Genomic DNA, 115343 nt, shown 5'->3' with positions numbered 1-115343 from the left:
CGCGCGTCTGGTCGAACCGGCTGGTCCCCGGCGTGATGTACGCCTCGACGCCGATGATCGGCTTGATGCCCTTGGCCTGCGCGCGCGACCAGAACTCGAACGCCCCGAAGACGTACCCGTGGTCGGTCGTCGCGATCGCCTTCTGGCCGAGCCGCTCGACCTCGTCGAACAGGTCCCCGATCCGCGCCGCGCCGTCCAGCATCGAGTACTCGGTGTGGACGTGGAGGTGGACGAAGTCCTCTGTGGCGGTCGACATGTACCGATCCTAAGTCGCGGCACCCACGCCCCCGGGCACCCTCGGCGCCCTCCGGTGTGCCACGTCGCACAGTCGTCGTCGCCGACCCGGAGACGGCTCCCCGTCCGCGTCCGCGAACGCGTCAGGCGTCGGTCGTGAGGGTCTTCGCGGCGTCGCGGTGGTCGATCCCCGCGTCGAGATAGACGGGACCGGAGACGGTGTACCCGAGCCGCTCGTAGAAGCCGATCGCCTGGACCTGGGCGGAGAGCAGGACGCGCACGACGCGCCGTCCGTCGGTGCTCGACGCCGCGTGCTCGGCCAGTGCGATCTCCTCCAGCGCGCGCATCACCGCGGCACCCGCGCCGGTGCCGCGTGCGGACGCGGACACCGCGACCCGGCCGATGTGCACCTCGCCCGGGTGCGCCGGGTCCGTGAGCAGGCGGCCCGTGCCGACGACGTCGCCGCCCTGCTCGCGGTCACGGACGAGGACGTGGGTCGTCGTCGCCGCGGTGTCGAGGTCGTCGATCTCCTCCTCGACGGGCACGCCCTGCTCGTCCACGAACACCGCGAGCCGCAGCGCGTGGGCGGCGGCCAGCCCGACGTCGTCGACCACGCGCTCGACGACCAGCCGAGCCGTGCCGGCGCTCTCGGCTCCGGCGGCGGCACCGGCGCTCACGCGTACGCCCCGCGCAGGACCTCGAGCGCGTGCGCGAGGTCCTCCGGGTACTCGCTCGTCAGCTCCAGCCACTGCCCTGTCGTCGGGTGCTCGAAACCGAGGCGCACGGCGTGGAGCCACTGCCGGGTCAGGGCCACGCGGGAGGCGAGCACCGGGTCGGCGCCGTAGGTGAGGTCGCCGACGCACGGGTGGCGCAGCGCGGAGAAGTGCACGCGGATCTGGTGCGTGCGTCCCGTCTCGAGGTGCACCTCGACGAGCGACGCCGCGGGCAGCATCTCCAGGACCTCGTAGTGCGTGACCGACGGCTTGCCCTCCGCCGTCACCGCGAACTTCCAGTCGGCGCTGGGGTGGCGCCCGATAGGCGCGTCGATCGTCCCGGTGGTCGGCTCGGGGTGTCCCTGGACGAGCGCGTGGTACACCTTCTCGACCGTGCGCTCCTTGAAGGCGCGCTTGAGGGCGGTGTACGCGACCTCGCTCTTCGCGACGACCATGAGGCCTGAGGTCCCGACGTCGAGGCGGTGCACGATGCCCTGGCGCTCGGCCGCGCCGGAGGTGGAGATCCGATAGCCGGCCGCGGCGAGCGCGCCGACCACGGTCGGTCCCGTCCAGCCCGGCGACGGGTGGGCCGCGACGCCGACAGGCTTGTCGACCACCACGACGTCGTCGTCGTCGTGCACGATGCCCATGCCCGGTACGGGCTCGGCGACGACCTCCGCCACGGCCGGGGCGGCGTCGGGCACGTCGACCTCGAGCCACCCGCCGGGGACGAGCCGGTCGGACTTGCCGACCTCGCGGCCGTCGAGACGGACCGCGCCGTCAGCGGCGAGCTCCGCCGCCCGCGTGCGGGAGAGTCCGAGGAGCCGCGCCAGCCCGGCGTCGACCCGCTCGCCCGCGAGGCCGTCCGGGACCGGGAGGGACCGGAGGCTCACCGCTCGTCCTCGCCGTCGGCGCGCACCGTCGTCGTCGGGCCGGGCTCGGCCTCCGACTCGGGGTCCGCGTCGGCCCGGAACACCACGGCGGGCACCTCGGGCACGTCGTCCGTGGCCTGTGCCTCCTGCTTCTCGTCGCCACCGTGACGCGTCCCGTCGAGCCCGATCCCGAGGACCGACAGCACGGCGATCATCACCGCGGCGGCGACGATCGCGATGTCGGCGACGTTGCCCACGAACCAGTTCGCGTAGGCGATGAAGTCGACCACGTGACCGCGCGCGAAGCCGGGCTCCCGGAAGAACCGGTCCACGAGGTTCCCCAGCGCCCCGCCGAGCAGCAGCCCGAGCGCGACCGCCCAGGCGCGCGAGCCGATCCGGCTCACCATGCGCACGATGACGACCACCACGGCCACGACCACAATCGTCAGGAGCCAGGTCATCCCGGTCGCGATGGACAGCGCCGCGCCAGGGTTGTAGATGAGCCGGAGCCCGAGCAGGGACCCCAGGAGCGGGATCGTGTCGTCACCGAGCGTCAGGCTCGACTCGGCCCACCACTTGGTGAGCTGGTCGAGAGCCAGGACGAGGGCGGCGAGGACGACGGTCCAGACCACGAGGACGCGCCGCGGACCCTGGGCGGCGGTGCCGGCCTCGGTACCCGGCACGGCGCCGGTCTCGGTACCGGTCTCGGTGCCGGACGCACGGCCGGGATCGGTGCCGGCGGCGGCGTCGGGGGGTTCGGTGGGCTCGGGGCGCGCGGAGGTGGACATCGGCGGCAAGTCTGCCACGTCGGGCCGGACCTCTGCGCGGGTCCCGGCCCCGCCGGCCGCGCGAGCGGTGCTCAGCGCCGCTCGGCGCGCTGCTTGGCCTCGACCGAGAGGTTGGCCCGGGGGAACGCCTGGAGGCGCGCCTTGCCGATGGGCAGCCCGGTCTCCTCGCAGGTCGCGTACGTGCCCGCCGCGATGCGGTCGAGGGCGTGCGACGTCTGCGCGAGAAGGTCGCGCACGTTGTTGACGAGGGTCAGCTCCTGCTCCCGCTCCAGGGCGCTCGAGCCCGAGTCCGCCTGGTCGTCCCCCGCCCCGTCCCCGGAGTGGCGCAGGAGATTGGAGAGCTCCTCGTCGGCAGAGGCCAGCTCCCCCTCCAGGCGCTCCTTCTCCGAGAGGAGCTCGGAGGCGAGCTCCTCGGCCTCCCGCAGGGTCCAGGGCTCCTCCCCGTCGCGCACGGGGAAGGACTTGACGTCCTTCGCGAGGTTCGGGAATCGGTCGCGCACGGCCGTGCGGGCCGCGGTGGTGAGCTTGGTCATGTCGCCCCTCCAAGTTCGAGTCACGCGAGAGTAGACGCAGCGGCCGGTACGCACAACACACCACGCCGGGCCGCCGAGGCGGAAAGACGCAGGTGCGAGGGCGTACCGGCCGCTGCCGGACGGTCGACGCAGGTGCTAGATGCCGGGAGCGAGGTCGCTCGTCCGGCTCGCCCCGCCGACGTTGCTGCGCGGCGGGAGGGCGCTGCCCCGGTTGTCGAGGTCGCCCAGCAGGTTCTGCAGGTAGCTCTTGAGGCGCGTGCGGTAGTCGCGCTCGAAGATGCGCAGCTCGTCGATCTTGCGCTCGAGGAGCGAGCGCTCCTGCTCGAGCTGCGACAGCGTGCGGTGCGAGGTCTCCTCGGCCTCGCGCACGATGCGCGTGCCCTCCTCCTTCGCCTCCGCGATGAGCCGGTCACCCTCCTCCTGGCCCGAGCGCACGTAGTCGTCGTGCAGCTTCTGGGCGAGCTGGAGCATGCCGGTCGCCGACTCGGGCTCCGCGCCGTTCTTCGCGACGACGGCCTGCGAGATCGGCGCCACCGGGGCGGGCTCCGGCTCGGGCACCTTGGGCGCCTCGACCACGGCGGGCTGCACCGCAGCGCTGGACGCGTCGGCCCTGCTGAGCTCGGCGATACGACGCTCCGCGGCAGCGAGCTTCGACTTGAGGTCCTCGTTCTCCTCCTGCACGGAGTTGAGGGTCCTCACCACCTCGTCCAAGAAGTCGTCGACCTCTTCGACGTCGTATCCCTCGCGGAACTTCGTCGCCGAGAACTTCTTGTTCAGGATGTCCTCTGCAGTGAGCAGTGCCATCGGTTCACCTCATAGCGTTTGCGTGTCGGTCCGGGCGACCTCGCGATCACCAGAGTCCAAAGTAGCGGAGATTGCCCGTGGGGGTCGGGAGCGGCCGCGCGTTCGCGCGCCGCGCGCCCGTGTGGATGACGTGACGGTCCGGCGTCGGGGCGGTCGCGGTCGGGGCGAACCGGACGTAGCGAACCACGGCCGGCGGGGCGCGCGCCCCGGGCACGTGACGTGCGTCTCAGAGCGACGACACGATCTGCGCGGCGATCGTCACCGCGAAGAACAGGATGATGAACGCCAGGTCGAGGCGCACCTGCCCCAGCGAGAGCGGCGGGATGAGACGGCGCAGCGCGCGCAGCGGCGGGTCCGTCGCCGAGTAGATCACCTCGGCGACCACGAGCATGACGCCTCGGGGCCGCCAGTCGCGCGCGAAGAACTGCACCCAGTCGAACACGAGCCGACCGATGAGCAGCAGCAGGTAGAGCCAGAGCAGGAATCCGACGATCCCTGTGATGAGGTCCCAGATCACGGGTCAACTGTGCCAGACGCGCGCGCCGCGACCGGGTACGGGACACGCCTGCCGCGGGGTCGGACAGCAGCGGAGGGACGGACGTGTCGTCACGTCCGTCCCTCCGTCTGTCGTGTGCGGGCGCGTGCCGGGCGGGCGCTGCGCGCCCCGCACGTCGTCAGCTCTGGTTGTAGAACCCGGCGCGGCCGGGGGCCGGCGGCGCGGCCTGCTCCTCGCCGGTGATCTCCACGTGCTCGGGCGAGAGCAGGAACACCTTGTTCGTGACGCGCTCGATGGCACCGTGGAGCCCGAAGATGAGGCCGGCGGAGAAGTCGACCAGGCGCTTCGCGTCCGCGTCGTCCATGTCCGACAGGTTCATGATCACGGGCGTGCCACCGCGGAACGCCTCCCCGATCACGCGCGCGTCGTTGTACGACCGCGGGTGCACCGTCGTGATCCTGCGCAGCTCGGCGGCCGACATGCTCGTCTGCGGCACCTCGCGCGGTCCGAGCGCGCGGTGCAGCGGCGTCACCTGGGCCTGGTAGTCGTGCGACACGTCCGCCCCCGTCTCGTCGAGCTCGTCGACGTACTCGTCCTGCTCGTCCTCGCCGCGATCATCAGCGAGGCCCAGATACAGCATGGTCTTGCGCAGCGCTCCCGCCATGGGCCTTGCTCCGTCCTCGATCGATCCGTCGGTCCACCGGCCGTCGGACCGGTGCGTTCACGCTAACCGAGGGCGTCGGACGATCAGGGGACGACACGCCCGTCGTCCTCAACCTCACCCGGAGGTCGAGAACGGGGGACCTCACGGGGCGTCGAGCGTCACGAGCCCGGCGAAGCGACCGGTCGTCGTCCCGCCGCGCGCCGCGCGCCGGTGCGAGAAGAACCGCTCGTCCTCGATCGTGCACGCGTCGACGTGCACGACGTCCTCGACCCCTGCGGCGACGAGGTCGGCCACCACGCCCGCCGGCAGGTCGAGCGCGGGGGTGCCCCACGACGTCGTGGACCGCGTGGCCGGCCGCGCGAGCGCGACGTCGTCGCGCATCGTCGCGGGCACCTCGTAGCACCGCCCGCACGCGCTCGGCCCGACGGCGGCCCGGACGTTCCCGACCCGCGCGCCCGCGGCGCGCATCGCCTCGAGGACCGCCGGGACGACGCCGTGCGCGAGCCCGCGCCGTCCGGCGTGCGCGACCCCGACGACACCCGCGCCGGCGTCCGCGAGGAGCACGGGCACGCAGTCGGCCACGAGCACGCCGAGCCCGACGCCCGGTACGGCCGCGACGACCGCGTCGGCCTCGCCCACGGAGTCGACGGGCGCACCGTCCGCGCCCCGGGGCGGGGAGTCCAGCCGCACGACGTGCGTGCCGTGCACCTGGGAGGCGAAGGCGACCGGGGCCCCGAGCCACGCGCCGGCGCGCGCACGGTTGCTCCGGACGCGTGTCGCGTCGTCGGTCACGTTCAGGCCGAGGTTGAGCGAGTCCCACGGCTCCGGCGAGACACCACCCGCGCGCGTCGTGAACCCGGCGCGCACCCCGGGACCGAGGTCGACGGCGAGCACGACGGGAGGGGCGGCGTCGAGGACGCCGCCCCTCCCGTCGGACGTCGGTCGGGTGCTCATCGGGTCCGGCCCCGGGTCAGCACCGGGTCACTTGAGGAAGTCGGGGACGTCGAGCTCCTCGACCTTGCGGCGCGCGGGCTCCTCGTCGAAGATCCGCGGCGGCACCTCGACACCCGCGTTCTGGCCGCCCGGCACCGCGTCGGCGTTCTGGTTCGCGGCGTCGCCCGAGCCGACCACCGTGAACGTCGGGGCGGGCGTCGGCTGGACGGGGACCGGGCCCGAGCCCCCGTCGAGCGTGACGGGCACGTCGTCGGCCTCCGGCTGGATCGGCACCACCGGACGGGGCAGCGTGTGCGCTCCCGTCGTCGGGGCCGGCGCGGGGGGCACCGGGCGCGCCGCCTGGACGACCGGGATCGCGCTCGTCGCCGGGCGCTGCGCCCCGGCCACCTGGCCGAGCGCGCGGGCGTCGCCGCGGACCTGCGGCGCACCGCCGTCGAAGCCGGCGGCGATGACGGTGACGCGCACCTCGTCGCCCAGGGCGTCGTCGATCACGGCGCCGAAGATGATGTTCGCCTCGGTGTGGGCGGCCTCGTGGACGAGGCGCGCCGCCTCGTTGATCTCGAAGAGCCCGAGGTCGGAGCCGCCCTGGATCGACAGGAGGACACCGTGCGCGCCGTCGATGCTGGCCTCCAGCAGCGGTGACGAGATCGCCATCTCGGCAGCCTGGACGGCGCGGTCGTCGCCCCGCGCGTTGCCGATGCCCATGAGGGCGCTGCCCGCCCCCTGCATGACCGACTTGACGTCGGCGAAGTCGAGGTTGATGAGGCCCGGCGTCGTGATGAGGTCCGTGATGCCCTGCACGCCGGAGAGCAGCACCTGGTCCGCCTGGTGGAAGGCCTGGAGAGCGCTGACGTTGCGGTCGGACATCGACAGGAGGCGGTCGTTGGGGATGACGATGAGGGTGTCGACCTCGTTGCGCAGGTTCTCGATGCCCTGGTCCGCCTGGACGGAGCGGCGACGACCCTCGAAGGTGAACGGCCGGGTCACGACACCGACGGTGAGCGCGCCGAGCGAGCGCGCGATCCGCGCGACGACGGGCGCGCCGCCCGTGCCGGTGCCGCCGCCCTCGCCCGCGGTGACGAAGACCATGTCCGCGCCGCGCAGCACGTCCTCGATCTCCTCGGCGTGGTCCTCGGCGGCCTTCTTGCCGACCTCGGGGTCCGCGCCGGCGCCGAGACCGCGCGTCAGCTCGCGGCCGACGTCGAGCTTGACGTCGGCGTCCGACATGAGGAGCGCCTGCGCGTCCGTGTTGATGGCGATGAACTCGACGCCCTTGAGGCCGACCTCGATCATCCGGTTGACGGCGTTCACGCCCCCACCGCCGATGCCGACCACCTTGATCACTGCTAGGTAGTTCTGCGGAGTTGCCACGTCAATGCCTCTCGATCGGTCAGCCCTGAACCTTCACCCTCAACTAGAGGGTTATAGTTATGTCAGGTCGTTCATGGGTCGACCGTAGGTGTCGACGTGCCCATCATCAACGACCGCCTCGCGCGTGTCGGCGATCCCCGGTCGGGACGCCACCGTGCGGGTCACCGCGTCACCGGCATCGTGGGTGCCGAGACGTCGTAGAGCGTCACCCCCGCGTTCTCCGGGACCGCCCGGAGCGTCTGCAGGACGCGCACCTTGAGCGCCGCCTCCTCCGAGCTCCCCCACTCCACCACGACGCCGTCGCGCAGCGTCATCCGGACGGCGTCCCGCGTCGGGGCCGAGACCTCGGCGACCTGCGCGTGGAGGTCGGCCGGCAGCGCGTTGAGGAGCACGAGCGCCGCGTCGAGCGCCTTGGCCCCGCGGTCGTCGAGCGGGGCGTCGATCTCCGGCAGGCCGTCGGGGACGGCGGGGTCCGTCCGGACCTGCACGCCGTCCGCGTCGAGCAGCGCGAACCCGCCGTCCACCGGGACCGCGACCACGGGCTCGCGCGACTCGAGCTGCACGGTCAGCCCCGCCGGCCAGGCGCGGCGGATCTCGACGTCGCGGACGCCGTTGAGGGCCAGGACCTGTTCGCGCAGGGCGACCGTGTCCAGCCGCGGCAGCGGCACCCCGGCGGACTCCGCGACGACGGCCTCGACCTGGGCCGGGTCGATCACCGTGCCCTCCCCCGAGATCGTCACGTCCTCCGGGTCGAGCCCGAGCACCGAGGAGAAGAACGCGAGCCACACGATCGCGGCCGCCACGAGGGCGCCCGAGACCCACCCCAGCACGCGGGTGCGCACCCGGTGCCGGCGCATCGCGTCGCGCTCGGCCAGCCGCTCGGTCATCCCGTGCGACACCACGCCGACCGGCGCCGTCGGCGTCCCGCGCGGGGCGGTCGGCGTCCGCGCGGAGCCCCGCGGCCGCCCTCGGACGCCCTGCGGTCCCGTCGCGGGCCCGCCCGCCCGGGGTCGCTCGGTGGTCGACGGCACGAGCTCGCGCCCGGCGGAGGTCACGCGGCGGACGGGCCGTGTGGGCGTCTCCTCGGCCGGCGCCCGGGTGACCGGCTTCGGCGTCCCCGGCCGTGCCGGGGCCGCGGGCCGCGCGGCGCTCTCCCCCGCGCCCGACCGGTCCGGTCGGGGCGCGGCGGGTCGGGGCCGGGGCGGCGGGCGCATCAGGCCGCGCCCCCTCCGGGCGCCCCGGGGCCGGCGGGCCGCTCGGCGATCCGCGCGAGGACCACCGCGCCCAGCTCCGTGACGTCGCCGGCGCCGACCGTGAGGACGAGGTCCCCCGGCCGCGCGGCGTCCGCGACGCGGTGCGCGGCCTCCACCCGGTCCTCGACGGCCGCCACCACGACGTCGGGGGCGTCCATCAGGTCCGTGATCGTGCGTGGTCCCACCGCCGGGTCGGGGTCCTCCCGTGCGGCATAGATCCCCGTGACCACGACCTCGTCCGCAGCCTCCAGCGCCTGCGCGAACTCGCGCGCGAACGTCGCGGTGCGCGAGTACAGGTGGGGCTGGAAGAGCACGAGCACCCGGCCACCTGCGGCGACGGGCCGCGCAGCGGCCAGCAGCGCCGCGACCTCCGTCGGGTGGTGCGCGTAGTCGTCGACGACCCGCACCCCGCCGGCCTCGCCGCGTGCCTCGAACCGGCGCCCCGTGCCGAGGAAGCCGTGCGCCGAGGCGACCGCCGCCGCCGGCTCCACGCCGAGCACGACCGCCGTCACGACCGCCGCCGTGGCGTTCAGCGCGTTGTGGTGGCCCGGCACGCGCAGCCGCAGGGCGAGCCCGTCGAGCGTGGCGCCCCCGACGGCACCCGTGAGCGACGCCCGCACCCCCGCGCGCCCGTCGTCGGCGGTCGGTCGCACGTCCGACACGCGCACGTCGGCGTCCTCGGCTGCGCCGTAGGTGACGACCGCGCCCCCGCCCTCGGCGTGGGCGGCCGCGAGCGCCCGCGCCCCGGCGTCGTCCGCGCACGCGACGAGCGTCCCGCCCGGGACGATCCGCGCCGCGAAGTCGACGAACGCCTGCTCGAACGCCGCGCGCGACCCGTAGTGGTCGAGGTGGTCCGGCTCCACGTTCGTCACGACCGCGACGTCGGGCGCGTAGTTGAGGAACGAGCCGTCCGACTCGTCGGCCTCTGCGACGAGGACGTCGGACCCGAGGTGCCCCCCGGCGACGGGACCGTCCGCGGTGAGCACCGTGCCGCCGATCGCGAACGACGGGTCGAGGCCCCCGCCGCGCAGGACCGTCGCGATCATCGCGGACGTCGTCGTCTTGCCGTGCGCGCCGGCGACCGCGACCGAACGGCCGCGCGCCATGAGCGACGCGAGCGCCTGCGAGCGGTGCAGCACGCGCAGCCCCGCGGCACGCGCGGCGGCGAGCTCCGGGTTCGACTCGCGGACCGCGCTCGAGACGACGAGCGTGTCCGCGCCCGTGACGTGGGCGGCGTCGTGCCCCGCCCAGACCTGCACGCCGTCGGCCCGGAGCGCGACGAGCGTCTCGCTCTCGCGCGCGTCCGAGCCCTGCACCCGGACGCCGTGGGCGGCGAGGAGCCGTGCGACCACGGACATGCCGGCGCCTCCGACCCCGACGAGGTGGACCGTGCCGAGCTCCTCGAGCGGGACCGGGGCGGTGGCACCGGGCGTCGTCACGAGCGCGTCCCGGTCTGGCCGGCGGCGGCGACCGCCTCCGCGACGAGGTCGGCGACGCGCGCCGCGCCGTCGCGCACCCCTGCACCGGCGGCCGCGCGCGCCATCGCGTCGAGTCGCGCCGGGTCGCCGAGCAGCGCCGGGACCTCGCGCGCGACCCAGGCCGCGTCGAGCTGCGCGTCGTCGACGAGCAGGCCGCCTCCGGCCGTGACGACCGGGCCCGCGTTGAGCCGCTGCTCGCCGTTGCCGATCGGCAGGGGCACGTACACGGCCGGGATGCCCAGCGCCGCGAGCTCGCCCACGGTCCCTGCGCCCGCGCGGCACACGACGAGGTCCGCGACGGCGAGCGCGAGCTGCATCTCGGCGAGGTACTCGCGCACGTCGTACCGCGCACCGGGACGGGACGCGACGGCGGCCGCGGCCGCGTCACGGACGGCGGCGTCCTTCCCCTTGCCCGTCAGGTGGAGGACCTGCGCGCCCGCGCCGAGCAGCGCGTCGGCCGCCCCGGAGACCGCCTCGTTGAGGCTCTGCGCCCCGAGCGACCCGCCCGTGACGACGAGCGTGCGCCGACCGGGGTCGAGCCCGAGCCGCGCCGCGGCGTCGGCGCGGACCGCCCCCGCGTCGGCCGCGCGGGCGGCCACGAGGTCCTGGATCTCGCGGCGCAGCGGCAGACCCGTCACCACGCCGCCCTTGAGCGGGGTGCCCTCGAACGTCACCCCGACGCGCGCGGCCCACCGGGCGCCGAGCCGGTTGGCGAGCCCCGGCCGCGCGTTCTGCTCGTGGATCACCACCGGGACGTCACGACGGCGCGCGGCGAGGTAGGCGGGGGTCGACACGTAGCCGCCGAAGCCCACCACGACGCGTGCACCCGTCTCGTCGATGACGGCACCCGCGGCGTCGACCGCCGACTTGAGTCGCCCCGGGAGGTTGACCCACTCGGCGCTCGGCCGTCGCGGGAGCGGGACGCGCGGCACGTGCCGCAGGGGGTAGCCGCGCGCGGGGACGAGGTCGTCCTCCAGCCCGCCCGCGACCCCGAGCGCGGTCACCACCACGCCGGGCTCACGCGCCCGCAGCTCGTCCGCCACCGCCAGGAGCGGGTTCACGTGCCCCGCCGTCCCGCCGCCTGCGAGCACCACCGAACCGATCGTCGTCACGTACCTCGTCGTCCTTCCCTGCGGCGGGTGCCGCGTCCTGGTTGTGGTCTGAAGATGTCGGCCGCGGGGGCCGGTGTCGCCGGGTCACCGGACCGGGGTCATCGTGCTCGGCGCCGGGGCCGGGCCGCCCGGCCGACGACCGCGAGCGAGCGCCGTACGACGCTCCCCCGCGCCGCCAGCGCCTCGGCCGCGCCGGGCTCCGTGCGCGCGAACGAGATGAGCACCCCGAGCGCGGCCATGGTCATGATGAGCGCCGAGCCGCCGGCGGAGACGAGCGGCAACGGGACGCCGATCACGGGGAGCAGCCCGATCACGACGCCGATGTTGATGAACGCCTGCCCGACGATCCAGCACGCGATCGCCGCGGTCGTGATCTTCACGAACGGGTCCGGGTGCCGCCGGACGATCCGGCTCGTCGCGACGCCGACGATCACGAACAGGCCGAGGACGAGGAGCGTGCCGAAGAGGCCCAGCTCCTCGCCGATCACGGCGAAGATGAAGTCGTTGTGCGCCTCCGGGAGGTAGCTCCACTTCTCGCGGCTGGCACCGAGCCCGACGCCCGTGAGGCCCCCGGTGCCCAGCGCCCACTGCCCGTGCAGGGACTGGTAGCACTCGCCCAGCGTGTCCGTGCACTCACGGTAGGTGGCCATGATGCGGCCCAGCCGGTCGCCGCCCGACTGGTTGAGGATGAAGACGTAGCCCACGACGAAGGCCGCGAGCCCGGCGCCGAGCGCGAGGAGCCGGCCGTCGGCTCCCGAGACGAAGAACGCGCCCGCGACGAGCGCCATGAGCACGAGCGCGGTGCCCAGGTCGTGACCTGCCAGGACGAGCCCGATGACGAGCACGGCGACCGGCACCGCGGGGACCAGCACGTGACGCCACTGCCCGAGCAGCCGCTGCTTGCGACCGAGCACGGCGCCGAGCCACAGCGCGAGCGCGAGCTTCGCGACCTCCGACGGCTGCACGTCGAAGGCGCCCAGGTCGATCCAGTTCGTGTTGCCGTTCACGTTCTTCGCGAGCGGCGTGAAGATGAGGAGCTGCAGCGCCACGGCCGCGACCAGCGCGGGCCAGGCGAGGCGCCTGTACCACGCGACCGGAATCCGCGTGGCGACCAGGAGCACGGGCAGCCCGATGAGGACGAACTGCGCCTGCTTGGCGAACGCGTTGAACGGGGACTTGCCCGCGGCGATCTCCGTGACGGCCGAGCTGGAGAACACCATGACGAGCCCGATGATCGTCAGCAGCGCCGTGGCGCCGACGAGGAGGTAGTAGCTCGTCACGGTGCTGTTCCACTGCCCGAGCCAGGGCCGCTCGGTCGGCGCGGCGGGCGTGCGGGGGCGCGCGCCGCTGCTGGTCGACGCCTTCGTCCGGCGCCGTACCGACGTCCGACCCGCGCCCGTGCGAGGGGTCGTGCGCGTCGACGGCGCCCCTCGTCCGTTCGCGGTCTGTGTCATGGCCGGGCCGGCCTACCCGTGGTCGGGGCGCAGCGCGCGCGCCGCGTCGGCGAACGCGTCGCCGCGCGCGGCGTACGAGCGGAACTGGTCCATCGACGCGCCGGCCGGGGCGAGCAGCACCGTGTCGCCGGCCTGCGCGAGGCGGCGGGCGGAGTCGACGGCGCGGGGCATCACGGTCCCAGTGTCGCCAGGATCGACCCGCACGACCGGGATATCGGGCGCGTGTCGGGCGAGCGCGCCCGCGAACGGCTCCGCGTCCACGCCGATGAGCACCACGGCCCGCAGCCGGTCGGCGCGCGCGGCGACGAGCTCGTCGAACGAGGCGCCCTTCGCGAGGCCGCCCGCGACCCACACGACGGTCCCGGGCGCGAACGACGCCAGCGACGCGGAGGCCGCGTGCGCGTTGGTCGCCTTCGAGTCGTCGACGTAGGCGACGCCGTCGACCGACGCGACCTGCTCGATGCGGTGCGAGCCCGTGCGGAACGCGCGCAGGCCGTCGCGCACGGCCACGGCCGCGACGCCGTGCGCACGGGCCAGGGCCGCCGCGGCGAGGGCGTTCGCCACGACGTGCGCGGGCACGACGCCGTCGGATCCGGCCAGGTGGGCGAGGTCGCCGAGCGTCGCGAGCTCGGCGGCGTGCGTGTGCCGGTCGGGCGCGTCGGCCGGCGCGTGGAACGCGCGGTCCACGAGGACGTCCTCGATCACGCCGAGCTGGCCGCGCGCCGGGGCGCCGAGCGTGAAGCCGACGGCGCGCGCGCCCTCGACCACGTCCGCCTCGCGCACCAGCGCCTCGGTGCGCGGGTCCGCCGCGTTGTAGACGCACGCGACCTGCGCGTCCTCGAAGACCCGGCCCTTGTCCGCCGCGTACGCGTCGATCCCGCCGTGCCAGTCGAGGTGGTCGGGGGCGACGTTGAGCACCGCGCCCGCCTCGGGCGACGTCGTGTGCGTGAAGTGGAGCTGGAAGCTCGAGAGCTCGACGGCGAGCACGTCGAGCGTCCGGTCGAGCACCGCCTCGACGACCGGCGTGCCCACGTTGCCCACCGCCGCCGCGCGCAGCCCGGCGGTCCGCAGGATCGTCTCGAGCATCTCGACGGTCGTCGTCTTGCCGTTCGTCCCGGTCACGGCGAGCCAGGGCGCGGGGCGCCCGGACGGGCCGTCCACGCGCAGCCGCCACGCGAGCTCGACCTCGCTCCACACGGGCACGCCCCGCTCCCCCGCCGCGACGAGCAGCGGGTGGGACGGCGGCCAGCCCGGCGAGACGACGACGAGGTCTGTCGCCGCGAGGTCGACGTCCTCCGCGGCGCGCAGGTCGGCGTCCTCCGCGCGGTCGTCGAGCGTGACGACGGCGGCGGCCCGGGTCGCGAGGGCGGCGGCGGCAGCCCGGCCCGAGACGCCGAGGCCAGCGACGACCACGCGCGCCGCGTCGAGCGGGACCGCGAGGTCGTGACGGTCGCGTACCACTAGCCGACCACCCACTCGGCGTAGAAGATGCCGATGCCGAGCGCGGCGAACAGCCCGGCGATGAGCCAGAAGCGGATGACGATCGTGACCTCGCCCCAGCCCGACAGCTCGAAGTGGTGGTGCAGCGGGGCCATCTTGAACACGCGCCGACCGGTCATCTTGAAGAAGCCGATCTGGATGACGTCGGAGAGCACGATGATGACGAAGAGACCGCCGATGATGAGCGCGAGGAACTCGGTCCGCGTGAGGATCGACAGTCCGGCGAGCGCGCCGCCGAGGGCGAGCGAGCCGGTGTCGCCCATGAAGATCTTCGCCGGGCTCGCGTTCCACCACAGGAAGCCGAAGCACGCGCCGACGATCGCCGCGGCCACGATCGCGAGGTCCTGCGGGTCGCGCGTCTCGTAGCAGCGCGGGCCCGCGGAGGCGAGCCGCTGGCACGTCTGGTTGAACTGCCAGATGCCCACGAGGACGTACGAGCCGAACACGATGAGCGAGACGCCCGTCGCGAGGCCGTCGAGGCCGTCCGTGAGGTTCACCGCGTTCGACCAGGCTGTGATGAGGAAGTTCGCCCAGATCACGAACAGGATCAGCCCGACCGTCGCGCCCGCGAACGCGAGGTCGAGGTTCGTGTCGCGCAGGAAGGAGATGCGCGTGGACGCGGGCGTCCGGCCGTGCTCGTTGGGGAACTGCAGCGCGAGCACCGCGAACGCGATGCCGACGGCCCCCTGGCCGATGATCTTGGCGCGCGCCGTGAGCCCGAGGCTGCGCTGCTTGCGGATCTTCGTGAAGTCGTCGAGGAACCCGACGATCCCGAGCCCGGTCATGAGGAACAGCACGAGCAAGGAGGAGACGCTCGGGAACCGGCCCGAGACGACGTACGACATCGCCCAGCCGAGCAGCGTCGCCCCGATGATGACGACCCCGCCCATGGTGGGCGTCCCGCGCTTGGTGAAGTGCGCCGTCGGGCCGTCCTGGCGGACGAACTGCCCGTAGTTGCGGTGGACGAGGAACCGGATGAACAGCGGCGTCCCGAAGAGGGCGACGAGCAGGGAGACGCCCGCCGCGACGAGGATCGCGATCATGCGCCGTCACCTCCGGACGTGTCCGCGCCGGCTGCGGCCAGCTCGTCGCCGAGCCGCCACAGCCCGGACCCGTTCGAGGCCTTCACGAGCACGACGTCCCCTTCCCGCAGCTCGTCGCGCAGCAGCGCGGACGCCGCCTCCACGTCGGGGACGAACCGTGTCTCGTCGCCCCACGACCCCTCCTGGGTCGCGCCGTCGTGGATCCCGCCGGCGCCCTCGCCGACCACGACGAGCAGCTTGACGTTCAATCGGACCACGAGCCGGCCGAGGTCGTCGTGAGCGACGCGCGAGTCGTCGCCGAGCTCGAGCATCTCGCCGAGCACCGCGACGGACCGTCGGTCGCGCCCCGCCATGACGGCCAGCGCCTTGAGCGCGGCCCGCATCGAGTCGGGGTTCGCGTTGTAGGAGTCGTCGATCACCGTGACGCCGTCGGGACGCTCGGTCACCTGCATGCGGTGCGGGCTCAGCGCGCGCGCGTCGGACAGCCGCGCGGCGACGTCGGGCAGCGCGACGCCGAGGCGCAGCGCCGTCGTCGCGGCCGCGAGGGCGTTCGTCACGTGGTGCTCCCCCACGAGGCCGAGGGTCACGCGCGCGTGCGTCTCCTCGGTCGGCCGCGCGTCCTCGGCAGCTCCCGGACGGACGCGCAGCGTGAAGGACGCACGGCCGGTGCGGTCGATCCCGAGGTCCTCGGCGCGCACGTCGGACGTGGGGATGGTGCCGAACGTCACGACCTCGCCCGGGGCGGCGTCGGCCATCGCGGCGACCCGGAGGTCGTCGGCGTTGAGCACCGCGACCCCTCCCGGAGCCAGGCCCGTGACGATCTCCGCCTTCGCGCGCGCCACGGCCTCGATCCCGCCGAACTCCCCGAGGTGGGCGCTGCCCACGACGAGGACCACCGAGACGTCGGGCGGCGCGATGCGCGTCAGGTAGGTGAGGTGACCGACGCCGCTCGCGCCCATCTCCAGCACCAGGAACCGCGTGGACTCGTCTGCCTCGAGCACGGTGAGCGGGAGCCCGATCTCGTTGTTGAACGAGCCGCGCGGCACGACCGTCTCGCCCTCGGGCCGCAGCAGCTGACCCAGCAGGTCCTTGGTCGTCGTCTTGCCCACGGAGCCCGTCACGGCGACCACACGCACGTCGCCGCGCTCGCGCAGCGTCGCGAGCACGTGCCGGGCGAGCTCGCCGAGGGCGGTCTGGACGTCGTCGACGACGACGCACGGCACGTCGAGCTCGCGCGCCGCGAGGACGAGGGTCGCGCCGGCGGCGACGGCCCCGGCCGCGTAGTCGTGGCCGTCGACGTGCTCGCCGGGCAGCGCGACGAAGAGCGACCCCGGCGCGACCCGGCGCGAGTCGACGACGACGGGCCCCCCGACCCGCACCTCCGGGTCGGCGGACAGCCGTCCGCCGGTCGCTGCGGCCACCTGCGCCGCAGTGAGCTCGATCATGCGTGGTACTCCTTCAGGTCGTCGGGGGTGTCGTGGGGTGCGCGGGCCGCGCCTCGCTCCTCGAGCGCTGCGCGCGCCTCGACGCGGTCGTCCAGAGGGTGGTCGACGCCGGCGATCTCCTGCCACACCTCGTGGCCGCGCCCCGCGACGAGCACCGTGTCGTCGGGGCCCGCGGCGGCGACCGCCTCGTGGATCGCCCGTGCGCGCGGCGCGACCTCGAGGACGACGACGTCGCGCGCCTCCGGGGCTGCGGCCGCCGCCTCGCGGGCGGCGAGCGCCCCCGGGAGGACCTCGGCCCGGATCGCGGCCGGGTCCTCGCCGTGCGGGTCGTCGTCCGTCACGACGACGACGTCGGCCCCCTCGACCGCGACGCCCCCCATCGTGGGCCGCTTGCCCCGGTCACGGTCGCCCGTGGCGCCGAACACGACGACCAGGCGACCGCGCGTCGTCGGGCGCAGCGCGTCGAGCGCGAGCGCGAGCGCGTCCGGGTTGTGGGCGAAGTCGACGACGACGCGCGGCCGGTGCGGCGGACGCGACACGAGCTCCATGCGCCCCGGGACCGCCGGGGTGAGCCCGCCGGCCGCGTCGAGCGCCGCCTCCAGGTCACGCGGGTCCGTGCCCGCCTCGAGCACGAGCGCGAGGGCGAGGGCCGCGTTGGCCACGTTGAACGTGCCGGGCAGGGCGGTCGTCGTGCGCACGCTGCGGCCGTCGCGGTGGCGCAGCGTGAACGCGGAGCCTCCGGCCGCCGACGGCTCGACGTCGTGCACGGTCCAGTCCGCGACGGGTTGCCCGTCCTCCGGGCTCCGCGCACCGACGCGCAGCGTCGCGACCGGGATACCGGCGGCAGCGACCATGCGCTCGCCCCACGCGTCGTCGACGACGACGACGCCGCGGCGGGCGTGCTCCGGCGTGAACAGGAGCGCCTTCGCCTCGAAGTACTCCTGCAGGTCGCCGTGGAAGTCGAGGTGGTCCTGGCTGAGGTTGGTGAACCCGACGACGTCGAACACGAGCCCGTCGACCCGGTGCAGCGCGAGCGCGTGCGACGAGACCTCCATCGCGAGGGTGCGCACCGCGTCCTCGCGCATCGCGGCGAGCAGCGCCTGCAGGTCGGCGGCCTCGGGCGTCGTGAGCCGGCTCGGCAGGACGCGGTCGCCCGACCGCATCTCCACCGTGCCGATGAGGCCGCCCTTCCAGCCGAGCGCGCGCAGCGCGTGGTCGACGAGGTACGTGGTGGTGGTCTTGCCGTTCGTCCCGGTCACGCCGAACGTCGTGAGGTCCTGCGCGGGGCTGCCGTAGACCCACGCGGCGACCGGGCCGAGCAACGCGCGCGGGTCTGCGGCCACGAGCACGGGGACGTCGAGCCCCGCCTGGGCCACCAGCGCCGCGCCCTGCTCGTCCGTGAGGACGGCGTGGGCACCGCGCTCGACGGCGGCGGGCGCGAAGCGCGCCCCGTGCGCACGGGCCCCGGGGAGGGCCACGAAGAGGTCGCCCGCGTCCGCCGTCCGGTCGTCGGAGGCGACCGACCACACCTCGACGGGGCCCGGAGCGGACCTCCCGCCGGGCCCGCCACCTGCGCGGACGTCGAGACCGAACCGTGCGGCCAGGTCCTCGACCGACCGACGGGTGGTCGCGGCAGGACGAAGGCGGTCGATCGGGGATGTCACGTGTAGAACCTACCGTGCCGGGGCCGCGACCCTCGCAAGCCGTCCTGGCCCGGCCGTCGCGCCGGACCACGCTTCACCGGACCTTCACCGGCACGTTCGCGGACACCCGCGCGGGCACCCGCGGGGACAGAGAGACGGACCCGCCGGACGAGACCGGCGGGCGCCGTGAGTTTCACCACGTCGTCGGGAGCGGCACGTACGGCTCCGTGCTCGGCTGCACGCCCTCGTGCTCGAGCGTGAAGCCCATGATCTCGCTGAACACGGGCGCCGCGACGACGCCGCCGAAGATCGACGAGTGCGGGTCCTTGAGGAACACCGACACGGTGTAGCGCGGGTCGTCCGCAGGCGCCACACCGATGAACGAGGCCATGATCGAGGACAGCCTCCCGTCGGAGCCCGCCATCTGCGCCGTGCCCGTCTTGCCCGCGACCCGGTAGCCGGGCACCGCGGCGCTCGAGCCCGTGCCCTCCTCGACGACCGACTCCATCATGTGCAGCACGGTGTCCGCCGTCTCCTGCGAGACCACGCGCACCGGAGCCGGACGCTCGGCCGGGACGAGGGTGCCGCGCTCGTCGGTCGTGCCCGCGACGATGCTCGGCGTCGTCCGGAGTCCCCCGTTCGCGATGGTCGAGAAGACGCTCGTGGCCTGGATCGCGTTCACGGACACGCTCTGGCCGAAGAGCACGGCGTACTCGGTACGCCCGTCCCACGCGTCGGCGGGGTGCAGGATCCCGGCGGACTCCCCCGGCAGGCCGAGGCCGGACAGCTCCCCGAACCCGAACTTGTGCAGGTAGTCGTAGCGCACCTGCTTCGGGATCTTCTCCCCGACCTGGACGGTCCCGGTGTTCGACGACTCGGCGAGCACACCGGCGAGCGTGAGCCGCTCCACGGGGTGCTCGTGCGAGTCCCGGAAGGTCTCGCCGTTGGGCGTCGTGTAGAGGTAGGGCACCTCGAACTGCGTCGCCGGGTCGGCATACCCGCCCTCGATCGCGGCGGACATCGTGACGACCTTGCCCGTCGAGCCGGGGTCGAACACGTTCGACACGGCGCGGCTCGGCCGCGCGACGGCGTCCGTCGTGCGGTCGTTCGGGTTCACCGTGCCGGAGTCCGCGAGCGCGAGGATCTCTCCCGTGCGGAGGTCCTGCACGACGGCGATCGCGTACTCCGCGCCGGTCTCGCTCACCGCGCGGTCCACCGAGTCCTGCGCCTTCCACTGCACGTCGCGGGCGACCGTGAGCTGCACGTTGCGCCCGGGCACCGCGTCCACGACGTCGCACCGGCCGGTCGGGATGACCTGCCCGCCCAGCCCGGCCTCGCACTCGCGCGACCCGGAGACGCCGGCGAGGACGTCGTCGTAGGACGCCTCGACCCCACCGCCCCCCGTCTGCTCCTCGTTGACGAAGCCCACGAGGTTGCCCGCGACGGTGCCTGCCGGGTACGTCCGCTCGCTCGTCATGGTGGTGCGCACGTAGGCCGAGAGCCGCAGCTCCGTGATCTGGCGCTGCACCTCGGGCGTGACGTCCTTGGCGAGGACCACGTACCGCGACGTCCCGTTGAGCTGCGCGGCGAGCTCCGGGGACGATCTTCCGAGGATCGGGGCGAGCAGCTTGGCCACGCCCACGGCGCCGCCCTCCTCGAGCGGCTCGCCGTCGACGAGGTCCGCGGCGCGGGGCTCGAACTCGGCGATCGTCTTCGGGTCCGCCGCGACCGTGTAGCGGTCCACGGACGTCGCGAGCACGACGCCGTCGGCGTCGGTGATGTCGCCGCGGTGGGCCAGGAGGGTCGAGCTGCGCGTGCGGTCGGCGCGCGCGTCGGCCGCGAGCGCCGGCCCGCGCAGCACCTGGACGTTCACGAGCTGACCCACGAAGACCGCCGTGATCACGCCGGCGACCACGATGAGCCAGCGCTGGCGCCGCTCGGGGCGACCAGGCTCGCGGGTCCCGCGCGCGGGGCGGGCGGGCGGGCGGCCGCCGCTCCGCGGCGCGCGGGACGCGGTGCTCTTCGACGGGCGGGCCGACGCCGCGACGCGGGCGCCGGGCGCCCGGTCGCGCGCGGCCGAACCGGTGCCCGTCCCCGAGACCCTGCGCCCGTCGGCAGCAGCGCCACGGCCTCCCGGCGAGGGCCGGGAGGCCGTGGGGGCGGGGCGGGACCGCTGCGAGCTCGCCGCGGGTCGCGACCGGCGGTCACGCCCTGCTCCGGACTCGCCCGTCACTGCCCGGCCTCCTCCTGCGGCATGCCCAGGACCGCACCGTCGGACAGCCGGAGCATCGCCGGGTCCTCCGCGGGGACCATGCCGAGGGAGGTCGCGATGTCCGGCAGCGAGGTCTTCTGAGCGTCGACCTGCGCCTGCAGGCTCTGGGTGTCCTGGGCCACGCGGCTCACCTCCCGGCGCAGCTCCGACATCTCGTAGGAGTTGCGCGCCATCGTCGTGTTCACCAGGAGAGCACACAGGAGCGCCGCTCCGAGGATCGACATGCAGACGACGAGGAACGGGATCTTGGACCGCGCCTGCAGCGGCGCGCGGACGAGCTCGAGCCGCGAGCGGAGCGCGCGCTCGGACGCGCCACCCGGCAGCGCCGTGAGCGACGGGCGCGGCGCGGGCGCCGGGCGTGCCGTGCGCGGGAGCGGGCGGGCGGCGGTCGACCTCTGTGCGCTCATCGTGTCCTCTCCCCCGGGTCGTGCGGTCGGTCGGTCTGGCGGTGCGACGGGCGGCGGTGCGATGGCGTGGGCCGGGTGCGCTCGGCGGCGCGGAGCCGGACGGACGCGGAGCGCGGGTTGGCCTCCCGCTCGTCCGTGGAGGCCTCCTCCGCGCCCCGGGTGAGGAGCCGCAGGTAGGGCTGGTCCTCCTCCGGCACGACGGGCAGCCCGGGCGGCGCGCTGATCGTCGCCCCGGCGGCCAGCACGCGCTTGACGATGCGGTCCTCGAGCGAGTGGTACGACTCGACGACGACGCGCCCGCCGACGGCGAGCACGTCCACCGCGGCGGGGACCGCGCGCTCGAGGACCTCGAGCTCGCCGTTCACCTCGATCCGCAGCGCCTGGAAGGTGCGCTTGGCGGGGTTCCCGCCCGTCGTGCGCGTGGCGGCGGGGATCGCGCCGCGGACGACCTCGACGAGCTCGGCGCTGCGCTCCCACGGTCGCTGCTCGCGGCGCCGGACGATCGCCCGGGCGACGCGCTGCGCGAACCGCTCCTCGCCGTAGTCGCGCAGGATCCGGGTGAGCGCGCGCTCGTCGTAGGTGTTGAGGACGTCGGCGGCCGTCTGGCCGGTCGTCGGGTCCATGCGCATGTCGAGCGGCGCGTCGTGCGCGTAGGAGAAACCACGGTCCGCCTCGTCGATCTGCAGCGACGACACCCCGAGGTCCATGAGCACGCCCTGGACGGGTCCGCCGACGACGTCGGTCACGACGTCGCCGATCTCGTCGTAGACGGCGTGCACCGCGCGGAACCGGTCGCCGAACCGCTCGAGCCGGCGCGACGCGCGGACGATGGCCTCAGGGTCGCGGTCGATGCCGACGACGCGCGCGGTGGGGACCTGCTCCAGGACCGCCTCGGTGTGCCCGCCCATCCCGAGCGTGCAGTCCACGAGAACGGCACCGGGCTCCGCCAGCGCGGGGGCGAGAAGGTCGACGCACCGCTGGAGGAGGACCGGGACGTGCCGCTCGGCGGCGTCGTCGGGGGTGCTCGTCATGTCGGTCTCCTCTCCGTGCTGGTCGGTGTCCGGGTGGCGCCGGACGCGCCGCCGGGTGGTGCTCCTCGTCGGGCCGGCCCCGTACGGTCAGGTCTCCCTCCGCGTCCTTTCTGGCGCCGGGGAAGTGCGTCAGACCGGGCGGGAGGAGGCCTCACCGTGCGGGAGCCGTGGGTCGCGACCCTAGAAGCGCAGGTCCGGGAACACCTCCTCGGCGGTGTCGGAGTACGCCGACTCCTGCTCCGCGAGGTACGTCTCCCACGCCTGCGCGTCCCAGATCTCGACCCGCGTGCCGGCGCCGATCACGGCGACGTCGCGGTCGAGCCCCGCGTACGCCCGCAAGGGCGCGGGGATCGAGACACGTCCCTGCTTGTCCGGGATCTCGTCGCTCGCCCCCGAGAGGAAGACGCGCAGGTAGTCCCGGGCCTGCTTGCTCGTCACCGGCGCCTGCCGGATCTGGTCGTACATGCGCCGGAACTCGTCCATCGGCAGCAGGAACAGACAGCGCTCCTGCCCCCGCGTCATGACGAGACCCGGTGCGAGCCGCGACCGGAACTTCGCGGGGAGGATGAGCCTCCCCTTGTCGTCCAGACGTGGCGTGAAGGTGCCCAGGAGCAGGCCTGAGGAACCGCCGAGCACGTCGTCCACGAAACCGGACATGCACCTGGCACCTCCCCTCCTGCTCCCTTCTCCTCCACGGTACTCCACTTCCCTCCACCGCTCTCGGTGAATCCCCGGGCTTTCACCCGCCTTCGCAGGATCTCCGCAGGTCACGCGGGGTGGAGGGGCGTGGAGGGGACTACTCCCCATGGCGCGTCGCGACGGCGGTCGGGCGCCGGTCGCACCTCTCAGGCGCACGCAGGGGGCGCGGCCCGCGCCGCGCCAGACCCTCGCGGCGGCGCTCGGCGGACGGCCGGCGGTCCACTAGGCTCTTCCCACCCGCGGTCTCCCTGGTCCGCGGCCCTGCGCCACCGACGACGGAGGTCTCCGTGCTCCCCGACATCGCCCCTGTCGCGCCCTCCGACGAGCCCGGGGGCGACGCCCTCACCGGCCTCGACGAGCTGGTCGAGACCACGGGCCGGATCCGCTCCGGCATCGAGTCCGTCGTCACGGGCCGCCCGGACCTCGTGACGGTGACCGTCGCCGTCCTCCTGGCGCAGGGCCACCTCCTCATCGAGGACGTCCCCGGCGTCGGCAAGACGACGCTCGCCAAGGCGCTGGCCCGCACGATCGACTGCAAGGTCGGCCGCATCCAGTTCACGCCGGACCTCCTGCCGAGCGACCTGACCGGCGTCAACATCTACCGCGCGGCGAACCACGAGTTCGAGTTCCGCCCCGGACCCGTCTTCTCGAACATCGTCATCGGCGACGAGATCAACCGCGCCTCCCCCAAGACGCAGTCGGCGCTCCTCGAGTGCATGGAGGAGGGCCAGACCACGGTCGACGGGACGACCCACCCCCTGCCGAGCCCCTTCCTCGTCGTCGCGACGCAGAACCCCGTGGAGATGGAGGGCACCTACCCCCTCCCGGAGGCGCAGCGCGACCGGTTCATGGCGCGGCTGACCGTCGGCTACCCCGACGTCGACGCCGAGCTCCGGATGCTCGACCGGCAGGAGTCGGACAACCCGCTGGCCCACCTCCGCCCCGTGACGACCGGCGCGGCCGTCCTGCGGTTCGCGGGCGTGGCACGCGCCGTCTACGCGTCGACCGCCGTCAAGCGGTACGTGCTCGCCCTCGTCACGGCGACGCGCGAGCATCCCGGCCTGCGCCTCGGGGCGTCGCCCCGCACGACCCTCCAGCTCCTGCGGGCCGCGAAGTCCCTCGCGGCCATGGCGGGGCGCGACCACGTGCTCCCCGACGACGTGCAGTACCTCGCCGTCCCCGTGCTCGCGCACCGGCTCGTCGTCACGACGGAGGCGCGGCTCTCGGGCCAGGACGCCGAGGCCGTCGTCGCGTCGATCGTGGCGCAGACGCCGATCCCCGCCCTGGACGCGACCGAGCGACGTTGACGTGCGCGCCCCGTCGTTCCTCGCGCGGCTCCGCGGCAGGAGCAGGAGCCTCGCCAGCGCACGCCTGACCCGGCGCGGCACGGTGGTGCTCGCCGCCGGCGGCGCGCTCGTCGTCCTGGGCGTCACGCTCGGGCTGCCCGACCTCGTCGGGCTCGGCGTCGCCGGGGCGCTCGCCGTCGGCGCCGCCTGGTGCTGGATGGCCGTCCGCCGGATCGACCGCGGTCGCGGCGCTCTGCACGTGACGCGCCGCGTCCAGCCGAACCCCGCCGTGCGCGGACAGTTCACGACGGCGCGTCTCACGGTGGCGGCCACGCGGGCGACGTCGTCCACGGCCACGACCCTCTCCCGCCTGCGGATCAGCGAGCAGGCGGCGCACGAGCTGTGCGACCAGGGCTCGCTGCGGGCGCAGGTCGCGACGGTGGGCGACCACATCGCGGTCCGCTACCGCCTGCGCCCGCTCCGCCGCGGCCGGTGGCCGCTCGGCCCGCTCCTCACGACGCGGGTCGACCTCTTCGGCCTGGTCAGCGCGACCCAGGAGCTCGGCGACCCGACCGCGGTCGCCGTGTGGCCGCGCACGGTGGAGCTGCCCGTCCGCGGCTCGCGCGCGTTCGGCGAGCACGAGCGCTCCGCGTCGGGCGCGCGGCTCGCGTCGAGCGACGACTCGGTGCTGCGCGACTACGTCGCCGGCGACGACCCGCGGCGCGTGCACTGGGCCAGCGCGGCCCGGCATGGTCAGCTCATGGTCCGAGCGGACGAGAGCGCGGGCCTGCCGCCCGTCAGCGTCCTCCTCGACCGCGGGCTGCTGCCCCACCCCGAGCTCGCCGCGTCGAGCCCCCGCGCGCTCGCCGACGGCGAGTGGGCGGTCGAGTGCGCGGCCTCGATCGGTGTGTCGCTCCTCCAGGCGGGGCACCCGGTCCGGCTCGTCCCGACGTCGCTCGCGCCGGTCGTGTCCGGCACGGGCTTCCGCGTCAACCGCTCGGGCGAGGGTCCGGCCGACCTCCTGGACGCCACCGTCGACCTGCACGGGCACCACGTCGTCGCGGACGGCGACCGTTCGGTCGTCGCGACGTCCGAGGCGCTGCGCCGGGACCGGCGCCCGGGCGAGATCACCGTCGCGGTGCTCGGCCCGCTCGGCTCCGTCGCCCGGCACACGGTCGCGGCGATGGCCGGCGACGGCCTGCACCGCGCGCTCGTGGTGAGCGCGCGACCCTGGGCGCCCGAGCACGCCGACGCGCTCGAGACGGTGGCCGCCCTGCGGTCCACCGGGTGGCACGCGGCGCTCGTCGACCCGTCGGCGTCCCTCGAGCACGCCTGGACCCTGCTCGTGGAGGGCTCGCGATGACCACGTCCCGACCGGACACCTCCGCCCCCGTCGGCTTCCGCGTCCTCGCGACGAGCGGGCTCGTCGCCCTCGCCGTCGTCGCGTCGACCTACGCGCTCGGGAGCGTCATCGGCCCGGGCGGCTGGACCGGCACCGCGGTGCGCACCGTCGCGGTCCTTGCGCTCGTGACCGGCCTCTCGCGCTACGCCCTCGAGCGAGGCCACGCCGCGCGGGGCGAGATCCTCGCCCCACCGGCCGCGCTGCTCCCCTCGCTCGCGGGGCTCGTCGTCGGCCTCTGGGCCCTGCTCGGGCTCTACGGGGGCCCGACCGACCGCTTCTCCCTCCTCATCGGTCTCTCCAACGTCGACCGGGTCCTGTCCCGGCTCTCCACGGCACGAGACCTCACGCTCGCCGAGGTCGCCCCGATCGACCCCAGCCTTCCGATCGCGCTCATGGCGGTCGGGGGCGCGGTCGTGGTGTTCCTCGTCGCCGACCTCATGGCCGGCGGCCTCCGGCTCGGCGCAGGGGTCGCGCTGCCGATCCTCGCGCTGTGGATCCCCGGGCTCGTGATCATGAGCGAGATCCCGCCCCTGGCGTTCGTCGTGACGGTGGCGGCGCTCGTCCTGCTCCTCGCCGTGGACAACCCGCACCGCACGGTGCGGCGCGGCGCGTCCGCGCGACGTGTGGAGGATCGTGCCGCCGGCGGCCTGCGTGCCGCCGGGGCGCTCGTCGTGGCGGTCGCCGTCGCGGTCGTCGCCCTGGGACTCGGGTCGGCGAGCGCCTCGCTCCCCGAGGTCGCCTCGGCGTCGTGGTCGCGGCTCTTCTCCTCGACCGGGCAGACGGTACGGCTCTCCGACGACCTCGACATGCGGCGCGATCTCGCGGAGCGCTCCGGCGAGGTCGTCCTGCGCTACCGGACCGACGGTGACGAGGTCGGTCCGCTCCGCGTGTTCACCCTCACGGGCTTCGACGGCACGAACTGGCGGCGCGGCGCCGACCGGGACGGCACCCCGATCGAGGGTGCCGACCAGGTGCTGTGGCCCACCGACCCGGCCGGCCTCGAGGAGCCGACGTCCGTGCGTGTCACGCTCGAGTCGCTGCGGGACACGAAGCTCCCCGTCCCGACCGAGCCCCGCTCCGTGGACATCGACGGGGACTGGGCGTACGACGACGTCCGCGACGAGGTGCTCGGCGACCGGCCCACGGGCGCGGGCACCGCGTACGAGCTCGCGGTCTTCCCGCGACCGCTGGACGCCGCGTCGCTGCGCGACGCGACGGGCGCGGACCCCGACGACCCCAACTACCTCGACGTCCCCGCGACCGAGCACGAGCAGGACATCCGCGACCTGGCCGCCACCGTGGTCGAGGGCGCGCCCACGCGCTACGACCAGGCGCTCGCCCTGCAGACCTACTTCCGCGACGTCTCGCAGTTCACCTACTCGACCGAGGTCCCGCCGGGTGACTCCGGCGACGCGGTCTGGGACTTCCTGCAGGACCGGACGGGCTACTGCGTCCAGTTCGCGACCTCGATGACGATGATGGCGCGGACTCTCGGCATCCCCGCGCGTCTCGGCGTCGGGTTCCTTCCGGGCGAGCGCGTGGACGACTCGAGCTTCCAGGTCACCGGCCGCGACTCCCACGCCTGGCCGGAGCTCTGGTTCCCGGGCCAGGGCTGGGTGCGGTTCGAGCCGACACCGGCCCAGCAGACGGGTCCGACCCCGCGGTGGGCGACGCCCGTGGCCGTGACTCCGGGTGGCCCGGGAGACCCCGGCAACGTGCCGACGCCGGGCGCGACGACGGCGGCCCCCTCCGCGCCTGCGAGCCCGGCGCCCACCACGCCCGGGACCGGTGGGACGATCGGAGGCGCCGAGGACGAGGGCGCACCGTGGCCGCTCGTCGTGGGGGTCGCGCTCCTCGTCGCGCTCGCCGTCGGAGGGGCGCTGTGGCTCGTGCTGCGGCGACGGTCCGAGCCGCAGAGCCTGCGAGACGCCGAGGACGCCTGGGCCGAGCTCACCGATCGGCTCGGGGCGCTCGAGGTCCGGTGGCCGACGTCGACGACACCGCGGCGCGTTCCCGCGGCGGTCGTCGCGTCGCTGCAGTCCCGCCGCGGTCAGCATCCCCGCGACGAGGACGTCGCCGAGGCGGTCGCCGCGCTGGCGTCAGCCCTCGAGGCCGAGCGCTACGCCCCGGAGCCGCGGACGGTCGCCCGCCCCGACCGGCTCCAGGAGCTCGTCGACGCGGCGGTCGACGCCGTCGAGGAGTCGCTCAGCGACCGTCCTGCTCGCGCCGACGGTCCCAGCGCTCTTCCAGTCGGCTGAGGAACGGCTTGCGGGCCGGCTTGCTCGGCGCGGCCGGGCGGACGGTGCCGTCCGCCTCGACGGTCCCCACCGGTCCCTTGCGCGACGAGCGCGGAGACTGGAAGACCAGGACGACGCCCCCGAACATGAGGACGAAGCCGATCACCCCGAGCCAGGTCTGCGAGAGCGCAGCACCCAGCACGAGGAGGAGGAGGCCGCCGACGACGCCGACCCCAGCCAGGACATAGCGCAGCGCCGAACGTCGTCGTGGCGCCTGGAGCGTGTTCGCCAACCGCGGGTCGTCCGAGGTGAGCGCGCGCTCCATCTGCTCCAAGACCCGCTGCTCGTACTCAGACAGAGGCATGAGCACCCCGTTTCTCCACGGTGGTCGTGTGTCACCCTCAGGATAGATCGACATCCGCGGGGGTGGTAGTCGAGCGGGCCCTGGCGGGGCCCATGGCGATGGATCTCACCCCGAACCGCCCACGGACGGCGTCGACGGCCTCCTCGACCCGACGCCTCGCCGCGCTCGTCTCCTCGACCGCTTCTTCGAGCGTGGGCTGCACGACGGCCTCTGCGCGGGGCTCGAGACCCTCGGCGCGGACCCCCACGAGCCGGACGGCGAGGCCCCGCAGGTCGACGCTCGCGACGAGCTCGCGAGCCACCAGATAGATCTCGCGCGCGACGTCCGTCGGGGCGCCCAGGGTGCGCGCGCGGGTCACGGTGCGGAAGTCGCTCGTCCGGACCTTCACGCTGACGGTGCGCGCGACGAGACCTTGGTGGCGCAGCCGGCCGGCGCACCGGTCCGCGAGCTCCAGCACACGCGCCTGGACCGCCGCGAGGTCGCGCAGGTCGTGGCTGAACGTCGTCTCGGCACCGATGCTCCGCTCCGACCGCTCCGGCTCGACCGGTCGGGGGTCGCGCCCCCACGCGAGGTCGTGCAGGTGCGCGCCCGCGACCTTGCCGACCGCCGTCTGGAGCGACGCCACGTCCGTGTCGGCGAGCTCGGCGACCGTGCGGATGCCCCACTGCGCGAGCGCGCTCTCGGTCCGCTCCCCCACGCCCCACAGCGCGCCGACGGGCAGCGTGCGCAGGAACGGGACGGTGGCGGCCGCCGGCACGAGGAGCACGCCGTCGGGCTTGGCGTGCGTCGAGGCCAGCTTGGCGACGAACTTGTTCGTCGCGATCCCGACCGAGCAGGTGATGCCGTGCTCGGCCCGCACCCGACGCCGGAGCTCGGCCGCGATCCGCGTCGGAGGCCCGAGGCGCCGGCGCGCGCCGCTCACGTCGAGGAAGGCCTCGTCGACGCTCACCTGCTCCACGAGCGCGGTGATCTCGCCGATCGCCGCCATGACCGCGCGGGAGACCTCGTAGTAGCGGGTGTGGTCCGGCGGGACGACGATCGCCTGGGGGCACAGGCGGCGCGCCGTCACCATCGGCATCGCCGAGTGGACGCCGAACGCCCGGGCCTCGTACGTCGCCGCGAGGACGACGCCCCGTTCGGCGCCGCCGACGATCACCGGTCGCCCCACGAGCTGGGGACGCCGTGCGAGCTCGACGGACGCGAAGAACGCGTCCATGTCGACATGGAGGATCGAGCAGCCCTCCTCGTCGTCGCCCCAGTCGCGGCGGACGACCGCGCGCGGCCCGCGGCTCATCGCTGCCTCACCGGGCACCCGACGCGGGCCACGCCCGGGTCACGACGCCACCGTCCGCAGACCGGGCAGCCGGACGAACCCGGCATCGGGGTCGACGAGCATCGCGACCTCGTCGCGGAAGTCCTCGGCGCACGCCATGAGCTCGTCGGCCCGTTGCGGCGCCACGTCGTCGAACCGACCCGAGTCGACGGCGGCGCGCACGCGCGCCCCGCTCGCGAAGTAGCCGGACCACGCCGCGAGCGACGGCTCGGCGTCCGCGAGCTGGTCCCACACCGAGCGCGCGCGTCCACGACGCACGGGCCGGGCACGCAGCGCGACGACCGCCGCCGCGGCACGCAGGGCTCCGAGGTGGGCGTGCACGAACCGCTCGCCCGCGTCCTGCGCGAGCGCGGCCGCGACGAGCTCCGCGTCCGCGCGGTCCAGCAGCCGACGGACCTCGGTGGGGACGGCGACCGCCCTCCTCGCGCCTGCTTCGTTCGACATCGCGCACCTCCTCCTCCACTATCGAACACCTGTTCGATCCTGTCAACGTCGGGCGGCCTCCAGCCCGTACCGTGAGCACATGGCTCGCCGCACCTCCCGACGCTCCTCAGGGTCCTCCGCACCACCCACACCCTCCCGGCGCCGGGGCGGCGGCGGCCGCGGCGGGGCCGTCGGGCCCGAGCTGCCGACCGGTCCCGTGCCGACGTCGACGGGGACCGCGCACGTCGAGCGCGACCTCGACCACCCGTCGGCCGTCACGCTCTACGTCAACGGGGTCCCGAGCTCGTACCTCGACCTCGACGACCCCGGGATGCTCGCGTTCGAGTACATGCAGCAGATGGCGGCCGTCGTGAACGAGCTCGCCCCCGGGCCCCTGCGCGCCCTGCACCTCGGCGCGGCGGGGTGCAGCCTGCCGCGCTGGGTCGAGCACACCCGGCCGGGCTCGTCCCAGCTCGGCGTCGACCTCGACGCCCGCCTGCTCGAGCTGGTGCGCACGTGGTTCGACCTGCCGCGGGCCCCCCGCCTCCGGTTGCGCCCCGACGACGCGCGGCACACGGTGGCGGGCCTCCCCGCCGCCTCGTACGACGTCGTCGTGCGCGACGTGTTCGACGGCGACCGCACGCCCGACCACCTCGCGACCCGCGGCATGGCGGACGAGGTGCACCGCGTCCTGCGCCCGGGCGGCGTCTACCTCGTCAACTGTGCCGACCGGCCGCCGCTCACGACGGCGCGCCGCGAGACCGCGACCCTCGCGGCGGCGTTCGGGGAGGCGTCGTACGCCGAGGGCCGGGTGGCGGCGATCGCCGAGCCCGCGCAGCTCAAGGGCCGGCGCTACGGCAACGTCGTGCTGGCCGCGGTCCGGGCCGGCACGGGAGCCAGCACAGGAGCGGGCACAGGAGCCGACGCACCGGCACCGACCCTGTCGAGCGCGACGCTCGCTCGCGCGGTCCGCTCGCTCGCCGTCCCGGCACGCGTGGTCACGGGCGACGAGCTCCGCGCGTTCGTGGGCACCGCGCCGGTGCTCGACGATCCCGAGGGAGAGCCGACCGACGGCATCGCCGCGGGCGGGTCGTGAGACGCGACAGGAGCCGCGCCCGAGGGGCGCGGCTCCTGCGCTGCTGCGACGACCGGGGGACCCGGTCGCCCGACGTCGTGGACGTCAGAGCGGACGAACCTTCTCCGCCTGCGGGCCCTTCGGCCCCTGGGTGATCTCGAACTCGACCCGCTGCGCCTCGTCGAGCGTGCGGTACCCGTTCGACTCGATCGCCGAGTAGTGCACGAAGACGTCGGCACCGCCGCCGTCCTGCGCGATGAAGCCGTAGCCCTTCTCGGCGTTGAACCACTTCACAGAACCCTGCGCCATGCTCTTCCTCTGACCTTCTGTCCATCCGGGACATCAGCGAGCGGACCCTTCGTCCACCCCCGTGCGCCGCAATGCCATGTCCACGTCCTCCGCCGGCGCCCCGGCCGTGTGCGGCCGGCAGGCCCGACGCCGGACCACCCCGCCGGGCGGACCCACGTACCGGCCCTGCACCGGGTCGTGCGCAAGTACGTCACTGCAACGGGTCACAGTGTGGCATGGACCACGTCTGGTCCGCCACGGAGATCGCCACGTCTCGTGCTGATTTTTCGGCACATACCACCCCGGTCCGCGGACCAGGGTGGACGCGGGTGCTCCGCGGGTCAGTCGCCCGACTGCTGGGCGAGGAAGCGCTCGAACTCGGCCCCGAGCTCCTCGGCCGTCGGGATCGGCGCGGACTCGGCGAGCAGGCTCGTGCGCCCGACGGAGCGCGCGAACGCGTCGTACTGCTCCTCGAGCGCTCGGACGACGGCGGCGACCTCCTCGGAGTCGCGCACCTGACGCTCGACCTCGGTCGTCGCGTCCTGCACCGCCTCCGCGAGCCCGCTCGTCGCGAGGTCCAGACCGGTGACCCGCTGCACGTGCTCGAGCGCGACCACCGCCGCGGGCGGGTACGACGACTGCGCCAGGTAGTGCGGCACGTGCACCGTGAAGCCGAGCGCGTCGTGCTCCGCCCGACCGAGCCGCAGCTCCAGCAGGGCGGCGAGGCTGGCCGGGACCTTCACCGTGCCGAACCACGACGTGTGCTCCCCCAACAGCTCCGGCCGGGTCGCGTGCGCCGTGACCGAGAGCGGACGCGTGTGCGGGATGCCCATCGGGATGCCGTGGAAGCCGACCGTGAGCGACACCCCGAGGCGCTCGACGACGTCGCGCACCGCGGCGACCACCCGCTCCCACTGCACGTCCGGCTCGGCGCCGTGCAGCAGCAGGAACCCCGTGCCCTCGGCGTCGCGCACGTGGTCGATCACCAGGTGCGGCTCGTCGTAGTCGGACCAGCGGTCCGTGCTGAAGGTCATCGTGGCCCGCTTGGAGCGGTAGTCGAGGAGCCGGTCGACGTCGAACGTCACCACGCGGGTGACCTCGCCGATCTCCAGCAGGTGGTCGACCGCGACCTCGCCCGCGCTGCCCGCGTCGACGAACCCCGCGACGGCGTGCAGCAGCACAGGCCCCGCGCCCGCCTCGGGCGGCGTGGGCCACAGGCGTGCCACGGCCTGCTCGTCGAGCTCGTAGATCCCGCGAGGGTCCAGCATGCATCCTCCTCGTGACGTCCTTCGCCCGTGCGCTGCCGACGGCGCGCGGCGGGCCTGACGAGGACAACACGGCTCGGCCCGTCGTTCTTCCCGGATCGGCACCACCGCGCGGACCCGCGCCGGGCCCGTGCCCAGGTCAGCGACCGGGCAGCCGCACCACCGAGACGAAGAAGTCGTCGATCTGGCGGACGACGTCGATGAAACGGTCGAAGTCGACCGGCTTGGTCACGTAGGCGTTGGCGTGCAGCGAGTAGCTGCGCACGACGTCCTCCTCGGCCTCCGACGTGGTCAGCACGACCACCGGGATCTTGCGCAGCGCCTCGTCCGCCTTGAGCTCGGCGAGGACCTCGCGCCCGTCCATCCGGGGCAGGTTGAGGTCGAGGAGGATCAGGTCCGGCGTCGGGGCGCCCGCGTGCTCACCCTCCTTGCGCAGGAACTGCAGCGCGCTCACCCCGTCGGAGACCACCGAGAGGCGGTTGGTGACCTTGTGGTCCTCGAACGCCTCGCGCGTCATGAGCACGTCGCCGGGGTCGTCCTCCACCAGGAGGACGTCGATCGGCTTGCTGCCGTGGCTCATGCGGGGCTCTCCTCGTCATCGTGGCGCGCGCGGGCCGCGTCACCCAGGGGTCGCTCAGGGGTCACTCGGGGATCACTGCTCCGCGCCGTCGTGGTCGGAGCGAGCGTAGCCGACCTGCGCGTGCACGTACGCGTGGGCGAGCGTGAAGCGGACCGTCGTCCCGCCCTCGCGCGGCTCGATCCAGATCCGGCCGCCGTGGTACTCGACGATGCGCTTGCACAGCGCGAGGCCGATCCCGGTGCCCTCGTACACGTCCTTGGCGTGCAGGCGCTGGAAGATGACGAACACGCGCTCCGCGTACTGCGGGTCGATCCCGATCCCGTTGTCCTCGACGGAGATCTCCCAGTGCGTGTCGCGAGCGAGCACCCCCAGGTGCACGGCCGGCGGCCGGTCCGGGTCGCGGAACTTCAGCGCGTTGCCGACGAGGTTGGCCAGCAGCTGGTGCAGGAGCGCGCGCTCGCCGACGACGACGGGCAGCGGGTCGTGCGTGATGCTCGCCCCGGTCTCCGCGACCTTCTCGGACAGGTCCTCGAGCACGCCCTCGAGCTCCCGCTCGAGGTCCACGTCGACGCGCTCGCTGCCCGTCCGGCCGACGCGCGAGAATCCGAGCAGGTCCTGGATGAGCCGTTGCATGCGCTTGGCGCCGTCGACCGCGAAGTCGATGTACTGGTCCGCGCGGTCGTCGAGCTCCCCGCCGTACCGCTTCTTGAGGAGCTGCGTAAAGCTCGCGACCTTGCGCAGCGGCTCCTGGAGGTCGTGGGACGCGACGTAGGCGAACTGCTCGAGGTCGCGGTTCGACCGCTCGAGCTCGCTCGCCTGCTCGGCCAGGAGCGCGTGCGAGCGGGCGGCGTCCTCGTGCGACGCCTTGATCTCCGCGACCTGGTTCACGAGCTCGACGCGCATGTGCTCGACGTCCTGGGCGAGGTCCGCGATCTCCGCCGGGCCCGAGGTCACGACCGGCTCGTCGAGGCTCCCGGAGCTCACGAGCCGCACGCGGTGCGCCAGCTCGGCCATCGGCTCGGTCACCCAGCGCTTGAGGCACACCCAGAGGATGATCCCGACCGCGAGCGCCGAGCCGACGAGGACCAGGACGCTCCCGAAGAGCGCCCGGCTCCACCGGTCGAGCGCGTCGAGCCGCTCCACGCGCTCGGCCCGGAGCGCGTCGACGTACCGCGCGGTGTCGGCCCGGGCGGCAGCGAACAGCTCGGCGCCGTGGGCCTGGTCGACGGCGCGCACACGCCCCGGTCCGTCGTCCTCGGTAGTCGCGATGGCCGGCCCGGCGTAGTCGGCGACCCAGGCCCGCACCGAGGCGTCGGACTGCCCGGCCAGCGCCGCGAGCTCGGCGTCGAACCCGAGGCGGTCGACGAGGGTGGGGTCCGGCACGACGCCCTCGGCGTCCGTCCCCACCGCGCGGGTGTAGGCCTCGAGTGCGGTGTCGTCGCCGGTCGCGACGAACGCGCGGACCGCGACCTCGGCGTCGAGCAGGCCCACGTACGCGGCGTCGGCCTCGGTCACCGCGTCGAAGAACGGCCCGGTCACCTCGCTCTGGATGGTGAGCACGCGCGAGAGCGCGATCGCCGAGGTCGCGAGGACACCGAGGAGGATCACGCCCGCGACGACGAGCGCCCACCCGAGCCGGCGGCGCAGGGTCGGGGCACGATGCCGACCGCCGTGCTCCGCGCCGGTCGTCGCGCTCGCCGCGGGCGTCACCGTGCCCACTCGTCCGAGTCCGCGAGGGTGGCCGTGCGCTCGCCGGGGGTCCCCTCGTCCCCGCCCCAGCCGATCACGAGGAGCGCGGCATCGTCCGCCAGCGGACCGCCGTGCAGGTCGCGCACGCGGCGGAAGACCCGCTCCACGACCCCCTCGACGCCCTGCTCGAGCGCGCTGTCGACGGCGCGGCGCAGGCCCTCGACGCCGACGCGCTCCGGGCGGGTCCGTGGCCCCGTGGCGCCTCCGGGCCCCGCGACGGTCGCCTCGACGAGCCCGTCCGTGTAGAGCATGAGCGCCCAGCGCTCCCCGAGGTCGACGGCCTGGGAGGTCCACCCGCCCTGGACGGGGATGCCGAGCGCACGGCCACGCGCCGTGGGCGTGATCTCGGTCGCGGTGTCGCGCAGCAGGAGCGGGGCGAGGTGCCCGGCGAGATAGACCTCGGCGCGACGGCGGTCCGCGGAGACCACGACCTGGCAGAGCGTGACGAAGACCTCGGGACGCGCGCGCTCGGGCACGAGGACGCGCTCCAGGAGCGGGAGGATGCCGTCCGGCTGGGTGTCGGAGAGCACGATGGTGCGCCAGGCCGTGCGCAGCGTCGCACCCAGCGCGGCCTCGTCCGGGCCGTGGCCCGCGACGTCGCCGATGACGCACAGGACGCTCCCGTCCGGGCGCTCGACCGCGTCGAAGAAGTCGCCGCCCAGGAGGCCGTTGCCGCCGGGGACGTAGCCCACCATGACGTCGAGCCGCTCGTCCTGGACCAGCGGTGTGGGCAGGAGCGCGCGCTCCAGCCGCGCGGTCTCGGCCGCCCGCACCTCGCTCCGGTACAGCGCCCGCTGCTGCTCGACGGACATGCGCCGCTGCACGGCGTAGCGCACCGAACGGCCCAGGAGGTCGCCGTCGACCTCACCCTTCACCAGGTAGTCGTCGGCTCCGGCCGCGACGGCCTGGACGCCGAGGTCGATGCCCGAGTGCCCCGTGAGGACCACCAGGGCGGGCGGGTGGGCCCCGGTCCGCACCCGCTCGACCGCCGACAGCCCGACGGAGTCGGGCAGCCCGAGGTCCAGCAGGACGCAGTCGACGTGCGTGGAGACGAGCATCTCGAGCGCGGCGTCGAGCGTCGTCGCGCGGTCGAGCTCGACCGTCAGGTTGCCGTCGGACAGCAGCTCCTCGACGAGGATCGCGTCACCGTCGTCGTCCTCGACGAGGAGGATGCGCAGCTCGTCCGTCGGGGCGAGGACCGCGCGCCCGGACAGCACCTGGTCACGCGCGTCGGCCTCGTCGCCCCGCGCCGAGGGTCGCGCGGGGACCCGACGGTCGGTCCCGGTCACGACGCCCGCTCCCCTCTGGTCGCCATGGCCCACGATCCTAGCCTCAGCCGCGCGTCGGGCCCGGTCGCGGGCGCGGGACGCGCCGAGGACGGGTCCGGAGACCCACGCTCGTGGGCCATAATGGACGGCCGTGTCACGGGCGTGCGCTCGGGCGCGACGCCCGGCCGAGGGAAGGGACAGCGTGGGACGCAACGACGAGCTCCGGCTCGAGCAGGAGGTCGTGGACACCCTCTACGCGCGCCTCGACGAGCTGCGCGCCGCCGCCCGCGCGCGGCTCGACGGCGTCCGTCGGTCCGGCCCGTCCGGCTCGCCGCAGAACCGGAGCGAGCGCGACGCGTTCGCGACCCTGTACGAGGACCGCGTCGCCCAGCTCGACGCGGTCGAGGACCGGCTCGCGTTCGGCCGTCTCGACCTCGACGACGGCGCGCGCCGCTACGTCGGGCGCATCGGACTGACCGACGCCGAGCACACGAGCCTCCTCACCGACTGGCGTGCCCCCGCGGCGCAGTCCTTCTACCGCGCGACCGCGGCACACCCCGACGGCGTCGTCCGGCGGCGGCACCTGGTGACGCGCGGGCGCGACGTGACCGGGCTCGAGGACGAGCTCCTGGACCTGGACGCGCCGGAGGCCGTGACCGGGACGACGCTCTCGGGCGAGGGCGCGCTCCTCGCGGCCATGGCGGCGGGACGCACCGGGCGCATGGGCGACATCGTCGCCACGATCCAGGCCGAGCAGGACGCGATCATCCGGTCGGGGCTGGCGGGCGCGCTCGTCGTGCAGGGCGGCCCGGGCACGGGCAAGACGGCCGTGGCCCTGCACCGCGCCGCGTACCTCCTCTACGCGCACCGGAGGGTGCTGGAGCGCTCGGGTGTCCTCCTCGTCGGCCCGAGCCACTCGTTCCTGCGGTACATCGACCAGGTGCTGCCGTCGCTCGGCGAGACGGGGGTCGTCAGCACGACGATCGCGGACCTCCTCCCCGGCGTCGTCGCCGACGGCGCGGAGGACCCTCGCGTCGCGCGCGTCAAGGGCCGGGCGGTCATGGCCCGGGCGGTGCGACGCGCGGTGCGTGCCCGCGAGCGCGTGCCCGCGGCGGACGTGCCGGTGCGCCTCGACGGCCACGACCTGCTGATCCGGCGCCGCGACGTCCGCGACGCGATCGCCAAGGCCCGGCGCACGCACAAGCCGCACAACCTCGCGCGCGTGACCTTCGTCCGCGAGATGCTCTCGCGGCTCGTCGACCAGTACGGCCGCCAGCTCGGCGAGCCGCTCGTCGGCGAGGACCGTGCGCTCGCCCTCGAGGACCTGCGCTCCCACCGCGACGTGCGCGTCGCGCTCAACCTCGCGTGGCTGCCCCTCACCCCGGAGCGCCTCGTCGAGGACCTGTGGACCAAACCGCACCGGCTCGCCGAGGCGGCACCCGAGCTCTCGCCCGCCGACCGGCGCCTGCTGGAACGGCCGAAGGGCTCGCCGTGGACGCCCGCCGACGTCCCGCTCCTCGACGAGGCCGCCGAGCTCCTCGGCGAGGACGACCAGGCGGAGCGGGCCGAGGCCGCCGCACGGGCGGCGCAGCGCGCGCAGGACCTGGAGTACGCGCGGCAGGTGCTCGAGTCGTCCGGCGCGGGCGGCGGGATCGTCGGCGCGGACGTGCTGGCCGAGCGCTTCTCCGCGAGCGGCCCGCGCCTCACCACGGCGGAGCGCGCCGCGCAGGACAGGACGTGGGCCTACGGGCACGTCGTGGTCGACGAGGCCCAGGAGCTCTCCGCGATGGCGTGGCGCATGCTCGTGCGCCGGTGCCCGACGCGCTCGTTCACCGTCGTCGGCGACGTCGCGCAGACGTCGTCGCTCGCGGGGGCGCGCTCGTGGAAGGGCATGCTCGACCCGGTCTTCCGCGACGCGTGGCGCCTCGCGGAGCTGACCGTCAACTACCGGACCCCCGCCTCCGTCGCCGACGCCGCCCGCCGCGCCGCCCTCGCCGCGGGGCTGCCGGTCTCGCCGCTGACGTCCGCGCGCGACGTGGAGGACGCCCTGCGCCTCGTCGAGGCGACGTCCGCCGACCTCCTCGCCCAGGTCCGGGTCGAGGCCGACGCGGCGCGCGCGGAGTTCGTCGCCGCCGAGACGGGACGGGTCGCCGTCGTCGCCGCCGCGCCGGCCGTCCCCGCCCTGCGCGCGGCCCTCGGCCTCGAGGACGCCGGCCCGGACGCGCCGCTCGCGGTCCTCGACCCGGTCCAGGTGAAGGGGCTGGAGTTCGACGCGGTCGTCCTCGTGGAGCCGGCCGAGGTCGCGACCGGCCCGTCCGGCGCCTCGGACCTCTACGTCGCCATGACCCGCCCGACCCAGCGCCTGGTCGCCGTGCACGCTCGCGCGCTCCCGGCGGGCGTGGCCGGCCCAGCGACGGGCACGAGCACGACGAGCACCCGGAGGAGCGCGCGGACGAGTACCGAGGCGGGCGACGGGGCACGCGTCGCCCGCTGACGCGGCCGGTCCGGGCGGGGCGGGAGGGCCGTTCACCTCGTCCCGAGGGTCAAGACCCGTTTGGTCCGGACCACGGACCGGGCGCACCATGGGAGCGTGCTACGCGCCCTCCTCCTTGAAAACCTGCACCCTCTCGCCGCCTCGAACCTCGAGGCGGCGGGCATCGACGTCACCGTCCGCACCGGCGCCCTCGACGAGTCCGAGCTGATCGAGGCCCTCGACGGCGTCCACCTGCTCGGCATCCGGTCCAAGACGAACGTCACCGCGAACGTGCTCGAGAACGCGCCCGACCTGGTGGCGCTCGGCGCGTTCTGCATCGGCACGAACCAGATCGACCTGCGCTCCGCCGCGACACAGGGCGTCGCCGTGTTCAACGCCCCGTTCCAGAACACGCGCTCCGTCGTCGAGCTCGCTCTCGCCGAGATCATCGCGCTCACGCGCCGCCTCACCGAGCGCGACCGCGCGCTGCACGAGGGCCGCTGGGACAAGTCGGCGGAGGGGGCGCACGAGGTCCGCGGCCGCACGCTCGGCATCGTGGGGTACGGCAACATCGGGACCCAGCTCTCGGTCGTCGCGGAGAACCTCGGCATGTCCGTGGTCTTCTACGACACGGCGGAGAAGCTCGCGCTCGGCAACGCGCGGCGCATGGACACGCTCGACGAGCTGCTGGAGCAGGCGGACGTCGTCACGCTGCACGTCGACGGCCGTCAGGGCAACGCCGGGCTGTTCGGCGCCAAGCAGTTCGCCCGCATGCGCCAGGGCTCGATCTTCCTCAACCTGTCGCGCGGGTTCGTCGTGGACTACGGCGCGCTGCGCGAGGCGATCGTCGAGGGCCGCGTCTCCGGCGCCGCCGTCGACGTGTTCCCGCAGGAGCCCAAGCGCAAGGGCGACAGCTTCGACTCCGAGCTGCGCGGCCTGCCGAACGTCATCCTCACGCCGCACATCGGCGGCTCGACCGAGGAGGCGCAGGAGGCGATCGGCCAGTTCGTGTCGGCCAAGCTGCGCGACTACCTCACGACGGGCTCGACGACGCTCAGCGTCAACGTGCCGAACCTCGCGCTCGAGCAGACGACCGGGATCACGCGCATCACGCACCTGCACCGGAACACGCCGGGGGTCCTCGCAGCCGTCAACGCGACCCTCGCGGAGCACGGCACGAACATCGAGGGCCAGCTCCTCGCCACGCGTGGCGAGATCGGCTATGTCGTCACGGACGTCGGCTCGCGCGTCGAGCCCGCCGTCATCGAGGCGCTGGCCGCGATGGAGCAGACGATCGCCCTGCGCGTCCTCGACTGAGGCCCACCACGAAGCACCTTCGCCGCGTGCACCGGTGACCCCGGCGCACGCGGCGAAGGTCCTCGGGCGGCATGACCTTCGCCGCTGAGCGCCCCGTGCGCGGCGGTGCCACGATGAGGCATGACCGGATACACGCACGACGGGCCGCAGATCCTCGACGCCGACGCGTCGTGGGACCTCGTGGAGGGGACCCACGTCGCACGCCTCGCCGTGAGCGTGCGGGGCGAGCCGGACATCTACCCCGTGACCGTCCGCGCGCACGAGCGCACGCTCGCGTTCCGCACCGTGCCCGGGACCAAGCTCGCGACGCTCACGACCAACGAGCGCGTGGCGCTCGAGTGGGACCACGTCGACGACGACGGGGCCTGGAGCGTCGTCGCCCACGGTACTGCGCACCGGGTGCGCACAGAGCACGAGGTCGACGCCGTCCTGGAGGACACGGCCCCTCTCGTTCCCGTCGTCGACGTGCCGACGGAGGAGTGGGTCGTCATCGAGGTCCACGAGCTGACGGGGCGACGCTTCGCCCGGTCGGAGACCTAGCAGCGGCCGCTGCGCCGGACATGCGTCGTCCGGCCGCCCCGACGGGGCGACCGGACGACGACGAGCGCTGGGCGGGTCCGGACGGTCAGCCGGACTTGCGGCGGAACGTGCGCTGGACCGGGCCCACGGTCTCGGACCCGTGCACCGACCCGGTGTTGGACTCGCCGTCGGCCGTGCGGTGGCGCGCCGCGTTCTTCCGGTCGAGCGCCTCCCGGAACTTCGCCTTGGCCTCGTCGGTCGGTGCGGTGTCTGCAGCGGGTCGCTGCTGGTCGGACGCCATGGCGGTCTCCTCGTCGGATGGGGAACTCGGTCGTGCACTGCGGTCGGCCCGACGGTGCGGGCACCTCGCCAGCCTCCCGCACCGCGCCTCCGGACGCCACCTGATTTGTCCCCGAGCCCCCCGGCTCCACGACGGGCGGGCGGTCGGCGTCCGGTAGCGTCGGCCCCGTGCCGCCCGACGCCACCCCCGCCCCCGCCGCTCGCCCACCCGCGACGTCGCCCACGGACCGCGGCCCGCTGCCGCACCGCCGCCTCGGTCGCTCAGGGCTCACGCTGCCGACCCTCTCGTTGGGCCTCTGGCAGAACTTCGGCGACGCCGACCCGCGGTCGACGCAGCGCGAGATCGTGCTGCACGCGGTCGACCGCGGGGTGACCCACCTCGACCTCGCGAACAACTACGGCCCGCCGGGCGGAGCGGCCGAGGAGTCGCTGGGCCACCTGCTCGCGCGCGAGCTGCGGCCGGTGCGCGACGAGCTCGTCGTCACGACCAAGGCCGGCTACCGCATGGGGCCCGGCCCCTACGGCGAGGGCGGCTCGCGGAAGTACCTGCTCTCCTCGCTGGACGCGTCCCTGCGCCGCCTCGGGCTCGACCACGTCGACATCTTCTACTCCCACCGCTTCGACCCGACGACGCCGCTCGCGGAGACCGTCGGCGCGCTCGCCACCGCGGTCCGCTCGGGACGCGCGCGGTACGCCGGCATCTCCTCCTACTCGGCGCGCCGCACCCGGGAGGCGCTGCGCGTCGCGGAGCAGCTCGGCGTCGACCTCGTCGTGACCCAGGTGTCGTACTCGATGCTCAACCGGTGGGTCGAGGAGCCCGACCCGCACGACCCCGCAGGCGCGTCCGTGCTCGACGTCGCCGGTGCCGAGGGCCTCGGCGTCGTGGCCTTCTCTCCCCTCGCCCAGGGCATGCTCACCGACCGGTACCTGCGCGGGGTCCCGGACGGCTCTCGCGCGGCGCGCGGGGGCCCGCTACGACCGGCGTTCCTCTCCGAGGCGAACCTCGACCACGTCCGCCGTCTCGACGGGCTCGCCCGCGACCACGGGCGCAGCCTCGCCACGACGGCGATCCTCTGGGCGATGCGGGACGGGCGCGTCACCTCGGTCCTGCTCGGCGCGAGCTCGACACGCCAGCTCGACGAGAACCTCGCGGCGCTCGACGCGCCAGGGCTCTCCGCCGAGGAGCTCGCCGCCGTCGACGACCTGCCCGCGGACACCGGCATCAACATCTGGGCATCGCGGTCCAGCGACCTGTAGCCCGGCGCGACCGACGTCTCGTGGACGGCGGGCAGGGCCACGGGACGGGACGTGACCTCAGGCGTGCGGCGTGGACTCCTCGTGCACGTCCGCTGCGGGAGCGGCGCCGTCCGGGCCCTCGGCTCGTGCCGCCGCCGACTCGCGCTCCTCGCGCTCGACCCGGAGCGAGGTGATCGCGCTCTCGAAGTCCTCGAGCGAGTCGAACGCCTGGTAGACGCTCGCGAACCGCAGATAGGCGACCTCGTCGAGCTCACGCAGCGGCCCGAGGATCGCGAGCCCGATCTCGTACGCGTCGAGCTCGGCGCTGCCGCTCGCCCGGATCGTCTCCTCGACGCGCTGCGCGAGCACCGCCAGGTCGTCCTCGTTGACGGGGCGCCCCTGGCAGGCCTTGCGCACGCCGTTGACGATCTTCTCGCGCGAGAAGGGCTCCGTGACGCCCGAGCGCTTGACCACGGACAGGCTCGCGGTCTCGATCGTCGTGAAGCGGCGGTTGCACTCGGGGCACTGGCGACGCCGACGGATCGACGCGCCGTCGTCCGAGGTGCGCGAGTCGACGACGCGGGAGTCCGCGTGGCGGCAGAACGGGCAGTGCATGGCGGGCTCCTCCGCGGTCGGCGCCGACGGGTCGGCGCGACGAACGTATGCCGTCGCGGCGGGGCGGTGCAACACGCCTCCGACGCCGCGCCCCGCCCGAGGACTGGACGGCCGCGAGCGGGCGACGGCTCGCGGACAGCAGAACGGGGGCGGTCGTGGTCGACCGCCCCCGTCGGGACGCCCCCGTCCCCATCTCGCGCGTGACTCGCCTCACGCGCGGCGACGTGCACAGGAGTCGCGGTGGACCGCGTGCTCCTCGCCCCGTCCGCCCAGCCCCCCAGCCGGCGTTGTGAGGTGCCACTAACTTAGGTGAACCTAATCAGCCACGCAACCCCTGGCGGCCGGTGCGCACCGGATCCGCACCGTGTCCTGCGTCACATCGCACTCTCGTCCCCGCCGACACCGACGGGCGGACCCGCAACGCCTCCTCTACGCGGACGCCGGAAGGAGGATCTTCTGCCCGGCCTGGAGGCCCGACGACGAGAGCCCGTTGAGCTCGGCGAGCCCGCTCACGACGTCGCGCAGGTCCTCACCCGGCGCGGCCACGCCCTGCGCGAGCTCCCACAGCGTCTCCCCTGCGGCGACGACGTGGACCCGGACCTCCACGGGCTCCCCCGGCCCGCTCGCGACGGCGACGCCCACGCGCGCGGCCAGCAGGAGCACCACGGCCGCCAGGAGCACGAGGACCACGCGGCCCCGCCGCGTCAGTCGCAGCGGTCGCTCGCCCGCACGCTCCGGCACCGCAGCCCCGTCCGCGCGGCCGAGGGGCCCGACCGCCGAGATCGCCATCGCATCCATGCCTGCTCCGTCCCGGCCCGCGGGCCCGATCGCCTTCCCCGGTCGATCGGACGCCGCGAGCCCTTCGCCTCCGTGCCGACCGGGTCGGTCGAACACGTGTACGTAGAACACCTGTACGAAGGTCTATCACGAACGACCGACAGAGTCGAGACATGCTCGAACAGGTGTTTGATTCGTGTCGCAACCTCCCCTAGCCTGGGGTCAGGTCGGTTCGCCGGACATGTCCGCTCGGACCTGGAGGAACGACCGAGGTCCCGGTGCGCACGCCCCGGGGAGGGGAGGCCGCAGGCCGGGAGGCGTCGGCGGCCGCGACGGACGAAGGCGGAGCGACCATGGCGGCACGAGGCACGGACAGGGCACGGGGGCTCGCCGAGGTGCGCGAGCTCCCGGACGGGTCGGCGGGGGGTGACGGGCTCACGCCGCGGCAGCGCCTCGTGCTCGAGACCATCCGCGCATGCGTCGAGCAGCGCGGCTACCCGCCGAGCATGCGGGAGATCGGCGAGGCCGTCGGCCTGACGAGCCCGTCGTCCGTGAAGCACCAGCTCACGACGCTCGAGCGCAAGGGTTTCCTGCGGCGCGACCCGAACCGTCCCCGCGCGATCGAGGTCGTCCAGCCGGACGACGCGCGCCGCGCGACCCCGCTCGGGGCGGCGGGCGGCGCGCCCCAGCCCGCGTACGACGAGGCGCACCCCGCGCCGTCGTACGTCCCGGTCGTCGGACGCATCGCGGCCGGCGGGCCGATCCTCGCGGAGCAGGTCGTCGAGGACGTCTTCCCGCTGCCCCGCCAGCTCGTCGGCGAGGGCGAGCTCTTCCTCCTGCGGGTCCAGGGCGACTCGATGATCGACGCCGCGATCTGCGACGGCGACTGGGTCGTCGTGCGCCGCCAGCCGGTCGCGGAGAACGGCGAGATCGTCGCGGCGATGATCGACGGCGAGGCCACGGTGAAGTCCCTGCGCCGCGCCGACGGTCGTGTCTGGCTCATGCCGCACAACGCCGCGTACGACCCGATCCCGGGCGACGACGCCCAGGTCCTCGGGCGCGTCGTCTCCGTCCTGCGCAGCCTCTGACCCACCGGGGTCCCCACCCTCCGCACGCCGAGAGCCGGGTGGTCGTCGACCACCCGGCTCTCGCGGTGCTCGGACCCGGGCCGCGGGCCCGGTCGGTCAGAGACCGAAGCGGCGGGCGACGGCGCGCAGCGACTCGGCGGACGACCGCAGGCCGGCGAGCTCCGCGTCGGCGAGCGGGACCTCGACCCGCTCGGCGGCGCCCCGGCGGTCGACCAGCGTCGGCAGCGAGAGGCAGACGTCGTCGAGCCCGTACGCGCCGTCCAGGAGCGTCGAGACGGGCAGGATGCGGTGCTCGTCGTCGAGCACGGCCTCGATGATGCGCGTGCCCGCGAGCCCGACGGCGTAGTTCGTCGCACCCTTGCCCTCGATGATCCGGTAGGCCGACTGCACCACCTCGCGCGCGATGTCGTCACGGACGTCCCCGGTGAGAGGGCCCCGTCCGCCGAGACCAGGCCATTCGAGGAGCGGCACGCCGCCGATGGTCGCCGAGCTCCACAGCGGGATCTCGCTGTCGCCGTGCTCGCCCGCGATGTACGCGTGGACGTTCTGCACCGCGACGCCGCAGTGCTGGGCCACGAGGAAGCGCAGGCGCGACGAGTCGAGCACGGTCCCGCTGCCGAAGAGCTGCGTCGGCGGCAGCCCGGAGAACTTGAGCGCCGCGTACGTCACGATGTCGACGGGGTTCGTCACCATGACGTAGACCGCGTCCGGGGCGACCTCCACCAGCCCGGGCAGGATCGTGCGCATGAGGCCGATCGTGCCCTCGGCGAGGTCGAGCCGCGTCTGGCCGGGCTTCTGCTTCGCCCCGGCGGTCACGACGACGACGTCCGCCCCTGCGCACACCGCGACGTCGTCCGACCCCTCGACGCGGGCCATCGGCATGAACTGGATCCCGTGCTGGAGGTCGAGCACCTCCGCCTCGACCTTCGCCCGGTTGACGTCCAGGAGCGCCACCGTGCGCGCGGCCCCGCGCATGAGGGCCGCGTAGGCCAGCGTCGACCCGACGGCGCCGGCCCCGACGATCGCGAGCTTGGTGGTCCGCGCTCCCCCTCCCGTTCCGCCCGTGGTCGCGTCGCCCGTGCCCTGCGGGGACGTGCTCGTCGTCATGTCGCCTCCGTGAAGTTCGCTGGATTCCCTGATGCTCGCGGGAAAGGACTCAGCCTAGGGCGGCGAGGCGCTGGAGCGCAGCGGTAGCGACGTCGCGGTCCGTCGTCTGCCAGAACCCCGGCATGGACCGCGTGAGGAACGTCCCGTAGCGCGCGGTCACGAGGCGCGGGTCGAGGACCGCGACCACGCCGCGGTCCGCCGTGGACCGGACGAGCCGGCCGGCTCCTTGCGCCAGGAGGAGCGCGGCGTGCGTCGCGGAGACCTGCATGAACCCGTTGCCGCCCGCGGCCTCGACGGCCCGGGCCCGGGCCGACTTCACCGGGTCGTCCGGGCGCGGGAACGGGATGCGGTCGATGAGCACGAGCTGGCACGACGGCCCCGGGACGTCGACGCCCTGCCACAGCGACAGCGTGCCGAACAGGCACGTGGCCGGGTCGGCGGCGAACTCGCGCACGAGCGTCGGGAGCTGGTCGTCCCCCTGGCACAGGATCGGCACGTCGAGCCGCTCGCGCATCGCCTCCGCCGCGGCGACCGCGGCGCGGCGTGACGAGAACAGGCCGAGCGTGCGCCCGCCCGCGGCCTCCACGAGGGCGGCGATCTCGTCGAGCTGGTGCTCCGTGGACGCCTCGCGGCCGGGCGTCGGGAGGCCCTTGGCGACATAGAGGATGCCCTGCCGCGCGTAGTCGAACGGGCTGCCGACGTCGAGCCCGCGCCACCGCGGCGCGTCGGCAGACTTCTCCTCACCGCCGCTCCCGAGCCCGAAGGTGCGAGCGACCGCGTCGAAGCTCCCGCCGAGCGCGAGGGTCGCGGACGTGAACACGCCGGTCCGCTCGGCCAGCAGGTGCGTCCGGATGAGGCCCGCGACGCCCAGCGGGGCGGCGTGCAGACGGCTCGCACCCTCCCCGAAGCGGTCGGACGACCAGCCGCCCTCGCCGGGCCGCGAGCACCAGAGCACGTCGTGCCCCGTCGGGTCGGCGGCCATGCGCTCGGCGACCTCGAGGAGCTGCAGCATGGTCGACTGCGCCATCTTCAGCCCGGAGTCGGGCTGGGCCGGCTTGGTGACCCCGGTCTCGGGCTTGAGCGTCGAGAGCACCTCGCGCGCGGCGTCGCGCACCGCGGCGACGGCCGAGCGCGCGCCGTCGGGCAGCCCGTCCGGGAACCGCTCGGCGGGCAGCGCGCCGACGACCGTCCCGAACGCGGCCGACGCGGCGTCCAGCGCGTCCGTCGTCACGCCCCCGTGCCGCCGCGCGAGGCGCGCCGCGCTCTCGATCGCCGGGACCGACAGGTCGACCGTCGCCGCCGCGGTCACCCGGTCGGCGAGCTCGTGCGCCTCGTCGACGACGAGCACGTCGTGCTCGGGCAGCACCCCGGGCGAGCCCATCGCGGCGATGCCGAGCATCGCGTGGTTGGTCACCACGACGTCCGCCTCCCGCGCCGTCGCGCGCGCCCTCTCCGGGAAGCACTCGGCGAGCATCGGGCACCGCTGGCCGAGGCACTCGAGCGCGGTGACCGAGACCTGCCGCCACGCCTTGTCGCTCACCCCGGGCACGAGGTCGTCCCGGTCGCCGGTCGGCGTCTCGTCGGCCCACTCCCGCAGGCGCACGACCTGCTCGCCGAGCGCGGCCGCGCTGGTCCCGCCGCGCGCGGCGGGGTGGTCGGCGGCGCCCGCGGACTCGTCCGGCAGGTCGAACAGCGTCGGCTCGTCGGCCGGGTACCCGCCCGCGATCTTGTGGACGCACAGGTAGTTGTGCCAGCCCTTGAGGAGAGCGATGGTGGCGGGGCGGGGCAGGCGGTCCGCCACGGCGTCGGCGACGAGCGGGAGGTCGCGGGTGATGACCTGGCGCTGGAGCGCCAGCGTCGCGGTCGAGACGATCACCCGCTCGTCGGTCGCCACCGCGTGCCGCACGGCCGGCACGAGGTACCCGAGCGACTTGCCCGTGCCCGTCCCCGCCTGCACGACGAGGTGCTCCGACCCCTCGATCGCATCCGTGACCGCGCGCGCCATCGCGTGCTGGCCGTCGCGCCGCGCACCGCCGAGGCGCGTGACGGCGACGTCGAGCAGCGCGTCGACGTCGGGCACCTCGCCCGCCGAGGCACCGGCCGTCGTCCCCGGCCCCTCGGCGTCGACGCGGTCGGGGGCGGGTCGCGTGGAGGGGGGCACCCGCCGAGTCTACGGTCGGTCGCCCACGGGGCGGCGGCCCTGTGGACGACGGCGCCGGGCACGGCGCGACCCCGTGCGGCAGGTGCCGCACGGGGTCGTGGAGAGCGTCGGGCCGGGGTCCGGTGCGGGCCGCCGGTCAGCCCTGGGCCGAGGCCCCGACGAGCTCGGTCGCGAGCGCCTGGGCGACGCGACCGCGCAGGAGCGTGCCCTCGGGCGTGTGCTCCTCGTGGTCGATCTCGCCCTCGGTGTGGACCCGGTGCACGAGGTCGCCGCGGTGGTAGGGCACGACGACGTCGATCTCGACGTCCGGTCGGGGCAGCTCGTGCGCGATGAGCTCGCGCAGGTGCTCGATCCCCTCGCCCGTGTGCGCCGAGACCACCACCGTGCGCCGCTCGCGCAGACGGATCCGCGCGATCGTCTCGGGGTCCGCGACGTCGGCCTTGTTGAGGACGATCACCTCGGGCACGTCCTCCACGCCCGGGATGTCGGCCAGGACGTGGCGCACCGCCGCGATCTGCCCCTCGGGGTCGGGGTGCGAGGCGTCCACCACGTGGAGCAGCAGGTCGGCGTCGCCGACCTCCTCGAGCGTCGAGCGGAACGCCTCGACGAGCTGGTGCGGCAGGGCGCGGACGAACCCGACGGTGTCGGCGAGCGTGTACACGCGACCGTCCTCGGTGCGCGTGCGGCGCACCGTGGGGTCGAGCGTCGCGAACAGGGCGTTCTCGACGAGCACGCCCGCGCCCGTGATGGCGTTGAGCAGGCTCGACTTGCCCGCGTTCGTGTAGCCCGCGATCGCGACGGACGGGACCGCGTGCCGCTTGCGCGATGCGCGCTTGGTCTCGCGGCCCGGGGCCATCGCCTGGATCTCCCGGCGCAGCTTCGCCATGCGGTTGCGGATGCGGCGGCGGTCCAGCTCGATCTTCGTCTCACCCGGACCACGCGAGCCCATGCCCGCGCCCGCGCCGCCGACCTGACCACCGGCCTGCCGGGACATCGACTCGCCCCACCCGCGCAGGCGCGGGAGGAGGTACTCGAGCTGGGCGAGCTCGACCTGCGCCTTGCCCTCCCGGGACTTCGCGTGCTGGGCGAAGATGTCGAGGATCAGGGCCGTCCGGTCGATCACCTTGACCTTGACGATGTCCTCGAGCGCACGCCGCTGGGAGGGCGCGAGCTCGCCGTCGATCACGACCGTGTCGGCGCCGCTGGCGGCGACGACGTCGGCCAGCTCGGCCGCCTTGCCGGAGCCCAGGTACGTGCCCGGGTCGGGCTTCGCGCGGCGCTGGATGACGCCGTCGAGCACCTGGGAGCCCGCCGTCTCGGCGAGGGCCGCGAGCTCGCGCAGCGAGATCTCGGCCTCCTCCGCGGACGAGGGTGCGCCGTCCTCGCGCGGGTCGGAGCCGGGGCTCCACAGCCCGACGAGCACGACCTTCTCGAGGCGCAGCTGCCGGTACTCGACCTCGGTGACGTCCTCGAGCTCGGTCGACAGACCGACCACGCGGCGCAACGCGCTGCGCGCCTCGAGCTCGAGCTGCTCGCCGTCGTGCTGCGCATGGACCGTACCGCCCTCGGCGCGCGCCGTCCCGGCCCGAGCGAGCACCCGTGCCACGACGTCGCTCGCGATGTCCCGCGTCGCGCCGGTCGGCTCGTCCTGAGCCGGGGTGGGGTTCGCCGGTGTGTTTGCCGGGGTAGCGCTCATGTGCCGCCTTTCGTCGGGAAGAGGCGCGCGTGCGCCCTGGTGACAGAACAAGCGTGGCACGGAAAAACGTCCCGAGGCCAGCGGATAAGCGGGTGAGGCCCGCGCCGACGGGCCGGACCCCCGCCACCGCAGGGCGTGCCCGCGTAGGATCGGCCGACGTGACCGAGGACCAGGACCCCGCCGTCGACCCTGCGCACGACGGCGCGCAGGAGCACTACTTCACCGCCCGGCCGGCGTCCGCCGCCGAGCGCCGCACGATCTCCGTGCGCCTTGCCGGACGCGAGGTCGAGGTGGAGGTCGCCTCGGGCGTCTTCTCCCCCGGGCGCCTCGACCTCGGCACGCAGGTCCTGCTCCGGACCACACCGCCGCTCGACGCCGTCCTCGCGACCCGGTCCGCCCGCGCGGACGGTGGGTCCGACGACGGCGCGGCGCACGTCCTCGACCTCGGCTGCGGCTGGGGCCCGGTCGCCCTCACGATGGCCCTGGAGGCCCCCGACGCGACCGTGTGGGCGGTCGACGTCAACGAGCGCGCGCTCGACCTCGTGCGGCGCAACGCGGAGCGGCTGGGCCTGACGAACGTCCGTGCGGTCGTGCCGGACGAGGTACCCGACGACGTCGCGTTCGCCGCGCTGTGGTCGAACCCGCCGATCCGGGTCGGCAAGGACGTCCTGCACGCGATGCTGCTGCACTGGCTCCCGCGCCTCGCGCCGGGCGCGAGCGCGCACCTCGTCGTGCAGCGCAACCTCGGGTCGGACTCGCTCCAGCGGTGGCTCGCCGAGGCGCTGCCACCGCTCCTGCCGGGCGCGGTCGTCGAGCGCGCCGCGAGCGCGAAGGGGTTCCGGGTGCTGGAGGTCGTGGCCCCGGGCTGAGCCCGGCCGTCAGACCGACGCGCGGTCGTCCTCGGCCGCGACGGGCTCGGCCTCGTGGTCGTCCGCGGTCGTGGCACCGCCGTCGTCGTCCTCCGCGGCGGCCGGAGCGGGCAGGAGCGACGCCAGGTCGACCTCGCCCGAGTAGACGAGCTCGGCGGGACCCGCGAGCTCGACGCGGTCGCCCTCGAGCGCCCGCACGCGCACCGTCCCGCCCGGGACCTCGACGAGCCAGGTGTCCGGCGCGTCCGGGCCACCCCAGACGCGGACCGCGAGCGCCGCGGCGCACGCGCCGGTGCCGCACGACGGCGTCTCCCCGACGCCGCGCTCGTGCACGCGCATGCGGACGCGCCCGACGAGCGTGCCGTCGTCGGCCGTCGTCTCGCCCAGCGGCACCACGAGCTCGACGTTCGTCCCGTGCGCCGGGTGCGGCTCGACGACCGGCGCCTCCGTGAGGTCCGCGCGCGCCAGCACGTCCTCGCGCGCGACGGCGAGCACCGTGTGCGGGTTGCCGAGGTCGACGCTCAGCGCGGGGCGCGGGACCTCCCATCCGCGGACGACGACGGTCGCGTCGTAGCCGTCGTGCAGCGCGGGCCGGCCACCGGGGAGGAACCACCGGCCCATGTCGACCGCGAACCAGCCGTCGTCCTCCTTGCGCACGCGCTTGACGCCCGCGCGCGTCCCGACGGGGACCTCGTTGCCGCCCGCGAAGCTGACGAGCCCGAGCCGCTCGGCGAACGCGGCGAACACGCGCACGCCGTTGCCGCACATCTCGGCGACGGAGCCGTCGGCGTTGCGGTAGTCCATGAACCAGATGGCGTGCGGGTCCTCCGTGAGCACCTCGCGCGACTCGGGCACGAGCGCGGTCGGGACGAGGCGGATGACGCCGTCGCCACCGATCCCGCCGCGGCGGTCCGCGAGCGCGCGCACGAGCTCGGGCGTGAGGTCGAGCTCGCCCTTCGTGTCCGCGAGCAGCACGAAGTCGTTGCGGGTCCCGTGGCCCTTGGTGAAGCGGGTGCGCGTCATGAGCCCAGACTACGGCGCACCGGGGCCGCGCTGTCCGCTTCGTCCGGCCCGACGGCCTCGCCCCGGGCGGCCGCGGCGGCGTGCTCGTCGGCCGCGGCGACGAGCGCGAGCGCGTCCTCGACGCGCGTCGGGGACTGCGCGTCGAGCCAGTGCACGCGCGGGTCGCGGCCGAACCAGCCCATCTGCTTGCGCGCGAGGCGGCGCGTGTTCGCGGTCACGGCCTCGCGCGCCGCGTCCTCGGTCGTCTCTCCGTGCAACGCGGCCAGCACCTCGGCGTACCCGACGGCGCGACGCGCGGTGCGGCCCATCCCCTGCGCCTCCACCCGGCGGACCTCGTCGACGAGCCCCTGGGCCCACATGCGCTCGACCCGTCCGGCCACGCGCGCGTCGAGGACCTCGCGGTCGCAGTCGAGACCGACCTGGACGGTCGGGCGCACGTAGGCCTGCCGCGGGAGGTTCGCCGTGAACGGCTCGCCCGTGAGCTCCATGACCTCCAGGGCTCGCACGACGCGTCGCGTGTTGGCGGGGCCGATGCTCGCGGCGGCCGCAGGATCGCGCCGCGCGAGCTCGTCGTGCAGCGCGCGCGTGCCCTCGGCCTCGGCGCGCGCCTCGAGCGCCGCGCGCACGGCGGGGTCGGTCCCGGGGAACCGCATGTCGTCGAGGAGCGCGCGCACGTACAGGCCCGACCCGCCCACGACGACGGCGCGCGCCCCGCGCGCGGCGATCTCGTCGAGCGTCCGCCGGGCCTCGGCCTGGTAGCGGGCGACCGACGCGTCCTCGACCGGGTCGAGCACGTCGAGCAGGTGATGAATGACGCCGCGGCACTCGTCGACGGGGACCTTCGCGGTGCCGACGTCCATGCCGCGGTAGAGCTGGTACGCGTCGGCGTTGACGATCTCCGCCGGCGCGCCGGGCACGGACAGCCGCTCGGCCAGGTCGAGCGCGAGGTCCGACTTGCCCGTCGCGGTCGGTCCCACGACGGCGACGACGACGGGGCGGCCGTGCCGGTCGTCGCCGTGCTGCGCGGCGGTCGGGTCGTGCTCGGTTTTCACCCGCGCAACGGTACCGGCCGGGTCGCCCGGGCCTGGGTCGTGTGGGCGGTGATGCGTAGTGTGTCCGGTGGACGGTCCGCCTGCTCGCGGGCCCGCCACCGACCCCGTCGCGTGCCCCGACCTGCCCTCCCGCGGGCGGCGCACGGACGCACGCACCGACGACAAGGACTCGAGACATGGGTTTCTTCACCAAGCCGGACGCCGCCCCGACCAGCCAGAACGCGCCGCTGACGCGCGAGCGGGTCGAGGCGTTCCTCAAGAGCCGCGACTGGAAGTACTTCGTCGACTCCGACGGGGACCTCGGCGGCAACTGGGACGGCAAGGTGTTCTTCTTCTTCCTCATGGGCGAGAAGCAGGAGATCCTGCAGGTCCGCGGCCGGTGGAACCGGACGCTGCCCGCCGCGGCGGAGGCGCAGGTCGTGCTCGTCGCCAACGAGTTCAACCGCGACAAGATCTGGCCCAAGGTCTACACGCGGGTCGAGGACGACCAGGTCGCCGTGTACACCGAGGTCGCGACCGACCTCGAGTTCGGCGTCGCCGACGACCAGCTCGGCCAGCTCGTCGAGTGCGGCCTGTTCACGGGCCTGCAGTTCTTCGACGCCCTCGACGAGCGCTTCCCCGACACGGCGGCGCAGGGCGGCGTCCCCGACGGCACCGCCGACGTCGACGCGCGGTGAGCGCGGCGCACGAGCGCACCGACGGCAGGAGCCACCCGCACGGCACGGCCCCGGACGGGGAGGCGACGGCGGCGTTCCAGGTCGACCTGCGGGGCGTCGTGGACCTCCTCGCCCGGCACCTGTACTCCAGCCCGCGCGTCTACCTGCGCGAGCTCCTGCAGAACGGGGTCGACGCGATCACGGCGCGGGTCGCGCTGGAGGGCTCGGAGGCACCGAGCCGCATCCTGCTGCGCCCGCTCCCGGACGGCGGTCTCGAGGTGCACGACTCGGGCGTGGGCCTGACCCGCGACGAGGCGCAGGAGCTGCTCGCGACCATCGGTCGCAGCTCCAAGCGCGACGTCGAGCTGGGCTCAGGGCGTGAGGAGTTCCTGGGCCAGTTCGGCATCGGGCTGCTCTCGGCGTTCATGGTCGCCGACGAGATCGAGCTCGTCTCGCGCTCTGCCCGCCCGGACCCGTCGGGCGCCCCGGTCGCACCGGTGCGCTGGCGGGGACGCGCCGACGGGCGGTACGAGCTCGTCGAGCTGGGCCCGGACGACCCGGACGCGCCCACGGAGCCGGGGAGCGTCGTGCGCCTGCGCCCGCGCCGGGACACCGAGCACTGGCTCGCGCCCGAGACCGTGGTCGCGCTCGCGCAGGACTTCGGCTCGCTCCTGCCCGTGGAGCTGCTCGTCGAGACACGTCTCGACGACGCGGCCCCGGTCGGCGAGGACGCCCCCGTCGTGCTGCGCCGGCTGAGCGGCGACGAGCTCCCCTGGCGTGCCGCGCACCCGACGCCCGCCGCGCGCGACGCGGCGCTGACGGCCTACGCCGAGCGGACGCTGGGCTTCGGCCCGCTCGCCCGGATCGACCTCGACCTGCCCCTCGCGGGGCTGTCCGGCGTCGGGTACGTGCTGCCCGCCGCGGTCGCGCCGACGACCACGGCGCGGCACCGCGTCTACCTCAAGCGCATGCTGCTCGGCAGCGCCGTCGACGACCTCCTGCCCCCGTGGGCGTTCTTCGTCCGCTGCGTCCTCGACGCGTCCGTGCTGCGGCCGACCGCGTCGCGCGAGGGCCTGTACGAGGACGAGGTCCTGCTCGCGACCCGGGACGCGCTCGGCGCGCAGGTCCGCCGGTGGCTGCTCGAGACGCTCGCGGCGGACACCGTCCTCGCGCGCCGCTTCCTGGAGACGCACCACCTCGCGGTCCGGGCGCTCGCGCTCACCGACGACGAGATGCTCGACGTCGCGGCGCGCGTGCTGCCGTTCGAGACGACGGCCGGGACCGGGACGCTCGCCGACCTCGCGGAGGCGCACCCGGAGGGCCGCCTGCTCTACACGTCGAGCGTCGAGGAGTTCCGCCGCATCGCCCCCGTCGCGGCAGCCCAGGGCCTGGCCGTCGTCAACGGCGGGTACGTCTACGACGCCGACCTGCTCGAACGTGTCGCGGCGCGGTTCCCGCAGTGGCGGCTGTCACCGGTCTCCGCCACCGACGTCGCGCACGTCCTCGCCGACGTCGAGCCTCTGCGCGAGCTCGAGGTGGCGGACGCGCTCGCGTCGGTCGACGCGGCGCTCGCCGACCAGGACTGCGACGTCGTGCTGCGCCGGTACGAGCCGGACGCCCTGCCGGCGATGCTGCTGCACGACCGCGACGGCGACCACGCGCGCGAGGCGGCCCGCGTCGCGGAGACGGGCGACGACCTGTGGGGCGAGGTCCTCGCGGGCCTCAGCGGCCCGGCCCGGCCGCGCCGGCTCGTCCTCAACGACGCCAACGACACGGTGCGGGACCTGCTCGCGAGCCCCGACGCCGAGGTCCGTGCCGCGGGCGCCCGCTCCCTGTACGTGACCGCGGTGCTGGCCTCGGGCAAGGCGCTGCAGCCCGTCGAGGCGGCGCTCATGAACGACTCGCTGTCGCTCCTGCTGAACCGCGCCCTCGCGGTCTCCCACCCCGACCAGCACACCGACCAGCACACCGACGAGGAGAACCGATGACCCGGTCCGTGGACCAGGTGAACGCCACGCTCTACGACGTCCGCCGCATGCCCTACGGCCTCGCGCGCTCCACGGCCGCCGCGGCCGAGGTCGAGCGGGTCGAGGCCGAGGGGCCGGACGGGGCGCGCGCGTACGCGCTCTTCGTCCTCGTCGAGTCCTTCGTCTGGGGCGGCGAGGTCACCAAGGCCTACCTGCCGTTCACCAAGATGCTGCGCTGGTGGGACGAGCACCCCGAGCACTTCGACGCCGAGGACGCGCACTCGCTCTTCTGGTCGTTCAAGTGGATGGTCGGGCACCTCATGGAGTTCCCCACGGTCCCCGCCGCGCAGATCGAGCGCACGCTCGACGACATGGCACGGCGTTACGCGCTCGCGGGCAACGGCACGAACGCCGTCGCGCTGGAGCGCTTCGAGTGGGCCCGCGAGCGCGGCGGCGCGGACGTCGAGGACGCCTATCGCGCGTGGGTCGCGACCCCGCGGGACGACTACTCCCAGTGCGAGGCGTGCGAGCCGGGCGACCGTGCCGCGTACCTCTTCGAGACGGGACGCCACGCAGAGGGCATCCGGCTCCTCGAGCAGGTGCTGCAGGGGTCGCCCTCGTGCGCCACGGAGCCCGGCGACATGCTCTCCCACCTGCAGCTCGCGTACGTGGAGGTCGGCGACGCCGAGGCCGCGGCCCGCACGCACCGGCGCGGGCTGCGGCATCTCGACACCGGCGTGTCGATGACGGGCCCGAAGGGCCGGCACGTCGAGTTCCTCGCGCGCACGGGCAACGCGGCGCGCGCGCTGCGCCTGCTCGCCGAGCACCAGGCGTTCCTCACGGAGGCCGACTCGCCGGGCGACCGGCTCGGCTTCCTCACGAGCGCGAGCGTCGCGACGGGCGCGCTGCGGGCCGAGCACGCCGACACCCCGGTCGCCCTGCGCGACGTGCCTGCGACGACCGTCGCGGAGCTCGACGACTGGCTACGCCGCGAGGCGGCCGGGCTCGCACGCTCGTTCGACGCCCGCAACGGCACGCCCGCCGCGACCGAGCGACTGCGCGCCGCCTGGGACCACGGGACGCGCTCGCTGCTCGTGGACCTCTCGGTGCTGTCGGTCGGGCCGGAGGCACCGGCGGAGGCTCCGGGTGCCCCGGCGACGGACGGAACCAGCGAGGCGGACGACCAGGCGACGGCGCTCCTGTCGGGCAGCCCGGCCACGTCGCCCGCCGGCGGCACCACGGGCACGGAGCCCGGCGGTGCCGAGCACGCCGAGCACCCGATGGCCGAGCCCACCGACGCCGAGGATCTGCTCGGGCTCGCCGAGGAGGTGGCGGACGAGGACCCGGTGCGCGCCGCGCAGCTCCTGCGGCGCGCGTCGGCGCTGCTGGAGTCGGCCGGCCACCTCGACCGAGCGGGTTTCGCGCTCGCCGAGGCGGCCCAGCTCGCCGCGGTCGAGGGCGACGAGGACGGGGCCGCCCCGGCGTTCGTGCACGCCCTCGCGCTGCTGCGCGCGGGCGGCGTCGCACCCCGGTTCGTCGGTCCTGTCGTCCGCGCGTACGCCCGGCTGGAGGCCGGGCGCGGCGACGTCACCAGCGCGCTCGCGCAGCTCCGGCGCACGCTGGACGACCTCGACGCCGCCGGTCCCGACGTCGTCGGCCCGGCGACCCGCGCGGCCGACCTCGTCGAGCGGGACTCCGCAGCCGATGAGCGGGAGCGCCGCGACCTGCGGGACACCCGTGCCCGGCTGCTGGCGACCGCGGGAGAGCTCGACGACGCGGCCACGCTCGCCGAGGCCGTGGCCGAGGAGTTCGCCCGCGCGGGTCAGGTCGGCGACGCCGCCCACGCGTTCTGGCTCGCGGGACGCTCCCGCAGCGAGGCCGGGGCCGACGCGGACGCCGTCGACCTGCTCGAGTCCGCGATGGAGGGCTTCGCGATCGTCCACGACCGGGACGCGCGGACGGCGGTCGCGAACGAGCTCGTGGCGACGCTGCGTCGCCTCGGTCGTGAGCAGGACGCGGCGGCCGTCGGGGCGGGGCTCAGCGCCTGACGGACGAACCGACCGGCCCCGGGGAGGCGAGGGTGCCGTCGTCGTACCAGCGCACCTCGTAGCGCCGCAGCTCGTACTCCCCCGTCGTGACGTGGCGGTGCCCGGCGTCGGGCGCGGCGCCGAACCCGGTGAGCACCGCGTCCGGCGCCGCGCTCCGCGGGTCGTGCACGACGACCAGCCGCGCGCCCTGCCGACCGAGGTCCACGCCGAGCGCGTGCGCGGCGGTCGGGTCGACGTCGTCGAGCTCGACGACGTCGACGGGGCCCGCCCAGCCTGCACCGGCGAGAGCGAGGAGCCCGACCGACGCGGCCGTCCCGGCCGTCGGGAGGTCCGCCGCGCGCCCTCGTGCCGCGACGGCCCAGGCGGCGTCGAGCCAGGCGTCCGCGACGCCCGCCGCCGCGAGCGACGCCCGCGCCGGCCCCCGCGTCCGCGGGGTTCCCGGGGCGACGACGACCACGGAGGCGGGCACGTCATCCTCCCCGCGCCGGACACCGTCCACGAGGCGTCTCAGGGCCGCGAGCACCGCGGCGCGCGCGTCGTCGAGCACCGAGGCGGCGCCTGCGGCGCCGGGAACGAGGAGCGGGGTACCGGGCAGGACGACGGCGCGGACGGTCACGCGCCCACCGTAACGGTCGTCGGGACGACGTCGGCGATGCGGCGTCCGGGGGCGCGCGCGAGTACGGTGGGACGGTGAGGTTCTTCGGGGCGCAGGACGACGACGACCGGCGGGACGGTGATCCCGGCGGGGCTCCGGACGGCGGCGGGGCGGTGCCCGGCCCCACCGGGGACGAGCTGCAGTCGCAGGTCGAGGACCTCCTGGCGCGGGAGCTGGGGCAGGTCGCGACCGACGTGCTGCGCCCTCCGACCCCGCTGACGCTCTCCCGGGTCATCGAGTGGATCACGGACAGCGGATACAGCTACTTCGTCGACTCCGACGGTGACGTGGGCGGGCTGTGGCACGGCCGTCTGTTCTACTTCCTGCTCTTCGGCCACGGCGACGAGATCCTCCAGGTCCGCGGCCAGTGGAACCGCGACCTCGCGCTCGAGCGGCTGGAGGAGATCCTCGAGTTCTGCAACGAGTGGAACGCGGACCGGATCTGGCCCAAGACGTACACGCGCGTGCGCGACAACGGGATGATCCAGGTCTTCACCGAGGTGACCGTGGACCTCGAGCACGGGGTGACGGACGACCAGCTCGACCAGCTCCTCCAGTGCGGGCTGAGCACCGGGTCGATGTTCTTCGACGCGCTCGACGAGTTCTACCCCGACCCCGCGAGGCAGGCGCCATGACGCAGGCCCGCACCAACTGGTTCACGCGCCTGTTCGGCAACCGTCGCCCCAAGGCGCCCGAGTCGCTACCCCGCGACGAGGAGCTGCCGCGCGCGCTGTCCATGGCACGCATCGGCGACCACCTCACGCGGCGGGGGTACCACTTCCGCGTGGACGACGACGGAGACATCACCGGCACGTGGGACGGGCACCGCTTCTGGTTCCTGCTGCTCGGCGACCGCTCCGAGATCCTGCAGGTCCGGGGCCGCTGGTCGACGTCGCTCCCCCTCGAGTCGCGGCTCGTGACCCTGCAGGCCGTGAACGACTGGAACCGCGAGCGCATCTGGCCCAAGGTCTACGTCCGCGAGGAGGCGGGCCGGCTCGCGCTCTACGCCGAGGTCTCCGTCGACCTCGAGCACGGGGCGACGGACGACCAGCTCGCCCAGACCGTCTCGTGCGGCCTCGGGACCGCAGTCCAGCTCTTCCACGCCATCGGCGCCCAGCTCCCCCCGGGAACCCTGGACGACTGACGCCGGCCGTCACGTCCGGGCACGCACGGCAGGGCGTGCGCGGCCCGGAACGCGCGTCCGGGCACGCGGGGCCGGGTCCGCCGGCGGGATCGGCGGCTCAGGCGCGGAGCGTGGGGAGGCCCAGGGCGACGGGGCCGGACGCGGCGCCGCCGCCGTGACCGTGGCCGTGGTCGTCGTCGGCACCTCCCAGGCGGGCGCGCTCGCGCTGCGCCCACGCGTCGCCGGAGCGGGTGCGCCGCACGGCGAACGTGCCGCCCGCGACCGCCGAGTCGGCGATGAGGTGGTGGGGCGCGGAGCGCGTGACCCCGACCGTGACGACGTCGCCCGGTCGCGGCAGGCGGGGGTCGAGGTCGTCCGCGAGGCGCGGGTCCGTGGACCACGGCGTCGCGCCGGACGAGGTCGCGGCGTCGTCGGACGCCGTGGGGACGACGTCCGCGGGGAGCGCGAGGTGCACGAGCCTGTTGTCGGGGGCGCGGCCGGTCACCCGGTGCGTCGCGCCGTCCTTGCGCCCGGCACCCTCGCCGACGAGGACGTCGATCGTCCGGCCCACCTGGCGTGCGGACTCCTCGCCGGCGATGCGCTCCTGGAGCGCCTGGAGCCGCTCGAAGCGCTCCTGGACGACCTCCTTGGGGAGCTGCTCGTCCATGGTCGCGGCCGGCGTCCCGGGGCGGGGCGAGTACTGGAACATGAAGGCCGAGGAGAAGCGCGAGGCCTCGACGACGCGCATCGTCTCCGCGAAGTCCTCCTCGGTCTCCCCCGGGAAACCCACGATGATGTCGGTGGTGATCGCGGCGTCGGGCATGACGGCCCGCACCCGGTCGAGGATCCCGAGGAACCGCTCGGAGCGGTAGGAGCGGCGCATGGCACGCAGGATCCGGTCGGAGCCCGACTGGAGCGGCATGTGGAGCTGGGGCATGACGTTCGGCGTCTCGGCCATGGCCGCGATGACGTCGTCGGTGAACGCGGCGGGGTGCGGCGACGTGAACCGGACGCGCTCGAGGCCGTCGATCGTCCCGCACGCGCGCAGGAGCTTGGCGAACGCGCCGCGGTCGCCGAACTCGACGCCGTAGCTGTTGACGTTCTGGCCGAGCAGGGTGACCTCGATGGCTCCGGCCTCGACGAGCGCCCCGACCTCGGCGAGGACCTCGCCCGGGCGCCGGTCGCGCTCCTTGCCGCGCAGGTGCGGCACGATGCAGAACGTGCACGTGTTGTTGCAGCCGACGCTGATCGACACCCAGCCGGCGTAGACCGACTCGCGCTTCGTCGGCAGCGTGGACGGGAACACCTGCAGCGACTCGGCGATCTCCACCTGCGCGGCCTCGTTGTGGCGTGCGCGCTCGAGCAGCACGGGCAGCGCGTCGAGGTTGTGCGTGCCGAAGACGACGTCGACCCACGGCGCCTTCTCGACGATCGTGCCGCGGTCCTTCTGCGCGAGGCAGCCGCCGACGGCGATCTGCATCCCGGGCCGCGCGGCCTTCACCGAGGCGAGCTGGCCGAGGTTCCCGTAGAGGCGCGTCGCGGCGTTCTCCCGCACGGCGCACGTGTTGATGACGACGACGTCGGCGCGGTTCGCGGCCTCGTCGTCCGCGCTCGCGCGCGTGTAGCCCGCCTCCTCCAGCATCCCGGCCATGTGCTCGGAGTCGTGGACGTTCATCTGGCAGCCGAGCGTGCGGACGACGTAGGTGCGCGGGTGCGCGTCGTCGACCGGCGCACCAGGGGTGGCGCGGGGTGCGAGTGCGGCCGGGACGGGGGCGGGGGCGATCGTGGACATCACCGTCCAGGGTACGGCGCCGGGTGCCGTGTTACGGAACTGTTGCCCGACTGTTGCCGGATGAGGTGGCACCGCGCAACAGAAGGGACATAGTGTCCAGGAATGGCCGACGAAACCTCTTCGCCGTCCGACGCGCAGCGCAGCGCGCAGGACGCTCAGCCCCTCCCCGCCGAGCAGGTCCTCGGTGAGCCGCTCGTCGAGCTGCGCGACGTCAACAAGCACTTCGGGGACCTGCACGTGCTGCGGGACATCAACCTGACGGTCCGGCGCGGTGAGGTGCTCGTCGTCATCGGCCCGTCGGGTTCGGGCAAGTCGACGCTGTGCCGCGCGATCAACCGGCTGGAGACGATCGACTCCGGGGAGATCCGCGTCGACGGGCAGCCCCTGCCCGAGGAGGGCAAGGAGCTCGCCCGCCTGCGTTCCGACGTCGGCATGGTCTTCCAGTCCTTCAACCTCTTCGCGCACAAGACGATCCTCGACAACGTCACGCTCGGCCCCGTCAAGGTGCGGCGTGAGAAGGGGAAGGTCGCGAAGGACCGCGCGCTCGCGCTGCTCGACCGCGTCGGCGTGATGAACCAGGCGCAGAAGATGCCCGCCCAGCTCTCCGGCGGCCAGCAGCAGCGCGTCGCCATCGCCCGCGCGCTCGCGATGCAGCCCAAGGTCATGCTCTTCGACGAGCCCACCTCGGCGCTCGACCCCGAGATGATCAACGAGGTCCTCGACGTCATGGTCGCCCTCGCCAAGGAGGGCATGACGATGATCGTCGTCACGCACGAGATGGGCTTCGCCCGCAAGGCCGCGAACCGGGTCGTCTTCATGGCCGACGGCCAGATCGTCGAGGAGGCCCACCCCGAGGAGTTCTTCACGGCGCCCAAGAGCGACCGCGCCAAGGACTTCCTCTCGAAGATCCTCACCCACTGAAGCCCGCCGGGCGCCTAGGCCCGGCCCGACAGCCCCAGAACCCGGTCGACCGTCGAGGCACACCTTCGACGGGCGGCCACCACTCACGAAGGGTAGGAACGATGCGCACACGACACGCAGGTGCTGCCGTGCTGGCCGCTCTCACCGCGCTCACGCTCGCGGCGTGCGGCGGCGGCGAGGTCGGCGGCGAGGACACCGCGACCGACGGAGCCACCGACTCGGGCGACACCGGCGGCGGCGCCGAGGGCTCGATCAAGATCGGCATCAAGTTCGACCAGCCGGGTCTCGGGTACCAGGACGGCTCCACCTACACGGGCTTCGACGTCGACGTCGCCACGTACGTGGCGGGCGAGCTCGGGTACGGCGAGGACCAGATCGAGTGGGTCGAGGCACCGTCCGCCCAGCGCGAGACGATGCTCCAGACCGGTCAGGTCGACATGATCTTCGCGACCTACTCCATCACCGACACGCGCAAGGAGACGGTCGCGTTCGCCGGACCGTACTTCGTCGCCGGGCAGGACCTGCTCGTCGCCGAGGACAACACGGACATCACGGGGCCGGAGTCGCTCGAGGGCAAGAACCTGTGCTCCGTCACGGGCTCGACGTCCGCGCAGCGCATCAAGGACGAGTACGCCGCGGGCGTGCAGCTCCTCGAGCGCCCCGGGTACGCCGAGTGCGTCACCGCGCTCACCGCCGGCCAGGTCGACGCCGTCACGACCGACGACATCATCCTCGCCGGCCTCGCGGCCCAGCCGGCCAACAAGGGCAAGGTCAAGGTCGTCGGGGCGCCGTTCTCGACCGAGCGCTACGGCGTCGGCCTCCCGCAGGACAACGACGTCTGCGAGGACGTCAACGCCGCGATCGAGAAGATGATCGAGGACGGCTCCTGGGAGGAGTTCGTCACCAAGAACACCGAGGGCACCGGGTACACGCCCAACGCCAGCGAGAACCCGCCGACGGTCGACCCCTGCGCCTGACCGTCCACGGTCGGGGGAGCCGCGCACCGGTGCGCTGCTCCCCCGGCCGCCGGGCCGTCGACCCGGCCCGGCACGTACCCTCCCGGAGGACCACCAACCGTGGGTGACTACCTGTCGCAGACCTGGGCGCTCGCCCGGGAGTACGACGTGCTCGGCGCGTTCTGGGTCAACATCCAGCTGACGTTCTGGGCCGCGATCCTCTCGCTCGTGCTCGGCACGGCGCTCGCGCTCATGCGGATCTCCCCCGTCCCGAGCCTGCGCTGGGCGGGGACCGCGTACGTCAACGTGTTCCGCAACACGCCGCTGACGATCATCATGACGTTCATGGTGCTGGGCCTGTGGGGACAGCTCAACGTCACGCTCGCCCCCGACTTCGCGGCGAACTTCTTCCGGCTCGCCGTCGTGGGCCTCTCGATCTACCACGCCGCGTTCGTGTGCGAGTCGATCCGGGCCGGCGTGAACACGGTGCCGCTCGGCCAGGCCGAGGCGGCGCGGGCGATCGGCCTGTCGTTCCTGCCCGCCGCGCGCCTCATCATCCTCCCGCAGGCGTTCCGCGGCGCCGTCGCGCCCCTCGGCAACACGCTCATCGCGCTGCTGAAGAACTCCACCGTCGCGGCGGCGGCGAGCGTGACGACCGAGACCTCGAGCCTCATGAAGACCATGATCGAGTTCAACTCGAACTACATCTACGGGATCTTCCTGACGTTCGCGATCGGCTACGTCATCCTCGTCATCCCCATCGGCCTGCTCACCACGTCCCTCTCGAACCGACTGGCGGTCCGCCGATGAGCACCCAGCAGTCCGTCCTCTTCGACGCTCCCGGCCCCCGCGCGCGCCGCGCGATCCTGCTGGGCAACATCGTGGGCGCGATCGTGGTCCTCGGTATCGCCGCGCTCGTGCTCGTCGCGCTGGGCAACAAGGGCCAGCTCGCCCCCGAGCTGTGGTCGTCGCTGTTCACCGCTGACGCGTGGCAGTACTACTTCATCCCCGGCCTGCAGAACACGCTGCGCGCCGCCGCGTTCGGCATCGTCGGCGCGCTCGCGTTCGGGCTCCTGTTCGGCACCGGCCGGCTGTCGCACCTGCGCGCGGTGCGGACCGTGTGCGGGATCGTCGTCGAGTTCTTCCGGGCCGTGCCCGTGCTGCTCATGATGATCTTCTTCTGGCTGCTCCTGGGCTTCAACAACGTCGACGACGCCCCGTTCCTCGCCGTGGTCTTCGCGCTCGTGCTCTACAACGGCTCGGTCATCGCCGAGCTCGTCCGCTCGGGCGTCGGGAACCTCCCGAAGGGCCAGGGTGAGGCCGGGCTCGCGATCGGGCTCACCCAGGGCCAGACGCTGCGCTCGGTCCAGCTCCCCCAGGCGCTCATCGCGATGCTCCCCGCGCTCGTCTCGCAGCTCGTCGTCGTCCTCAAGGACTCCGCGCTCGGGCAGATCATCACGTACAACGAGCTCCTGCGGGCCGCGCAGCTCTACGGCGTGGGCAACGGCAACATCCTGCAGTCGCTCGTGCTCGCCGCCGTGATCTTCATCGTCATCAACTGGCTGCTGACCCTCGTGGCCCGCTGGCTCTCCCGCTTCCTCAGCGGTCGCACCGCGGGCGCGACCGCCGCCGGCCCGGGGATCGGCAACCCCACGGTCGTCGCGGGCGGTCCGACCGAGGACGCGCCCGCGGTCTCCGTCACCCGCTGACGCCCTCAGTCGAGCACGGAGCCTGCCGCCTCGGCATCGAGCTCTCGCTGGACGATCTCGAACGCCAGCGACGGGCTGTAGCCCTTGCGGGCGAGCGCGCCGACGGTCCTGCGTACCCGTACGTCGCGGTCGAGGCCACGCGTGCGGGCGAGGCGCGTGCGGGCGAGATCCAGGGCCGCGTCGGCCTCGGAGTCGTCGTCGACCTGCTCGAGCGCCGCGGCGCCGACCTCGCCGTCGATGCCGCGTCGCCGCAGCTCGGTGGAGATCGCGCGGCGTGACAGCCCGCGCTCGGCGTGCCGGGTGCGGACGATCATCTCGGCGTACTGCGCGTCGTCGACGAGGCCGACCTCCTCGAACCGGTCGAGGATCGGCAGCACGACGTGCTCGGGGTAACCCTTGCGCGCGAGCGACTGCGCGAGCTCCGCGCGACTCTTCGGCGCGGCCGTGAGGATGCGCAGCACCGTCTCCCGCGCGCGCTCGGCAAGGTCGGCGTCGCTGATCTCGCCGCGCTCCACGAGCTCGTGCAGGGTCGGGCGCGGGCGCCGCCCGGCCTTGCGGCCGGCACGGCGCCCGTCGTCCTCGTCGGGCGGGTCGACGGCCTCGACGCCCTCGTCCCCGTCCCGCTCCTCGATCAGAACGGTGACTTCTTCCCCTTGGCGGCCGCGGCCGGGGCCTTCGTCGCGGCGGGAGCGGCCGGAGCGGCGTCGGCCGGGACCGTCACGCCCACGGCCGGGTCGGCCGGTGCGTCGACCTTGGCCCCGACGCCGAGCTTCTCCTTGATCTTCTTCTCGAGCTCGTTCGCGAGGTCGGGGTTGTCGCGCAGGAACGAGCGCGCGTTCTCCTTGCCCTGCCCGAGCTGGTCGCCGCCGTAGGTGAACCACGACCCGGACTTGCGCACGAACCCGTGCTCCACGCCCATGTCGATGAGGCCACCCTCGCGGGAGATGCCGACCCCGTAGAGGATGTCGAACTCGGCCTGCTTGAACGGCGGCGCCATCTTGTTCTTGACGACCTTGACGCGGGTCCGGTTGCCGACGGCGTCGGTGCCCTCCTTGAGGGTCTCGATGCGGCGGATGTCCAGGCGGACGGACGCGTAGAACTTCAGCGCCTTGCCGCCGGTCGTCGTCTCGGGCGAGCCGAAGAACACGCCGATCTTCTCGCGGAGCTGGTTGATGAAGATCGCGGTGGTCCCGGACGCGCTGAGCGCACCGGTGATCTTGCGCAGCGCCTGCGACATGAGGCGGGCCTGGAGACCGACGTGGCTGTCGCCCATCTCGCCCTCGATCTCCGCCTTGGGCACGAGGGCCGCGACGGAGTCGATGACGATGATGTCGAGCGCGCCCGAGCGGATGAGCATGTCCGTGATCTCGAGCGCCTGCTCGCCGGTGTCCGGCTGGGAGACCAGGAGCGCGTCCGTGTCCACGCCGAGCTTCTTGGCGTACTCGGGGTCGAGCGCGTGCTCGGCGTCGATGAACGCCGCGATGCCTCCGGCGCGCTGGGCGCTCGCCACGGCGTGCAGCGCGACGGTGGTCTTGCCGGAGGACTCCGGGCCGTACACCTCGATGACGCGCCCGCGCGGCAGGCCGCCGATGCCGAGCGCGATGTCGAGCGCGATGGAGCCCGTGGGGATGACCTCGACGGGGGCGCGGCCCTCCTCGCCGAGGCGCATCACGGAGCCCTTGCCGAAGCTCCGGTCGATCTGGGCGAGGGCTGCCTCGAGCGCCTTCTCGCGGTCTGCGGGTGCGGGCATGTCAGTCCACCTTCGGTTCGACGTTCATCTGTTCGTTGTGGCCCGACGCTACGGGCAGCCACCGACACGCGGCTCCGGCGACCCTCGAGCCTGTGGATCGTCGTGCCGGACCGGCGTCCTGGACCCGCCGGAGCGCGCCCTGTGCACAACTCTAGCCGAACACGTGTTCGATCCCGGGACGCGCACCTCGGCGTGTCACGACCGCACCGCTCACGCGTCGTCCGACGACGACCACGACCGCCCCGGGCGCAGGACCACGACGCGCGTCCCGGGGGCCTCGCGCTGCGCCGCCGCCTCGAACGCCGCCCCCGCGTGGTCCATCCAGCCGCGCGGGAGGTGCCGCCCGCCCGGCGCGTGGAGCGTGCCCCAGTGCACCGGGATCGCGACGCCCACGCCCACCTCGGCGCACACCCGTGCCGCCTGCACCGGGCCGAGGTGCCCGCCCGAGAGCCGCGGCCCCCACCCGCCGACCGGCACGAGCGCGACGTCCACCGGACCGCCCGCGAGCGCCGGCAGGTGGACCATGTCCGGATAGTGCTCGGTGTCCCCGACCACCCACACCCGCACTCCGCCCGGACCGTCCGACCGCACGAGGTGCCCGTTCGCCGCGTTGGGCCGGTGCGGCATCGGCCGGTGCCCGTGCACCGCCGTCACGAGGCGCACCTCGACCCCCGCCGCGGCCGGGCCGACCGCGTGCCACGCGTCGTCGAGACCGACCCCGCGCAGGCCCCGGGCGCGCAGCCACCGCGCGTTCGCCGGAGCCGTGAGCACGGGCACGTCGCCGAGGAGGCGCAGCGAGCGCAGCTCGGCGTGGTCGTGGTGCAGGTGGGACAGCAGGACGGCGTCGCTGTCCTGCCACACCGCGGCGGGCCGCTCCCCGCGCCGCCGCAGCATCCCGGCGTGCCGGTGCAGGAGCGGGTCGGTGACGAGGCGCACGCCCGGCACGCCGGAGCGACCGGACGGCACGTCGAGGACGACGCTCGAGTGGCCGAGCCACGTCACACGGACACTCACGGCTCCCCCTCCCGCCGCCGAGCCCCCTCCGCCGCGGGCGCAGCGGGTCGCAGGCCGAGGTCGCCGAGCCAGGCGACGAGGCGCCGGTGGACCGCCTCGGCCCCGACGAGCATCCGCGCGCCGTCCACGTCCTCGAGCTCGTCGTCGGGCAGCACCAGGTGCGCAGGATGCAGCAGGACCGCCTCGTTCTGGGCCCCGCCGAGGCCGCCGTGCGACCCGACCAGCCCCTCGAACGCGTGCACCATCCCGACCTCGTCCACGCGCGAGACGAGCACGAGGTCCCCCGCGTCCTCGAGGCCCGCCACGCGCAGCAGGTCCGCCGCCGCGCGGGACCCGTAGCCCGCGAGCGGGTCCTCCCCCACGACCTCCCCGGTGCGCAGGTCGCGCGAGCCGCCGCGCCCGTGCGCCCGGGGCTCCCCACCGGCCCCGCGCTCGACGACGACACCGACCGCGGGGTTGGCGACGAGCCCCGGGAGCAGCCCCGGCCACCGGTCGCGGACCTCGTCCCCCGTGAGCCGCCGCGGCTCGCGCGGGAACCACACCATGCCCAGGTTGCCGGACCCGACGACGGCGACCTCCGGGAGCTCGGGCGGCGCGGCGGTCTCGGGTCCGCCACGTCGCTCCGAGCGGTCCGGGCCGACCAGCATGCGGCCCGCGCCCTCCGGGGCGGCGTCCGGCGCCGTCGGCCGCAGGGCGTTGAGGGCGGTGTTGGTCGGGCCCCAGGCCTCGCTGTCCGGGGCGGTGGCCCGACGGCGCCCCTCGCCGCGTGCGGCGCCCTCGCCCGGGCGCGGCCCGTCGTGCGGGCCGGGCCGGAGCTCCATCAGCCGGCGGACCTCGTCGAGGAAGGACCGACCCTCGACCTGCTCGAACGTGGACCCGAGGGACTGCCCGTGGTCCGAGAGCACGACGACGTCGTAGCGGCGCGGGGCCACCGCGGCGACCTGCTCCCAGAGGCCGACGACGCGGTCGAGCCCTTCGAGCGCGCGCAGCGACTCGGGGCGCAGCGGCCCGGCGTGGTGGGCGATCTCGTCGTAGTCGACGAGGTCGACGCACACGACCGGCGCCCCGCGCACGAGCTGTTCCGCGACGAGCGTCGTGTTGAGGTCGCGCAGCACGACGTTCGTCACCGCGCGCAGCACCGGGTACCAGCCGAGGCGCGAGACGCGGGGCTCGACGCCGCGCACGGCCTGCTGCCACCCCTGGTACAGCTCCTTGACGAGCTCGCCGAGCGCCACGACGACGGCCCGGACGAGCACGAACGGGCTCGCGAAGAAGTGCACGAACATCTGCCCCGGCCCGAGGCCCTCGCGCGCACGGCTCATGACGAGCAGGCTCGTCGCCGCGTCTCCGGAGAACATCGTGGAGACGGCGACGCCCCCGCCCGCGAGGAGCCCGGAGCCGTCGCTCGTGCGCGCCTCGACCGCCGCCGCGTCGGCGGGGCGGTTCGTCACGACGAGCCGCCCGAGGGCGCGCGACCACCAGCGGAACGCGGGCACGTGCTCGGTCGAGCCGTGCAGGAGGCCGATCGTCGAGGCCGGTGTCGTCGCGGGCACGCGCGCCCACCAGGTCGTCAGGCGGTGGCTCCCGTCCCCGAGCCAGCGCGCGAGCGTCGGGGTCAGCCCCGCCTGGAGCGCGTAGTCGAGCGTGGGGCGCGCGACGCCGTCGAGCAGGACGACGAGCAGGCCCGCCGGGGGCGTGGTCGCACCCGCCGTCCGCGCGTCGCTCCGCGGCAAGCCGGCCTGCCGGCGCGCCCGCCGGAGCAGGTCGCCCAGGACGTACTCGTTGTCGCTCGCACCGACCACCCAGCGTCCGAGCGCCATGAGGACGGCCGCGAGCACGAGGACCGCGAGCACGTCCACCCACGAGCCGCTCCGGAACCCCGGCAGGTACGTGAGGGCGGCCCACGCGACCGCGAGCTGCGCCACCACGCCGGACACGAGCGCACCGACCACGCCGAACCGGTGCGCGAGCCGTCGGAGCACGGGGCGCAGGAGCACGTCGCCCAGGCCGACCGCGAGCGCCGCGAGGACGAGCGACCACGGGTTGGTGACCTCGACCCCGGGCACGAACCAGATCGCGAGCCCGAGGCCGACCGTCGTCGAGACGAGCGACCAGGCCGCTCCGCGCACGTCGGCCGCGGTCACGCGGACCGCGGCACGGCCTCGGGCGGGAGCGCTCATGCGGCCATCATCGCGGCGCGCGGCCCGTCGCGCCCCTCGGCCGTCGCCGGCCGGCGGGCGCGGACCGGGTCAGCGGCGCGGCGGGGCCTGGCGGTGGTCATCGTGGCCCCAGCGCCGCGCGTCGGGCACGTCGAGGGCGTCGCACAGGGCGTGCCAGACGACGCGCGGCTCGACACCGTCCTCGAGGGCCTGGGCGGCGGTCCGGTCGTCGAGCGCGGACAGCACCTGCTCGCGGACGTAGGCGCGCCCCAGGGACGCGCCGAACACCTCGTCGACCAGCTCGGAGAACTCGCGGTAGCGCACGGCACCAGCCTCCCACGGACGGACGGCCGTCCCGTCCCCTCCACCTGGCGGGCGCTGCGGCCGTGCGCGAGCGATGCGTCCCGGGACGCATCGCTCGCCCGCCGACGCAGCGCTCGGACGGCTTCCGTCGCACGGGCGGCGCGTCTGCCTCGCGTCGCGCGGCGCGTGTGGGTGGGCACGACCACAATGGGCGGGTGACCGTGGACCCGCTCGCGCGCTTCGCCGCGCCCACGCGCGCCTGGTTCTCGGGCGCGTTCGACGCCCCGACCGCCGCGCAGGCGGGGGCGTGGGACGCGGTGTCGAGCGACCGGCACGCGCTCGTCGTCGCCCCGACCGGGTCGGGCAAGACGCTCGCGGCGTTCCTGTGGTCGCTGGACCGGATCATGGCCGCGCCGGCGTCCGGCGAGGAGGTCGCGCGTGGGCAGCGCTGCCGCGTCGTGTACGTCTCGCCGCTCAAGGCGCTCGCGGCGGACGTCGAGCGCAACCTCCGGTCGCCGCTCGCGGGCATCCGCCAGGCGGCGGTGCGCCTGGGGCTCGAGGTGCCGGACGTCGTCGTCGGCACCCGTACGGGCGACACCCCCACGAGCGAGCGCCGCCGCCTCGCGACGCACCCGCCGGACATCCTCATCACGACGCCCGAGTCGCTCTTCCTCGTGCTCACGTCGCAGGCGCGCGCCGGGCTCGCGGGCGTCGAGACCGTGATCGTCGACGAGATCCACGCGGTGGCCGGGACCAAGCGCGGCGCGCACCTCGCGGTGTCCCTCGAGCGGCTCGACGCCTTCCTCGAGGCGCAGGACCGCCCGCCGGCGCAGCGCGTCGGGCTGTCGGCGACGGTCCGGCCCGTCGAGGCCGTCGCGACGTTCCTCGGCGGCCACCGCCCGGAGGCGGAGGCCGGTCGCGAGGTGGTCGTCGTGCAGCCGCCCGCGAGCAAGCGCATCGAGGTCGACGTCGTGGTGCCCGTCCCCGACCTCGCGGACCTCGGCTCTGCGGCCCTCGTGCCCGACACCTCGCGACGGACGGCGGCGCGCCCGGGTGGTGGTGGCACGGCACCGGGGACGGGGCTCGACGACCTCCCGCCCCTGCCCCCGGGCGAGCCCGACCTGTCTGGACCGGCGACCTCGCGACCCACCGGGGCGCCGGACGTGCGCCCTCCGCGGCCGTCGGTGTGGCCGCACGTCGAGGAGCGCGTCGTCGACCTGGTCGCCGACCACCGCTCCACGCTCGTCTTCACCAACTCGCGACGCGGCGCCGAACGGCTCACGGCGCGCATGAACGAGGTGTGGGCGGAGCGCCAGGGCGAGGACGTGCTCGACCCGGGCACGATCACCGCGGCCCAGGTGCAGGCGCAGTCGGGCGCGAGCTCCGGCGCCGAGCCCGTCATCGCGCGTGCCCACCACGGGTCGATGAGCCGCGCGGAGCGCACGCGCACGGAGACCGAGCTCAAGGACGGCCGCCTGCCCGCGGTCGTCGCGACGTCGAGCCTCGAGCTCGGCATCGACATGGGCGCGGTCGACCTCGTCGTGCAGGTCGGCGCCCCGCCGTCGGTCGCGTCCGGGCTCCAGCGCATCGGGCGCGCGGGGCACCAGGTGGGCGCCGTCTCGCACGGCGTCGTGTTCCCCACGCACCGGGGCGACCTCGTGCCGTCGGCCGTCGTGGCCGAGCGCATGCGCACCGGGGGCATCGAGGAGCTGCACGTGCTCGCGAACCCGCTCGACGTGCTCGCGCAGCAGGTCGTGGCCATGGTCGCGGTCGACGAGTGGACCGTCGCCGAGCTCGCCACCGTCGTGCGGCGCAGCGCGCCCTACGCCCACCTGGGCGACGCGCCGCTGCACGCGGTGCTCGACATGCTGGCCGGACGCTACCCGAGCGAGGACTTCGGCGAGCTGCGCGCACGCATCGTGTGGGACCGCGCGTCGGGCCGGATCACGGGGCGCCCGGGCGCGCTGCGCCTGGCAGCGACGAGCGGCGGGACGATCCCCGACCGCGGGATGTACGGCGTCTTCCTCGCGACGGACTCCGGAACCGGGACCGTCGCCGGAGACCCGGACACCGCGGGCGGCCGGGCGCCACGCGGCGGGAAGCGCGTCGGCGAGCTCGACGAGGAGATGGTGTACGAGTCGCGGGTCGGCGACACCTTCACGCTCGGGTCGAGCACGTGGCGCATCGAGGACATCACGCCCGACCGCGTGCTGGTGACCCCGGCGCCGGGCATCCCCGGGCGCCTGCCGTTCTGGAAGGGCGACTCCCCCGGCCGGCCCGCCGAGCTCGGGCGCGCGCTCGGCGCCTGGGTGCGCGAGACCGACACCCTCGCCGCGGACGACCACGACGCCGCGGCCGACCGGCTGAGCTCCGCCGGGCTCGACGCGTGGGCGAGCGACAACCTGCTCGCCTACCTCCGCGAGCAGCGCGACGCGACCGGGCGCGTGCCCGACGACCGGACGGTCGTCGTCGAGCGCTTCCGCGACGAGCTCGGCGACTGGCGCGTCGTCGTGCACTCGCCCTACGGGGCGAAGGTCCACGCGCCGTGGGCGCTCGTGCTCGCCGCGCGGCTGCGGGAGCGGTACGGCGTCGACGCCGCGGCGATGCACGCGGACGACGGCATCGTCCTGCGCCTGCCGGACACCGGGGACTCGTGGCTGGAAGGATCGAGCGACGGGACGGGCGGGCTCGGCGGCGACGCGCCCGTCGTCCCGGTGGAGGACCTGCTGCTCGACCCCGACGAGGTCCTCGACGCGGTGCGCGACGAGCTCGGCGGGTCGGTCATGTTCGCGTCCCGGTTCCGCGAGGCGGCCGCGCGCGCGCTCCTGCTCCCCCGGCGCCGCCCGGACCGCCGCCAGCCGCTGTGGCAGCAGCGCCAGCGCTCGGCCCAGCTCCTCTCGGTCGCGTCGCAGTACCCCGAGTTCCCGATCGTGCTCGAGGCCGCCCGCGAGTGCTTGCAGGACGACTTCGACGTCGCCGCGCTCACCGACCTCATGCGCGACCTCGCCGCCGGGCGCGTGCGCCTCGTCGAGGTGACGACCCCGACGCCGTCGCCCTTCGCGCAGTCCCTGCTGTTCGGGTACACGGCGCAGTTCCTCTACGACGGCGACGCCCCGCTCGCGGAGCGGCGTGCTGCCGCGCTCTCGCTCGACCCGACCCTGCTCGCGGAGCTGCTCGGCGGGGACGGCGTCGCGGCCCAGCTCGCGGACCTGCTCGACCCGGCGCAGATCGAGCGCACCGAGGCCGAGCTCGGCGCGCTCGCGCCGGAGCGCCAGGCCCGCCACGCGGAGGACGTGTGGGACGTGCTGCGGCGGGTCGGGCCGCTCACGGACGCCGAGGTCGCGGCCCGCACGCGCGAGGACGTGCGCGCCGACGCCGGGGCGTGGGTGCGCGAGCTCGAGGCGGCCCGGCGCGTGATCCGCGTCCGGCTGGCGGGCGTCGCTCCCGAGCGGGCGGTGCAGTGGGCGGTCGTGGAGGACGCCGGCCGCCTGCGCGACGCGCTGGGCGTCGCGCTGCCGGTCGGCATCCCCGAGGTGTTCACCGAGCCCGTCCCCGACCCGCTCGGCGACCTCGTGCGCCGCCACGCGCGCACGCACGGTCCGTTCACCGCGGGCGACCTCGCGACGCGCCTCGGCCTCGGTGTCGCGGTGGTGGTGCAGACGCTCGAGCGGCTCGAGGCGGCACGGATCGTCGTCCGCGGGCGCCTGCGGCCCGAGTCGATCGGCGGCACGGGCGACGACTGGTGCGACGCCGAGGTGCTGCGCGTGCTGCGCCGGCGGTCGCTGGCGGCGCTGCGCGCCGAGGTCGAGCCGGTGCCGGCCGAGACGCTCGGCGTCTTCCTGCCGCGGTGGCAGGGACTGGGAGCGCTGCGCGGGTCCGACGGCCTGCTGCGCGTCGTCGAGCAGCTCTCGGGGGCGGCCGTGCCCGCCTCCGCGCTCGAGACGCTGGTCCTGCCGTCTCGGGTCACGGACTACACGCCGACGATGCTCGACGAGCTCACGACGACCGGGGAGGTCGTGTGGTGCGGCCACGCCCCCCTGCCCGGCTCGGGCGGCGGCGACGGGCTCGTGAGCCTCCACCTGGCCGAGTGGGCGCCGCTCACGCTCCCGGACCCCGGTCCGGCGCCCGGATCGGGACTGCACGCGACCCTCCTCGACCTGCTCGACGGCTCGGGCGGCTACTTCCTCCCGCGGCTCGCCGAGCGCGCCGGGGCGGACGTCGGCCCGACGCTCGAGGCGCTGTGGGACCTCGTGTGGTCCGGCCACGTGACGAACGACGGGCTGGGCTCGCTCCGTGCCCGGCTGGGGGCCGGGGGCGGTGCGCACCGCGCCCCCCGGGCTCCCGCACGCGCCCGTCCGGTGGGGCGCGGCCGGTTCGCGGGGCTGCGCCCGCCGACGTCCCCGGACACGACGCTGCGCGGGGGTGCCGGCCGCTGGTCGGCGCTGCCCCCGCGCGAGCCGGACCCCACCCGGCGCGCGCACGCGCTCGCGCGCGTCCTGCTCGACCGGCACGGGGTGCTCACGCGCGCCGTCGCCCCCGCCGAGGGCGTGGCGGGATCGTTCCGCGCGGTCTACCGCGTGCTGAGCGAGCTCGAGGCGACGGGGGCCGCGCGGCGCGGGTACTTCGTCGAGCACCTCGGCGGCTCCCAGTTCGCGCTCCCGGGCGCGGTGGACCAGCTCCGGACCGACGCGCAGGACCGCGAGCGGGCGATCGAGTCCGCCGCGGCCCGCGGGTCGGGCACCGGGTCGGACGCCCTGCCTCCGCTGCGGCCCGACGACCGCACGTCGCGCGGGGGCCCCCGGCCGGGCGCGGTGCTCCTCGCCGCGACCGACCCCGCGAACCCGTACGGCGCCGCGCTGCCGTGGCCCGCACGACCGTCCGCCGTCGACCCGGGGCCGGGCACCGCGGCGAGCCCCGTGGCGCCCGCGACCGCCGGACCGCCGTCCGGCAGCGCAGCGTCGCCGGCCCGTGCGGCGACCGGCACCGACGCGTCGCGCGGGCACCGCCCCGGGCGCAAGGCCGGGGCCGTCGTCGTGCTGAGCGACGGCGACCTCGCCCTGTACGTCGAACGCGGGGGCCGGTCGGTCCTCTCGTTCGTCGACGGCCCGCGGCTCGCCGAGGCGAGCGCCGAGCTCGTCCGGGCGGTCCGCGCCGGGAGGCTCGGCAAGGTCGTCGTGCAGCGGGTCGACGGCGTCGAGGCGCTCGCGGGCGCCGGGACCACCGCGACCCCGGCGGACGACGCCGTCCAGGCCCTCCTCGACGCCGGGTTCCGACCGACGCCCCGCGGCCTGCGGGCGGCCTGACGTGGCGCCCGCGCGGCCACGTCCCGGTGGGAGCGGCGGACGCAGCCCGAGCGCGCGGAGGGCTGGCCGTGCCCGAGGGTGACATCCTGCGGCTCGTGTCCGCGCGCCTGGACGAGGCGCTCGCCGGCCGGGTCCTCGTGCGCGCGGAGCTGCGATGGCCGACCGCCGCTGAGGTCGACTTCACGGGCCGGACCGTCGTGGCGAACGTGCCGTACGGCAAGCACCTGTTCACGCGGCTGGACGACGGTCGGTCGTTGCACACGCACCTGCGCATGGAGGGGTCGTGGCGCCTCGCCCGCACGGGGTCCCGGGACGCGCGCGGCGCGGAGCCGAACGTGCGCGTGGTGCTCGCCAACGAGTGGTGGACGGCGGTGGGCAACCGCATCGGGATGCTCCACGTGCTGCGCTCGGCGGACGAACGGACCATCACCGGCCCGCTCGGCCCCGACGTGCTGGCCGACGACTTCCTCACGGCGGGTGTCGCGGAGGCCGTCGCGCGCCTGCGGGCGGACGACGCGGCGGGAGGCACGGGACCACGGCACCGACCCGGCCGCGAGAGGACCGGCGTCCCCGTCGCGGAGGCGCTGCTCGACCAGCACCTCGTCGCCGGCATCGGCACGATCTACACGGCCGAGTCGCTCTTCGCGGAGCGGATCTACCCGTGGACGCCGGTCCGGGACGTCGAGGACCTCGCCAGCGTGCTCACGACGGCCCGAGCGCTCATGCAGCGCACCGTCCGGCACGGGTTCGACCCCCGGGCCGGCGTGGTGCGCCACGTGCACGCGCGCACACGAAAGGCGTGCCACGTCTGTGGCACGCCTGTCGCAGAAGGTACGGCGAACGAGCCGCCGTACGAACGTCCGGTCTTCTGGTGTCCCTCGTGCCAGGCGCCGCCCGCGAGCGGGTGAGCGCGAGCGTCGCTGCCCGGCACCTGCTCCCGGGGCGGCCCCGGCGTGGACCGTCAGCCGACGGGCTGCAGGTCCTCTCGTCGTGCCGTGCCCTCGGGGTTCTGCCGCCCGAGGACCGCGGTCGCGAAGTCTGCCGGGATCGTGTCCGGGATGAGCAGACCCTCGGCGACGGCGACCCGGTCGCTGACCTCGCGCAGCACCAACGACATCGGGATGTCGAGCGCCTCGCAGATCGAGCCGAGGAGCTCCGACGACGCTTCCTTCTGACCGCGCTCGACCTCGCTGAGGTAGCCCAGCGAGACCCGTGCGGCGGAGGACACCTCTCGCAGGGTGCGCCCCTGTCGCTGGCGAGCGTCTCGCAGCACGTCCCCGATCTCTCGTCGAAGAACAATCATCTGGCGACCCCCTTCCGTGTCCCGTGCGCCCCCGGGAGCCGGTGAGGCCCCCACCGGGGTGCGCGAACTGCTCGTGCCGGTCTTCCTGTTCACTGCCCCGCGTGACGGGGTCGTCCTACCGTACCCCGCCCGCGGTCCGCTCACGTCTCCGGTTCGGCGTGCCGGACCGGCCGTCGGCGCGTTGTCCGTGCGGCCCACCGGTCGGTTGACGGTCCTGTTGGCGATCACGTGCTGTGCAACGTCCCGACGTGGGGCCTTGTTCCCGCGCCCCGCCGCCCGGCGAACCCCCCCGCGGCACGTTCACGACCTCTCCACGCGCGCCGCGGGCCCGGGGTCGGCAGGCATCTCTGACGAACGCGGTTCACCCGCGGATTTCACCCCGCCGGTCCTCGAGAGGCTGCTCCTCGGCCACCGCGCGCGCGAGGTCGATCGCCGCCGCGACCGTCCCGGCCCGGACCGTCGCGCGCTCGCCGCCGAGGTGCAGCCGCCGCACCTGCGTCCCCCGCGGCCCGCTGGCGGCGACGAACACCGTGCCCGGCTGCTGGCCGTCCTGCGGGTCCGGTCCCGCGACGCCCGTGGTCGCGACCCCGACGTCCGCACCGAGCACCTCCCGCACCCGCTCCGCCATCTCGCGCGCGACGTCCGGGTGGACGGCTCCGTGCGCGGCGAGGAGGTCGCCGTCGACCCCGAGCACCGACCGCTTGACGTCCGTCGCGTACGCGACGACGGCGCCGCGGAGCACGCGCGACGCGCCCGGGACGTCGACGATCGTCGCGGAGAGCAGGCCGCCCGTGAGCGACTCGGCGGTCGCGAGGGTCCACCCGCGCGCCTCGAGCGCGGCGAGGAGCCCGACGACGTCCGGGCGGGCGACCGGGGCCCCCGCACCGGCGTCGCGCGCCGCCCCCGTCACGACGCCGACGCGGCGTCCGGCGTCGCCCCGCGCTCGGCGAGGCGGGCCGCGCGGATCGCGTCGCGCCGCAGCCGCCAGCCCTGGTAGGCGTACTCCACCCCCGTCACGACGGTGACGAGGATCGCGGCGGCGAGCACCACCCAGGCGACGACGCCGATCCACGCGGGCAGGTGCGCCAACGGCAGGAGGAAGAGCGTGATCGCGACCGTCTGGAGCACCGTCTTGAGCTTGCCGCCGCGGGACGCGGGCATGACCGCGTACTTGAGGACCGCGAACCGCAGGAGCGTGACGCCGAGCTCGCGCGCGAGCACGACCACGGGCACCCACCAGGGCAGCTCGCCGAGCGGCCACGCGAGCAGGACCAGCGCGGTGCCGACGAGCAGCTTGTCCGCGATCGGGTCGAGCAGCTTGCCGAGGTCCGTGACGAGGTCGTACTTGCGCGCCAGGTAGCCGTCCAGGCGGTCCGACGTCGCGGCGAGGACGAAGATGCCGGTCGCGACCAGCCGCCACGTGACGGACTCCCCGCCGTCGACGAGCAGCGCCCACGCGAAGAACGGGACGAGCAGGATCCTCGCCATGGTGACGAGGTTCGCGGAGTTCCACGGCGAGGGGACGGCAGTGACCACGTCACCAGCCTAGGGGGTCGCCCGGGGTGCCCCGTCCGCGGACCGCCCCCGCGGTCGCCGGCTCAGCGCCAGCCCGACTCCACGTCGGCCCCGTCGTGGTAGTCCGTCGCCACCGGCGGCATGTGCCCGTCGGTGCCCTCGCCGTAGTCGTGCCCCGCGCTCCCACCGGGGGCGGCGGAGGGCGCGGGAGCCTGCCCGTCGAAGACCTCCTGCGCCGGCTCGCCCCGGATCAGCGCGAGCGCGGACGGCAGCTCCTCCGGCGTCACGAGCACCTCGCGGGCCTTGGACCCCTCGGACGGGCCGACGATCTCGCGCGACTCGAGGAGGTCCATGAGGCGACCCGCCTTGGCGAACCCGACGCGCAGCTTGCGCTGGAGCATCGACGTCGAGCCGAACTGCGAGGTCACGACCAGCTCCGTCGCCTGCAGGAGCAGGTCGAGGTCGTCGCCGATGTCCTCGTCGACCTGCTTCTTCGTGACGGACTGGGCCACGTCCTCGCGGTAGACCGGCTTGAGCTGGCCCTTGACGTGCTCGACGACCGAGTGCACCTCGGACTCCGAGACCCACGCGCCCTGGACGCGCATGGGCTTCGCGGCGCCCATCGGGAGGAACAGCGCGTCACCCTGTCCGATGAGCTTCTCGGCGCCCGGCTGGTCGAGCACGACGCGCGAGTCCGCGAGCGAGGAGGTCGCGAACGCGAGTCGCGACGGCACGTTGGCCTTGATGAGGCCGGTGACGACGTCGACCGACGGCCGCTGCGTCGCGAGCACGAGGTGGATCCCCGCGGCGCGCGCGAGCTGCGTGATGCGCTGGATCGACGCCTCGACGTCGCGCGGGGCGACCATCATGAGGTCCGCGAGCTCGTCGACGACCACGAGCAGGTACGGGTACGGCGCGATCTTGCGCTCGGAGCCCGGCAGCGGCTTGACCTTGCCCGAGCGCACGGCGGCGTTGAAGTCGTCGATGTGCTTGTACCCGAACGCGGCGAGGTCGTCGTACCGCGCGTCCATCTCCCGCACGACCCAGTCGAGGGCCTCGGCGGCCTTCTTCGGGTTCGTGATGATGGGCGTGATGAGGTGCGGGATCCCCTCGTAGATCGTCAGCTCGACGCGCTTCGGGTCCACGAGCACGAGGCGCACCTGCTCGGGCGTCGACCGCATGAGGATCGACGTGATCATGGAGTTGATGAAGCTCGACTTGCCGGCCCCCGTCGCGCCCGCGACGAGGATGTGCGGCATCTTGGCGAGGTTCGCGACGACGTAGCCGCCCTCGACGTCCTTGCCCACGCCCATGACCATGGGGTGCTCGGTCCGGCGCGCCGCCGACGACCGCAGCACGTCGCCGAGCACGACCGTCTCGCGGTCGGTGTTGGGGATCTCGATGCCGATCGCCGACTTGCCGGGGATCGGCGCGAGGATGCGCACGTCCGCGCTCGCGACCGCGTAGGCGATGTTGTTCGAGAGCGACGTGATGCGCTCGACCTTGACCTTGGGACCGACCTCGACCTCGTAGCGCGTGACCGTCGGGCCGCGCGTGAAGCCGGTGACCTTCGCGTCGACCTCGAACTGCTCGAACGTCTGGGTGAGCGCCTCCACGACGCGGTCGTTCGCCGCCGACCGGACCTTGTGCGGCGCCCCCTTGACCAGGGAGTCCTCGTTGGGCAGGAGGTAGACGGTGTCGCCCTCGAGCATCGGCTGCACCCCGCGCGGCAGCGGGCTGCTCGGCGGGGGCGGCGGGACGCTGCCCACGCCGTCGGCGGGGTCGGGCGCGACGGCACCCATCGCGGCCGCCGCGGTGTCCTGGGCGGTGCCCTGCCCGACGGCGGGGACGGCCTCGGTGGGCGCGGTGCCGGGCGCCGGGTCGTCGCCGCGGCGCTTCCTGCCGCGCCCTCGCGGGGAGTCCTCCTCGTAGTCGAGGAACGCCGCGGTCTCGAACGCCTCGTCGCCCGAGAAGCCGCCCTCGGGCTTCTCGATCTCGGCCGCCTCCGCGGCGCGCTGCGCCTTGGTCTTCCGGGGCTTGCGGGGGCGACGACCGGCCGGGACGTCGGAGCCGTCGTGGCGCGAGACGCCCTCCGCGAGCGCGAGACCGTCGGCGTCCAGCTCCGCGTCGTCCGCGCGGTGGTTGCCGGTGAGCACGTCGTAGAGGCCGCGCAGCCGGCTCGGGATCCGGTGCACCGGCGTCGCGGTGACGACCAGCAGCCCGAAGAACCCGAGCAGCAGGAAGATGGGCACCGCGAACCAGGGCGTCAGCCCCGTGGTCACGGGCGTCGCGGCGAGGTAGCCGACGATCCCGCCCGCGTCCTGCACGGCCTCGAAGCCGTCGCGCGGGGCGGGAAGGTCCTCGGAGATGTGCACGAGCGAGCACACCGACACGACGATGAGGGTCAGCCCGATCGCGACCCGCGAGTTCGCCTGGGCGCGCTCGGGGTGGCGCATGATGCGCACGGCGAGCCAGAGCAGCAGGACGGGCACGGCGACGCCCGCGAGGCCGAACGTGCCCGCGACGACGCCGTGGACGACCAGGCCGAACGTGCCCTGGATGCCCCACCACTCGCGGGCCGCGACGACGACCGCGAGGCCGATGAGGAAGAACGCGACGCCGTCGCGCCGGTGTGCCGGGTCCAGCTCTCTTGCTCCCTTTCCGATGGTGCGCACGAGCGCTCCCACGCCGTGCGCCGCGCCGAGCCAGACCGCCCGCACCGCGCGGACGGGCCACGGCGGCCCCGACGCAGGTCGCCGGGCGGGCCGGCGTGAGCCGGAGGAGGTGGACCGCCCGCGACCCGTACCGGCGCGCGACGTGCCGCGGGCCGAGGACGAACCGCCGCGCGCCGAGGTGCGGGGCGCTGGCGTGCGGTTGCTCGCGGTCCGACGTGCCTGCGGGGACGTGCGGGTCGCCATAGTGGTCCTAACCTACCTGCGGGGGACGACACGGACGCGGACCCGGCGGCGCGTGTCTCGGGCGGGCTGGGGCGGGGCGGTCCGCGACCCCGCGAGCGACGACCCGTGAACGACGACCCGTGAACGACGAGGACCGGAGGACCCGTGCACGAGCCCACCCACGCCGAGCAGAGCGACGGACCGAGCGGCGGACCGGCCGACCCGGGCCTCGCCGCGCCGCCCGGGGTGACGACCGCGCCGCGAGCGCGCGACCTCGTCGAGCTGGTCCCCGGGCTCTGGGTCGCGACGGCCGAGATCTGGACGACGACGTCGACCGTCGTCACCACGCCGGACGGCGAGGCGCTGGTGGTCGACCCGGCGGTCACGGTCGCGGAGGTCGACGGACTCGCCGCCGCCGTGCGGGCACACGGCTGGCGCGTGACCGCCGGGTTCGCGACGCACCCGCACTGGGACCACGTGCTGTGGTCGCCCGCGCTCGGCGCCGCGCCCCGCTGGGCGACGGCGCGCACCGCCGACGCGACGCGACGGCGCCGGACCGCGATCCTCGCGTCGACCGAGGCCGCCGCACCCGGCCACGACCCCGCGCTCGTGGGCGCGCTGATCCCGCTCCCCCGCGGCGCACGCCGGGTCCCCTGGCCCGCCGCCGCACCGACCGACCCGAGGACGGTGACCGTCGTCGAGCACGACGCCCACGCGCCGGGCCACGCCGCGCTCGTGGTGCGCACGCCGGACGGGAGCGTGCTCGTGGCGGGCGACATGCTCTCCGACGTCGAGGTACCGCTCGTCGACACCGACGCCCGCGACCCCGTCGCCGTCTACCGCGGCGCGCTCGCCGCGCTCGAGCTCGCCGCGCGCGACGTGGACGTGCTCGTCCCCGGTCACGGGAGCCCCGCCGTCGGACGCGCTGAGGTCGCCGAGCGCTTCGCAGCCGACCGCGCCTACCTCGACGCGCTGAAGGCCGCTCTCCGCGGCGGGACCGTGCCTGACGAGCGCCGGCTCACGGGCTACGTCGCCGAGTGGCACGACGCGCAGCTCGCGGCGCTGCGCTCACGCTGAGGCCGCCCTGCCCCTCCCACGGACGGTGCGGGCCGCGACCCGGAGCGCTTCCGACGCAGGTCGCCGGGCTCAGTCGTCGAGGCCGAGCTCCACGGACCGGGCGAGCGCGGCGTCGAGCGCCCGCTCGTCGGTGACCAGGCGGTGCAGGTGCCGTGCCGCGGCGTGCAGGGCACCGAGGTCCGACCCGTACACGCTCACCATGCCGCCCTCGGGGTCGAACCCGACCGCGTCGAGGACGCTCGGCTCGTCGTCGGTGAGCGCGGCCTGGAGCGCGCCGGAGAAGTCGTACCCGGAGCCCTCGACGCCGTGCCGCTCGAGGGCACCCTTGTGCTGGTGCCACTCCGGGCCGCCGGGCGAGTAGATGATGCTCCACCCCTGCGACAGGGTCACGAGGCGGACGGGGTCGAGCGGGGCGAAGTCCTCGGCGTTCGTCATGCGGGAACCGTAGCGGCGACCACCCACGACGCCGCGGCGCACGTCCGGAGCACGTCCGGAGCGTCCGGTGCACCAGCCGAACCAGGACTGCCGCGTCACCCGAGGAAGAGCCCGAACGCGAGCGTCACGACGCCCGCGGCGAGGACCACGCCGCCGGCGGGGAGCAGCACGACGGCCCGGTTGGGCGCCTCGCGTCCCGCACCTATCGCGGAGAGGAAGAACCCGGCGGGAAGGAGGATCGCGGCGACGAGCACCCCGGTGGCCGCGAGCCACCGCCAGAATCCCGCGAGGTCGGTGGCCTCCGCGAGCAGCAGGCACACGAGCCCCAGGATGACGAGCACGCCCGCGTGCGCGTGCCCGGCGCGGAAGAACGACGTCTGGAAGCCCGTCGCCGGCACGCGCCGTGTGACGACCTTGACGAGGAACGCGCCGCCGGACTCGATGCCGACGACCGTGAGGAGGACGACGCCCGCGGTGATGCGGGCGGCGTCGGTGAGCTCGAGCACGGGACCTCCTGGGCTGGCGGGACGCTCGGCGCACGGCACGCCGCGGTTTGCGAACACTGTTATAGAACAGCGTTCGCAAACCGGTGTCAAGCCCTCTAGACTCGATGCGTGGCACGACCCCGACTGCACGACGACGCCCTGCGCGACCGCCTCCTCGACGTGGCGTCGCGCGCCATCTCCGAGCACGGCGAGAGCGCGGTGACGGTGCGGTCGGTCGCGACGGCGGCGGGTACGAGCCCGTCGGCGGTGTACGCGCTCTTCGGCAGCCGCGACGACCTCGTCGCTGCCGTGTCCGCCGAGGGCTTCCGGCGCTTCGCCGCCCACCTCGCGGCCGTCGTCCGGACCGACGACCCGGGCGCGGACCTCGCCGCCCTCGGTGGCGCGTACCGCGCCTTCGCGCTCGCGGACCCGCACTTCTACGCGGTGATGTTCGCCCGCGGCGTGCGGCCCGGCGCGGAGCGCCCCCGCGCCGTCGAGGAGGAGACCTTCCTCGTGCTGCGCGACGCCGTCGCGCGCCTCGTCCCCGACGCGGCGTCCGCCGCCGACGTCGCCCTCGGGCTGTGGGGCCTCGTGCACGGACTGGTCTCGCTCGAGCTCGCCGGCCTCGTGCCCGGCGACGACCCGGAGCGCGCCGCGCGCTACGGCGCGACGCTCGCCACCGTCGGCCCAGGCCTGGTCCGGCGCACCGGGACGTAGCGAGGCCCGTCGGGTCGCCCGGGATCCTTCCCGAGACGTGAGAAGTGGCCCCTGCCAGACCGACGGCAGGGGCCACTTCTCGCTTCTCGCGCCGGCGGACCCCCTGAGGGGTCCGCCGGCGCGGACGTCGTCGGTCAGGCCTCGACGACCACCGGGACGATCATCGGGCGGCGCCGCAGGCGGTTGGAGACCCACCGCCCGATCACACGGCGCATGATCTGCTGGAGCTGGTGCGTGTCGGTCGCGCCGCCGGCGATCGCGTCCTCGAGCGCCTTGACGACCTCCGGCTGGATGTCCTGGAACACCTTGTCGTCCTCGGCGAACCCGCGCGCGAGGATCTGGGGCCCGGCGAGCACCTTGCCCGTCGCGGAGTCCACGACGGCGAAGACGGACACGAAGCCCTCCTCGCCGAGGATGCGCCGGTCCTTGAGCTCGGCGTCGGTGATCTCGCCGACGCTCGACCCGTCGACGTACACGTACCCGCACGGGACCGCGCCGACGACCGACGCCTTGCCGTCGACGAGGTCGACGACGACGCCGTCCTCGGCGAGCACGACGCGGTCGGCGGGCACGCCCGTGCGGACCGCGAGCGCCCCGTTGGCGACGAGGTGGCGGACCTCGCCGTGCACCGGCATGACGTTCTTGGGCTTGAGCACGTTGTAGCAGTAGAGGAGCTCGCCCGCGCTCGCGTGGCCGGACACGTGCACCTTGGCGTTGCCGCCGTGCACGACGCGCGCGCCGAGGCGCGTGAGCCCGTTGATGATGCGGAACACGGCGTTCTCGTTGCCCGGGATGAGCGACGACGCGAGGATCACCGTGTCGCCGTGGCCGACCTGGACCTTGTGGTCGCCGTTGGCCATGCGCGACAGGGCGGCCATCGGCTCGCCCTGCGACCCCGTGCACATGAGCACGATCTCGTCGTCGCGCAGGGAGTCGACCTTCTTGAGGTCGATGAGCACGCCCTCGGGCACGTGGAGGTACCCGAGCTCGGCGGCGATCGTCATGTTGCGGACCATCGAGCGCCCGACGAGCGCGACGCGGCGCCCGTGGTGGTGCGCGGCGTTGAGGACCTGCTGCACGCGGTGCACGTGCGACGAGAACGACGCGACGATGATGCGCTTCTCCGACGCGGCGAAGACGTTGTCGAGCACCGGTCCGATCTCGACCTCGGGCGTGACGAACCCGGGCACCTCGGCGTTGGTCGAGTCGACCATGAACAGGTCGACGCCCTGCTCGCCGAGCCGCGCGAACGCGCGCAGGTCGGTGATGCGCCCGTCGAGCGGGAGCTGGTCCATCTTGAAGTCGCCCGTGTGCAGCACGGTCCCGGCGCCGGTCGTCACCGCGACCGCGAGCGCGTCGGGGATCGAGTGGTTCACGGCGACGAACTCGCAGCGGAACACGCCGAGCTGCTCGACCTGCCCCTCCTTGACCGCGAGGGTCACGGGCGAGATGCGGTGCTCCTTGAGCTTGGCCTCGACGAACGCGAGCGTGAGCTGCGACCCGACGAGCGGGATGTCGCGGCGCAGGCGCAGCAGGTACGGGACGGCGCCGATGTGGTCCTCGTGGCCGTGCGTGAGGACGATCGCCTCGATGTCGTCCAGCCGGTCCGCGATGTAGTCGAAGTCCGGGAGGATGAGGTCGACGCCGGGCTGGTTGTCCTCGGGGAAGAGCACGCCGCAGTCGATGACGAGCAGGCGCCCGTCGTACTCGAGGACGGCCATGTTGCGGCCGACCTCCCCGAGCCCGCCGAGGGCGACGATGCGCAGCCCTCCGGTGGGGAGCTCGGGAGGCAGGGAGAGTTCGGGGTGGGGATGGCTCACGGGGCCTCCTGTCGTGGCTGAGCCGGGGGTTTCGAGGGCTCCTGCCCTCGCTAGTTCGTGGGTGCGGCAGCGCCTGCCGCGGTGGTCGCGCCGGCGAGCACGCCCGCGGCGGCGAGGGCGTCGCGCACGAGCGCGACGTCGTCCTCGGTCGCCGCGACGTTCGGCAGGCGCAGGAACCGGTTGTCGGTGAGGCCGAGCAGCTCGACGGCGGCCTTGGCCATGACGGCCTGGAATCCCGCGCCGTTGAGCGCGTCGATGACGGGCGTGGTGGTGAGGAAGACGTCGAGCGCGCCCGCGTGGTCGCCCGCGTCGAAGCGGCGCACGACCTCCGCGAACGGCCCGGCGACCGCGTGCCCGGACACGGACACGATGCCGGCGGCGCCGTGCGCGAGGAACGGGAGCAGCAGGCCGTCGTCGCCGCTGTAGAACGCGAGCCCGGTCGCGGCCGCGAGCTTGGCGGCGGCGTACACGTCGCCCGTCGCGTCCTTGCTCGCGACGACCCGGTCGTGCGCCGCGAGCCGCGCGTACGTCGCGGGCGCGATCCGCACGCCCGTGCGTCCGGGGACGTCGTAGAGCATGACGGGGAGGTCGGTCGCGTCGGCGATCGCCGTCACGTGCCGGTACACGCCCTCCTGGCTGGGGCGCGAGTAGTAGGGGGAGACGACGAGGAGCCCGTCGGCCCCGGCCTCGGCCGCCTGCTCCGCCATGCGCAGGGCGTGGTCGGTGTCATTGGACCCGGCCCCGGCGACGACCGCCGCGCGGTCGCCGACCGCGTCGACGACGACGCGCACGAGGTCCTGCTTCTCCGGCGCGTGGGTCGTGGGCGACTCGCCCGTCGTGCCGCTCAGCACCAGGCCGTCGTTCCCGTCGTCCACCAGGCGCTTCGCGAGCCGCGCCGCCGCCGCGAGGTCGACGGCGCCGTCGGGCGTCATCGGGGTGACCATGGCCGTGAGGACGGCGCCGAACGGGCGCGCGGGGGTGGCGGGAAGGACCATGTGCACAAACTACCGTGCGGCGCGTCCGGGCACCGCGCCCGTCCAGGCGCGAGGCCCCCCGCGCGACCGCCGCCCGGGTGCGTCCCCGCGACCCCGAGGGCGATACTCGGAGCATGTCCCGCCCCGCCTCGACGTCGAACCTCTCCCCCGCGCTCGTCGCGCACGTGCCCACGGGGCTGCTCGTCGACGGCCACTGGGGCCCGGCCGAGGGCGGTCGGACGTTCGAGGTCGAGGACCCGGCCACCGAGGAGTCGCTCTTCGACGTCGCGGACGCGAGCCCCGCGGACGCGCTCCGCGCGCTCGACGCCGCGCACCGCGCCGCCCCGGCGTGGCGCGCCACGCCTCCGCGCGAGCGCGGCGAGGTGCTGCGCGCCGTCTACGACCGGGTCGTCGCTCGGGCCGACGACGTCGCCGCGCTCATCACCGCCGAGTGCGGCAAGCCGCTCGCGGAGGCACGCGCCGAGGTGCTCTACGGCGCCGACTTCCTGCGCTGGTACGCCGAGCAGGCGGTGCGGGCCGAGGGCCTCGCCCGCACGGCCCCGGCCGGGGGCAACCGGCAGCTCGTCTTCCGCCGGCCCGTGGGTCCGGCGCTGCTCGTCACGCCGTGGAACTTCCCGATCGCGATGGCGACGCGCAAGATCGGCCCGGCGCTCGCCGCGGGCTGCACCGTCGTGATCAAGCCTGCCCGGCTCACGCCGCTGACGACGGCGCTCGTCGCCGAGGTCATCCGGTCCGAGCTCGCGGACCGCGGGCTGCCGACCGGCGTCGTCAACGTCGTCCCGTCGTCGCGCGCCGCGGACGTGACCGAGCCGCTCCTCGCCGACGAGCGCCTGCGCAAGCTGTCGTTCACGGGCTCGACGGCCGTCGGCCGCACGCTGCTGGAGAAGGCCGCGCCCCAGGTGCTGCGCACGTCGATGGAGCTCGGCGGCAACGCGCCGTTCCTCGTGTTCGCCGACGCGGACCTCGACGCCGCGGTCGAGGGCGCGCTCGTCGCGAAGCTGCGCAACGCGGGCCAGTCGTGCGTCGCGGCCAACCGCTTCCTCGTGCACGACGCCGTCGCACGCGAGTTCGCCCAGCGGCTCGCCACCGCGTTCGAGCGCCTGCGCGTCGGACCGGGCGCGCAGGACGGCACACAGGTCGGTCCGCTCATCGAGGCGAAGGCCGTCGACAAGGTCGCCGAGCTCGTCGACGCCGCGTCCGACGGCGGCGCCCAGGTCCTCACGGGCGCCGACCGGCCGCGGTCCACGGGGTACTTCTACGCCCCGACCGTCCTGTCCGGGGTCGACCCCGACGCGCGCGTCGTCACCGAGGAGATCTTCGGGCCCGTGGCGCCGGTCGTCGCGTTCGGCGACGACGACGAGGGCCTGGCGCTCGCCAACGCGACGGAGTACGGACTCGCCGCCTACGCGTACACCTCCTCGCTCGACCGCGCCGTGCGCGTCTCCGAGGAGGTCGAGGCCGGGATGATCGGCATCAACCGCGGCCTGGTCTCCGACGCGAGCGCGCCGTTCGGCGGGGTCAAGCAGTCCGGCCTCGGCCGCGAGGGCGGCGAGGCAGGACTCGAGGAGTACCTGGAGACGGTCTACGTCGCGCTCTGACGCACCCGTCGCTCGTGCTGCCGAGGCGTGACCCGCGTCGTCGGGCCGTCACCCGGCGTTGGTAGCCTGACGCTCCCCTGCCACCGACTCCCGGAGAGCCCACGCCCGTGACCTCGTCGCCCGCGTCGACCATCAGCCCGAACGTCCCCTCCCCCAGCGCCCGCGTCACGACCGTCGGGTACATGATCTTCGCGTCCCGCTGGCTCCAGGCCCCGCTCTACTTCGGCCTCATCGTGGCCCAGGTCGTCTACGTCTGGCAGTTCCTCAAGGAGCTGTGGCACCTCATCGTCGGCGGCTTCACGGGCGAGCACATGGTCGAGGACCCCAAGACGCACGAGATGGTCCAGCACGCGTTCGGCGCGGAGGAGATCATGCTCGCCGTCCTCGGCCTCGTCGACGTCGTCATGATCTCGAACCTGCTCATCATGGTCATCGTCGGCGGCTACGAGACCTTCGTCTCACGCATCCGGCTCGACGGCCACCCCGACCAGCCGGAGTGGCTGAGCCACGTCAACGCGAACGTCCTCAAGACCAAGCTCGCGATGTCGATCATCGGCATCTCCTCGATCCACCTGCTGCGCACGTTCATCGACAGCGCCAACTACACGCCGTCCCAGATGATGTGGCAGACCCTCATCCACCTCGCGTTCGTCGTCTCCGCGCTCGCGCTCGCGGCGATCGACCGCATGTCCCTCACCGCGCACCAGCGCGCGGCCAACGCCGCCGCGGCGGGCGAGGGCCCGGCCGACCCGCACGCATGAGCCGGCCCGACGACGTCCCGCGCCCCGGCGCCGAGCCCGACGCCCCGGCGTCGCTCGACGCCGAGGTGACGGACGCCGTCGAGCACGCCGTCGAGGACGAGGTCCGCGCCGCGGTCCGCCAGGCCGTGTCGGTGTCCGTCGCCACGGGTCTGTACGGCATCTCCTTCGGCGCGCTGTCCGTGGTCGCGGGCCTCGACGTCGCGCAGACCATGGCGCTGAGCCTGCTCATGTTCTCGGGCGGGTCGCAGTTCGCGCTCATCGGCGTGGTCGGCGCGGGCGGCGCCCCGGGTGCCGCGATCGCCACCGCGGGCTTCCTCGGGGTCCGCAACGCCCTCTACGGGGCGCAGCTCGGCCCCCTGCTCGCGCTGCGCTCGTGGCACAAGGTGGTCGCGGCGCAGTTCACGATCGACGAGTCGACCGCGGTCGCGACCGCCCAGCGCTCGCGCCGCGCCGTCCGGGCCGGGTTCTGGTGGACCGGGGTCGGGATCTTCGTGCTCTGGAACGCCATGACGCTCGTCGGGGCGCTCGCGGGCGACGCGCTCGGCGACCCGCGCGCGTGGGGCCTCGACGCGGCCGCGGCCGCCGCGTTCCTCGCCCTCCTGTGGCCCCGGCTCGCGGCGCGGGCGATGCAGCTCACCGCGGCGGCGGCCGTCCTCGTCGCGGTCCTGCTGATACCGGTCGCGCCGGGCGGTGTGCCGGTGCTGGCCGCCGCCGCGGTCGCGATCGTCATCGGGCAGGTGGACGCGAGGCGTCGGCACGACCCGTCGGGCGGGTCGTCGGCACCGCCCGTCGACGGGCACCTCGGGAAGGAGTCGTCATGACGCCAGCGACCGTCTGGGTCGTCGTGCTGGTCGCGTCCGCCGTGTGCTTCGCGCTCAAGCTCGCCGGGCACCTCGTGCCCGAGCACTGGCTCGCCGACGAGCGCGTCGCGCGCACGGCGGCGCTCGTGACCGCCGCGCTCCTCGCCGCGCTCGTCGCGGTGCAGACGGTCGGTGACGGGCAGGCACTGGTCGTGGACGCGCGCCTGCCCGCCCTCGGCGTCGCGGCGGTCGCGCTCGCGCTGCGCGCGCCGTTCATCGTCGTCGTGGTCCTCGCCGCGGCCACGGCCGCGGGGCTGCGTGCCCTCGGCTGGGGATGATCCCGGCTGGAGGGACCCCCGAGGTCTCGTAGGGTGAACCCGTGAGCCTCTTCCGCGAGACAGCCGACGTCTCGGTCCGCCCTGCCGTCCCCGGCGACGACGTCGCGATGACCGCGATCCAGGTGGGCGCGTGGCGCTCGTCGCACGAGGAGGTCCTCGGCGAGGACGTGCTCGACGCCCTCGACACCGTGCGGATGCACGAGCAGTGGGCCGCCGCGATCTCCTCGCCCCCCGGCCCGGGCTTCGGCGTGCTCGTCGCGTGCGCCGGGGCCGACGTCGTCGGGTTCGCCGCCGTGGCCCCCGGCCAGGTCCTCGCGCTCGAGGTCGAGCCGCGCCACCAGCGCGGCGGGCACGGGTCGCGGCTGCTCGCCGCGGCGGTCGACCGGCTGCGCCGCGACGGCGCGGAGGAGGTCGCCACGTGGGTGCTCGACGGCGACACCGCGCGCGAGACGTTCCTCGCCGGGGCCGGGCTCGGTCCTGACGGGCGGACGCGCACCCTCGCGACCGGGGTCCGGGACGTCGTCGAGCGCCGTTGGGCCGCCGAGATCTGAGGGCTCCTGCGACCGTTCGTCACGCAGCCGTGACACCGTCGTGACCCGTACGCGCACCTGACCTGCGAGGATCGACCGCCATGGGCATCCTCACCGACTACTTCTCCGCACCCGACGACGCACAGGCCGGGAGCGCGGCGCGTCAGGGCCCGAGCAGCCCCGACCCCCTGACGAACCAGCCGGCGTTCCCCACGGTCGAGCTCAAGGGCATCGACCCGTTCGTCGTGCTGGGCACGCTCGCGGGCCTCCTCACGGACCGCCCGTACGCCGAGGCGAAGAGCGACCCCCGGCACGGGGAGCTCGTCGCCAGCGCGGGAGACGAGGGCCCGTGGGTCGTCGCGGTCACCGCGGAGCTCGTCACGGCGCTCGCCGCGGCGACACCGACCGATCTCGACGCCGTCGCCGTGCGCTGGGCCGCCACCGAGGAGCTGGAGGGCTCCGACCCCGCGGACCTGGCCGGTGCCCTGCGCCGGCTCGCGACGCTGTGCGTCCGGGCGGACGACGCGGGCCACCGGCTCTACTGCTGGACGAGCCTCTGACCTGTCGACGTGCTCCACCAGGCGTGCGGCGGCCCGCCAGGCGGGCTACCTCGGGCGTGGTGGACCGCCTCGATCACCGACGGGCGCGGTAGAGCGCCGCAGCCTTGCGCAGGGCCTCGCGTGCCCGACGGCGGTCGCGCGCCGCGTCGTAGGCGAACGCGAGGTGGTACCACGCCTCCCAGCTCTGCGGGTCGGCGTCGACCGCCTCGCGGTAGGGGCCGAACGCGGCGTCGGCCGCGTCCCGGTCGATCCGACCCCCGGGCGAGCGCGGCAGGTCGTCGACGGGGAGCCGGCCGCGCGCCGCCAGGTCGTCCGCCATGCGCTGCACGGTGCCCGCGAGCAGGAACTCGCGTCCGACCAGGCCCACCACGAGCAGGGGCAGCACGAGCACGCCCGCGCCGATCACCATCGCCACCGGCTCGCCCGTCTGGATCAGGGCGGTGGCGCGCCCCGCCACCTGCCACACGTACAGGGCGAGCAGGATCGTCACGAGCACCGCGCCGGCGATCGCCTTCCACGGGCGGGCCGCGCCGCCGCGCCGGTCGGGACCCGAGCCCGTGCCGTGGTCCTCGCCGGGGTCGGCGGGGCCCTCGGTGCCCGGAGCGCTCACGCCAGGTCCAGCACGTTCTCGAGCCCGACCGTCAGCCCTGGTCGGCTGCCGACCTCGCGGACGGCGAGCAGGACACCGGGCATGAAGGAGACGCGGTCGAACGAGTCCTGCCGGATGACGAGCTGCTCGCCCGCGTTGCCGAACAGGATCTCCTCGTGCGCGACGAGGCCGCGCAGACGCACGGCGTGCACGCGCACGCCGTCGACGTCGGCGCCGCGCGCCTCCCACCCCGTCTCCGTCGCGTCGGGGCTCGCCGTGACTCCCGCGTCGGCGCGCGCCGCGGCGATCGCCGTCGCGGTGTGCCGCGCGGTGCCCGACGGCGCGTCGACCTTGTCCGGGTGGTGGAGCTCGATCACCTCGGCCGACTCGAAGTAGCGGGCGGCCTTCGCCGCGAACGTCATCGCGAGGACGGCCGAGAGGCCGAAGTTGGGCGCGATGAGCACGCCCAGCCCGGGTGCGCCGGCCGCGGCGGCGCGGCCGAGGTGCGCGACGACGCGCCCGCGGCTCTCCTGCGTCCAGCCCGTGGTCCCGACGACGGCGTGGACGCCCGCGTCGATCAGCGCGTGGACGTTCGCCTCGGTCGCGGACGGGACGGTGAAGTCGACGGCGACGTCGGCGCCGCCGAGCGTCGCGGCCGCGACCTCGTCGCCCGCGTCGAGGCGTGCGACGAGCTCGAGGTCCGCCGCGCCCTCGACGGCCGCGCAGACGGTCGCCCCCATGCGCCCGGCGGCGCCCAGGACGGCGACCCGCAACGGGCGACCCGGTCCCTGGTCGGGGGCGGTCGGGGCGGTATCGGGCGCGGGGATGCTCTGCTCGCTCACGCCCGTCACCCTATCGCCGGTGCGCGGCCGGCCTGCGCGTCGTCCGCCGCACCGGAGGCGGGTCCGCCCGGGTCGAGCCGCCCGCAGCACGACGGCGGCCGCCCTCCGGGAAGGAGGACGGCCGCCGCGAGGTGCCGTGGCACGGCGAGGGTCAGCCGCCGAACGGCCCGACGCGCACGACGGACCGCGGCCGCGAGGCGAGCTCGCCCGCCAGCTTCTGCACGTCGTCGGCCGTGACCGAGCGGATCGCGTCGAGCGACTCCTCGACGCTCAGGAGCTCGCCGTAGACGAGCTCGGCCTTGCCGAGCCGGCTCATGCGCGAGCCGGAGTCCTCGAGCCCGAGCACCATGCCGCCGGAGAGCTGGCCGATGCTGCGGTCGAGCTCGGCGCCCGTGATGCCGTCGCTCGCGAGGCGGTCGAGCTCGGAGTGCAGGAGCTCGGTCACCTCGTCGACCTTGGACGGCGCGCACCCGGCGTAGAGGCCGAACGTGCCGATGCCGCCGTGACCGGAGGCGAACGAGTACGTCGAGTACGCGAGACCGCGCTTCTCGCGGATCTCCTGGAACAGACGTGAGCTCATGCCGCCGCCCAGCACCGCGCTGAGCACGGAGAGCGTGAAGCGGCGGTCGTCCGTCGCCGACAGGCCCGTGCCGCCGATGACGACGTTCGCCTGCTCGACGGCCCGGTGGACCGACAGCTCGACGCCCGCCGCCCCGACGCCCGCGAGCGCGGGATCCGCGGGGTCGCGTCGGGCGCGCGGCGCGGCGGCCGCGTCGAGCGACCAGCCACCGTCGTGCAGGGCCTCGGCCACCTGGGCGACCAGCGTGTCGTGGTCGACCCCGCCCGCCGCCGCGACGACGAGCGTCTCGGGGCGGTAGTGCCAGCGGTAGTGCTCCCAGACGGCGTCGCGCGGGACCGCGTTGATCGTGTCCGGGGTGCCGCCGATGGGCCGGCCGAGGGCGTGGCCCCCGAGGACCGCGGCGGCGAACTCCTCGTGCACGACGTCCGAGGGGTCGTCGTCGTTCATCGCGAGCTCTTCGAGGATCACGCCGCGCTCGGTCTCGAGCTCGTCGGGGTCCAGGCGCGCGGACGTCACCATGTCGGCGATGACGTCGACCGCCATGGGCAGGTCGGCGTCGAGCACGCGCGCGTAGTAGCAGGTGTGCTCCTTGCCGGTCGCGGCGTTGGCCTCGCCGCCGACGGCGTCGAACGCCTCGGCGATGTCCATGGCCGAGCGGCGCGCGGTGCCCTTGAACAGCAGGTGCTCGAGGAAGTGCGTCGAGCCGAAGTGGCCGTCGGTCTCGTCGCGCGAGCCGACGCCCACCCACGCGCCCATCGTCGCCGAGCGCAGGCCCGGCATGGACTCGGTGAGCACGCGGACCCCGCCGGGCAGGACGGAGCGACGGATCGTCGCGCCGTCCTGCCCGGCGGTCAGCTCGGCCCCGGCGTCACCCGCCGGGACGAGCGGGAGGTCCCAGGGCACGTCAGGCGTCCGCGCCCTCGGTCGCGGGAGCGTCGGCCGGAGCCTCCTCCTCGACCACGGCGTGCAGCGAGAGCTTGCCGCGCGGGTCGATCTCGCCGATCTCGACCTGGACCTTCTGGCCGATGGACAGCACGTCCTCGACGTTCTCGACGCGCTTGCCACCCACGAGCTTGCGGATCTGGCTGATGTGCAGCAGACCGTCCTTGCCCGGGGAGAGTGAGATGAACGCGCCGAACGACGTCGTCTTGACGACCGTGCCGACGAAGCGCTCGCCGATCTCCGGGACGTGCGGGTTGGCGATCGCGTTGATCGCCGCGCGGGCGGCCTCGGCCGACGGGCCGTCGGTGGCGCCGATGTACACGGTGCCGTCGTCCTCGATGGAGATGTCCGCGCCCGTCTCCTCCTGGATCTGGTTGATCATCTTGCCCTTGGGGCCGATGACCTCGCCGATCTTGTCGACCGGCACCTTCACGGAGATGACGCGCGGGGCGTTCGGGGACATCTCGTCGGGCACGTCGATGGCCTCGGCGAGGACGTCGAGGATCGTCAGGCGCGCGTCGCGCGCCTGGGTCAGCGCGCCGGCGAGCACCGAGGCGGGGATGCCGTCGAGCTTGGTGTCGAGCTGGATGGCCGTGACGAACTCGCGGGTACCGGCGACCTTGAAGTCCATGTCGCCGAACGCGTCCTCGGCACCGAGGATGTCGGTGAGCGCCGCATAGCGGGTCTCACCGTCCACCGTGTCGGAGATGAGGCCCATCGCGATGCCCGCGACGGGGGCGCGCAGCGGCACGCCCGCGTTGAGGAGCGAGAGCGTCGAGGCGCACACGGAGCCCATGGACGTCGAGCCGTTGGAGCCGAGAGCCTCGGACACCTGGCGGATCGCGTACGGGAACTCCTCGCGGCTCGGGAGCACCGGCACGAGGGCACGCTCGGCGAGCGCGCCGTGGCCGATCTCGCGGCGCTTGGGGCTGCCCACGCGGCCGGTCTCGCCGGTCGAGTAGGGCGGGAAGTTGTAGTTGTGCATGTAGCGCTTGCGCGTCTCCGGACCGAGCGAGTCGATCTGCTGCTCCATGCGGAGCATGTTCAGCGTGGTGACGCCCATGATCTGGGTCTCGCCACGCTCGAAGAGCGCGGAGCCGTGCACGCGCGGGAGCACCTCGACCTCGGCCGACAGGGTGCGGATGTCCGCGAGCCCACGGCCGTCGATGCGCACGCCCTCGGTGAGGACGCGCTGGCGCACGAGCTTCTTCTGCAGCGAGCGGTACGCGGCGGAGAGCTCCTTCTCGCGACCGTCGAACCCGGCCTGGAGCTTTCCGACCATCTCGTTCTTGATCTCGTCGAGACGGTTCTCGCGGTCCTGCTTGTCCGCGATGGCGAGCGCGGCGCGCAGGTCGGTGGAGACCTCGGCCTCGACCGCGGCGAACGCGTCGTCCTGGTAGTCCAGGAAGACCGGGTACTCCTTGACCGGCTTCGCGGCCTGGGCCGCGAGCGCCGACTGCGCGTCGCACAGGGCCTTGATGAACGGCTTGGCCGCCTCGATGCCCTCGGCGACGACCTCCTCGGTCGGCGCGCCGACGCCCTCGTCCTTGACGAGGCCCCAGGCACCGTCGGTGGCCTCGGCCTCGATCATCGCGATCGCGACGTCGTCGCCCACGACACGCCCGGCCACGACCATGTCGAAGACCGCGCGCTCCTTGTCGGAGTACTTGGGGAACGCGACCCACTGGCCGTCGACGAGCGCGATGCGCACGGCACCGACCGGGCCGGAGAACGGCAGGCCGGAGATCTGCGTCGACGCCGAGGCGGCGTTGATCGCGAGCGTGTCGTACGCGTCGTCCGGGTGGAGCGCGAGGACCGTGATGACGACCTGGACCTCGTTGCGCAGGCCCTTGACGAACAGCGGGCGCAGCGGGCGGTCGATGAGGCGGCACGCGAGGATCGCGTCCGTCGAGGGGCGGCCCTCGCGGCGGAAGAACGAGCCGGGGATGCGGCCCGCGGCGTACATGCGCTCCTCGACGTCCACCGTCAGCGGGAAGAAGTCGAACTGGTCCTTGGGGTGCTTGCCGGCCGTCGTGGCCGACAGGAGCATGGTCTCGTCGTCGAGGTACGCGGCGACGGAGCCGGCGGCCTGACGGGCGAGGCGCCCGGTCTCGAACCGGACGGTGCGGGTGCCGAAGCGACCGTTGTCGATCGTGGCCTCGGCGAACTGGATCTCGGGACCCTCCACGGGTGCCCTCCCTTTCTCGAAGCGCCGCCCGGGTAGCCCCTGTCGAGGGTTCCGGTCCGCGCCCCGGCGCGCGTGGCGCGGGGGCTCCGGTCGCACTCGACGCTCGGCGGTCTTCGATCGAGGTCCACGGCGGTTCCCGCGCGATCACGTCCGGAGACGAGACCACGGGGGTCCGTGAGCCACTACCGAGGACCGAACGAGAGGCCGGCGGCGCGGTGGGTGGTGTGCGGCTGGGTGGTGCTCAGCCGGGGTGTGACGGGTACATCACACCAGACCAGCCCGGTCCCCGCAGGGACCGGGCTGGCGGTGTCGTGTCAGCGACGCAGACCGAGGCGCTCGATGAGGCTGCGGTAGCGGTTGATGTCGACCTTCTGCAGGTAGCCGAGGAGGCGACGACGCTGGCCGACGAGGAGGAGCAGACCACGACGGCTGTGGTGGTCGTGCTTGTGCTCCTTGAGGTGCTCGGTGAGGTCCTTGATGCGCTGCGTGAGGAGCGCGACCTGGACCTCGGGCGAACCGGTGTCGCCCTCGCTCGTCGCGTACTCGGTCATGATGCGCTGCTTCGTGGCAGTGTCGAGCGGCACGGTTCTCCTTCGGGTTCGTTGCGCGGTGCGCCGGGACGGTTCTCCCGGGGCTCTCTGGATCCGCGGCCGGTCAGACGGCGCATCCATCTTACCAGGTGGACGCGCCGCCTCGTCCCGGTCGCGGTCCGCGCGATCCCCACGTGACCCGGCGTGGCACTCGTGGGCTCGCGGCGGCCGCGCGTCAGGCAGCGCCGTCGTGCCCCGCCGTCCCGTCGCCGCGGAACCTGCCCGCCGCGTCGGGCAGCACGCCGGCGAACCGGAGCAGGTCCGGCAGGGTGAGGACGAGCGACCCGTCCTCGAAGTGCACGCCCTGCGCCGGCGTCCAGTGGTTGCTCGCCCGGACGTACGACGTGTCGTCCTGGCGCAGCAGGTACACGAACGTCTCCGCGAGCACGCGGCTGCCGACCTCGCCGAGGAAGCTCCCGTTGCCCTGGAGCTCCGCCTCCTTGAGGACGTAGTACCACAGCGGCGTGCCGCCGTGGTCGCCGTCCCGCAGCGCCGCGAGCGCCTGCTTCACGTCGTCACCGGCTCGGTCCTCGAGCTGGGCCGGGGTGAGCGGGGTGACGCCGAGCGCCGTGGCGACGGCCTCGCCCGTGGGCAGGGCGAGCATGTAGCCGCGCAGCAGGTTGCGCTGCGCGAGCTGCTTCTGGAGCGCGCTCGCCACGAGCTGGGCCGGCGTGTGCGCGGGCGGCTCGGGCGGCAGGTTCCCCTCCTTGACGAGGTCGCCGAGGCTCGGCGCGAGGAACGTGTCGATCTTCTCCGCGGCCCGGAAGGGCGAGGGGTCGCCCTTGTCCACGAAGCGGGCCCACTCGATCGGCCAGTTGGACGGCAGCGCGGGGTCGCCCGCCGGCCCGGGACGCAGGCTGCCGCCGCTCCCCGTGAACTGGAAGAGCTGGACCAGGCTCGCGTTCCGAGGCGGCGGCCCGGTGAAGTTGACGTTGTAGTCGTACGAGTCCCGGATCATCGAGTGCCCGAACCGGAACGCCGCGACGGCGAACTCGAGGGGCATCGAGACCGGGTAACGGGGCCGGAAGAACGACGTGTCGCGCAGGAGCGTCGCGTCGAGCACGCCCGGCTTCGTGAGCGTGCGCAGGTAGTCGTTCACGACGAGCCACTGGTAGTGCCAGCGCACGAGCTGGCTCGCGCGCTCGAAGACGCCACGCTCCCCGCCCGTGAGCCGCGTCCACGGCTCGAGCTCGTCCACCCAGTCCACGACGGCGTTGTGGAACCGGATCATCGCGAGGTGGAGCTGAGCCACCACGAGATTCTCGTCGTTGCGCCCGTCGGGGACGAGCGGAGCGCCCTGCGCGTCGCGCGGCAGGTCACGCTGCGCGTCGTCGCCGGGCTCGACCAGGGAGAACGACGGCCCTCCCGGGATCACGAGCGGCTCCGTGGAGATGCGTCCGAGGCGGAGCTTCGCGGAGCCCGGGACGAACGAGGCCTCGCTGCGGGTGGTGCGGTAGCCGTGCTCCCCCGCGAACACCGGGCCGCTGCCGTACAACGAGTCGAGGTTGAGCGCGGGGTGCCGCCCGTTGTGGAGCGAACGGACGACGACCCGCGGCGCGAAGACCTGGAACGGGACGGCGTCGACGTCGCCGAGGGCCTGGTCGCCGTCGCGGCCGGACGTCGTGTCCGGGCCGTTCGTGTTGAGCGTGATGTCGTGGTCGATGAACTGGCCCCAGTAGGTGTACACCGCCGGGACGTGGGAGTTGAGGTCCCGTGGTGGCTGCCCGGGCACCGTGACCGGCCGGGCGACCATCGACGCGCCGAGCGCTTTCAGCGCCTCGACCGTGGACGTCGTCGCCCCGTCGCCCACCGGCAGGTGGAAGGCGGGAAAGCTCTCCGCGAGCTCCGGGAACAGGTAGTCGAAGGCGGTCGTCGAGTCGTAGCGGTGGAGCGCGTGGTCCCGGGCGACCGCGGCCTCCGCCGCGGGCAGGAGCGGGGCGTTCGACGCCGCGGGGTCGGCGTCCGCGTCCGTCGCGGCGTCGTCGGGCGCGACGGCCGATCCGTGACCGACGCTCCGGACGGTCCGTCCGATCGGGGTGGACGCCTGGTCGACCGCGTCGGGGGCGACGTCGTCGACCACCGTCTCGGCGATGGTCCCGGCGCCGGGTGGCGCCGCGTGCTGCTGAGCCTCCATGGCTCTGCCTCTCTGTGGGAGGTCGTCGTGCGGCCCGCGCGGCGGGCCACCGTGCGCCCCCGCGGGCGGCGAGCGCTCGCGCAGGGGCGTGTGCGACCGCCCCCTGGACTGCGGCCCGGGGATCACGCGGCCGCGACGGACGCCGTGCACGACGGCGCCGCTCACCCGGAGGGAGGGACCGCGCCCGGACCCGTGACACGTGGTGGCGCGTCCCGTGAGGTCGTACGCCCACGCGCAGGCGGCTACCCCCGCAAGAGGCCGCGGCGACGCGCCTCAGCCACGGCGGCGGTGCGCGAGGGCGCGCCGAGCTTGTCGTAGACGTGCACGAGGTGGGTCTTCACGGTCGCGCGCGAGAGGAACAGCTCGCGCGCGATCTCGTCGTTCGTGCGCCCCTCGGCGACGAGCGAGAGCACCTCCAGCTCGCGCGCGGTGAGCGCCGTGCCCGGGCTGCGCAGGCGCCCGAGCAAGCGCCGCTGGACGGCCGGACCGAGCGCGACCTCGCCCGCCGCCGCGGCGCGCACGGCGGCGACGAGCTCCTGCGTCGGCGCGTCCTTGAGCAGGTAGCCGCGGGCGCCCGCCTCGACGGCCGCGAGGATGTCGGCGTCCGCGTCGTAGGTCGTCACGACGAGCACGGCCGGTCCGTCGGCCGCGACGATCTCGCGGACCGCGTCGACTCCCCCGAGCCGCCCGGGCCCGAACTGGAGGTCGAGCAGCACGACGTCGGCCCGCAGGCCGCCGCGGAGCCTCGCGAGGAGCTCCTCGGCCGAGCCGACCTCGGCGACGACGCGCACGTCCGGCTCCGCCTCGAGGACGGCGCGCAGGCCCGTGCGGACGACCGGGTGGTCGTCCGCGAGCACGACCTCGACGACGGCCGGACCGGTCATCGCTCCTCCTCCGCGTCCTCGGTGGCTGCGAGCGGCACCCAGGCGGCGACCGCGGTGCCCGCGCCGGGCGCGGACTCCACGGACAGCGTGCCCCCGAGGTCGGCGAGCCGCGCGCGCATGGCGACGAGGCCGAACCCGCCCGACGTCCCGCCCGGCGCGTCGTCGGACGGCTCGGGGAGGGCCTCCGGGTCGAAACCGCGGCCGTCGTCGACCACGTCGAGGGCGACCGCGTCCTCCCCCGGCACCGCGCCCGCCAGGAAGCTCAGCGTCACCGCGACGCGCGTCGCGGCCGCGTGCCGCTCGACGTTGGCGAGCGCGGACTGGGCGACGCGCAGCAGGGCGGCCTCGACGTCCGTCGGCAGCGCCACGGGGTCGCCGCTCACCTGCACGACGACGTCCGGCCCGGCACCGGGCGCGCCCCCGACGGGGTCGACCGTCGGACCGGCCGCGGTCCGTGCCGCGGTCCGGCGCAGCGCGTCGACGAGGTTCGACGACGCGAGGTCGACCGGTGCGAGCGCGCGCACGACGCGACGCGCCTCGGCGAGGTTGTGCCGTGCGACCTCGCGCGTCTGCTCGACGTACCCGCGCGCGGTGGGCACGTCGCCGGCATCGAGGGCCGTCTGCGCGGCGCGCAGGAGCAGCTCGGCCGAGGAGAAGCCCTGGGCGAGCGTGTCGTGGATCTCGCGCGCGAGGCGTTCGCGCTCCCCCGCGACGGCGCGCTCGCGCTCCGCCGTGGCGAGCTCGTCGCGCGTGTGGACGAGCTCGTCGAGCGTGCGCTGGCGCTCCTGCGACTCGCGCACGACCGCCTCGAGCGCGAGCACGACGACGACCGCGACGGCGCCGCCGATGGCCGGGCCCAGCACGAACGGCACCGCGAGGTTCGCGGTCCAGGCCCACATGACCCCGACCACGAGGAGCACGACCAGGCCGACCGCGACCGGACCACGGCGCGGGCCGAGCACGTGCATCGCGACGAACATGAGCGGGAACGCGACCCAGACGGCCGTGATCGAGGCCAGGCACAGCGCGACCCACAGCACCACGAGCCCGGCCACCCACGCGCCGGCGGGCCACCACGCGCCGCGGGGCGCTCGGACGTCGGCCGGGAGCGGCACGCGGCGCCGGCCCAGGACGTAGAGCGCGAGCAGCGCGGCACCCACCACGAGAGCGACGACGCCGCGCACCGTGCCGGCGGCGAGCGCCCCGGCGAGCGCGAGCGCGAGCAGGCCGACGAAGAGCACGTCCAGCCCGCGGCGCAGCCAGCGGGTGGCCGCCGGGACGACGCGCGCGTCGTGCCCGACGTGCCCGCCAGGCGCGGCAGCGGGGGTCGAGGGCACGGTCGGGAGCACGCCGACACCCTAGCCACGCCGCCCCGGCCCGGCATCGTCCGAACGGTCGATGCGCGGCTCCACCCCGCGGCGACGCAGGACCGACCGCCGCGACGATCCGGGGCGTGCCGTACCGCGAGACCGTGGACGGGACGTCGGGACGCCCGCGGCGCGCGGACAGATCGCGCTCGCCGCGCCACGGCCCGCCACCTGCACCCCACCGACCCAGGAGGTCCTTCGCGTGTTCCTCGCCCTGCGCGACCTGCGCCACGCCCGCGGGCGCTTCGCGCTCATGATCACGGTCGTCGCGCTCATCACGTTCCTCGTCGCGTTCCTCGCGGCGCTCACCGCCGGGCTCGGCCGCGCGAGCACGTCGGCCGTGACGGATCTGCCCGTCGACCGTCTCGCCTTCGCGCCGCCGGCCGAGGGCGCGTCGCCGACCTTCACCGAGTCCGAGGTCACGTCCGCTCAGCAGGAGGCGTGGGCCGACGTCCCCGGCGTCCAGACCGCAGAGCCGCTCGGCGTCGCGACCGTGCGCGCGTCCGGCGAGACGACGGCCGCCGTCACCGCGTTCGGCGTCCAGCCGGGCTCGGGCCTCGTGCCGGGGAGCGCGGGCGACGGCGCGGACGTCTCGCCCGGCGCCGTCGTGCTCTCCCGCGAGGCCGCCGACGCGCTCGGCGCCGACGTCGGGGACCGCGTGGCCGCGGGCCCGCTCGACCTCCAGGTCACCGCGGTCGCAGACGTCGAGGCGGACTTCGCCCACACACCCGTCGTCTGGGTATCGCTCGACGACTGGCAGGCGGTCGGCGCGCGCGGCGGCGCGGGCGGCGGCGCGGGCGCGGCGCAGGACGCAGCGGCGACCGTCGTCGCGCTCCGGTTCGGTGAGGAGCCGCCGTCGGCGGATGCGCTCGCCGCGGCCGACGCGGAGCTCGGGACCGTCACCGCGACGCCGCGCGAGGCACGCTCGGCGATCTCCTCGTTCACCGCCGAGAACCTCTCGCTGACCCTCATGCAGGTGTTCCTCCTCGCCATCTCCGCGCTCGTCGTCGGCGCGTTCTTCACGGTCTGGACCATCCAGCGCGCCGGAGACGTCGCCGTGCTGCGCGCGCTCGGCGCCTCGACGCGTTACCTCCTGCGGGACGCGATCGGCCAGGCGGGCGTCGTGCTCGGCGTCGGCGTCGGGCTCGGCACGGCGCTCGCCGCCGGGGCGGGACTGCTCGCGGCGCGCGTCATGCCCGTCGTCGTCGACCTCTCGACGACGCTCGTCCCCGCCGTCGTGCTCGTCGCCCTCGGCGGGCTCGGGGCGGTGCTCGCCGTGACGCGCGTCGCACGCGTCGACCCGCACGCCGCGCTCGCCGCGCGCTGACCGGCCCACCCCGGGCTGCACTCCGTCCCGTCCCGCACCCAGGCACCCGCCCAGACGTCCGCCCCCGACAACCAGGAGCTCCCGTGGACCTCACGCTCGACCGCATCCGCCTCGCCTACCCCGACGGCGACGGCGTCCTCGTCGCCGTGGACGACGTCACGCTCACCGTGCCGTCCGGCACGACCACGGCGCTGCTCGGCCCCTCGGGCGCGGGCAAGTCCAGCCTGCTGGCCGTCGCCGCCACCCTCACGCCGCCGACGTCCGGCGTCGTACGGGTCGGGAAGGACGTCGTCAGCGCGCCGCTCGACGGACCGGGGGACCCGCGGAGCACTCCGGGAACCGGCCGTGGGTCCCGTCGTCGGGCGCGGCGCGCCGCGGACCGCGCGGCGGCCCTGCGCCGCGAGCGCATCGGGATCGTGTTCCAGCAGCCGCAGCTCGTGGCGTCGCTCACCGTGCTGGAGCAGCTCGAGCTCATGAGCCACCTGCGGGGCCGGCCCGCGGCGTCGCGCCGCGCGCACGCGCTCGCCCTGCTCGACGCGGTGGGCGTCGCCGACCGGGCGGACCGCCGCCCGGAGCACCTCTCGGGCGGTCAGCGCCAGCGGGTGGCGATCGCGCGGGCGCTCATGAACGACCCGCAGGTGCTCCTCGTCGACGAGCCCACCTCGGCGCTCGACCACGAGCGCGGCGTGCAGGTCGTGGAGCTCGTCGTGCGGCTCGCGCGCGAGCTCGACGCCGCGACGCTGCTCGTCACGCACGACGAGGCGACCCTCGACCCGGTCGACGCGCGCGTGCACCTGGCGGACGGCCGGGTCGTCGAGGCGCCGGTCGTCGCCTGACGACCCGCCCGGCGGCGCAGGTCGAGGTCAGCGCGCCGCGCGCACGTGCGTCGCGACCGCGAGCGCCAGCACCGCCGCGACCGCCTGGGCGACGACCGCGCCCCAGCCGGGGACACCCACGAGGAGAGCCACCCCGAGGGGCACGGCGCCGAGGACCGCGACGTCCGGCCCCTTGCGCAGCACCGCGGCGGCGCCCGTGGGCACCCCTCCCGCGGGTGTCGCGAGCAGCGGGCCGCCCCAGTTCGGCGGTTCGCGGTAGGCGCTCCGCACGGCGGCGGCGCCCTGGACCACCGCCGTGAGCGCGCCGAGCGCGACCCAGCGCAGGTCCCCCGTCGCGACCACCAGCGGAACCGACCCCGCGAGGAGGCACACGGCGGCCGTGAGGACGGGGACGAGGGTGCGCGCGAGCCGGGTCCAGCGCGCGGCGAGCGGCACGAGGGCGTCGACGACGGGCGCCATCTCCGCGGTACGCGCACCCTCGGCGCCGAGCACGGCCGCCCCGAGGCCCGCCACGACCAGCACCGCGAAGAGGCTGAACCCCGAGCCGAGTCCGGGGACCTGCTGGGCGACGACCGTCAGCGCGCCGAGACCGACAAGCTGCGCGAGGGCGGACGGGCTGCGGCCGAGGAGCACGAGGTCGGCCGCCACCACCGCGGCGAAGGCGCCGCGCACGGCGGCGAACCGGTGCGGGCGCCGGACACGTACGCGGGCCGCCCCGGCACGACGCAGGGCGCGGCCGAGGTCACGGGTGTCGAACGAGAGCACGGCTCCGCCCACCTGGTCCGCGACCGAGCTCTGCGCGCGCAGGACGGTCGCGCCGAGCGACTCCAGACCGCGCCACCAGCGCAGCACGAGCACGGCCCCGGCGGCGAGGAGGCCGAGCGCGACGACGGGCGGTGCGGCGAGCGCAGGCAGCCCCGGGCGTCCCGCGACGACGAGCACGAGGCCCGCGACCGGGACGGCCGCGACGGCGACGTCGCTCGCCCGGGCCAGGGCGCCTGCCGCGCGCGCGGACGGCTGGACGAGGCCGGCGACGGACACGAGCAGGAGCCCGAGCGCACCACCCGTCAGCGCCGCGCGGAGCGCGGGACCGGCGTCGAGCCCGGCGGCGACCGACACGGCGAGCGTCCCGACGGAGCCCAGCACGCCGCCCAGGAGCACCGCCCGGACGAACGACGGCGACACGAGCCCGCGCCGGTCCGCCGGGGTGGGCACCCACCAGCGCACGCCCCCGCTGCCCGCGCCCACGGGGCCGAGGCGCACGGCCGTGCCGGTGAGGAGCGCGAGCAGCGCGGCGGTCCCGAGCGTCTGGATCGCGCCCGGCCCGAGCACCGCCGTCCCGGTCGACGAGCCGGGATCGAGCGTCGAACGCAGCATCGAGGCGAGCCCGATCACCCAGCCGGTCGCGAGCGCGACCGACACCACCGCGTAGGCGACGTCGACGACGATCTCCCCCGGGCCCGCGTCCGCACGCGCCGCCGCGGCGCGCGCCGTGAGGCGGCGCAGCTCGCGTCCGCTGAGCAGCTCGTCGGGATCCGTGCGCAGGGCGCGGGCCGGGCCGACGGCACCCGGGCCCACGGGGTGCGTCTCCCTAGGAGGTCCGGCGGGGTGCGCGTCCACCACCGTCAGCGCACCGCCAGGAGCGCGTCGTGGGTGTCCGCCGGGTCGAGCGCGACGCACGCGTCGTCGCCGACCAGGAGGCCGCGCGCGCCGGTCCGCGCGACGAGGTCGGGGTCGTGCGTAGCGAGGACGACCGCGACGCCGCTGCGCGCGTCGTCCACGAGCAGGCCCGCGAGCCGCTCGCGCATCCCGGGGTCGAGGCGCTGCTCGGGCTCGTCGAGCACCAGCAGCTCGCGCGGCCGGACGAGGCCCGACGCGAGGAGGAAGCGGCGCCGCTGGCCCGACGAGAGCGCCGTCGGCAACGACGCCGCCTGCTCCACGATCCCGAACCGGTCCAGGAGCGCGTCCACGGCCGCCCCCGCGCCGACCACGCCGTGCCCGCGCGCGACGAGGACGAGGTGCTCGCGCACCGTGAGCGCGGGGAAGAACGCGTCGTCGTCGAGCACGCCCGCGACGCGCGCGCGGAAGCCTCGCTCGCGCTCGTCGACCGCGCGGCCGAACGCCCGCACCGCGCCGCCGAGCGGGGGCTGCAGGCCGAGCACCGTGCGCAGGAGCGTCGACTTCCCGCTGCCGTTCGCGCCGATGACGACGACCAGCTCGCCGGGGAGCACGGTGAGGTCGACCGGCGCGCACACGGCGACGTCGGCGTAGCCGACACGGAGCGCGCGCGCCTCGAGCACGGGAGCAGGTGCCGGTGCCGGTGCCGCCACGGTCAGGACCCCGGCGTCGTCGCGACCGGCTCTCCGTCCACGCCGTCGAGGATCTCGCGGGCGCGGGCGACGTCGTCGTGCATCTGCGCGACGAGCGGCTCGATGCCGTCGAAGCGCAGCGTCGGGCGCAGCCGCTCGACCAGCTCGAGGACCACGTCCTCGTCGTACAGGTCGAGGTCGGCGCGGTCGAGGACGTACGCCTCGACGCGCCGCTCGAGGCCGTCGAACGTCGGGTTGGTGCCGATCGAGATCGCGGCCGGGAGCCGGACGTCGGCGTGCTCGGGGTCGGCGCCCGCGAGCTGCGGCCGCTCCAGCCACCCCGCGTACACGCCGTCGGCCGGGACCATGCCGCTGATGGCGCCGAGGTTCGCCGTCGGGAAGCCGAGCTCACGACCCCGGGCGTCGCCGTGCACGACCGTGCCCCGCACGCGGTGCGACCGGCCGAGGATGCGGGCCGCCTCGCGCACGTCGCCGGCCGCGAGCAGCGCCCGGACGCCCGTGGAGGACCAGCGCACCTGGGAGTCGCCCGGCGTGGTCTCGTCCGTGACGGGCACGCCCTGGTGCTGCCCGACGTCGTCGATCGCCACGACCTCGAAGCCGAACCGCGACCCGAGCTCGACCATGGTCTGGATCGTCCCCGCGTTGTCGCGGCCGAAGCGCACGTCGTGCCCCACGACGACCGTCCCGACCCGGAGCCCGTCGACGAGGTACGTGCGCACGAACTCCTCCGGGGTCTGGCGGGCGAACTCGAGCGTGTACTCCACGAGCAGGACCGCGTCCAGGCCCGCCGCCGCGAGCAGCTCGACCCGGTCGGCGATGCCCGTGATGAGCTCCGGTGCGCTCTCGGGGCGGTGCACGACCGCCGGGTGCGGGTGGAACGTCACGGCGACCGCCCGCGCGTCGCGCGAGCGAGCGAGGTCGACGATCCGCCCGAGCACCTGGGCGTGGCCGCGGTGGACGCCGTCGAAGTTGCCGATCGTCACGACCGACGGGCCGAAACCCGGGGGAACCTGGCTCAGGTCCGTCCACAGGTGCACGCGAGAACTCCTCCGGTGAGGGGGATGGGTCGAGCGCGCCGGCAGGGAGTCGTCGGCGCCGCTGGACAAGACTGCCACGCCCCGGCCCCGACGCCGAACCGAGGGCGTCAGGCGGGCGCCAGGACGAGCACCGGCCTCGCGAGGTCGGCGCCGCCGCGGCGCGTGTCCTCGACCAGGGCGACGAGCTCGCCGTCCGGGGAGATCGCCGCCGTCGTGCCCGGCGTCCCCGTCCCGGGGATCCACTGCCCGTACGACAGAGCCGTGGCCTCCTGCGCCGTGAGGTCGCGCACCGGGAACGTCGCGCGTGCGGCCTCGACGAGCGGCAGCGTCGCGAGCACGCCGTCGCGGTCGGCCTGCGCCTCGAGCTCTTCGAGCGTCGAGGCGACGTCGAGCCCGTACCCGCCGACGCGCGTGCGCCGCAGTGCCGTGAGGTGCCCGCCCACGCCGAGCGCCGTGCCGAGGTCGCGCGCGAGCGCCCGCACGTACGTGCCCGACGACACGGTCACGGCGACGTCCACGTCGAGCGCGGGGGGCGCGCCGGCGGGGAGTCCCGAAGACTCCCCGGGGACCGCCGGGCGCACGTCGAGGACCTCGAAGCGGGAGACGACGACGGGGCGCGCCGCGAGCGCGACGTCCTCGCCCGCGCGGGCGCGGGCGTAGGCGCGCTTCCCGTCGACCTTGATCGCGCTCACCGTGCTCGGCACCTGGAGGATCTCGCCCGTGAGGTCGGCGATCGCGCGGTCGAGGTCGGCGCGCCCGACACCGGACGCGTCCGCGGACGCGACGACCTCGCCCTCGGCGTCGTCGGTCGTCGTGGTCGCGCCGAGCCGGATCGTCGCGTCGTAGTCCTTGTCCGCGCCGACGACGTACGTGAGGAGCTTCGTCGCCCGGCCGACCCCGAGCACGAGCACGCCCGTCGCCATGGGGTCGAGGGTTCCGGCGTGGCCGACCTTGCGCGTACCGGCGAGCCGGCGTCCGCGACCCACGACGTCGTGGCTCGTCCAGCCGCCCGGCTTGTCGACGACGACCAGGCCGTCGGGCGCCGTCGGGCGGCGGGGCGCCTGGTCGCGCGAGCGCTCGGTGCGTGCGGCGGTCATCGGGTCCCCTCCGTCGCCGCGCGGGCGGGGAGGTCCGTCGGGTCGACCGTGCACCGGACGAGCACCGCGAGCGCCGGGTCGTCGTCGGCGTGGGACGGGGCCTCGACGGCGAACAGCGTGTTGAGCAGCATCCCGCGCGCCACGAAGTCGCGCGCCTCCTCGTCGCTCGCCCCGGCGCGCGTGCGGTAGAGGTCGAACGCCTGCGCCAGCACCGCGCGCGCCCGGGTGCCGAGCACCGGGTCGGCACCGAGCACGAACCCGTGCATGAGGACGCGGAGCTGGTCCGGGTCGGCGATGAGCCGCGTGTACGCGTCGCCCATGGCGGCCTTGGCGTCCGGGCCGGGCGGGACGGCCTCGAACCGCGCGACGATCTCGCCCGCGACGCGGTCGAACACCTCGCGGAACAGCTCCTCCTTGGTCCCGAAGAGCCGCACCACGTAGGGCTGGGACACGTTCGCGGCCCGCGCGACCTGGTCCGTGCTGGTGCCCGCGTAGCCGCCCTCGGCGAACACCGCGGTGGCGGCGTCGAGGATCTGCTCGCGGCGCTCGTCGCGCGTCATGCGCCGGGCCGGTCCGTCGGAACTCATGGTTGACAGGTTATCAGTCGATTACTAGCGTCACCTAGGTAGTAATCAATCAATGCTTACTCCCGCCTCGGAGGCACGACCATGACACTCCCCTCGACCGAACCGTCGACCACCGCGTCGACCGACGCGCTGCTCGACGACCTGCCCGACGACGCGCCCCCCGCGCGCACGACCGTCGCGGACGCGCCGGAGCGCCGGCCACCCACCGCACGGGCGCCCCGCCCCTCCCCGGAGCCCACGGCGCGGCGTGCGCGCCCCGTCGCCCTCGCGCTCGTCGCGGCGTCGCTGCCCATGTTCATGGCGACGCTCGACAACCTCGTCGTCACCGGCGCGCTCCCCGTGATCTCGGAGGCGCTCCGGCCGACCGTCGAACAGCTCCAGTGGTTCGTCAACGCCTACACGTTGGCGTTCGCGACGCTCATGCTGCCCGCGGCCGCGCTCGGCGACCGCCTCGGTCGCCGCCGGGTGTTCGTCGGCGGGATCGCGCTCTTCACGCTCGCGTCGGCGGCCGCAGCCCTCGCGGACACCCCCGGCGCGCTCGTCGCGGCCCGGGCCGTCCAGGGCGCCGGCGCCGCGGCGATCTTCCCGTTGTCGCTCACGCTGCTCGTCGGCGCGGTCCCGGCTGCCCGGCGCGCGCTCGCGATCGGCGTCTGGGGCGGCGTCTCCGGCCTCGGCATCGCGCTCGGCCCGCTCGTCGGCGGCGCCGTCGTCGAGGGCCTGAGCTGGCAGGCGATCTTCTGGCTCAACGTCCCGGTCGCCGTCGTCGCCGTGCCGCTCGTCCTCGCGGCGCTGCGCGAGTCGTTCGGGCGCCGGCAGCCGTTCGACGTCCCGGGGCTGCTCCTCGCGGGCGGAGGCGTCCTGCTCGCCGTGTGGGGCATCGTCGACGCCGAGCGGCGCGGGTGGGGGTCGGCGGCGACGATCGCGACCCTCGCCGCGGCGACCGCCCTGCTGGTCCTCTTCGTCGTCCGGGAGGCCCGCACCGCGCACCCGCTCGTCCCGCTCCGCCTGTTCCGCTCGCGGAGCTTCAGCGCGGCCAACGTCGCGAGCCTCGCGTTCGCCGTCGGGATGTTCGGCGCGGTCTTCCTGCTCACGCAGTTCCTCCAGGTCGGCCAGGGCTACTCCCCCCTCGAGGCGGGCGTCCGGACCCTGCCGTGGACGGCCGCGCCCATGGTCGTCGCGCCCCTCGCCGGTGCGCTCGCGTCCCGGGTCGGCGTTCGTCCCCTCGTCGTCACCGGCCTCGCCCTCCAGACCGTCGCGCTCGGCTGGATGGCGTACCTCGTGGACGCGGACCCGACCGTCTACGGCGCGCTCGTGCCGGCGTTCGTGCTCGCCGGCGTCGGCATGGGTCTCACCTTCGCGCCCGTCGCGACGGCGGTGCTCGCCGGGGTCGCGGACGCCGACCACGCGACGGCGAGCAGCGTCAACGCGACGCTGCGGGAGATCGGCGTCGCGCTCGGGGTCGCGGTGCTGACCGCCGTCTTCCTCGCCGCGGGCGGGGCGCTGACACCGGCCGCCTTCGCGACCGGGCTGGTACCGGCCCTCGCCGTCGGAGCCGCCGTGCTCGCGCTCGCCACCGCGGCCGCGCTCTTCCTCCCCCGGGGGACGGGCCGCTGACCACACCCGCCGGGCGACCTCCGTCTCCCGGTGCGCCCGTGGGAACGGCCGAAGGGCCGGTGGCGGCACGCGTCGCGTGTCGCCACCGGCCCTCGGCGCGGTGCGGGTCGGAGGTCAGCGCTCGGCCGACTCCCCCTCCTCCTCGGCCGTGCGATACGGGTCCGCGTCCCCGGCGAAGGCCTTGCCCTCGCGCAGGGCCGCGAGCTCGGCGTCGCGACGACGCGCCTCGACGAGCGCGGCGTCGAGGTGCGCCGCCGTCTCGGGGACGGAGTCGAGGTGGAACTCGATCGTCGGCGTCAGGCGGATCCCCGTCTGCTTGCCGACCTCGGACCGGATGAGGCCCTTCGCGCTCTCCAGCGCAGCGGCCGTCCCGGCCCGCTCCTCGTCCGTGCCGTACACCGTGTAGAACACGGACGCGTTCTGCAGGTCACCGGTGACGCGGACGTCCGTCACCGTGACGAACCCGAGGCGCGGGTCCTTGATCCGCGTGTCGAGCATCTGCGCGACGATCTCCTTGATGCGGTCGGCGAGCTTCCTCGCCCGAGGGTGGTCGACCATGGCTTCTTCCTTTCGTGCCGAGCGTTCCGGCTACGGTCCCGACGACCGTACGCCGAACGGTCCCCGTCGGCCGGGCGGGACGGGAGACGAACGCCCGGGGGCGGCCACGAACCGTGACCGCCCCCGGGCGTGACGAGCGTCAGGAACGCGGCTTCTCCCGCATCTCGAACGTCTCGATCGTGTCGCCGACCTGGAGGTCGTTGAACGAGCCCAGTCCGATACCGCACTCGAAGCCCTCGCGGACCTCGGTGGCGTCGTCCTTGAACCGCTTGAGCGACTCGACCGTGAGGTTGTCCCCCACGACCTTGCCGTCGCGCAGGACGCGCGCCTTGGCGTTGCGACGGATCTCGCCCGAGCGGACGATCGAACCGGCGATGTTGCCGAACTTCGAGGAGCGGAAGATCTCGCGGATCTCCGCCGTGCCCAGCTGGGCCTCCTCGTACTCCGGCTTGAGCATGCCCTTGAGCGCGGCCTCCACGTCCTCGATCGCCTGGTAGATGATCGAGTAGAAGCGGACGTCGACGCCCTCGCGCTCGGCCAGGTCCTCGACGCGCTCGCCGTACTTCACGTTGAAGCCGATGATGATCGCGTTGTCGACCGTCGCGAGGTTGACGTCGTTCTGCGTGATCGCACCGACACCGCGGTGGATGACGCGCAGCTCGACCTCGTCGCCCACGTCGATCTTGAGCAGCGCGTCCTCGAGCGCCTCGACGGCACCCGACACGTCGCCCTTGAGGACGAGGTTGAGGGTCTCGACCTTGCCCTGCTGGAGCGCCTGCGTGAAGTCCTCGAGGCTGATGCGCTTGCGGCGCTTGGCCAGGAGGGCGGCGCGCTCGGCGGCCTCGCGCTTCTCGGCGATCTGGCGTGCCGTGCGCTCGTCGGGCGCCACGAGGAACGTGTCGCCCGCGCTCGGCACGGACGCGAGACCCAGCACGAGGACCGGACGGGCGGGGCCTGCCTCGGTCACGGCGTTGCCGTGCTCGTCGAACATCGCGCGGACGCGGCCGTGGGCCGTGCCGGCGACGATCGCGTCGCCGACGCGCAGCGTGCCGGACTGGACCAGGACGGTCGCGACGGCGCCGCGGCCCTTGTCCAGGTTCGCCTCGATGGCGACACCGCGCGCGTCCTTGTCCGGGTTCGCGCGCAGGTCGAGCGAGGCGTCGGCCGTGAGCAGGACGGCCTCGAGGAGGTCGTCGATGCCCATGTTCTGCTTGGCGGACACGTCGACGAACATGGTGTCGCCGCCGTACTCCTCGGCCACCAGGTTGTACTCGGTGAGCTGCTGGCGGATCTTGGCGGGGTTGGCCCCCTCCTTGTCCACCTTGTTCACCGCGACGACGATCGGGACGTTCGCCGCCTGGGCGTGGTTGAGCGCCTCGATGGTCTGCGGCATCACGCCGTCGTCCGCGGCCACGACGAGGATCGCGATGTCCGTCACCTGGGCACCACGAGCACGCATGGCGGTGAACGCCTCGTGACCCGGGGTGTCGATGAAGGTGATGGCGCGGTCGTTGCCCTCGTGCTCGTGGCGCACCTGGTAGGCACCGATGTGCTGGGTGATGCCGCCGGCCTCGCCCGCGACGACGTCCGTCTGGCGGATCGCGTCGAGGAGCTTGGTCTTTCCGTGGTCGACGTGGCCCATGACGGTGACGACCGGCGGACGAGCCATGAGCTCGTCGTCGCCCTCGGCCTCGAGCTCCGCGTCCAGGTCGATGTCGAAGGACCCGAGCAGCTCGCGGTCCTCCTCCTCGGCCGAGACCATCTCGATGACGTAGCCGAGCTCGGCCGCGAGCGTGCCGAACGTGTCCTCGTCGAGCGACTGGGTCGCGGTCGCCATCTCACCGAGGTGGAAGAGGACCGTGACCAGGCTCGCGGGGTTCGCGTCGATCTTGTCGGCGAAGTCGTTCAGGGACGAGCCGTGACGCAGGCGGACGACGGTCTTGCCGTTGCCGCGAGGAACCTGCACGCCGCCGAGCGACGGCGCCTGCATCTGCTCGAACTCCTGGCGCTTCGCGCGCTTCGACTTGCGCCCACGGACCGGACGGCCGCCGGCGCGCCCGAAGGCACCCTGCGTGGAGCCACGACCCGCGCCACCGCGGCCGCCGCCACCGGGGCGACCGGCGAAACCGCCGCCACCACCGGGAGCACCGCCGCCACCGGGGCGGCCGGCGAAGCCGCCACCGCCGCCACGACCGCCGCCGCCCCCACCGGGACGACCGCCGGGAGCCGGTCGCTCACCGGGGCGGCCGATCGAGGTGCGACCGGGCATCATGCCCGGGTTCGGGCGCGGGCCGCCAGGGCGCGGAGCGGGACGGGGGCCACCCGGACGGGGACCGCCCGGACGCTCGCCGGACGCCGCCGCGGCACCCTCGGTGCGCTCCGGGCGCGAGCCGGGCCGGGGCATGCCCTGGCTCGGCGCGAACGGGTTGTTGCCCGGACGCGGGGCACCCGGACGAGGCCCGCCACCCTGCCGGGGCATGCCCTGGCTGGGGGCGAACGGGTTGTTGCCCGGACGCGGGGCGCCGGGGCGCGCGCCCGTGCCACCGGGACGGGGTGCGTTCGTGCCGCCACCCGGCTTCGGCGAGGCGGTGGGCTTCTGGGCGGGCGCGGGGCGCTCGGCCGCGGGGGCCTGGGGCGCCGGGGCCTTCGGCGCCGGCGCGGCGGGCGCCGGAGCCTGGGGCTCCTTGGCGGGCTCGGCCTTCGCCGGGGCGGGTGCCACCGGCTGGGGCGCGGGCGCCTTCGCCTGGGGTGCGGCCGGCTCGGCCTTCACCTCGGGCTTCGGGGCCGGCTTGGGCGCGGCCGGGCGCGCGGGGGCGGGTGCCGCCGCGGGCTTGCTCGCGCCGCCGCCCCCGGCGGGGAAGGCGTCGCGCAGCTTGCGGACCACCGGTGGCTCGATGGTCGAGGATGCCGAGCGGACGAACTCACCGAGCTCCGTCAGCTTGGTCATGATGGTCTTGCTCTCCACCCCGAGCTCCTTCGCGAGCTCGTAGACGCGGACCTTTGCCACAACTCTCCTGTCTCGGTCCGCCCCGGACAGGGAGGACCGTCGTTAGTGCTGGGTGCTCATCGCTGGGTACTCATCGGGTGCCCATCGGCTTCTAACCCGCTTCCTTGTCGACGTGTCGTGCAGTGCGACCCCGGGTGGGGCCGTGGTGCATTGGCTCAGCCGTGCTCTCCCGACCGTGCCTCGATCGCGGTGCGGACCGCGGCGAGGTCGAGGGGCCCGGAGAAGCGCAGGGCCCGCGGGACGGCCCGCCGGCGTTCCGCCGTCTCGAGGCACCGGGTCGACGCGTGGAGCCACGCACCGCGACCCGGCAGCGACCGTCCGGCGTCCACCACGAGCCGGGGCTCGTCGGCGCTCGCACCGGACCGGTCGAGGACCAGACGGAGAAGAGCTGACCGCAGGTCGCGCTCCCGGCATCCGACGCACGTGCGGACAGGACCCGGGCCCGTGGGTACGGGGCGGGTCGTGATGTCCTGGGGCATGGTCGAGGTGCGGGCGCGCGGCCCGGTCGAGGACAGTCTACCGCGCCGTCCCGTCATCCGTGACCGTCCACTCCCGGCGACTACCGGTCTCCGGCGCGAGGACCTGCGGGAGCGTCGCCGTCGGACCGCTCCGACGGGGCACCGCCCTCGTCCGAGCGGATGTCGATGCGCCACCCCGTGAGCTTCGCGGCGAGCCGGGCGTTCTGCCCCTCCTTGCCGATCGCGAGGGAGAGCTGGAAGTCCGGGACCACGACGCGCGCGGCACGGGCCACCTCGTCGACGACCGTGACGGACGACACACGAGCCGGCGACAGCGCGTTCGCCACGAACTGCGCCGGGTCGTCGCTGTGGTCGACGATGTCGATCTTCTCGCCGTGCAGCTCTGCCATGACGGCGCGCACGCGCGATCCCATCGGCCCGATGCACGCGCCCTTGGCCCCGAGTCCCGGGACCCGGGAGCGCACCGCGACCTTGGTCCGGTGCCCCGCCTCGCGCGCGATCGCGGTGATCTCCACCGAGCCGTCCGCGACCTCGGGGACCTCGAGCTCGAACAGCTTGCGCACGAGGTTCGGGTGCGTCCGGCTCAACGTGATCTGCGCGCCCTTCATTCCCCGGGCGACCTCGAGCACGTACGCGCGCAGGCGCTCGCCGTGCACGTACTCCTCCGTCGGCACCTGCTCGTGCGGCGGGAGCACGGCCTCCGTGCCGCCGACGTCGACCAGCACGACGCGCGGGTCGCGCCCCTGCTGGATGACGCCGGCGAGGACCTCGCCCTCCTTGCCGCGGAACGTGCCGAGGATCTGGTCGTCCTCCGCGTCGCGCAGGCGCTGGACGATGACCTGCCGCGCGGTCGACGTCGCGATCCGGCCGAAGTCGGCGGGCGTGTGGTCGAACTCCGGGCCGTGCTCGACCGGGCCCCGCGGGGCGTCGTCCTCGCCGTCGGTCTCCGGCGCGGGCAGCTCCTCGCGCGCCCACACCGTGACGTGGCCCGTCTTGCGGTCGAGCTCGACCCGGGCGCGCGTGTACGCGTCAGGGGTGCGGTGGTACGCCGAGAGCAGCGCCTGCTCGATCGCGGCGACCAGGACGTCGAGGCTGATGTCCCTCTCGCGCTCCAGCAGGCGCAGCGCGCTCATGTCCACGTCCATCGTCAGGCCTCCTCGTCGTGGGCGGTCGTCTCGTCGGTCGAGCCGTCGGTCTCGTCGAGCTCGGGCAGGTCGGCCTCGAGGGCACGCTTGAGCTCCACCTGCACCTGCCCGCGGACCACGTCGGCCAGCGGCACGACCCGCTCCGTCACGACACCGCGCTTGCCCGGCACGTCCAGGACCAGCTCGGGGTCGACCTCGGACCCGGTCCGCAGGCGTCCCTCGACCGTGCCGCCGTCGGCGAGCACGAGGCGCACGAGGCGGCCGCGGGCGCGTCGGAAGTGGCGGGGCTCGGTGAGCGGGCGGTCGGTGCCCGGCGTCGAGACCTCGAGCGTGTAGGCGCCGTGGAGCGGGTCCACCGCGTCCAGCGCCGTCGAGATCGGGCGCGTCGCCTCGGCCACGGTGTCGAGGTCGAGGTTCCCCTCGACGTCGTCCGGGAGGTCGAGCACGACACGCACCACGGACCGGGCTCCGGCACGCGACACCGTGACGTCCTCGAGGTGGAGTCCCGCGTCCTGGACCGCGGGCTCGATCGCCGCGCGCACGCTCTCGCGGAGCGCGTGCGTCGCCGCGTCGCCTCCGGGTGCCTTGCCGGGCTGACCGCCCGCCTGCCCTGCCATGACTCAGCTCCTGTCCGTGTCCCACGCCGGGTACGGAAGACGACCGGTGTGTTGTTGTCTCGGGAATCTCCCGACGGTCTGGCCGTCGGGACGTTCGACCGGGGACCAGCCTAACGACTCGCGGGCCCCGGACGTGA

General features: G+C 74.8%; 103 protein-coding genes (1 of these 103 only partly in view). 32 read left to right on the top strand and 71 right to left on the bottom strand.

What is annotated here, in order from left to right:
* From dnaE to mraZ, 22 genes are all read right to left on the bottom strand, one after another.
* Window positions 1–256 carry the 5' end (the start) of a DNA polymerase III subunit alpha gene (gene dnaE, locus JOE63_RS10625; protein WP_204541220.1) on the bottom strand. Its footprint begins 3281 nt before the window's first position, so 256 of the gene's 3537 nt are visible here — the first part of the coding sequence; the start codon lies at window positions 254–256; the stop codon falls past the left edge of the window.
* Between the two features lie 121 nt (window positions 257–377).
* Entirely contained in the window at window positions 378–911 is a 534-nt protein-coding gene (locus tag JOE63_RS10620) for a GNAT family N-acetyltransferase (RefSeq protein ID WP_307840029.1), read from the bottom strand.
* Entirely contained in the window at window positions 908–1840 is a 933-nt protein-coding gene (locus JOE63_RS10615) for an RluA family pseudouridine synthase (RefSeq protein ID WP_087471822.1), read from the bottom strand. Before JOE63_RS10615 ends, JOE63_RS10620 begins: the two co-directional genes overlap by 4 nt.
* Complete coding sequence (locus JOE63_RS10610) at window positions 1837–2607, bottom strand: signal peptidase II (RefSeq protein ID WP_204541217.1); 771 nt, start codon at window positions 2605–2607, stop codon at window positions 1837–1839. The genes JOE63_RS10615 and JOE63_RS10610 overlap by 4 nt, the downstream gene beginning before the upstream one ends.
* Before the next feature lie 71 nt (window positions 2608–2678).
* Entirely contained in the window at window positions 2679–3140 is a 462-nt protein-coding gene (locus tag JOE63_RS10605; RefSeq protein ID WP_087471820.1) for a TraR/DksA family transcriptional regulator, read from the bottom strand.
* A gap of 135 nt (window positions 3141–3275) precedes the next feature.
* Window positions 3276–3944 carry a DivIVA domain-containing protein gene (locus JOE63_RS10600; RefSeq protein WP_087471819.1) on the bottom strand — a complete coding sequence of 223 codons (669 nt, stop codon included), beginning with the start codon at window positions 3942–3944 and terminating at the stop codon, window positions 3276–3278.
* Window positions 3945–4170: 226 nt separating this feature from the next.
* Window positions 4171–4461, bottom strand: coding sequence for a YggT family protein (locus JOE63_RS10595; protein WP_231581904.1), 291 nt, complete (start codon window positions 4459–4461; stop codon window positions 4171–4173).
* 157 nt (window positions 4462–4618) lie between these two features.
* Window positions 4619–5104, bottom strand: a complete 486-nt coding sequence (locus JOE63_RS10590) for a cell division protein SepF (RefSeq protein WP_087471818.1) — start codon at window positions 5102–5104, stop codon at window positions 4619–4621.
* A 141-nt stretch (window positions 5105–5245) separates the two neighbouring features.
* A complete protein-coding gene (gene pgeF / locus JOE63_RS10585; protein WP_204541214.1) occupies window positions 5246–6058 on the bottom strand; it encodes a peptidoglycan editing factor PgeF in 813 nt (270 codons plus the stop codon).
* A gap of 27 nt (window positions 6059–6085) precedes the next feature.
* Window positions 6086–7429, bottom strand: coding sequence for a cell division protein FtsZ (ftsZ, locus tag JOE63_RS10580; RefSeq protein WP_087471816.1), 1344 nt, complete (start codon window positions 7427–7429; stop codon window positions 6086–6088).
* Window positions 7430–7590: 161 nt separating this feature from the next.
* Window positions 7591–8316: a cell division protein FtsQ/DivIB gene (locus tag JOE63_RS10575; RefSeq protein ID WP_239576686.1), complete on the bottom strand. Its 726-nt coding sequence runs from the start codon at window positions 8314–8316 to the stop codon at window positions 7591–7593.
* A 326-nt stretch (window positions 8317–8642) separates the two neighbouring features.
* Window positions 8643–10040: a UDP-N-acetylmuramate--L-alanine ligase gene (gene murC, locus JOE63_RS10570; RefSeq protein ID WP_204543631.1), complete on the bottom strand. Its 1398-nt coding sequence runs from the start codon at window positions 10038–10040 to the stop codon at window positions 8643–8645.
* Between the two features lie 77 nt (window positions 10041–10117).
* Window positions 10118–11272: an undecaprenyldiphospho-muramoylpentapeptide beta-N-acetylglucosaminyltransferase gene (gene murG, locus JOE63_RS10565; protein ID WP_167551057.1), complete on the bottom strand. Its 1155-nt coding sequence runs from the start codon at window positions 11270–11272 to the stop codon at window positions 10118–10120.
* Window positions 11273–11370: 98 nt separating this feature from the next.
* A complete protein-coding gene (gene ftsW / locus JOE63_RS10560) occupies window positions 11371–12726 on the bottom strand; it encodes a putative lipid II flippase FtsW (RefSeq protein ID WP_087471814.1) in 1356 nt (451 codons plus the stop codon).
* Window positions 12727–12738: 12 nt separating this feature from the next.
* Window positions 12739–14187, bottom strand: coding sequence for a UDP-N-acetylmuramoyl-L-alanine--D-glutamate ligase (gene murD / locus JOE63_RS10555; RefSeq protein WP_087471813.1), 1449 nt, complete (start codon window positions 14185–14187; stop codon window positions 12739–12741).
* Window positions 14187–15269, bottom strand: coding sequence for a phospho-N-acetylmuramoyl-pentapeptide-transferase (mraY, locus tag JOE63_RS10550; RefSeq protein ID WP_087471812.1), 1083 nt, complete (start codon window positions 15267–15269; stop codon window positions 14187–14189). The genes murD and mraY overlap by 1 nt, the downstream gene beginning before the upstream one ends.
* Window positions 15266–16714 (bottom strand): UDP-N-acetylmuramoyl-tripeptide--D-alanyl-D-alanine ligase, encoded by a 1449-nt coding sequence (locus JOE63_RS10545; protein WP_204541211.1) that lies wholly within the window; start codon window positions 16712–16714, stop codon window positions 15266–15268. The genes mraY and JOE63_RS10545 overlap by 4 nt, the downstream gene beginning before the upstream one ends.
* Window positions 16711–18378, bottom strand: a complete 1668-nt coding sequence (locus tag JOE63_RS10540; protein ID WP_204541208.1) for a UDP-N-acetylmuramoyl-L-alanyl-D-glutamate--2,6-diaminopimelate ligase — start codon at window positions 18376–18378, stop codon at window positions 16711–16713. Before JOE63_RS10540 ends, JOE63_RS10545 begins: the two co-directional genes overlap by 4 nt.
* A 172-nt stretch (window positions 18379–18550) precedes the next feature.
* Window positions 18551–20260 (bottom strand): peptidoglycan D,D-transpeptidase FtsI family protein, encoded by a 1710-nt coding sequence (locus tag JOE63_RS10535; RefSeq protein ID WP_244286124.1) that lies wholly within the window; start codon window positions 20258–20260, stop codon window positions 18551–18553.
* 326 nt (window positions 20261–20586) lie between these two features.
* Entirely contained in the window at window positions 20587–21036 is a 450-nt protein-coding gene (locus JOE63_RS10530; protein ID WP_087471808.1) for a hypothetical protein, read from the bottom strand.
* Window positions 21033–22067, bottom strand: coding sequence for a 16S rRNA (cytosine(1402)-N(4))-methyltransferase RsmH (gene rsmH, locus JOE63_RS10525; RefSeq protein WP_204541201.1), 1035 nt, complete (start codon window positions 22065–22067; stop codon window positions 21033–21035). Before rsmH ends, JOE63_RS10530 begins: the two co-directional genes overlap by 4 nt.
* A gap of 180 nt (window positions 22068–22247) precedes the next feature.
* A complete protein-coding gene (gene mraZ / locus JOE63_RS10520) occupies window positions 22248–22682 on the bottom strand; it encodes a division/cell wall cluster transcriptional repressor MraZ (protein WP_031316739.1) in 435 nt (144 codons plus the stop codon).
* A 383-nt stretch (window positions 22683–23065) separates the two neighbouring features.
* Between mraZ and JOE63_RS10515 the strand changes: the two genes are divergently transcribed.
* Genes JOE63_RS10515 through JOE63_RS10505 form a run of 3 tightly spaced genes read left to right on the top strand, consistent with a single transcriptional unit; the run spans window position 23066 to window position 27712 of the window.
* Window positions 23066–24073 (top strand): AAA family ATPase, encoded by a 1008-nt coding sequence (locus tag JOE63_RS10515; RefSeq protein ID WP_204543629.1) that lies wholly within the window; start codon window positions 23066–23068, stop codon window positions 24071–24073.
* Window position 24074: 1 nt separating this feature from the next.
* Entirely contained in the window at window positions 24075–25415 is a 1341-nt protein-coding gene (locus JOE63_RS10510; protein ID WP_204541198.1) for a DUF58 domain-containing protein, read from the top strand.
* Window positions 25412–27712 (top strand): transglutaminase family protein, encoded by a 2301-nt coding sequence (locus JOE63_RS10505; protein ID WP_204541195.1) that lies wholly within the window; start codon window positions 25412–25414, stop codon window positions 27710–27712. Before JOE63_RS10510 ends, JOE63_RS10505 begins: the two co-directional genes overlap by 4 nt.
* Here JOE63_RS10505 and JOE63_RS10500 read toward each other — a convergent pair.
* The 3 genes from JOE63_RS10500 to JOE63_RS10490 are packed head-to-tail and all read right to left on the bottom strand — an operon-like array spanning window position 27660 to window position 29832.
* Window positions 27660–28055 carry a DUF3040 domain-containing protein gene (locus JOE63_RS10500; protein WP_047233786.1) on the bottom strand — a complete coding sequence of 132 codons (396 nt, stop codon included), beginning with the start codon at window positions 28053–28055 and terminating at the stop codon, window positions 27660–27662. The two genes, JOE63_RS10505 and JOE63_RS10500, sit on opposite strands and share 53 nt — an antisense overlap.
* 37 nt (window positions 28056–28092) lie before the next feature.
* Entirely contained in the window at window positions 28093–29349 is a 1257-nt protein-coding gene (locus JOE63_RS10495; protein ID WP_204541192.1) for a DNA polymerase IV, read from the bottom strand.
* A gap of 39 nt (window positions 29350–29388) precedes the next feature.
* The gene (locus tag JOE63_RS10490; protein WP_087471804.1) at window positions 29389–29832 is read right to left on the bottom strand and encodes an SAV_6107 family HEPN domain-containing protein; all 444 of its coding nucleotides are present in this window, start codon (window positions 29830–29832) and stop codon (window positions 29389–29391) included.
* 79 nt (window positions 29833–29911) lie between these two features.
* On the opposite strand from JOE63_RS10490, the gene JOE63_RS10485 reads away from it, so the two are divergent.
* Window positions 29912–30907: a spermidine synthase gene (locus JOE63_RS10485; protein ID WP_204541189.1), complete on the top strand. Its 996-nt coding sequence runs from the start codon at window positions 29912–29914 to the stop codon at window positions 30905–30907.
* A gap of 84 nt (window positions 30908–30991) precedes the next feature.
* Here the strand turns inward: JOE63_RS10485 and JOE63_RS10480 are convergent, their stop codons facing one another.
* From JOE63_RS10480 to JOE63_RS10460, 5 genes are all read right to left on the bottom strand, one after another.
* On the bottom strand, window positions 30992–31195 hold the full coding sequence (locus JOE63_RS10480; protein ID WP_034655075.1) for a cold-shock protein: 204 nt from the start codon (window positions 31193–31195) through the stop codon (window positions 30992–30994).
* 320 nt (window positions 31196–31515) lie between these two features.
* Window positions 31516–32442, bottom strand: coding sequence for a proteasome assembly chaperone family protein (locus JOE63_RS10475; RefSeq protein ID WP_204541186.1), 927 nt, complete (start codon window positions 32440–32442; stop codon window positions 31516–31518).
* A gap of 136 nt (window positions 32443–32578) precedes the next feature.
* Complete coding sequence (locus JOE63_RS10470) at window positions 32579–33019, bottom strand: response regulator (protein WP_087471801.1); 441 nt, start codon at window positions 33017–33019, stop codon at window positions 32579–32581.
* A 72-nt stretch (window positions 33020–33091) separates the two neighbouring features.
* Entirely contained in the window at window positions 33092–34729 is a 1638-nt protein-coding gene (locus tag JOE63_RS10465) for a sensor histidine kinase (protein ID WP_204541183.1), read from the bottom strand.
* Window positions 34726–36057 (bottom strand): PP2C family protein-serine/threonine phosphatase, encoded by a 1332-nt coding sequence (locus JOE63_RS10460; RefSeq protein ID WP_307840027.1) that lies wholly within the window; start codon window positions 36055–36057, stop codon window positions 34726–34728. Before JOE63_RS10460 ends, JOE63_RS10465 begins: the two co-directional genes overlap by 4 nt.
* Before the next feature lie 181 nt (window positions 36058–36238).
* On the opposite strand from JOE63_RS10460, the gene JOE63_RS10455 reads away from it, so the two are divergent.
* The 3 genes from JOE63_RS10455 (at window position 36239) to JOE63_RS10445 (ending at window position 40366) form a co-directional block, all read left to right on the top strand.
* A complete protein-coding gene (locus JOE63_RS10455) occupies window positions 36239–38530 on the top strand; it encodes a HelD family protein (protein WP_204541180.1) in 2292 nt (763 codons plus the stop codon).
* Window positions 38531–38626: 96 nt separating this feature from the next.
* Window positions 38627–39826, top strand: a complete 1200-nt coding sequence (serA, locus tag JOE63_RS10450) for a phosphoglycerate dehydrogenase (protein WP_087471799.1) — start codon at window positions 38627–38629, stop codon at window positions 39824–39826.
* Window positions 39827–39946: 120 nt separating this feature from the next.
* Window positions 39947–40366: a pyridoxamine 5'-phosphate oxidase family protein gene (locus JOE63_RS10445; protein ID WP_204541177.1), complete on the top strand. Its 420-nt coding sequence runs from the start codon at window positions 39947–39949 to the stop codon at window positions 40364–40366.
* 85 nt (window positions 40367–40451) lie between these two features.
* Here JOE63_RS10445 and JOE63_RS10440 read toward each other — a convergent pair whose 3' ends face one another.
* Entirely contained in the window at window positions 40452–40646 is a 195-nt protein-coding gene (locus tag JOE63_RS10440; RefSeq protein WP_204541174.1) for a DUF5302 domain-containing protein, read from the bottom strand.
* Between the two features lie 167 nt (window positions 40647–40813).
* Between JOE63_RS10440 and JOE63_RS10435 the strand changes: the two genes are divergently transcribed.
* Window positions 40814–41902: an aldo/keto reductase gene (locus JOE63_RS10435; protein WP_204541171.1), complete on the top strand. Its 1089-nt coding sequence runs from the start codon at window positions 40814–40816 to the stop codon at window positions 41900–41902.
* A gap of 57 nt (window positions 41903–41959) precedes the next feature.
* On the opposite strand, the gene nrdR is transcribed toward JOE63_RS10435, so the two are convergent.
* Together nrdR and JOE63_RS10425 are read right to left on the bottom strand one after the other, a co-directional pair.
* On the bottom strand, window positions 41960–42496 hold the full coding sequence (nrdR, locus tag JOE63_RS10430) for a transcriptional regulator NrdR (RefSeq protein ID WP_239576682.1): 537 nt from the start codon (window positions 42494–42496) through the stop codon (window positions 41960–41962).
* A 429-nt stretch (window positions 42497–42925) separates the two neighbouring features.
* A complete protein-coding gene (locus tag JOE63_RS10425; protein ID WP_239576681.1) occupies window positions 42926–43294 on the bottom strand; it encodes a LysM peptidoglycan-binding domain-containing protein in 369 nt (122 codons plus the stop codon).
* A gap of 332 nt (window positions 43295–43626) precedes the next feature.
* Here JOE63_RS10425 and lexA point away from each other — a divergent pair, with 332 nt between their 5' ends.
* Entirely contained in the window at window positions 43627–44361 is a 735-nt protein-coding gene (lexA, locus tag JOE63_RS10420) for a transcriptional repressor LexA (RefSeq protein ID WP_204541168.1), read from the top strand.
* 96 nt (window positions 44362–44457) lie between these two features.
* Here the strand turns inward: lexA and JOE63_RS10415 are convergent, their stop codons facing one another.
* The 3 genes from JOE63_RS10415 to hflX all read right to left on the bottom strand — a co-directional run bounded on the left by JOE63_RS10415 (window position 44458) and on the right by hflX (window position 49325).
* Window positions 44458–45468 carry an L-lactate dehydrogenase gene (locus tag JOE63_RS10415; RefSeq protein WP_087471795.1) on the bottom strand — a complete coding sequence of 337 codons (1011 nt, stop codon included), beginning with the start codon at window positions 45466–45468 and terminating at the stop codon, window positions 44458–44460.
* 49 nt (window positions 45469–45517) lie between these two features.
* Window positions 45518–47629, bottom strand: a complete 2112-nt coding sequence (locus JOE63_RS10410; RefSeq protein ID WP_374059021.1) for an ATP-dependent DNA helicase — start codon at window positions 47627–47629, stop codon at window positions 45518–45520.
* A gap of 136 nt (window positions 47630–47765) precedes the next feature.
* Window positions 47766–49325: a GTPase HflX gene (gene hflX / locus JOE63_RS10405; protein WP_087471794.1), complete on the bottom strand. Its 1560-nt coding sequence runs from the start codon at window positions 49323–49325 to the stop codon at window positions 47766–47768.
* A gap of 158 nt (window positions 49326–49483) precedes the next feature.
* Between hflX and JOE63_RS10400 the strand changes: the two genes are divergently transcribed.
* A complete protein-coding gene (locus JOE63_RS10400; protein ID WP_204541165.1) occupies window positions 49484–50194 on the top strand; it encodes a class I SAM-dependent methyltransferase in 711 nt (236 codons plus the stop codon).
* Window positions 50195–50203: 9 nt separating this feature from the next.
* Here the strand turns inward: JOE63_RS10400 and dapF are convergent, their stop codons facing one another.
* Together dapF and miaA are read right to left on the bottom strand one after the other, a co-directional pair.
* On the bottom strand, window positions 50204–51217 hold the full coding sequence (gene dapF / locus JOE63_RS10395) for a diaminopimelate epimerase (RefSeq protein WP_204541162.1): 1014 nt from the start codon (window positions 51215–51217) through the stop codon (window positions 50204–50206).
* On the bottom strand, window positions 51214–52269 hold the full coding sequence (gene miaA, locus JOE63_RS10390; RefSeq protein ID WP_204541159.1) for a tRNA (adenosine(37)-N6)-dimethylallyltransferase MiaA: 1056 nt from the start codon (window positions 52267–52269) through the stop codon (window positions 51214–51216). The genes dapF and miaA overlap by 4 nt, the downstream gene beginning before the upstream one ends.
* A 176-nt stretch (window positions 52270–52445) precedes the next feature.
* On the opposite strand from miaA, the gene JOE63_RS10385 reads away from it, so the two are divergent.
* The 3 genes from JOE63_RS10385 to JOE63_RS10375 all read left to right on the top strand — a co-directional run bounded on the left by JOE63_RS10385 (window position 52446) and on the right by JOE63_RS10375 (window position 56940).
* Window positions 52446–52946, top strand: coding sequence for a YbjN domain-containing protein (locus JOE63_RS10385; RefSeq protein ID WP_087471790.1), 501 nt, complete (start codon window positions 52446–52448; stop codon window positions 52944–52946).
* A 98-nt stretch (window positions 52947–53044) separates the two neighbouring features.
* Complete coding sequence (locus JOE63_RS10380; RefSeq protein WP_445082675.1) at window positions 53045–54913, top strand: HSP90 family protein; 1869 nt, start codon at window positions 53045–53047, stop codon at window positions 54911–54913.
* Window positions 54910–56940, top strand: a complete 2031-nt coding sequence (locus tag JOE63_RS10375) for a hypothetical protein (protein ID WP_204541153.1) — start codon at window positions 54910–54912, stop codon at window positions 56938–56940. Before JOE63_RS10380 ends, JOE63_RS10375 begins: the two co-directional genes overlap by 4 nt.
* On the opposite strand, the gene JOE63_RS10370 is transcribed toward JOE63_RS10375, so the two are convergent.
* Window positions 56930–57556 carry a hypothetical protein gene (locus JOE63_RS10370; RefSeq protein WP_204541150.1) on the bottom strand — a complete coding sequence of 209 codons (627 nt, stop codon included), beginning with the start codon at window positions 57554–57556 and terminating at the stop codon, window positions 56930–56932. The two genes, JOE63_RS10375 and JOE63_RS10370, sit on opposite strands and share 11 nt — an antisense overlap.
* Window positions 57557–57630: 74 nt before the next feature.
* On the opposite strand from JOE63_RS10370, the gene JOE63_RS10365 reads away from it, so the two are divergent.
* Complete coding sequence (locus tag JOE63_RS10365; RefSeq protein WP_374059020.1) at window positions 57631–58230, top strand: YbjN domain-containing protein; 600 nt, start codon at window positions 57631–57633, stop codon at window positions 58228–58230.
* Window positions 58227–58739 carry a YbjN domain-containing protein gene (locus JOE63_RS10360; RefSeq protein WP_087471786.1) on the top strand — a complete coding sequence of 171 codons (513 nt, stop codon included), beginning with the start codon at window positions 58227–58229 and terminating at the stop codon, window positions 58737–58739. Before JOE63_RS10365 ends, JOE63_RS10360 begins: the two co-directional genes overlap by 4 nt.
* A 97-nt stretch (window positions 58740–58836) precedes the next feature.
* On the opposite strand, the gene miaB is transcribed toward JOE63_RS10360, so the two are convergent.
* Window positions 58837–60510, bottom strand: a complete 1674-nt coding sequence (gene miaB / locus JOE63_RS10355) for a tRNA (N6-isopentenyl adenosine(37)-C2)-methylthiotransferase MiaB (protein WP_204541147.1) — start codon at window positions 60508–60510, stop codon at window positions 58837–58839.
* 102 nt (window positions 60511–60612) lie between these two features.
* Here miaB and JOE63_RS10350 point away from each other — a divergent pair, with 102 nt between their 5' ends.
* The 4 genes from JOE63_RS10350 (at window position 60613) to JOE63_RS10335 (ending at window position 64096) form a co-directional block, all read left to right on the top strand.
* A complete protein-coding gene (locus tag JOE63_RS10350) occupies window positions 60613–61431 on the top strand; it encodes an amino acid ABC transporter ATP-binding protein (protein ID WP_082141369.1) in 819 nt (272 codons plus the stop codon).
* A gap of 101 nt (window positions 61432–61532) precedes the next feature.
* Window positions 61533–62408, top strand: a complete 876-nt coding sequence (locus tag JOE63_RS10345) for a glutamate ABC transporter substrate-binding protein (RefSeq protein ID WP_053371634.1) — start codon at window positions 61533–61535, stop codon at window positions 62406–62408.
* A 99-nt stretch (window positions 62409–62507) separates the two neighbouring features.
* Window positions 62508–63197, top strand: a complete 690-nt coding sequence (locus tag JOE63_RS10340; RefSeq protein WP_087471783.1) for an amino acid ABC transporter permease — start codon at window positions 62508–62510, stop codon at window positions 63195–63197.
* Window positions 63194–64096 carry an amino acid ABC transporter permease gene (locus JOE63_RS10335; protein WP_087471782.1) on the top strand — a complete coding sequence of 301 codons (903 nt, stop codon included), beginning with the start codon at window positions 63194–63196 and terminating at the stop codon, window positions 64094–64096. The genes JOE63_RS10340 and JOE63_RS10335 overlap by 4 nt, the downstream gene beginning before the upstream one ends.
* A 5-nt stretch (window positions 64097–64101) precedes the next feature.
* On the opposite strand, the gene JOE63_RS10330 is transcribed toward JOE63_RS10335, so the two are convergent.
* The 5 genes from JOE63_RS10330 to JOE63_RS10310 form a co-directional block, all read right to left on the bottom strand.
* Window positions 64102–64611, bottom strand: a complete 510-nt coding sequence (locus JOE63_RS10330; RefSeq protein WP_307840026.1) for a regulatory protein RecX — start codon at window positions 64609–64611, stop codon at window positions 64102–64104.
* Between the two features lie 116 nt (window positions 64612–64727).
* Window positions 64728–65846, bottom strand: coding sequence for a recombinase RecA (gene recA / locus JOE63_RS10325; protein WP_087471781.1), 1119 nt, complete (start codon window positions 65844–65846; stop codon window positions 64728–64730).
* Window positions 65847–66056: 210 nt separating this feature from the next.
* Window positions 66057–66860 carry an MBL fold metallo-hydrolase gene (locus JOE63_RS10320; protein WP_204541144.1) on the bottom strand — a complete coding sequence of 268 codons (804 nt, stop codon included), beginning with the start codon at window positions 66858–66860 and terminating at the stop codon, window positions 66057–66059.
* Window positions 66857–69040, bottom strand: a complete 2184-nt coding sequence (locus tag JOE63_RS10315; RefSeq protein WP_204541141.1) for a phage holin family protein — start codon at window positions 69038–69040, stop codon at window positions 66857–66859. The genes JOE63_RS10320 and JOE63_RS10315 overlap by 4 nt, the downstream gene beginning before the upstream one ends.
* A 69-nt stretch (window positions 69041–69109) precedes the next feature.
* Window positions 69110–69343 (bottom strand): DUF3046 domain-containing protein, encoded by a 234-nt coding sequence (locus JOE63_RS10310; RefSeq protein ID WP_087471778.1) that lies wholly within the window; start codon window positions 69341–69343, stop codon window positions 69110–69112.
* Between the two features lie 194 nt (window positions 69344–69537).
* Here JOE63_RS10310 and JOE63_RS10305 point away from each other — a divergent pair, with 194 nt between their 5' ends.
* Both JOE63_RS10305 and JOE63_RS10300 read left to right on the top strand, forming a co-directional pair.
* Complete coding sequence (locus tag JOE63_RS10305) at window positions 69538–74625, top strand: Lhr family helicase (protein ID WP_204541137.1); 5088 nt, start codon at window positions 69538–69540, stop codon at window positions 74623–74625.
* Between the two features lie 68 nt (window positions 74626–74693).
* Window positions 74694–75533 carry a DNA-formamidopyrimidine glycosylase family protein gene (locus JOE63_RS10300; RefSeq protein ID WP_204541134.1) on the top strand — a complete coding sequence of 280 codons (840 nt, stop codon included), beginning with the start codon at window positions 74694–74696 and terminating at the stop codon, window positions 75531–75533.
* Window positions 75534–75586: 53 nt separating this feature from the next.
* On the opposite strand, the gene JOE63_RS10295 is transcribed toward JOE63_RS10300, so the two are convergent.
* The 4 genes from JOE63_RS10295 to JOE63_RS10280 all read right to left on the bottom strand — a co-directional run bounded on the left by JOE63_RS10295 (window position 75587) and on the right by JOE63_RS10280 (window position 80361).
* Complete coding sequence (locus tag JOE63_RS10295; RefSeq protein ID WP_047234712.1) at window positions 75587–75928, bottom strand: helix-turn-helix domain-containing protein; 342 nt, start codon at window positions 75926–75928, stop codon at window positions 75587–75589.
* A gap of 361 nt (window positions 75929–76289) precedes the next feature.
* Window positions 76290–76838: a CinA family protein gene (locus JOE63_RS10290; protein WP_087471776.1), complete on the bottom strand. Its 549-nt coding sequence runs from the start codon at window positions 76836–76838 to the stop codon at window positions 76290–76292.
* Window positions 76835–77464, bottom strand: coding sequence for a CDP-diacylglycerol--glycerol-3-phosphate 3-phosphatidyltransferase (pgsA, locus tag JOE63_RS10285; protein ID WP_087471775.1), 630 nt, complete (start codon window positions 77462–77464; stop codon window positions 76835–76837). Before pgsA ends, JOE63_RS10290 begins: the two co-directional genes overlap by 4 nt.
* Before the next feature lie 62 nt (window positions 77465–77526).
* Window positions 77527–80361 (bottom strand): DNA translocase FtsK, encoded by a 2835-nt coding sequence (locus JOE63_RS10280; protein WP_239576680.1) that lies wholly within the window; start codon window positions 80359–80361, stop codon window positions 77527–77529.
* 144 nt (window positions 80362–80505) lie between these two features.
* Here JOE63_RS10280 and JOE63_RS10275 point away from each other — a divergent pair, with 144 nt between their 5' ends.
* Window positions 80506–81417 (top strand): MBL fold metallo-hydrolase, encoded by a 912-nt coding sequence (locus JOE63_RS10275; protein ID WP_204541131.1) that lies wholly within the window; start codon window positions 80506–80508, stop codon window positions 81415–81417.
* A 69-nt stretch (window positions 81418–81486) separates the two neighbouring features.
* On the opposite strand, the gene JOE63_RS10270 is transcribed toward JOE63_RS10275, so the two are convergent.
* Both JOE63_RS10270 and JOE63_RS10265 read right to left on the bottom strand, forming a co-directional pair.
* Complete coding sequence (locus JOE63_RS10270) at window positions 81487–81852, bottom strand: Imm51 family immunity protein (protein ID WP_204541128.1); 366 nt, start codon at window positions 81850–81852, stop codon at window positions 81487–81489.
* Window positions 81853–81947: 95 nt separating this feature from the next.
* Entirely contained in the window at window positions 81948–82358 is a 411-nt protein-coding gene (locus JOE63_RS10265) for a hypothetical protein (protein WP_204541125.1), read from the bottom strand.
* A gap of 108 nt (window positions 82359–82466) precedes the next feature.
* On the opposite strand from JOE63_RS10265, the gene JOE63_RS10260 reads away from it, so the two are divergent.
* Complete coding sequence (locus JOE63_RS10260) at window positions 82467–83054, top strand: TetR/AcrR family transcriptional regulator (protein WP_204541122.1); 588 nt, start codon at window positions 82467–82469, stop codon at window positions 83052–83054.
* A 134-nt stretch (window positions 83055–83188) separates the two neighbouring features.
* On the opposite strand, the gene JOE63_RS10255 is transcribed toward JOE63_RS10260, so the two are convergent.
* Together JOE63_RS10255 and dapA are read right to left on the bottom strand one after the other, a co-directional pair.
* Window positions 83189–84874 carry a ribonuclease J gene (locus tag JOE63_RS10255; protein ID WP_087471769.1) on the bottom strand — a complete coding sequence of 562 codons (1686 nt, stop codon included), beginning with the start codon at window positions 84872–84874 and terminating at the stop codon, window positions 83189–83191.
* 50 nt (window positions 84875–84924) lie between these two features.
* Window positions 84925–85869 carry a 4-hydroxy-tetrahydrodipicolinate synthase gene (gene dapA / locus JOE63_RS10250; protein WP_204541119.1) on the bottom strand — a complete coding sequence of 315 codons (945 nt, stop codon included), beginning with the start codon at window positions 85867–85869 and terminating at the stop codon, window positions 84925–84927.
* Window positions 85870–85982: 113 nt separating this feature from the next.
* Between dapA and JOE63_RS10245 the strand changes: the two genes are divergently transcribed.
* From JOE63_RS10245 to JOE63_RS10220, 6 genes are all read left to right on the top strand, one after another.
* The gene (locus tag JOE63_RS10245) at window positions 85983–87467 is read left to right on the top strand and encodes an NAD-dependent succinate-semialdehyde dehydrogenase (RefSeq protein WP_087471767.1); all 1485 of its coding nucleotides are present in this window, start codon (window positions 85983–85985) and stop codon (window positions 87465–87467) included.
* Between the two features lie 107 nt (window positions 87468–87574).
* Window positions 87575–88228, top strand: a complete 654-nt coding sequence (locus JOE63_RS10240) for a TIGR00645 family protein (RefSeq protein WP_087471766.1) — start codon at window positions 87575–87577, stop codon at window positions 88226–88228.
* On the top strand, window positions 88225–89049 hold the full coding sequence (locus JOE63_RS10235; protein WP_087471765.1) for an AzlC family ABC transporter permease: 825 nt from the start codon (window positions 88225–88227) through the stop codon (window positions 89047–89049). Before JOE63_RS10240 ends, JOE63_RS10235 begins: the two co-directional genes overlap by 4 nt.
* Entirely contained in the window at window positions 89046–89366 is a 321-nt protein-coding gene (locus JOE63_RS10230; RefSeq protein WP_087471764.1) for an AzlD domain-containing protein, read from the top strand. The genes JOE63_RS10235 and JOE63_RS10230 overlap by 4 nt, the downstream gene beginning before the upstream one ends.
* 41 nt (window positions 89367–89407) lie before the next feature.
* Window positions 89408–89917 carry a GNAT family N-acetyltransferase gene (locus tag JOE63_RS10225; protein WP_204541116.1) on the top strand — a complete coding sequence of 170 codons (510 nt, stop codon included), beginning with the start codon at window positions 89408–89410 and terminating at the stop codon, window positions 89915–89917.
* An 80-nt stretch (window positions 89918–89997) separates the two neighbouring features.
* Entirely contained in the window at window positions 89998–90456 is a 459-nt protein-coding gene (locus JOE63_RS10220) for a hypothetical protein (protein ID WP_204541113.1), read from the top strand.
* Between the two features lie 73 nt (window positions 90457–90529).
* On the opposite strand, the gene JOE63_RS10215 is transcribed toward JOE63_RS10220, so the two are convergent.
* From JOE63_RS10215 to JOE63_RS10180, 8 genes are all read right to left on the bottom strand, one after another.
* The gene (locus JOE63_RS10215) at window positions 90530–90964 is read right to left on the bottom strand and encodes a hypothetical protein (RefSeq protein WP_204543619.1); all 435 of its coding nucleotides are present in this window, start codon (window positions 90962–90964) and stop codon (window positions 90530–90532) included.
* Between the two features lie 98 nt (window positions 90965–91062).
* Entirely contained in the window at window positions 91063–91818 is a 756-nt protein-coding gene (gene dapB / locus JOE63_RS10210; protein ID WP_275582871.1) for a 4-hydroxy-tetrahydrodipicolinate reductase, read from the bottom strand.
* 220 nt (window positions 91819–92038) lie between these two features.
* On the bottom strand, window positions 92039–93370 hold the full coding sequence (locus tag JOE63_RS10205; protein ID WP_087471761.1) for a M16 family metallopeptidase: 1332 nt from the start codon (window positions 93368–93370) through the stop codon (window positions 92039–92041).
* Between the two features lies 1 nt (window position 93371).
* The gene (locus tag JOE63_RS10200; RefSeq protein ID WP_053371618.1) at window positions 93372–95597 is read right to left on the bottom strand and encodes a polyribonucleotide nucleotidyltransferase; all 2226 of its coding nucleotides are present in this window, start codon (window positions 95595–95597) and stop codon (window positions 93372–93374) included.
* A gap of 314 nt (window positions 95598–95911) precedes the next feature.
* Complete coding sequence (gene rpsO / locus JOE63_RS10195; RefSeq protein WP_021479897.1) at window positions 95912–96181, bottom strand: 30S ribosomal protein S15; 270 nt, start codon at window positions 96179–96181, stop codon at window positions 95912–95914.
* 181 nt (window positions 96182–96362) lie between these two features.
* Window positions 96363–98321, bottom strand: a complete 1959-nt coding sequence (locus JOE63_RS10190; RefSeq protein ID WP_204541110.1) for a peroxidase family protein — start codon at window positions 98319–98321, stop codon at window positions 96363–96365.
* Between the two features lie 242 nt (window positions 98322–98563).
* A complete protein-coding gene (locus JOE63_RS10185; protein WP_087471759.1) occupies window positions 98564–99205 on the bottom strand; it encodes a response regulator transcription factor in 642 nt (213 codons plus the stop codon).
* Window positions 99202–100554: a sensor histidine kinase gene (locus JOE63_RS10180; protein WP_307840024.1), complete on the bottom strand. Its 1353-nt coding sequence runs from the start codon at window positions 100552–100554 to the stop codon at window positions 99202–99204. The genes JOE63_RS10185 and JOE63_RS10180 overlap by 4 nt, the downstream gene beginning before the upstream one ends.
* A gap of 220 nt (window positions 100555–100774) precedes the next feature.
* On the opposite strand from JOE63_RS10180, the gene JOE63_RS10175 reads away from it, so the two are divergent.
* Both JOE63_RS10175 and JOE63_RS10170 read left to right on the top strand, forming a co-directional pair.
* The gene (locus JOE63_RS10175; RefSeq protein ID WP_204541107.1) at window positions 100775–101899 is read left to right on the top strand and encodes an ABC transporter permease; all 1125 of its coding nucleotides are present in this window, start codon (window positions 100775–100777) and stop codon (window positions 101897–101899) included.
* Window positions 101900–101982: 83 nt separating this feature from the next.
* Window positions 101983–102735, top strand: coding sequence for an ABC transporter ATP-binding protein (locus JOE63_RS10170; RefSeq protein ID WP_087471757.1), 753 nt, complete (start codon window positions 101983–101985; stop codon window positions 102733–102735).
* Between the two features lie 27 nt (window positions 102736–102762).
* Here JOE63_RS10170 and JOE63_RS10165 read toward each other — a convergent pair whose 3' ends face one another.
* The 5 genes from JOE63_RS10165 to JOE63_RS10145 form a co-directional block, all read right to left on the bottom strand.
* A complete protein-coding gene (locus tag JOE63_RS10165; RefSeq protein ID WP_204541104.1) occupies window positions 102763–104313 on the bottom strand; it encodes a DUF6297 family protein in 1551 nt (516 codons plus the stop codon).
* Window positions 104314–104360: 47 nt separating this feature from the next.
* Complete coding sequence (locus JOE63_RS10160) at window positions 104361–105065, bottom strand: ABC transporter ATP-binding protein (RefSeq protein WP_087471755.1); 705 nt, start codon at window positions 105063–105065, stop codon at window positions 104361–104363.
* Window positions 105066–105067: 2 nt separating this feature from the next.
* Window positions 105068–106102 (bottom strand): bifunctional riboflavin kinase/FAD synthetase, encoded by a 1035-nt coding sequence (locus JOE63_RS10155; RefSeq protein WP_087471754.1) that lies wholly within the window; start codon window positions 106100–106102, stop codon window positions 105068–105070.
* A gap of 107 nt (window positions 106103–106209) precedes the next feature.
* Window positions 106210–107199, bottom strand: coding sequence for a tRNA pseudouridine(55) synthase TruB (gene truB / locus JOE63_RS10150; protein ID WP_204541101.1), 990 nt, complete (start codon window positions 107197–107199; stop codon window positions 106210–106212).
* On the bottom strand, window positions 107196–107786 hold the full coding sequence (locus tag JOE63_RS10145) for a TetR/AcrR family transcriptional regulator (protein WP_239576679.1): 591 nt from the start codon (window positions 107784–107786) through the stop codon (window positions 107196–107198). Before JOE63_RS10145 ends, truB begins: the two co-directional genes overlap by 4 nt.
* Window positions 107787–107867: 81 nt before the next feature.
* Here JOE63_RS10145 and JOE63_RS10140 point away from each other — a divergent pair, with 81 nt between their 5' ends.
* A complete protein-coding gene (locus JOE63_RS10140) occupies window positions 107868–109400 on the top strand; it encodes an MFS transporter (protein WP_087471752.1) in 1533 nt (510 codons plus the stop codon).
* A 114-nt stretch (window positions 109401–109514) separates the two neighbouring features.
* Here the strand turns inward: JOE63_RS10140 and rbfA are convergent, their stop codons facing one another.
* The 5 genes from rbfA to rimP all read right to left on the bottom strand — a co-directional run bounded on the left by rbfA (window position 109515) and on the right by rimP (window position 115206).
* A complete protein-coding gene (gene rbfA, locus JOE63_RS10135; protein ID WP_047232669.1) occupies window positions 109515–109958 on the bottom strand; it encodes a 30S ribosome-binding factor RbfA in 444 nt (147 codons plus the stop codon).
* A 139-nt stretch (window positions 109959–110097) separates the two neighbouring features.
* Entirely contained in the window at window positions 110098–112965 is a 2868-nt protein-coding gene (infB, locus tag JOE63_RS10130) for a translation initiation factor IF-2 (protein WP_087471751.1), read from the bottom strand.
* 155 nt (window positions 112966–113120) lie between these two features.
* A complete protein-coding gene (locus JOE63_RS10125; protein ID WP_239577659.1) occupies window positions 113121–113444 on the bottom strand; it encodes a YlxR family protein in 324 nt (107 codons plus the stop codon).
* Between the two features lie 80 nt (window positions 113445–113524).
* Window positions 113525–114589 (bottom strand): transcription termination factor NusA, encoded by a 1065-nt coding sequence (gene nusA, locus JOE63_RS10120; protein WP_204541098.1) that lies wholly within the window; start codon window positions 114587–114589, stop codon window positions 113525–113527.
* Window positions 114590–114591: 2 nt separating this feature from the next.
* On the bottom strand, window positions 114592–115206 hold the full coding sequence (gene rimP, locus JOE63_RS10115) for a ribosome maturation factor RimP (protein WP_087471748.1): 615 nt from the start codon (window positions 115204–115206) through the stop codon (window positions 114592–114594).
* Window positions 115207–115343: the final 137 nt, after the last annotated feature.

This window comes from Cellulosimicrobium cellulans, from assembly GCF_016907755.1.
GTDB lineage: Bacteria > Actinomycetota > Actinomycetes > Actinomycetales > Cellulomonadaceae > Cellulosimicrobium > Cellulosimicrobium cellulans_D.
The sequence above is the reverse complement of the archived record's forward strand: the minus strand, read 5'-3'. Positions and strand labels throughout refer to the sequence as shown.

What these genes read in the sequence shown, in the direction of transcription:
- JOE63_RS10235 (WP_087471765.1), top strand. Translation starts at nt 88,225, where the DNA reads ATGAGCCGGCCCGACGACGTCCCGCGCCCCGGCGCCGAGCCCGACGCC.
- JOE63_RS10190 (WP_204541110.1), bottom strand. Translation starts at nt 98,321, where the DNA reads ATGGAGGCTCAGCAGCACGCGGCGCCACCCGGCGCCGGGACCATCGCC.
- rimP (WP_087471748.1), bottom strand. Translation starts at nt 115,206, where the DNA reads ATGGCAGGGCAGGCGGGCGGTCAGCCCGGCAAGGCACCCGGAGGCGAC.
- hflX (WP_087471794.1), bottom strand. Translation starts at nt 49,325, where the DNA reads ATGAGCGCTACCCCGGCAAACACACCGGCGAACCCCACCCCGGCTCAG.
- JOE63_RS10470 (WP_087471801.1), bottom strand. Translation starts at nt 33,019, where the DNA reads ATGAGCCACGGCAGCAAGCCGATCGACGTCCTCCTGGTGGAGGACGAC.
- JOE63_RS10385 (WP_087471790.1), top strand. Translation starts at nt 52,446, where the DNA reads ATGGGTTTCTTCACCAAGCCGGACGCCGCCCCGACCAGCCAGAACGCG.
- JOE63_RS10145 (WP_239576679.1), bottom strand. Translation starts at nt 107,786, where the DNA reads ATGAGTTCCGACGGACCGGCCCGGCGCATGACGCGCGACGAGCGCCGC.
- JOE63_RS10335 (WP_087471782.1), top strand. Translation starts at nt 63,194, where the DNA reads ATGAGCACCCAGCAGTCCGTCCTCTTCGACGCTCCCGGCCCCCGCGCG.
- JOE63_RS10220 (WP_204541113.1), top strand. Translation starts at nt 89,998, where the DNA reads ATGGGCATCCTCACCGACTACTTCTCCGCACCCGACGACGCACAGGCC.
- JOE63_RS10315 (WP_204541141.1), bottom strand. Translation starts at nt 69,040, where the DNA reads ATGAGCGCTCCCGCCCGAGGCCGTGCCGCGGTCCGCGTGACCGCGGCC.
- JOE63_RS10505 (WP_204541195.1), top strand. Translation starts at nt 25,412, where the DNA reads ATGACCACGTCCCGACCGGACACCTCCGCCCCCGTCGGCTTCCGCGTC.
- JOE63_RS10485 (WP_204541189.1), top strand. Translation starts at nt 29,912, where the DNA reads ATGGCTCGCCGCACCTCCCGACGCTCCTCAGGGTCCTCCGCACCACCC.
- JOE63_RS10610 (WP_204541217.1), bottom strand. Translation starts at nt 2,607, where the DNA reads ATGTCCACCTCCGCGCGCCCCGAGCCCACCGAACCCCCCGACGCCGCC.
- JOE63_RS10500 (WP_047233786.1), bottom strand. Translation starts at nt 28,055, where the DNA reads ATGCCTCTGTCTGAGTACGAGCAGCGGGTCTTGGAGCAGATGGAGCGC.
- JOE63_RS10445 (WP_204541177.1), top strand. Translation starts at nt 39,947, where the DNA reads ATGACCGGATACACGCACGACGGGCCGCAGATCCTCGACGCCGACGCG.
- JOE63_RS10495 (WP_204541192.1), bottom strand. Translation starts at nt 29,349, where the DNA reads ATGAGCCGCGGGCCGCGCGCGGTCGTCCGCCGCGACTGGGGCGACGAC.
- JOE63_RS10270 (WP_204541128.1), bottom strand. Translation starts at nt 81,852, where the DNA reads ATGACGAACGCCGAGGACTTCGCCCCGCTCGACCCCGTCCGCCTCGTG.
- JOE63_RS10425 (WP_239576681.1), bottom strand. Translation starts at nt 43,294, where the DNA reads ATGGATGCGATGGCGATCTCGGCGGTCGGGCCCCTCGGCCGCGCGGAC.
- miaB (WP_204541147.1), bottom strand. Translation starts at nt 60,510, where the DNA reads ATGTCCACGATCGCCCCCGCCCCCGTCCCGGCCGCACTCGCACCCCGC.
- JOE63_RS10590 (WP_087471818.1), bottom strand. Translation starts at nt 5,104, where the DNA reads ATGGCGGGAGCGCTGCGCAAGACCATGCTGTATCTGGGCCTCGCTGAT.
- JOE63_RS10480 (WP_034655075.1), bottom strand. Translation starts at nt 31,195, where the DNA reads ATGGCGCAGGGTTCTGTGAAGTGGTTCAACGCCGAGAAGGGCTACGGC.
- JOE63_RS10295 (WP_047234712.1), bottom strand. Translation starts at nt 75,928, where the DNA reads ATGATTGTTCTTCGACGAGAGATCGGGGACGTGCTGCGAGACGCTCGC.
- JOE63_RS10600 (WP_087471819.1), bottom strand. Translation starts at nt 3,944, where the DNA reads ATGGCACTGCTCACTGCAGAGGACATCCTGAACAAGAAGTTCTCGGCG.
- JOE63_RS10245 (WP_087471767.1), top strand. Translation starts at nt 85,983, where the DNA reads ATGTCCCGCCCCGCCTCGACGTCGAACCTCTCCCCCGCGCTCGTCGCG.
- pgeF (WP_204541214.1), bottom strand. Translation starts at nt 6,058, where the DNA reads ATGAGCACCCGACCGACGTCCGACGGGAGGGGCGGCGTCCTCGACGCC.
- JOE63_RS10545 (WP_204541211.1), bottom strand. Translation starts at nt 16,714, where the DNA reads ATGATCGAGCTCACTGCGGCGCAGGTGGCCGCAGCGACCGGCGGACGG.
- JOE63_RS10475 (WP_204541186.1), bottom strand. Translation starts at nt 32,442, where the DNA reads ATGCTGGACCCTCGCGGGATCTACGAGCTCGACGAGCAGGCCGTGGCA.
- JOE63_RS10490 (WP_087471804.1), bottom strand. Translation starts at nt 29,832, where the DNA reads ATGTCGAACGAAGCAGGCGCGAGGAGGGCGGTCGCCGTCCCCACCGAG.
- JOE63_RS10575 (WP_239576686.1), bottom strand. Translation starts at nt 8,316, where the DNA reads ATGACCGAGCGGCTGGCCGAGCGCGACGCGATGCGCCGGCACCGGGTG.
- JOE63_RS10345 (WP_053371634.1), top strand. Translation starts at nt 61,533, where the DNA reads ATGCGCACACGACACGCAGGTGCTGCCGTGCTGGCCGCTCTCACCGCG.
- JOE63_RS10230 (WP_087471764.1), top strand. Translation starts at nt 89,046, where the DNA reads ATGACGCCAGCGACCGTCTGGGTCGTCGTGCTGGTCGCGTCCGCCGTG.
- nrdR (WP_239576682.1), bottom strand. Translation starts at nt 42,496, where the DNA reads ATGCACTGCCCGTTCTGCCGCCACGCGGACTCCCGCGTCGTCGACTCG.
- JOE63_RS10360 (WP_087471786.1), top strand. Translation starts at nt 58,227, where the DNA reads ATGACGCAGGCCCGCACCAACTGGTTCACGCGCCTGTTCGGCAACCGT.
- lexA (WP_204541168.1), top strand. Translation starts at nt 43,627, where the DNA reads ATGGCGGCACGAGGCACGGACAGGGCACGGGGGCTCGCCGAGGTGCGC.
- JOE63_RS10125 (WP_239577659.1), bottom strand. Translation starts at nt 113,444, where the DNA reads ATGCCCCAGGACATCACGACCCGCCCCGTACCCACGGGCCCGGGTCCT.
- JOE63_RS10185 (WP_087471759.1), bottom strand. Translation starts at nt 99,205, where the DNA reads ATGACCGGTCCGGCCGTCGTCGAGGTCGTGCTCGCGGACGACCACCCG.
- truB (WP_204541101.1), bottom strand. Translation starts at nt 107,199, where the DNA reads ATGACCGCCGCACGCACCGAGCGCTCGCGCGACCAGGCGCCCCGCCGC.
- ftsW (WP_087471814.1), bottom strand. Translation starts at nt 12,726, where the DNA reads ATGACACAGACCGCGAACGGACGAGGGGCGCCGTCGACGCGCACGACC.
- JOE63_RS10375 (WP_204541153.1), top strand. Translation starts at nt 54,910, where the DNA reads ATGACCCGGTCCGTGGACCAGGTGAACGCCACGCTCTACGACGTCCGC.
- rsmH (WP_204541201.1), bottom strand. Translation starts at nt 22,067, where the DNA reads ATGACGAGCACCCCCGACGACGCCGCCGAGCGGCACGTCCCGGTCCTC.
- JOE63_RS10280 (WP_239576680.1), bottom strand. Translation starts at nt 80,361, where the DNA reads ATGGCGACCCGCACGTCCCCGCAGGCACGTCGGACCGCGAGCAACCGC.
- dapA (WP_204541119.1), bottom strand. Translation starts at nt 85,869, where the DNA reads ATGGTCCTTCCCGCCACCCCCGCGCGCCCGTTCGGCGCCGTCCTCACG.
- JOE63_RS10415 (WP_087471795.1), bottom strand. Translation starts at nt 45,468, where the DNA reads ATGACGACGAGCACGTCCCCGCAGGGCACGGGCGACGCGACCACGGGC.
- JOE63_RS10605 (WP_087471820.1), bottom strand. Translation starts at nt 3,140, where the DNA reads ATGACCAAGCTCACCACCGCGGCCCGCACGGCCGTGCGCGACCGATTC.
- dapF (WP_204541162.1), bottom strand. Translation starts at nt 51,217, where the DNA reads ATGACGCGCACCCGCTTCACCAAGGGCCACGGGACCCGCAACGACTTC.
- recA (WP_087471781.1), bottom strand. Translation starts at nt 65,846, where the DNA reads ATGCCCGCACCCGCAGACCGCGAGAAGGCGCTCGAGGCAGCCCTCGCC.
- mraY (WP_087471812.1), bottom strand. Translation starts at nt 15,269, where the DNA reads ATGATCGCGATCCTCGTCGCGGCGGGCGTCTCCCTGCTCGTCGCCCTC.
- nusA (WP_204541098.1), bottom strand. Translation starts at nt 114,589, where the DNA reads ATGGACGTGGACATGAGCGCGCTGCGCCTGCTGGAGCGCGAGAGGGAC.
- rbfA (WP_047232669.1), bottom strand. Translation starts at nt 109,958, where the DNA reads ATGGTCGACCACCCTCGGGCGAGGAAGCTCGCCGACCGCATCAAGGAG.
- JOE63_RS10440 (WP_204541174.1), bottom strand. Translation starts at nt 40,646, where the DNA reads ATGGCGTCCGACCAGCAGCGACCCGCTGCAGACACCGCACCGACCGAC.
- JOE63_RS10140 (WP_087471752.1), top strand. Translation starts at nt 107,868, where the DNA reads ATGACACTCCCCTCGACCGAACCGTCGACCACCGCGTCGACCGACGCG.
- murC (WP_204543631.1), bottom strand. Translation starts at nt 10,040, where the DNA reads ATGTCCGTGGTCGCACGGCTCCTCGCCGCCCACGGCGTCCGGGTGCAG.
- JOE63_RS10350 (WP_082141369.1), top strand. Translation starts at nt 60,613, where the DNA reads ATGGCCGACGAAACCTCTTCGCCGTCCGACGCGCAGCGCAGCGCGCAG.
- JOE63_RS10530 (WP_087471808.1), bottom strand. Translation starts at nt 21,036, where the DNA reads ATGAGCGCACAGAGGTCGACCGCCGCCCGCCCGCTCCCGCGCACGGCA.